The organism is Hymenobacter fastidiosus (assembly GCF_039539565.1).
Classification (GTDB): domain Bacteria; phylum Bacteroidota; class Bacteroidia; order Cytophagales; family Hymenobacteraceae; genus Hymenobacter; species Hymenobacter fastidiosus.
This window is the reverse complement of record NZ_BAABDJ010000009.1, coordinates 57,672-150,951: the sequence shown is the minus strand read 5'-3', so window position 1 is coordinate 150,951 and position 93,280 is coordinate 57,672. Positions and strand designations below refer to the sequence as shown.

80 protein-coding genes and 1 tRNA gene (1 of these 81 running past the window's edge) are annotated in these 93,280 nt (G+C 60.2%); 38 read left to right on the top strand and 43 right to left on the bottom strand.

The window, feature by feature from the left end; all coding sequences use genetic code 11:
* Positions 1-306 precede the first annotated feature (306 nt).
* From ABD833_RS08230 to ABD833_RS08220, 3 genes are all read right to left on the bottom strand, one after another.
* The gene (locus tag ABD833_RS08230; RefSeq protein WP_345072240.1) at positions 307-690 is read right to left on the bottom strand and encodes a hypothetical protein; all 384 of its coding nucleotides are present in this window, start codon (positions 688-690) and stop codon (positions 307-309) included.
* Positions 691-919: 229 nt separating this feature from the next.
* A complete protein-coding gene (locus ABD833_RS08225; protein ID WP_345072239.1) occupies positions 920-3,376 on the bottom strand; it encodes a TonB-dependent receptor in 2,457 nt (818 codons plus the stop codon).
* 142 nt (positions 3,377-3,518) lie between these two features.
* Complete coding sequence (locus ABD833_RS08220; RefSeq protein WP_345072238.1) at positions 3,519-4,898, bottom strand: Nramp family divalent metal transporter; 1,380 nt, start codon at positions 4,896-4,898, stop codon at positions 3,519-3,521.
* Positions 4,899-5,576: 678 nt separating this feature from the next.
* Between ABD833_RS08220 and ABD833_RS08215 the strand changes: the two genes are divergently transcribed.
* Together ABD833_RS08215 and ABD833_RS08210 are read left to right on the top strand one after the other, a co-directional pair.
* Positions 5,577-6,092: a fasciclin domain-containing protein gene (locus ABD833_RS08215; RefSeq protein ID WP_345072243.1), complete on the top strand. Its 516-nt coding sequence runs from the start codon at positions 5,577-5,579 to the stop codon at positions 6,090-6,092.
* Positions 6,093-6,319: 227 nt separating this feature from the next.
* Positions 6,320-8,641 (top strand): endonuclease, encoded by a 2,322-nt coding sequence (locus tag ABD833_RS08210; RefSeq protein WP_345072237.1) that lies wholly within the window; start codon positions 6,320-6,322, stop codon positions 8,639-8,641.
* A gap of 266 nt (positions 8,642-8,907) precedes the next feature.
* Here ABD833_RS08210 and ABD833_RS08205 read toward each other — a convergent pair whose 3' ends face one another.
* Entirely contained in the window at positions 8,908-9,201 is a 294-nt protein-coding gene (locus ABD833_RS08205; protein WP_345072236.1) for a GNAT family N-acetyltransferase, read from the bottom strand.
* 194 nt (positions 9,202-9,395) lie between these two features.
* Here ABD833_RS08205 and ABD833_RS08200 point away from each other — a divergent pair, with 194 nt between their 5' ends.
* The 3 genes from ABD833_RS08200 (at position 9,396) to ABD833_RS08190 (ending at position 11,016) form a co-directional block, all read left to right on the top strand.
* Complete coding sequence (locus ABD833_RS08200; RefSeq protein ID WP_345072235.1) at positions 9,396-9,851, top strand: hypothetical protein; 456 nt, start codon at positions 9,396-9,398, stop codon at positions 9,849-9,851.
* Between the two features lie 35 nt (positions 9,852-9,886).
* Positions 9,887-10,156, top strand: a complete 270-nt coding sequence (locus tag ABD833_RS08195) for a hypothetical protein (protein WP_345072234.1) — start codon at positions 9,887-9,889, stop codon at positions 10,154-10,156.
* A 161-nt stretch (positions 10,157-10,317) separates the two neighbouring features.
* On the top strand, positions 10,318-11,016 hold the full coding sequence (locus ABD833_RS08190; protein WP_345072232.1) for a hypothetical protein: 699 nt from the start codon (positions 10,318-10,320) through the stop codon (positions 11,014-11,016).
* 118 nt (positions 11,017-11,134) lie between these two features.
* Here ABD833_RS08190 and ABD833_RS08185 read toward each other — a convergent pair whose 3' ends face one another.
* Positions 11,135-13,264 (bottom strand): TonB-dependent receptor family protein, encoded by a 2,130-nt coding sequence (locus ABD833_RS08185; protein WP_345072231.1) that lies wholly within the window; start codon positions 13,262-13,264, stop codon positions 11,135-11,137.
* 194 nt (positions 13,265-13,458) lie between these two features.
* Between ABD833_RS08185 and ABD833_RS08180 the strand changes: the two genes are divergently transcribed.
* The 3 genes from ABD833_RS08180 to ABD833_RS08170 all read left to right on the top strand — a co-directional run bounded on the left by ABD833_RS08180 (position 13,459) and on the right by ABD833_RS08170 (position 16,315).
* The gene (locus ABD833_RS08180; protein WP_345072230.1) at positions 13,459-14,238 is read left to right on the top strand and encodes a DUF2490 domain-containing protein; all 780 of its coding nucleotides are present in this window, start codon (positions 13,459-13,461) and stop codon (positions 14,236-14,238) included.
* A gap of 139 nt (positions 14,239-14,377) precedes the next feature.
* Complete coding sequence (locus tag ABD833_RS08175) at positions 14,378-15,631, top strand: PQQ-dependent sugar dehydrogenase (RefSeq protein ID WP_345072229.1); 1,254 nt, start codon at positions 14,378-14,380, stop codon at positions 15,629-15,631.
* Positions 15,632-15,760: 129 nt separating this feature from the next.
* Positions 15,761-16,315, top strand: coding sequence for a hypothetical protein (locus tag ABD833_RS08170; protein WP_345072228.1), 555 nt, complete (start codon positions 15,761-15,763; stop codon positions 16,313-16,315).
* A gap of 215 nt (positions 16,316-16,530) precedes the next feature.
* Here ABD833_RS08170 and ABD833_RS08165 read toward each other — a convergent pair whose 3' ends face one another.
* Entirely contained in the window at positions 16,531-16,989 is a 459-nt protein-coding gene (locus ABD833_RS08165; RefSeq protein WP_345072227.1) for an energy transducer TonB, read from the bottom strand.
* 183 nt (positions 16,990-17,172) lie between these two features.
* Here ABD833_RS08165 and ABD833_RS08160 point away from each other — a divergent pair, with 183 nt between their 5' ends.
* The 6 genes from ABD833_RS08160 (at position 17,173) to ABD833_RS08135 (ending at position 21,623) form a co-directional block, all read left to right on the top strand.
* Positions 17,173-17,487 carry a sll1863 family stress response protein gene (locus ABD833_RS08160; RefSeq protein WP_345072226.1) on the top strand — a complete coding sequence of 105 codons (315 nt, stop codon included), beginning with the start codon at positions 17,173-17,175 and terminating at the stop codon, positions 17,485-17,487.
* Between the two features lie 6 nt (positions 17,488-17,493).
* The gene (locus tag ABD833_RS08155) at positions 17,494-17,814 is read left to right on the top strand and encodes an outer membrane protein assembly factor BamE (protein ID WP_345072225.1); all 321 of its coding nucleotides are present in this window, start codon (positions 17,494-17,496) and stop codon (positions 17,812-17,814) included.
* Positions 17,815-18,133: 319 nt separating this feature from the next.
* A complete protein-coding gene (locus ABD833_RS08150; RefSeq protein WP_345072224.1) occupies positions 18,134-19,093 on the top strand; it encodes an alpha/beta fold hydrolase in 960 nt (319 codons plus the stop codon).
* A gap of 73 nt (positions 19,094-19,166) precedes the next feature.
* Complete coding sequence (locus tag ABD833_RS08145) at positions 19,167-20,249, top strand: sensor histidine kinase (RefSeq protein WP_345072223.1); 1,083 nt, start codon at positions 19,167-19,169, stop codon at positions 20,247-20,249.
* Between the two features lie 242 nt (positions 20,250-20,491).
* Positions 20,492-21,232, top strand: coding sequence for a LytR/AlgR family response regulator transcription factor (locus ABD833_RS08140; protein ID WP_345072222.1), 741 nt, complete (start codon positions 20,492-20,494; stop codon positions 21,230-21,232).
* Between the two features lie 136 nt (positions 21,233-21,368).
* Positions 21,369-21,623, top strand: a complete 255-nt coding sequence (locus ABD833_RS08135) for a hypothetical protein (RefSeq protein ID WP_345072221.1) — start codon at positions 21,369-21,371, stop codon at positions 21,621-21,623.
* 264 nt (positions 21,624-21,887) lie between these two features.
* On the opposite strand, the gene ABD833_RS08130 is transcribed toward ABD833_RS08135, so the two are convergent.
* On the bottom strand, positions 21,888-22,046 hold the full coding sequence (locus tag ABD833_RS08130) for a hypothetical protein (protein ID WP_345072220.1): 159 nt from the start codon (positions 22,044-22,046) through the stop codon (positions 21,888-21,890).
* A 140-nt stretch (positions 22,047-22,186) separates the two neighbouring features.
* On the opposite strand from ABD833_RS08130, the gene ABD833_RS08125 reads away from it, so the two are divergent.
* Both ABD833_RS08125 and ABD833_RS08120 read left to right on the top strand, forming a co-directional pair.
* Positions 22,187-25,006, top strand: a complete 2,820-nt coding sequence (locus ABD833_RS08125) for a S8 family peptidase (RefSeq protein WP_345072219.1) — start codon at positions 22,187-22,189, stop codon at positions 25,004-25,006.
* Positions 25,007-25,122: 116 nt separating this feature from the next.
* On the top strand, positions 25,123-27,663 hold the full coding sequence (locus tag ABD833_RS08120; protein WP_345072218.1) for a T9SS type A sorting domain-containing protein: 2,541 nt from the start codon (positions 25,123-25,125) through the stop codon (positions 27,661-27,663).
* Positions 27,664-27,727: 64 nt separating this feature from the next.
* Here the strand turns inward: ABD833_RS08120 and ABD833_RS08115 are convergent, their stop codons facing one another.
* Positions 27,728-28,213 carry a LexA family protein gene (locus ABD833_RS08115; protein WP_345072217.1) on the bottom strand — a complete coding sequence of 162 codons (486 nt, stop codon included), beginning with the start codon at positions 28,211-28,213 and terminating at the stop codon, positions 27,728-27,730.
* 212 nt (positions 28,214-28,425) lie between these two features.
* Between ABD833_RS08115 and ABD833_RS08110 the strand changes: the two genes are divergently transcribed.
* The gene (locus ABD833_RS08110) at positions 28,426-28,683 is read left to right on the top strand and encodes a hypothetical protein (protein ID WP_345072216.1); all 258 of its coding nucleotides are present in this window, start codon (positions 28,426-28,428) and stop codon (positions 28,681-28,683) included.
* A gap of 188 nt (positions 28,684-28,871) precedes the next feature.
* Here ABD833_RS08110 and ABD833_RS08105 read toward each other — a convergent pair whose 3' ends face one another.
* Entirely contained in the window at positions 28,872-29,552 is a 681-nt protein-coding gene (locus ABD833_RS08105; RefSeq protein ID WP_345072215.1) for a TIGR02117 family protein, read from the bottom strand.
* A gap of 400 nt (positions 29,553-29,952) precedes the next feature.
* Here ABD833_RS08105 and ABD833_RS08100 point away from each other — a divergent pair, with 400 nt between their 5' ends.
* Complete coding sequence (locus ABD833_RS08100; protein ID WP_345072214.1) at positions 29,953-30,993, top strand: PPC domain-containing protein; 1,041 nt, start codon at positions 29,953-29,955, stop codon at positions 30,991-30,993.
* A 179-nt stretch (positions 30,994-31,172) separates the two neighbouring features.
* On the opposite strand, the gene ABD833_RS08095 is transcribed toward ABD833_RS08100, so the two are convergent.
* Positions 31,173-33,455 (bottom strand): aconitate hydratase, encoded by a 2,283-nt coding sequence (locus ABD833_RS08095; protein ID WP_345072213.1) that lies wholly within the window; start codon positions 33,453-33,455, stop codon positions 31,173-31,175.
* Between the two features lie 166 nt (positions 33,456-33,621).
* Between ABD833_RS08095 and ABD833_RS08090 the strand changes: the two genes are divergently transcribed.
* Positions 33,622-34,905, top strand: coding sequence for a peroxiredoxin family protein (locus ABD833_RS08090; protein WP_345072212.1), 1,284 nt, complete (start codon positions 33,622-33,624; stop codon positions 34,903-34,905).
* A 153-nt stretch (positions 34,906-35,058) separates the two neighbouring features.
* On the opposite strand, the gene ABD833_RS08085 is transcribed toward ABD833_RS08090, so the two are convergent.
* Entirely contained in the window at positions 35,059-36,510 is a 1,452-nt protein-coding gene (locus ABD833_RS08085; RefSeq protein ID WP_345072210.1) for a cytochrome P450, read from the bottom strand.
* Positions 36,511-36,666: 156 nt separating this feature from the next.
* Between ABD833_RS08085 and ABD833_RS08080 the strand changes: the two genes are divergently transcribed.
* Together ABD833_RS08080 and ABD833_RS08075 are read left to right on the top strand one after the other, a co-directional pair.
* Positions 36,667-36,978: a hypothetical protein gene (locus ABD833_RS08080; RefSeq protein ID WP_345072209.1), complete on the top strand. Its 312-nt coding sequence runs from the start codon at positions 36,667-36,669 to the stop codon at positions 36,976-36,978.
* Positions 36,979-37,074: 96 nt separating this feature from the next.
* Positions 37,075-37,842, top strand: coding sequence for a DUF475 domain-containing protein (locus ABD833_RS08075; protein ID WP_345072208.1), 768 nt, complete (start codon positions 37,075-37,077; stop codon positions 37,840-37,842).
* A gap of 204 nt (positions 37,843-38,046) precedes the next feature.
* On the opposite strand, the gene ABD833_RS08070 is transcribed toward ABD833_RS08075, so the two are convergent.
* A complete protein-coding gene (locus tag ABD833_RS08070) occupies positions 38,047-39,027 on the bottom strand; it encodes a polyprenyl synthetase family protein (RefSeq protein ID WP_345072207.1) in 981 nt (326 codons plus the stop codon).
* Positions 39,028-39,271: 244 nt separating this feature from the next.
* On the opposite strand from ABD833_RS08070, the gene ABD833_RS08065 reads away from it, so the two are divergent.
* The 3 genes from ABD833_RS08065 to ABD833_RS08055 all read left to right on the top strand — a co-directional run bounded on the left by ABD833_RS08065 (position 39,272) and on the right by ABD833_RS08055 (position 41,697).
* Positions 39,272-40,147, top strand: coding sequence for an alpha/beta hydrolase family protein (locus ABD833_RS08065; protein WP_345072206.1), 876 nt, complete (start codon positions 39,272-39,274; stop codon positions 40,145-40,147).
* 124 nt (positions 40,148-40,271) lie between these two features.
* Positions 40,272-40,757: a 2-amino-4-hydroxy-6-hydroxymethyldihydropteridine diphosphokinase gene (gene folK / locus ABD833_RS08060; RefSeq protein ID WP_345072204.1), complete on the top strand. Its 486-nt coding sequence runs from the start codon at positions 40,272-40,274 to the stop codon at positions 40,755-40,757.
* 352 nt (positions 40,758-41,109) lie between these two features.
* Positions 41,110-41,697, top strand: a complete 588-nt coding sequence (locus ABD833_RS08055; protein ID WP_345072202.1) for a hypothetical protein — start codon at positions 41,110-41,112, stop codon at positions 41,695-41,697.
* A gap of 278 nt (positions 41,698-41,975) precedes the next feature.
* Here ABD833_RS08055 and fabD read toward each other — a convergent pair whose 3' ends face one another.
* Together fabD and ABD833_RS08045 are read right to left on the bottom strand one after the other, a co-directional pair.
* The gene (gene fabD / locus ABD833_RS08050) at positions 41,976-42,863 is read right to left on the bottom strand and encodes an ACP S-malonyltransferase (protein WP_345072200.1); all 888 of its coding nucleotides are present in this window, start codon (positions 42,861-42,863) and stop codon (positions 41,976-41,978) included.
* 109 nt (positions 42,864-42,972) lie between these two features.
* On the bottom strand, positions 42,973-45,861 hold the full coding sequence (locus tag ABD833_RS08045) for a T9SS type B sorting domain-containing protein (protein ID WP_345072199.1): 2,889 nt from the start codon (positions 45,859-45,861) through the stop codon (positions 42,973-42,975).
* Between the two features lie 232 nt (positions 45,862-46,093).
* Here ABD833_RS08045 and ABD833_RS08040 point away from each other — a divergent pair, with 232 nt between their 5' ends.
* The 5 genes from ABD833_RS08040 (at position 46,094) to ABD833_RS08020 (ending at position 50,623) form a co-directional block, all read left to right on the top strand.
* Positions 46,094-46,765, top strand: coding sequence for a succinate dehydrogenase cytochrome b subunit (locus ABD833_RS08040; RefSeq protein WP_345072197.1), 672 nt, complete (start codon positions 46,094-46,096; stop codon positions 46,763-46,765).
* A gap of 21 nt (positions 46,766-46,786) precedes the next feature.
* Positions 46,787-48,721 carry a fumarate reductase/succinate dehydrogenase flavoprotein subunit gene (locus ABD833_RS08035; RefSeq protein WP_345072196.1) on the top strand — a complete coding sequence of 645 codons (1,935 nt, stop codon included), beginning with the start codon at positions 46,787-46,789 and terminating at the stop codon, positions 48,719-48,721.
* Between the two features lie 142 nt (positions 48,722-48,863).
* Positions 48,864-49,619, top strand: a complete 756-nt coding sequence (locus tag ABD833_RS08030; protein ID WP_345072194.1) for a succinate dehydrogenase/fumarate reductase iron-sulfur subunit — start codon at positions 48,864-48,866, stop codon at positions 49,617-49,619.
* 200 nt (positions 49,620-49,819) lie between these two features.
* A complete protein-coding gene (locus tag ABD833_RS08025) occupies positions 49,820-50,347 on the top strand; it encodes an NADPH-dependent FMN reductase (protein WP_345072193.1) in 528 nt (175 codons plus the stop codon).
* Positions 50,348-50,458: 111 nt separating this feature from the next.
* Positions 50,459-50,623, top strand: coding sequence for a hypothetical protein (locus ABD833_RS08020; protein ID WP_345072191.1), 165 nt, complete (start codon positions 50,459-50,461; stop codon positions 50,621-50,623).
* Positions 50,624-50,742: 119 nt separating this feature from the next.
* Here the strand turns inward: ABD833_RS08020 and ftsZ are convergent, their stop codons facing one another.
* The 13 genes from ftsZ to mraZ all read right to left on the bottom strand — a co-directional run bounded on the left by ftsZ (position 50,743) and on the right by mraZ (position 67,749).
* Entirely contained in the window at positions 50,743-52,233 is a 1,491-nt protein-coding gene (ftsZ, locus tag ABD833_RS08015; protein ID WP_345072190.1) for a cell division protein FtsZ, read from the bottom strand.
* A gap of 108 nt (positions 52,234-52,341) precedes the next feature.
* Positions 52,342-53,709, bottom strand: coding sequence for a cell division protein FtsA (gene ftsA / locus ABD833_RS08010; RefSeq protein WP_345072189.1), 1,368 nt, complete (start codon positions 53,707-53,709; stop codon positions 52,342-52,344).
* An 87-nt stretch (positions 53,710-53,796) separates the two neighbouring features.
* Positions 53,797-54,561: a cell division protein FtsQ/DivIB gene (locus tag ABD833_RS08005; RefSeq protein ID WP_345072187.1), complete on the bottom strand. Its 765-nt coding sequence runs from the start codon at positions 54,559-54,561 to the stop codon at positions 53,797-53,799.
* The gene (locus ABD833_RS08000) at positions 54,545-56,071 is read right to left on the bottom strand and encodes a UDP-N-acetylmuramate--L-alanine ligase (RefSeq protein ID WP_345072186.1); all 1,527 of its coding nucleotides are present in this window, start codon (positions 56,069-56,071) and stop codon (positions 54,545-54,547) included. The genes ABD833_RS08005 and ABD833_RS08000 overlap by 17 nt, the downstream gene beginning before the upstream one ends.
* Before the next feature lie 76 nt (positions 56,072-56,147).
* On the bottom strand, positions 56,148-57,281 hold the full coding sequence (gene murG / locus ABD833_RS07995) for an undecaprenyldiphospho-muramoylpentapeptide beta-N-acetylglucosaminyltransferase (protein WP_345072184.1): 1,134 nt from the start codon (positions 57,279-57,281) through the stop codon (positions 56,148-56,150).
* A 150-nt stretch (positions 57,282-57,431) separates the two neighbouring features.
* Positions 57,432-58,613 (bottom strand): FtsW/RodA/SpoVE family cell cycle protein, encoded by a 1,182-nt coding sequence (locus tag ABD833_RS07990; protein WP_345072183.1) that lies wholly within the window; start codon positions 58,611-58,613, stop codon positions 57,432-57,434.
* A 79-nt stretch (positions 58,614-58,692) separates the two neighbouring features.
* Positions 58,693-60,063 (bottom strand): UDP-N-acetylmuramoyl-L-alanine--D-glutamate ligase, encoded by a 1,371-nt coding sequence (gene murD, locus ABD833_RS07985; RefSeq protein ID WP_345072181.1) that lies wholly within the window; start codon positions 60,061-60,063, stop codon positions 58,693-58,695.
* Between the two features lie 116 nt (positions 60,064-60,179).
* On the bottom strand, positions 60,180-61,400 hold the full coding sequence (mraY, locus tag ABD833_RS07980; protein ID WP_345072179.1) for a phospho-N-acetylmuramoyl-pentapeptide-transferase: 1,221 nt from the start codon (positions 61,398-61,400) through the stop codon (positions 60,180-60,182).
* 282 nt (positions 61,401-61,682) lie between these two features.
* On the bottom strand, positions 61,683-63,167 hold the full coding sequence (locus ABD833_RS07975) for a UDP-N-acetylmuramoyl-L-alanyl-D-glutamate--2,6-diaminopimelate ligase (RefSeq protein WP_425553591.1): 1,485 nt from the start codon (positions 63,165-63,167) through the stop codon (positions 61,683-61,685).
* 44 nt (positions 63,168-63,211) lie between these two features.
* Positions 63,212-65,509, bottom strand: coding sequence for a penicillin-binding protein (locus ABD833_RS07970; RefSeq protein WP_345072177.1), 2,298 nt, complete (start codon positions 65,507-65,509; stop codon positions 63,212-63,214).
* The gene (locus ABD833_RS07965) at positions 65,493-66,203 is read right to left on the bottom strand and encodes an FtsL-like putative cell division protein (RefSeq protein WP_345072175.1); all 711 of its coding nucleotides are present in this window, start codon (positions 66,201-66,203) and stop codon (positions 65,493-65,495) included. Before ABD833_RS07965 ends, ABD833_RS07970 begins: the two co-directional genes overlap by 17 nt.
* 146 nt (positions 66,204-66,349) lie before the next feature.
* Positions 66,350-67,276: a 16S rRNA (cytosine(1402)-N(4))-methyltransferase RsmH gene (gene rsmH, locus ABD833_RS07960; RefSeq protein WP_345072173.1), complete on the bottom strand. Its 927-nt coding sequence runs from the start codon at positions 67,274-67,276 to the stop codon at positions 66,350-66,352.
* On the bottom strand, positions 67,273-67,749 hold the full coding sequence (gene mraZ / locus ABD833_RS07955; RefSeq protein WP_345072171.1) for a division/cell wall cluster transcriptional repressor MraZ: 477 nt from the start codon (positions 67,747-67,749) through the stop codon (positions 67,273-67,275). Before mraZ ends, rsmH begins: the two co-directional genes overlap by 4 nt.
* Positions 67,750-68,112: 363 nt before the next feature.
* Between mraZ and ABD833_RS07950 the strand changes: the two genes are divergently transcribed.
* From ABD833_RS07950 to ABD833_RS07940, 3 genes are all read left to right on the top strand, one after another.
* Positions 68,113-68,550, top strand: a complete 438-nt coding sequence (locus ABD833_RS07950; RefSeq protein WP_345072169.1) for a hypothetical protein — start codon at positions 68,113-68,115, stop codon at positions 68,548-68,550.
* A gap of 81 nt (positions 68,551-68,631) precedes the next feature.
* Entirely contained in the window at positions 68,632-70,980 is a 2,349-nt protein-coding gene (locus ABD833_RS07945; RefSeq protein ID WP_345072167.1) for a TonB-dependent receptor, read from the top strand.
* A gap of 97 nt (positions 70,981-71,077) precedes the next feature.
* A complete protein-coding gene (locus ABD833_RS07940; RefSeq protein WP_345072166.1) occupies positions 71,078-71,461 on the top strand; it encodes a heavy-metal-associated domain-containing protein in 384 nt (127 codons plus the stop codon).
* A gap of 72 nt (positions 71,462-71,533) precedes the next feature.
* On the opposite strand, the gene ABD833_RS07935 is transcribed toward ABD833_RS07940, so the two are convergent.
* On the bottom strand, positions 71,534-71,935 hold the full coding sequence (locus ABD833_RS07935; protein WP_345072164.1) for a hypothetical protein: 402 nt from the start codon (positions 71,933-71,935) through the stop codon (positions 71,534-71,536).
* A 441-nt stretch (positions 71,936-72,376) separates the two neighbouring features.
* Here ABD833_RS07935 and ABD833_RS07930 point away from each other — a divergent pair, with 441 nt between their 5' ends.
* Positions 72,377-73,117, top strand: coding sequence for a LytR/AlgR family response regulator transcription factor (locus tag ABD833_RS07930; RefSeq protein WP_345072163.1), 741 nt, complete (start codon positions 72,377-72,379; stop codon positions 73,115-73,117).
* Here the strand turns inward: ABD833_RS07930 and ABD833_RS07925 are convergent.
* The 13 genes from ABD833_RS07925 to ABD833_RS07865 all read right to left on the bottom strand — a co-directional run bounded on the left by ABD833_RS07925 (position 73,083) and on the right by ABD833_RS07865 (position 88,110).
* Positions 73,083-75,020: a tetratricopeptide repeat-containing sensor histidine kinase gene (locus ABD833_RS07925; protein ID WP_345072161.1), complete on the bottom strand. Its 1,938-nt coding sequence runs from the start codon at positions 75,018-75,020 to the stop codon at positions 73,083-73,085. The two genes, ABD833_RS07930 and ABD833_RS07925, sit on opposite strands and share 35 nt — an antisense overlap.
* 283 nt (positions 75,021-75,303) lie before the next feature.
* Complete coding sequence (locus ABD833_RS07920; protein WP_345072160.1) at positions 75,304-75,975, bottom strand: fatty acid desaturase; 672 nt, start codon at positions 75,973-75,975, stop codon at positions 75,304-75,306.
* Positions 75,976-76,142: 167 nt separating this feature from the next.
* On the bottom strand, positions 76,143-76,991 hold the full coding sequence (locus ABD833_RS07915) for a 4-hydroxy-3-methylbut-2-enyl diphosphate reductase (protein WP_345072159.1): 849 nt from the start codon (positions 76,989-76,991) through the stop codon (positions 76,143-76,145).
* Positions 76,992-77,153: 162 nt separating this feature from the next.
* Entirely contained in the window at positions 77,154-77,618 is a 465-nt protein-coding gene (locus ABD833_RS07910; protein ID WP_345072158.1) for a hypothetical protein, read from the bottom strand.
* Between the two features lie 143 nt (positions 77,619-77,761).
* Positions 77,762-78,604: a phytoene/squalene synthase family protein gene (locus ABD833_RS07905; protein WP_345072157.1), complete on the bottom strand. Its 843-nt coding sequence runs from the start codon at positions 78,602-78,604 to the stop codon at positions 77,762-77,764.
* Between the two features lie 92 nt (positions 78,605-78,696).
* Complete coding sequence (locus ABD833_RS07900; protein ID WP_345072156.1) at positions 78,697-80,187, bottom strand: phytoene desaturase family protein; 1,491 nt, start codon at positions 80,185-80,187, stop codon at positions 78,697-78,699.
* Between the two features lie 178 nt (positions 80,188-80,365).
* Positions 80,366-80,881, bottom strand: a complete 516-nt coding sequence (locus ABD833_RS07895; protein ID WP_129921141.1) for a sigma-70 family RNA polymerase sigma factor — start codon at positions 80,879-80,881, stop codon at positions 80,366-80,368.
* Positions 80,882-81,184: 303 nt separating this feature from the next.
* Complete coding sequence (locus ABD833_RS07890) at positions 81,185-82,084, bottom strand: MerR family transcriptional regulator (RefSeq protein ID WP_345072155.1); 900 nt, start codon at positions 82,082-82,084, stop codon at positions 81,185-81,187.
* A gap of 11 nt (positions 82,085-82,095) precedes the next feature.
* Entirely contained in the window at positions 82,096-82,569 is a 474-nt protein-coding gene (locus tag ABD833_RS07885; protein ID WP_345072154.1) for a sterol desaturase family protein, read from the bottom strand.
* A 123-nt stretch (positions 82,570-82,692) separates the two neighbouring features.
* On the bottom strand, positions 82,693-83,502 hold the full coding sequence (locus ABD833_RS07880; protein WP_345072153.1) for an enoyl-CoA hydratase/isomerase family protein: 810 nt from the start codon (positions 83,500-83,502) through the stop codon (positions 82,693-82,695).
* Positions 83,503-83,819: 317 nt separating this feature from the next.
* Positions 83,820-86,111 (bottom strand): ComEC/Rec2 family competence protein, encoded by a 2,292-nt coding sequence (locus ABD833_RS07875; RefSeq protein WP_345072151.1) that lies wholly within the window; start codon positions 86,109-86,111, stop codon positions 83,820-83,822.
* 281 nt (positions 86,112-86,392) lie between these two features.
* On the bottom strand, positions 86,393-86,833 hold the full coding sequence (locus ABD833_RS07870; RefSeq protein ID WP_345072150.1) for a GNAT family N-acetyltransferase: 441 nt from the start codon (positions 86,831-86,833) through the stop codon (positions 86,393-86,395).
* A gap of 170 nt (positions 86,834-87,003) precedes the next feature.
* Positions 87,004-88,110: a PhoH family protein gene (locus ABD833_RS07865; protein WP_345072148.1), complete on the bottom strand. Its 1,107-nt coding sequence runs from the start codon at positions 88,108-88,110 to the stop codon at positions 87,004-87,006.
* Between the two features lie 136 nt (positions 88,111-88,246).
* On the opposite strand from ABD833_RS07865, the gene ABD833_RS07860 reads away from it, so the two are divergent.
* From ABD833_RS07860 to ABD833_RS07845, 4 genes are all read left to right on the top strand, one after another.
* The gene (locus tag ABD833_RS07860; protein WP_345072147.1) at positions 88,247-89,008 is read left to right on the top strand and encodes an SAM hydrolase/SAM-dependent halogenase family protein; all 762 of its coding nucleotides are present in this window, start codon (positions 88,247-88,249) and stop codon (positions 89,006-89,008) included.
* A gap of 136 nt (positions 89,009-89,144) precedes the next feature.
* Entirely contained in the window at positions 89,145-89,456 is a 312-nt protein-coding gene (locus ABD833_RS07855) for a putative quinol monooxygenase (protein ID WP_425553589.1), read from the top strand.
* A gap of 33 nt (positions 89,457-89,489) precedes the next feature.
* Positions 89,490-90,026 carry a Fe-S protein assembly co-chaperone HscB gene (hscB, locus tag ABD833_RS07850; RefSeq protein WP_345072146.1) on the top strand — a complete coding sequence of 179 codons (537 nt, stop codon included), beginning with the start codon at positions 89,490-89,492 and terminating at the stop codon, positions 90,024-90,026.
* A gap of 19 nt (positions 90,027-90,045) precedes the next feature.
* Positions 90,046-90,127, top strand: a tRNA-Leu gene (locus ABD833_RS07845).
* Positions 90,128-90,465: 338 nt separating this feature from the next.
* Here ABD833_RS07845 and ABD833_RS07840 read toward each other — a convergent pair.
* Entirely contained in the window at positions 90,466-91,740 is a 1,275-nt protein-coding gene (locus ABD833_RS07840) for a sensor histidine kinase (protein ID WP_345072144.1), read from the bottom strand.
* A gap of 24 nt (positions 91,741-91,764) precedes the next feature.
* Complete coding sequence (locus ABD833_RS07835; protein WP_345072142.1) at positions 91,765-92,442, bottom strand: response regulator transcription factor; 678 nt, start codon at positions 92,440-92,442, stop codon at positions 91,765-91,767.
* A gap of 307 nt (positions 92,443-92,749) precedes the next feature.
* On the opposite strand from ABD833_RS07835, the gene ABD833_RS07830 reads away from it, so the two are divergent.
* Positions 92,750-93,280, top strand: partial view of a TolC family protein gene (locus ABD833_RS07830; RefSeq protein WP_345072141.1) — the beginning only. Its footprint extends 828 nt past the window's final position; the window shows 531 of its 1,359 coding nt (coding positions 1-531); it begins with the start codon at positions 92,750-92,752; the stop codon falls past the right edge of the window.

The following is a 93,280-nucleotide window of genomic DNA, read 5'->3' as shown; positions in this document are numbered from 1 at the left end:
TATACCGTTTCCGAACGGCTGAAATGGAGGCTGCTTGCATCCAACAAAACTAACTCAAACAGCTTCTGAGCGAGTAGCTGCCCCAGGCTACCAGGGCTAAAGTCAGCAGCCCAATGATGAGCTTATGGTGAATAGAAAAATGAATGAGCCGGTCGAACATAAAGCCGCTGTGATGAAAACCCTAACCAGGAAAAAGGAGCCTGCCGGCTGCTGCCCCGTCCGAAACGAGAGCCGCGCCGAAACGCCTGCAACCAGCCCCCGCGCGTAGCGAAGCCGGTCAGCGAAAGCCGGAAAGCCAGGAAAAGGTTAGGCCCGGGGCGGCTGCCAGCAGGCCCTTGAAACGCCCGTCGGGGCGTCCGCGGCATAGTCTGCCATCTGCACGTCGGCCAGGGCCAACGCGGGCGGCGTCAAAAACACCACGGCAGGAGTTGCCCAGGCCACGAGTACGTGCGAGCAGTCGTGGGCGTGGTGAAACGGCAGCGACTGGTGCTCCTGGTCGTTTCCGTCGTGGCTATGGTTCTGGCCCACGTAGTGGTCGAGCAGAAAAGTCAGCCATGAACTGTCGCGGTGATCCTGCCCGTGATGGTCGCGCAAAGCCAGCGATTCGGTCAGCTCATGGGCATCCGCGTTTGGCGGCAAGCACGAGAGCAGGCCGAAATACACGGAGAACAGGAGGTAGAGAAAACGCATGTCGGGCAAAAGTACGCTTTCAGCAACAAGTAGTTGCCCGGCTGCGCCAGCAGGTAGCCGGGGGAGTTGCGAAGGGTTTCGTTTTCCTTAGCGGACCTCCCCAGCCCCAGCAGCACCTCTCCCGAACCACCAACTCTGAAGCCTGCGCCAAGGCCTCGGCCCAACCGTTGGCGGTGCGGGTTTTTCTGCGCGCCCCGCGCCCCGAATCCGGTTGAGCAGCCGCTGCTGGTTAGAACGGTACCACCACCTTCACGCTCATATTGCGGCCGGGGTTGAAGATGCCCGCGCGGCCACCGGAGGAAGCGGCGTAATATTCAAAGTACTTCAGCCGGTTGAGGTGGGCCTGGTAAGCGGTGTCGAACACGTTGTCGACCTGCACGAACAGCTGGGCCACCGGGCGCCCGGCGCGGGTAGTGAGGGTGGTGCCGGCCCCCAGGCCCAGCAGGGCGTAGCCAGCGGTGGCAGTTTCAGTGTTATCCAGGGCGTAGAAGCGGTTTTGGCGGGCGCTGCCGTCCACGGTGGCGCGGAAGTAGGTGCCCGTGAGCCGGCCCGGGCCGGCGGGCAGCGTGACGCGCACCTCACTGCGGCCCCGCAGCGGCGGAATCAGGGGCAGATAGCGGCCGTCGGCGCCCTGGTTTTCCCGCAGCGTGGCGTCGGCATTTCCACCGTTCACCAGGGCTACGCTGCTGTTCCAGGCCAGCCAGGACAAGGCGGCGGGGCGCAGGTTCAGGCTGGCTTCAAAACCGTAAAGACGGGCGGCCGCCTGCTGAAACTGGTAGGTGGTGTTGCCCGGCACGATGACCACCGGCTGGCCCGCATCGTCGAGCAGGCGGGCCTGGTAGATGAACGCCTGCACGTAGTTGTGAAAAACTTCCACGCTGGCGTCGAAGGTGGGCTGGTGCCAGAGCACGCCCACGTCCTGCTGCCAGCTGAACTCGGGCTCGAAGGTGCGGTTGCCGAGGTACACGATATGGGCGCCGGGGTCGAGGCCGTTGGAGCCGATTTCGGGGATGTTGGGCGCGCGGTAGCCGCGGGCCAGGTTGGCGCGCAGCGTCAGGCGCTCGGTGGCTACGTAGCTCGCGCCCAGGCTGGCCGATACGCCCCGGTAGCGCCGCCGGAATGCCGGGAACTGCAATGTTGCGCCCGCCGTGCCGGCGGCGGCCTGGCCGTCGAAACCGGTGGCGGGGTTAGAGGCCACGTAAAAGTCGGTCCAGTTCACCAGGCGCGTGTCGTAGCGCAGGCCGCCACTTAGCTCCAGCTTGCCCAGGGGCTTTTTGAGCAGCAGAAAGCCGCCGGCGTCCAGCAGGTCGTAGTTGGGAATGGGAAAGTCGGTGGCCTGCTGGTGGCGGTTCAGCTGGCCCATGCCGTTGCTGCCCAGGCTGATTTGCAGGCCCTGCCAGTCGGGCAGGTGGTAGCGCAGGTCGTAGGTGTAAGTGGTCAGGTCCAGGGCCAGGCCGGGCTGGGCGGGCGCGGTGGGGTGGTTGAACTCCTCGCGGCGGTTCTGCTGGGCGCCCAGCAGCAGGTGCAGCTCGCCGCCGCCCAGGTGCACTTGCGTTTTAGTGAACACCCGGTAGTGCCGGATGCGCTGGTGCAACGCTCCAATGACGTAGGAATCCAACTCCTTATCAGTCACCAGCGGCCGGTTCTTAATATCGTCGAAACCGCTCTCCGACACCTGCCGGGTGAAGCGGCGGCTGAGCGAGTCGCGGCTGCCGTCCGGGATTTCCTGCTGATTGTCGTAGAGCGTGAGGTACCAGTGGGAGCTGCCCCAGTTTTTGCTCACGCCGGCCATGCCCGTCAGCGTCAGCTCCCGGAAACCGGTGTTGTACACCGCGCCATCCGCGCTGTTGCGGTAGTCGCGGGCCAGGCGGTGGCTAGCCCGGAAGCTGGTCTGGAGGCCGTTTCTCTGGTAGTTCAGGCCCAGCGAGTTGCCCACGAGACCGTTGTTGGACTGGTACTCGGCCAGGGTTTCCCCGCGCAGCCGGCCCTCGGGGCCGCTGGGCAGGGCGGGCAGCAGGTTCACCACGCCGGCCACGGCGTCGGAGCCGTAGAGCAGGCTGGCGGGGCCTTTCACCACTTCCACCCGCTCAATATCGTAGCCGTCCACTTCCACGCCGTGCTCGTCGCCCCACTGCTGGCCTTCCTGGCGCAGGCCGTTGTACATGGTCAGCACGCGGTTGTAGCCCAGCCCGCGGATGAAGGGCTTCGACACGTTCGGGCCGGTGGTCACGGCGCTCAGGCCCGGAATGCCGCGCACGGCCGCGTCGATGACGTTGGTGTTGGCGTTCAGGCTGATTTCCCGGCGGGTCAGGATGGCGATGGGCACGGGACTGCGCCGGATTTCGGTGGCCCGGCTCACGCCCGTCACCACCACTTCGCGCAGCTCAGCGGCGGCGGCGGCCAGCGCAAACGATACGTTCAGGGTTTGGCCGGCTACCAGCGTCTCGTTCCGGGTAGCGCGGACGTAGCCCACCGCGCTGGCCACCACCTGCACCGGCCCGGCCGGTACGTCGGGCACCCGGAAAGTTCCCCGGGCATCGGCCGTGACGCCCAGCCCGGCGGCGGGCAGCGCCACGCTGGCAAACGGCACGGGCCGCTGCTGCGCATCGCGCACCGTCCCTGCGAGGGTACCCGTCTGGGCCAGCAGCACCTGCGGCAGCAACAGCAATAGTAGAATGAGTTTCATGGCAAAGGTGCTGAAGACTATAGACAAAGCGGGGCCCGTCCGCGCCCGAAGCGCGGAATGAAAGGGTCCCAAAAGGGAACGGGAGGCAACGAAGTTGGGGGGGGCGGGTCGGGCGAACCGCCAGGGTATGGAGCTTATTTTATTACCCGGTGAAAGTTTGCCAGAGCAGATACACGTTCAGGGCGATGATAATGCCCGACACCGTCCAGGCCACCACCCGTACCACGGGCCGGTTCACAAATACGCCCATCTTGGCGCGGCTGCCGGTAAACAGCACCAGCGGCACCACCGCGAAGCTCAGCTGCATCGAGAGAATCACCTGGCTGAGCACCAGCAGCTGGCCGGTACCTTTTTCGCCGTAGATGAGCGTGACAATCAGGGCCGGCACCACGGCGATACCGCGGGTGAGCAGCCGGCGCAGCCAGGGCCTGAGCCGGATATTGAGAAACCCCTCCATCACGATCTGTCCGGCCAGCGTGCCGGTGAGCGTGGAGTTCTGGCCCGCGGCCAGCAGGGCCACGGCGAAGAGCATGCTGGCCGCGCCCGCCCCGAGCACCGGCGTGAGCAGCTTGTGCGCGTCGTTGATGTCGGCCACGTTGTACATGCCCGTTTTGTGGAAGGTAGCCGCCGCCGTGACCAGGATGGCGGCGTTGACGAAGAAGGCCAGAAACAGGGCTACCGTCGAGTCGATGGTGGCGAACTTGATGGCCATGCGCTTGCCGGGCTCGGTCTGCTCAATCTGCCGGGTTTGCACAATGCTGGAATGCAGGTACAGGTTGTGCGGCATCACCGTAGCGCCCAGGATACCGATGGCGATGTAGAGCATCTGCGGGTTAGTTACTATTTCGGGTCGGGGCACCAGGCCGCCGAGCATAGCGTAGTAGTCGGGGTTCGAGACGATGATTTCGTACACGAAGCAGCCGAAGATGATGGCGATGAGCCCGGCTACGATGCTTTCAATCACCCGGAAGCCTTTGTTCTGGAAGTAGAGGACCACCAGCACGTCGAGCACCGTGAGCACCACGCCCCAGGAGAGCGGCAGGCCGAAGAGCAGGTTCAGCGCGATGGCCGAGCCGATAACCTCCGCCAGGTCGCAGGCGGCAATGGCCACTTCACACAGAAACCAGAGGACCATAGCCACGGGCTTGGAGTAGTGGTCACGACAAGCCTGAGCTAAATCGCGGCCCGTGACGATGCCCAGCTTGGCGGCCAGGTGCTGGAGCAGTATGGCAAACAGGTTGGAAATCAGAATGACTGATAGCAGGGTGTAGCCGTAGCGCGAACCGCCAGCCAGGTCGGTGGCCCAGTTGCCGGGGTCCATGTAGCCCACGGCCACCATCAGGCCGGGCCCCCAGAAGGCGAACAGCTTACGCCAGAACGAGGCGCTGGCCGGCGGCACTTTGATGGAGCCGTACACCTCCCGTAGGGAAGGAGCATTGCGCGGCTTGCGCCAGCCCGCTTCCGGAGCCGGCAGGAGGGCAATTTCAGGCTGCGGGGTCGTCGGGACTACTACAGGAGGCATACTGGGTAAAGTGATAACAGGCGCAAGGTAGTTATTTTTAGATGAGTCTAAAAATAATTTTAGGCCGCTCCTATTAACTGCTTTCCGGCCCAAATGGTTTGCCTCAGAAAAGCCAAATCATCGAAGCTGCTTAGAAAGTCTGATTTTTTGTTGCCTGTCATCCTTTATCTGGCGTCCGCTTGCGAAGGATGACAGACTGCTTGACTTTCTAAACAGCTTCAAACAGTATAGAACGTCGTGGTTTGTACTCCTGACCCTTGAGCAGAGCGCCTGACTCCGGCCCCCGGGGCTCTGGGCTGTTGGGCCGTTCCGCAGCGTGCCCGGTTGACATCCTTACCCGGCTGCCCTTGATTTGCCGCCGCCGGGCAGGAAAGCCCCGGGTAAGAATTATGATTTCACAAACCCATAGCTCTGGTTCCCCCGTATAGGCCGCTTATAGTACCAGTTCTCACTTTCCAACTTCCTTTCATTATGAACAAGCATCTGCTTTCCACCTTCGCTCTGGCCGCTGTTTTCAGCCTCGGTACTGCCACGGCTTCGCTGAGCCAGAGTATGTCGTCGAAAAACAAGTCGGATGACGAAAAGACGAAAACCAAGGAAGACGGCATGACGTCGAAAACCAAGAGGGGCGACGACGGCAAAATGAAAATGAAAGGCAAAGCTGACGACGGCAGTAAGATGAAGTCCAAGACCAAGCCCCTGGCCAGCGACATGGCCATGAGCACCTCAGCCGGGGTAATGGTCGGCGGCGCCATGATGGTGCCCGACAAGGACATCGTGGACAACGCGGTAAATTCTACCGACCACACCACGCTGGTGTCGGCCGTGAAAGCGGCCGGCCTGGTGGAAACGCTGAAAAGCGCGGGCCCTTTCACCGTATTTGCGCCTACCAACGCGGCCTTCGATAAGCTGCCCGCCGGCACGGTGAACACGCTGGTGATGCCCGAGAACAAAGCCAAGCTCACCACTATCCTTACCTACCACGTAGTACCCGGCCGCCTGATGGCTGCCGACCTGAAAGATGGTCAGGTCCTGACGACGGTAGAAGGCGAAACCCTGACCGTGATGATGAAGGGTGGCTCCGTAATGCTGCGCGACGCGAAAGGCGGCATGGCTACGGTTACCATTCCGAATATCGTTGACAGCAATGGCGTAACCCACGTTATTGACACGGTGCTGATGCCAACCAAATAAACCAGCCCTGGTACTTCGGTATCGTTTTTTGCCGGAAGGCCGACCCAGCAGGGCCGGCCTTCTTTGCGTTAAAGCAGCGGCGCGCTATTACGCTTTGATTAACAATCAGTTGTTCCAGGGACTACCAGCCGCAACCCGGCGCGGCGTGGCCCGCCCGATAGCGCAGCTACGCGGTAATTTCCCGACCTTTGACGGGCGTTTTTCATTTCCCTTGCTTTCTTCTTTCCATGAAACACTTTTTCGCCTGGGCTTTCGCCGCTATGTTAAGTCTGAGTATGGCCGCTACGGCGCAGGTAATGCCGCCCGCCCCGCCATCTACTCTGCAAAGTCAGGCGCTGAAAGACTGGTTGCGCCAGAACTGGTACGACGACAAGCGCGTGGATCTGGGCTACGACCGGGCCCGCGGCAAGATGTACAACTACGTGGACGTATTCGACGGTAAGCTTACCTGCGTGTATTCGGGCTATGCCGTGCCCAAAACCATCGACTCGGCCGCGACCAGCACCAGCAACGTGGGCAGCATCAACTGTGAGCATACCATTCCCCAGTCGTGGTTCAATGAGGTCAGCCGGATGAAGTCCGACATCCATCACCTCTACCCGACCTTTACGGCCTGGAACTCCAACCGCGGCAGCGACCCGTTCGGGGAAATCGTGGACGCCCAGACCCAGACCTGGATGCGCGGCACGGTAGCGCAGGCGGCTATTCCCTCGGCCAACCTTGCCGAGTGGAGCGAGGATACGAACACCATGTTCGAGCCCCGCGAAGACCACAAAGGCAACGTAGCCCGCACGGCGTTCTATTTCTACACCATGCACCAGGGCCAGGCTTTCGACGCCGGCAAAGGCGTGATTACGGCCCTGGGCGATTTGAACACGCTTTACCAGTGGCACCTCGCCGACCCGGTGGATGCCCGCGAACGGGAACGAAACCGCCGGGCCGCCAAAAGCCAGGGCAACTTCAACCCCTACATTGCCTACCCTGACCTGGTGGGCCGCGCCTGGGGCTTCGCCGTGCAGCCTACTTTCAGCTTTGCTACCGCTACCGGCAGCCTGGCGGAAGGCAACAGCGGCACCACTACCTACACCACCACGGTTTCGGTGACGCCCGCGCCCACGGCGGCTCTCACGGTGCAGGTAGCCGCCGTAGTGGCCAGCTCCACCGCCCAGGATCCGGGCGACTACACTTTCCCGACCCGGACGCTGACTTTCGCCCCCGGCCAGACTTCGCAGCCGATAACCGTAACCATAAACGGCGACGTGACGCCCGAAGCCGATGAAACCGTGCAGCTCAGGCTGCAAAACGCCGGCTCCGGCAGTGCCATCGGCGGACCGGCCACCCACCTGCTGACCATCACCAACGACGACGGGGCCGCGCCGACGCTGGCCTTTGCTTCGGCCGCGGGGGCCGTCACGGAAGGCAATACGGGTACGACCACCTACACCATCACCGCCACCCTGACCGGTAGTGCCCCCACGGCCGGGGTGACCATCCCCGTAATGGTAGTGACTGCCGGAACCACGGCTGATGCCCTCGACTACACTCTTTCGCCCGGCAGCCTCACCTTCGTAGCCGGCCAGGCCACCCAAACGCTGCCCGTGACTATCACCGTAACCGGCGACGTAACGCCGGAGTCGAACGAAACGGTGCGCCTGCAGCTGGGTACGCCCACCACCGGCGGCGCCGTGCTGAGCCTCAACAGCCACCACACCCTCACGATTCTGAACGACGACCAGGCCCCGGCCGGCACCAACTGCTCCAGTCTGTACTTCTCCGAGTACGTGGAGTCCTCGACCGGCAACACCAAGGTGGTGGAGATTTTCAACCCCACTACCGATGACATCAGCCTGGCCGGGCTCCGGGTCGACCTGTTTGCCAACGGCGCGGTCGTCCCTACCGCCACGCATGCCCTGACGGGGACGCTGGCTCCCGGCGCGGTGTACGTTATTGCCAATGCCGGGTCGGTGGCGCCGGTGCTGGCCAAGGCCAACGCCACTTCCAACATCACTTTCTTCAACGGCGACGACGCCCTGGCTTTGTTCGACGGCACCGATACGCTCGACGTCATCGGAGTAATCGGGCAGCAGCCACCAGCCACGGGCTGGGCTATTCCCGGCGGGGGCGCCACAGCCAACAACACCCTGGTGCGCAAGGGCACGGTAGGGCGCGGCAACACCCGTTGGGCCCAGGCCGCGGCCGAGTGGCAGGCGCTGGGCACGGATGTTTTCACTAACGTGGGGCAATACACCAGCGCCGCCTGTATCGTAACGGCTACTAGCAGAACTGCCCCGCTAGGCCGGGGCCTGGAGGTATATCCGAATCCGACGGCAGGCGCCTTCCAGGTGCGCGTTCCGGGTCTGGCGGGTCGCCACCAGGCTGAAATCAGTCTTTACAACGCCTTGGGGCAGCGCGTGCAGCAGATAAGCCACCCCCTAAGTGGAGCCGAACCGGCTACGCTCACTGCTCATGCTCTGCCCGCCGGGCTGTATTCGGTACGGGTGGTGGTAGATGGAGTCCGCTACACCAGCCGCCTGGCCGTGCGTCCCTAGAGCGTATGAACACTTAGCTAAAAGGGCCTTTGAAGCCATCGAAACAGTCATGCTGAGCTTGTCGAAGCATCTCTACCGGACGTTTTGCCGCAAAAAAGCGGTAGAGATGCTTCGACAAGCTCAGCATGACCGCCTTTTTCGTTAAGTGTCCACACGCTCTAGGGTCCGTCCCTATTTCGACAAGCAAAAGCCCCGGTTCCAGGTTTGGAGTCGGGGCTTTTGGGTGACCTTAAATTTGGGTGATCTTAAACCAGTTATGCTCTTTTTCAGGTCTGATTCCTGTTTTCCAGTAAATCCTGATATTCATGGTGCTGCTCCACAAAGCCGCGCATAAACGAGCAGGAAGTGCGCACCCGCAGATTGTGCTCGCGGGCAAAGGCTAACCCGGTTCTGGCCAGCAGCTCGCCTACGCCTTTGCCCCGCAACTGCTCATCCACGAAGGTATGGGTGAAGTCGATAACGTCATCGGCAGGACGGCTGTAGGTTAGCTCGGACTCGTAGCCCTGCTGGGAGGCGTAGAACGTCTGTTCGTCCTGGTTATGGGTGATGGTCGGATTCATACGCGGCGAAAAAGAAGTGGGCCCGGCTGATAACAGCAGCCGACGGCTTGTTAACTCTGGTCCCGGCCGGCGGGTTGCGGAGCGGGGGCAAAAATGGATTTCAGCCCGCCTACGCAGCCAATTTCACCCGGGCTGCGTACACGAAGGCGCTACGGCTTTTTTTACTACTCCTCACTCCTACCCTTCCCACGACTATGGCGCATAATCCTAACGACGGCAGCAACGACAACCCGGACGAGTTCAGCGAGTTCCGCAAGAAATCTACCGACGGCGACGCTAAAGCTGAAAACCTGCGCGAAGGAGAAAAGCGGGCGGCCGACGTAACGGCCCCGGCGCCTTCCGGTACTCCCGCTTACGGTGACTTCGGCCACTCGCCCGATAACCCTGTTACTGACCGTGCTGCCGGTACCAACCCCGGTGGCGTGGCCGCCCCCAGCACCGCGGCTCCCGAGCAGCGCGGGGGGGCGCCGCAAAACGTAGACACCCCTGCAATCCAGGCCACGCTCAATGCCTCGGAGGAAGATAGCCGGGAGGCTTTCAAGGCCGATGACCCGCGCTACGGTGGTGGCACCCGCAACTGGGAAACCGCCGAGCCGGCCAACCGCACCCAACGCTCGGCCGAGGACCCCAACGAGAATACGCTGAGCTAAACCGCAGCGCGGCAGCCTTTAACCTAACTTACCTGATGGACAACCAGAAAAAAGATTCTTCGGCTGCTACTCCCCAATCGGATGGTGCCAAAATGAGCCCTGAGCAGCAAAAGCACCACGACGAGCTGTACAGCTACAAGCGCGATGAGGAAGGGACGCTGGATACTTCCGCTCAGCTGGAGAACGAAACCTCCGGCATCCCCGACGATACCAGCACCAGCGGAGCCAACCCTGGCACCACCGGTGACCCCATCGATGATATTATCATTGAGTCGAACAACTCCATCGACGACAACAACCGCTAACTCACTTTAGCTGCTTCCCTTGGAAAGCTGTTCAAACGTAGGTTTGAACAGCTTTTTTTGTGCCTCACCTGAATCAAAACTATAAAATCTTGGCCATTTATATAATCATTTAAATAAAATATTTACCTTTAACAATATACACTCACCTTCACCATACCCTTATGAAAAATTTCCTCTTGTCTGCCGCTGCGCTACTGCTGGCGGCTACCAGTTGTCAGAAGCAGGAGACGGCGGCCGTACCGCTCCAGGCCATCGGCATTGCCGACAATTCCTGCCCCTGCGTGGCCTGCGACCAGCTTCGTACCCAAACCCAGGGTGGCTGGGGCACGGTAGCCAAAGGCGGCAACCCGGGCACCTACCGCGATGCCCGTTTTGCGAGTGTCTTTCCGGCCGGGCTGGTCGTTGGCATCGTGGGCGAGCCTAACACGAAGTACATCCGGTTTACGACCTCGCAAGGCATTCAGAAATTCCTGCCCCAGGGTAGCACGCCGGCGCCACTCCCATTCAGTGGCGAAGACGCTCAGATCTGGGATAAGAAAATATCGGTGCTGGTAGGCCAGCAGGTCGCCCTCAAGCTGAACATCTACTTCGATCTGGCTGATCCAAACTTTGCGCCTTCCGCTATCAACCTGGCCTTTACCAGGGTCAACGGCGGCCTCTTCGATGGCGAACGGGTAATCGACATGATGACCCGCGCCGACCGGGCCCTGGGCGGCGACCCCAATCTGAGCTTCACCAATATCTACGGCGCCACCAAACCCTTTACGTTCTCCCAGCTCAACGATGCCCTTTCCAGCATCAACGAGAACTTTGTCGACGGCACGACCAGCAAGGGTGCCGTGCTGTGCCCCACCATTTAGGTTTGGCCAAGCAGTTAGCAGTAGTTTACCGAGTGGGCAGCGACCAGGCGTCGTCTGCCCACTTTCTTTAGCCGGCCGGCAGAACCGCCGGTACCTGGCCTCTCCGGTACCGGCACCGCTACCACCGCCACCCCACCAGCACCCCGCCGTAGTAGTTACGGCCCGGGGCCGGCTGGAAGAACCGGCTGCCAAAGGCGTTCAGGTCGTTGCCCAGGCTGTAGCGACGGTCGGTAGCATTGTCGAGGCCGGCAAACAAGTCCGCTTCGAGATGGCGGAACAGGGTCCGCCGCCAGCCGGCGCGGGTGCCGAAAGTCCAGTAGCCCGCGGCATATTCGGAGTTGGCATCATTGAGCGGCAGGCGCGCCTGGTGGTTCACGGTCGGACTAAGGTAGAAACCGCGGCGCTCAGAAATGTCGAAGCCGGCCGTAAGGGTGTGCGGCGCGGTGCCGGTCAGGCGGTTGCCGCTGAAATTGTTACCACCCGACTCGTAGCTCCCGAAACGATAGTGGTTGTAGGTGTAGCTGACAAAAGCCCGCAGGCCCCCGGCTGGAACACCCGGGGACGAGGCCGCCGAGCTCACAGCCTCAGCTGAACGGGCAACCGGCTGCCAGAGCCACCCGCTTACGGCTGCTTCCAAACCACGCTGCCGGGTGTTGCCGGCATTGGAGAAAATACTGGTTCCCGCCGCCGTAGTCCGCGTGACAATGGTCTGGCGCAGGCGGAAGTCGTACGCGGCCACGTCGAACGTCAGCCGGTTCTGCAACAGCTGCCCGCGGGTACCCACCTCGTAGCTGGTACCCCGCTCGGCCCGTAGATCCTGGTTCAGGCTGCCGTCGGAGGGGCGGATTTCTTCTTCCGTGGGCGGCGAGAAGCCGCTACTTACGCTGGCATAGACCGAAATCAACGGGGTCACTTCCTTGAGCAGCGCTACCCGGGGTGACATCACCGGCCGGAAGTCGCGCCGGAACTCGTACCCCGTGGGATTGGTAGCCGCTGCTGATACGCGGGTGATGCGATACGCCAGGCGGTTGTAGCTCGCGCCCACCGTAGCCAGCAGCCCCGCCGGCAGCTCCAGCTCAGCCTGTCCGAAACCAAAGCCGGTAGCGGTTCTGATTTCGTCGTCGTAGCGCAGGGTGCCGGGCGTGCCGGCGCGGTTCCGGTAGTTGCGGGAGCTTTCGAAGCTACTCTGCCACTCACCGCCGGCGCTCAGGCGCAGGCCGCGGCCGGCCACTGCGGTGCGGTAGGCAAACGCCGTCCGGCCACCCCAGCTCACGCCCGTATTACGCTCATAGTCGATCAGGAAAGGCGTGCGAATAGTCGTACCGGACGTGTAGAGGGTGGTTTTGTTGGAAAAGCGCGGCGTAAACCGGTACTCGTGCGCTACGCCCAACAGGGCTGTACGCGAGGCATACGCCGCCTTTTGGGCCACGGTGCCGGGCGCGGTAGCAGTAGCCGGTCGGGCCTGGCGGGGGTTCTGCTCAAACTGCACCCGGGTGAGGCCGCCGGGCAGCTGGTAGTTCAGATCGGCGTAGAGCACGTGGGCGGCCACGGTCCGCTTCTCCGACGGCCGAAACTCCCCATCAAGGGTCAGCACGTCACGCCGCAAGCGGCTGTTTTCCCGGTAGCCGTCCGCCTGCTGGTGCGCGTACTGAGCCCGCACGGTGCTGGTGGCCGTGCCGCTTTCGACGGCCGCGGAGTAGCGGCGCAGCCCGAAGCTGCCCGCCGTAAAACCAACCTGGGCCCGGGCTTCTCCCAGGGCGGGCTGCCGGTTGCTGAGCAGCACCGCGCCGCCCGTACCAGCCCCGTACACACTGGCCGCCGGCCCCTTTATCACTTCAATCCGCCCGATGCCGGCCACATCCAGCAGGTTGAGGGAGGTGCTGCCGCTGGCATCGGTGAAGGGAATACCGTTGTAGTATACCTTCACGTTGCGCACCCCGAAGGGCGAGCGGAGCGTGCTGCCCCGCACGCTGAGGCGGTAGCTGGCCGTGGCCCGCTCTTCCAGGCGCACGCCGGGCAGGGTATTCACGGCAGCGGTCAGCGAGGTCTGGTTAAAGCGGTCCAGCGTCCGGGCATCGACCACGCCCACGCTGGCGGCGGTGCGGCGCAGGGGCAGATTCTGGCCGTAACCCACCACGGTAGCTTCGGGCAGGGCTACGGCGCGGGTGGTGTCGGGAGTGGTGGTTTGGGCCGGCACTACGTGCGGCAGCAAGCTCAGGGCGGGGAGCAGTAAAAGTCGAAGGCGCATACGTCGGGTTCAGGACACTACTGGTCCGAACGGGAAAGCGGGCGGCGGGTTGGGCGCCGCAATGTCCGGAGCGGCGAAACCGGCCCGTAAAAACAGCCTACCACCCGCTTTTCCACTACTCCCCGCTCATCGAATCAGACCCACAACTTTCCGGTTCACCCTAACCCGCCGCCGTCAACCATCGTCTTACGGATATGGCAGCACCCCGCCTCCTGACCTTTGCGCTTCTTTTCTGCGGCTCGCTTGCTGCTTTCGGCCAGGCTCAGCGCGTCCGCGACGAGAACCACATTGGCTGGTACGTGTACGAGGGCGACCATGCCCTGGGCCGGCGCTGGACGATCCACACCGAATACCAGTGGCGGCGCGTCGACTTCATCCGGGACTGGCAACAGTCGCTGGCCCGGCTGGGCGCGGGCTACCAGGTGCTCCCCCGGGTGAAGCTGGGCGGCGGCTATACGCGGCTGGTCACGCACGTCTATGGCGACTACCCCACGGCCGGTACGGGCGTGCCGTTTCCCGAGCACCGGGCCTACGAAGATGTCCAGCTCAGCGACACCATCGGCCGCGTGACGCTGGACCACCGGGTGCGGCTGGAGCAGCGCTGGATCGGGCAGCTATCCGAAACCGGTGGCCGCGCCGTGCAGGACTGGGAGTATCAGAACCGTATCCGCTACCAGCTGGCGGCCGTCCTGCCGCTCCGGGGTCCCCGCGTGGAGGCCGGTGAATGGTACCTGACGGGGTTCGAAGAAGTGTTTCTCAGCTTCGGGCGCCACGTGGGGGCCAACGTATTCAACCAGAACCGCGTGGCGGGCGGCCTGGGCTACCAGGTGCGGGACAACTTTCGCCTGGAAGCGTATTATCTCAACCAGATAACCCAGCACGCCGACCCGGACCCGGTTTCCGGACTGCCGGTATTTGAATTCAACCACGGCTTCCGTCTCGGTCTGAGCTACGATCTGACGCTGGCGAAGTAACCTCAGGCTCCCGCCTGGTGATGCGTGGAATAGAAATCCGACCGTCACTGCCCGAGGCCGTTCTGATTTCGGCGCCAAACGCAACCCGGACAATCTTTCGCTGGTAACTCTTCGAGCGAAAACCTTTTAATCCTTCCCTATGGCAACCTCCGTGGCAACCCGCTTTTCCCCCTTCCTTACCGCGGCCGCTCTGCTGGGTACTTTCAGTGCTACGGCCCAGAACGACTATGAGAAAACCGTAAAGGATGGCTACGCAGTACATGTGTTCAAGCCCGGCCAGGTGGCCGCAACGGAGGCTTACATCGGCCAGCTGAAAGCTCCGGCGGGATTTACCGTGACCAAGTTCGCCGAGCAGGTCGGCAATCCGCGCATGCTGGCCGTGGCCCCCAACGGCGACGTGTACGTGTCGGACCGCACCACGGGAGCCGTGCTGTTGCTGCGCGACACCAACAAGGACGGCAAGGCTGATCTGACGAAGGAAGTAGCCAAACGACCGGACCTGCACGGACTGGCCCTGCGCGACGGCAAGCTGTATATCAGTGCCATCCGGGAGCTGTACGCGGCCGACATCAAGGCCGATGGGACCCTGGGCGAGCTGAAAACGCTGTACCAGGACCTGCCCGACGCCGGCCAGCACCCCAACCGCACCATCAACTTTGGCCCCGATGGCAAGCTCTACCTGTCGGTGGGCAGCACCTGCAACGCCTGCGACGAGCGGAACAAGGAAAACGCCACGCTGCTGCAAATCAACACCGATGGCTCGGGACGCCGGGTGGTGGCCAGGGGTCTGCGCAATACCATCGGCTTCGGCTGGCACCCTGCCACCAAGGCGCTGTGGGGCTTCGACCACGGTATTGACTGGCTGGGCGACGAAGACCAGCGCGAGGAGCTGAACGAAATCAAGGAAGGAGCCGACTACGGCTGGCCCTACGTGTACGCCGACGGCAAAATTCCGCCCCACCCCCAGCCGGCCGACATGACCCCGCAGCAATACGCCGCCAAAACCACCAGGCCCGTACAGCTTTACGCCGCCCACGCCGCGCCCCTGGGAATGGTATTCAACAGCGGTACGCAGTTTCCGGCCGAATACCGCAACGATGCCTTCGTGACCATGCACGGCTCCTGGAACCGGGCCGAGCCTGCGGGCTACCGCATTGTGCGGGTGCGCTTCGATGCTCAGGGCCGCGCCACCGGCATCGAGGATTTCGTGACGGGCTGGCTGGTGAACGGCAATAAGGAGCAATTCGGCCGCGTGTGCGGCATTGCCCAGCACGCCGATGGCTCCCTGCTGGTTTCCGACGACTCCAACGGGGTGATTTACCGCGTGGCTTACCCGGCGGGAACCAAGGCCCGGCAGCCGGAAAAAGGGAAGGTAAAGCCCAGGAAAGGTTAGTCCTCCGCAACGACAGTGGCACCACGACCGAAAAGCAGGGGCTGCGATGGAAGCCCCCCGCGGGGTGGGGTAGCCGCCGGGAGCTGAAGCGGGAAGTTGGTTGTTGATTTCCGCCGCTTACTTTCGCTCATGCCCACCCTTTCGCCCGACCTTCGTAAAGCCCTGCTCAACCTACCCCAGAAAGAAAAAGACCAGCTCCTGGCCCGTCTCGTAAGTCAGGATGCCGTGCTGACCGGGCAGCTGGCCTACCGTTTGCTCGAAGGCCCCGACGCCCTGGAAGACCGGCGTCAGCACCTGCGCACGCAGATCGACGACCCCGTGCGGGGCTTCCACCAGACGCCGAATGATCTGCTCGTCGTTGTGCGCCAGCTGCAGGCCCGGATTGGCTACCACGCCAAAATCACGGCGGATGCCTTTGGGGAAGTGGAGCTGACCCTACGCCTGCTGAACCGGGTGTTTGAGCACCAGCCCGCAGTGGTGAGCCGCCTGCACGGGCCTACCCAACCCCTGCTCCAGCACCTGGCGAAACGGACCCGCGAGGCCCTGCGGCAGCTGGGCAAGCTGCCCGCCGACTACCATGTGGAGCTGACCGACGCGGTAAACCAGCTCCTGACCAGCCTCTACCAATCGGCGGCGGCCCCTCTGGCGCGGGAGCTGGGCATCCCAAAATCAATTAACAATTAACAGTGAACAATTAACAGTGGACCGTTTCGGCTACTGTTATAGCGGTTTCGCAAACGCTGTGGCTGCCGGTCCGGCGGCTATCAGACGTCGGGCCGGTCGTCGTTGGCGCGAGACGTTCAGCACCCGCTCCCGGCGAGCAGTCCAGAGCAGCGGGCATTAGCTGTATTGTTCACGAAACTGCTATAATTGTTCACTGTTAATTGTTAATTGATTTTCTACTCCAGGGTCCGGAAGACGATGGGCATGGTGTAGGCCACCCGCACCGGCTGGCCCTGAATTTTGCCCGGGTTCCACCAGGGCATAATGCGAACCAGGCGCAGGGCTTCTTCATCCAGCCCAAACCCGAGGCCTTTAACCACCTTCGGATCGAGGATATGACCCTGCTCATCGACCACGAAGCTGATGTGGACTTTGCCCGACGTGCCGCGGTTCAGGGCAGCGGTGGGGTAGTTGATCTTGGAGCGCAGAAACTTGGCGAAGGCCGCGTCGCCGCCAGGAAAGCTGGGCATCTCGTCGGCCATATGGTAAACCACGGGGGCCGCGGGAAGCGCGGTAGCCGTTCCGCCTGACGCGCTGGAGCCGCTGTCGGCCAGGGCCACAACGGTTGTGTTTTGTGCCGTTGCCACTCCGGCAATCAACATCAGGGACGAGAGCAGCAAGATGGCACGACACATGGCAAAAGATGATAGTGGTCAGACAATCAAAGATATGGTCTGCCAGGAGCCCAGGTGTGAAGGCTGGATTATGCTTGTGTGACCCCTGGGTTGGTAACATTAGCAGTATCCTTTCCAGCCTAAAATCAGTACCTTAAAGCCACCCCTCCCAGGATTTGCTGGCTTTAATCAGTTTACTGTCCCATGACCCATATACCAACTCCCGAAAACGTGCGCGTACCGCTTCACCTCACTGAGGAAAATTTGCGCCAGGCCCTGGACGAGCTGGATGGCAAGATCAAGACGCTGCACAACCGCACCCACGCCACTACCGCCACGTCCCGGAATACTTACCACGAGCACATTGCCTCGCTGGAGGCCAGGCGGGCCAAACTGGCCAACCTATTAGGCCCCCGCGCGGCCCCCGGCACCACCGTTGCGCAGCGGGAATCCAGTGCCTGGGACGAAATCCGGCGCGGTATCGACAATCTGCGCGAGGACCTGCGCAACATCATTTAAGCGCTTATGCTACGTAAAACCTCTGGTGCCCGGCTTCTGCTGGCGGCGGCGCTACTGCTGCCCGCCTGCACCGCCCAGGAAAGCTTCCAGAACGCGGAGAACTGTGCTAAGGTAGAAGTCGGCATGAGCCAGGAGCAGGTGCGCCGCATCATGGGGGCTCCCACCGGCGCCGATACTGCCGCCGACAGCCGCAAAACCTGGTCGTACCTGTTCGGCAGCGCTACCGACACTCAGCCCATCCGCATTCAGTTCGGGGAAAATGGCACGGTGGCCGCGGTAACCTGCGCCCCCCAGGCCTCGGGCCGGGAGCGGCCGACGGGAAATTAGGCCGGCCGGAGGAAGCGGACTCCGCTGCCGGCCAGCGCCGATGAAAAGCTGGCCACCTGCCATTACCTGATAAGCCGTTGTTCAACGCTTAAAGCCCTTTACTGCGCAACGGTGAAGGGCTTTGCTGCTCAGGGAAGTCCGCGGTTCTGCTGAACGGGAAATTCCTTCGCCGGCTCCGGTCAGCAGTACCGGGCGTACCACTCAGCCGCCTTTTCGGCCCGTCACCGGAGCTATTTACCGTTCGCCCAAAATCCCTTTCATTCGGCCGGGGTCAGCATTAGGTTTGGTCCATCATTCACCCCCAACCTTGTCCTGGCTTATGAAACGCTCTGCTTCCCTCCGCCCCATCTGCGCCGCTTTGCTGCTGGCCCTGACTCCGCTGGCCGCTTCGGCCTCCTGGGCTGGTGCCGCGCCTGTGCTGGCCGATAACGCCACTGCCCACCCCAACTTCACGGTGAAAGTAACCGGCAAGGGCCAGCCCATGCTGCTGATTCCGGGCCTGACCTGCCCCGGCGCGGTATGGGACGAAACGGTGGCGCACTACCAGAAACAGTATCAGTGCCACGTGGTGTCGCTGGCGGGCTTTGGCGGCGAGCCGGCCGCGGCTTCTACCCAGGCGCTGCTGCAAAATATGCGCGACCAGCTGCTGGCCTACCTCAAAACCCAGAAGATGAACAAGCCCATTGTTGTCGGGCACAGCCTGGGCGGCTTCATGGGGTTGTGGATGAGCGTAACCCAGCCCGAGGCCGTCGGCCCGCTGGTTATTGTCGATTCGCTGCCCTTTATGTCGGCCGTCCAGAACCCGGCCATGACGGCCGACATGGCCCGGCCGATGGCCGAAGGGATGCGCCGGCAAATGCAGAGCGGGAAAATGCCCGCCGCCGGCCAGCGTCAGATGGTGTCCGGCCTCATTACCGACACGGCCCGCATCAGCCAGGCCACCCGCTGGGGCCAGGCTTCCGACCCGGGCACCGTGGCCCAGGCCATGTACGATATGCTGACGACCGACCTGCGCCCCGAGCTGGGCCGGATTCAGCAGCCCGCGCTGGTGCTCGGGGCCTGGGCCGCCTACCAGCCCATGGGGGCCACCAAGGAAAGCACGAAAGCCATTTTCACCCAGCAGTACGCCAAGCTGCCTCAGCACCGGATCGAAATGTCGGAGGCCGGCAAGCACTTTCTGATGTGGGACGACACGCAGTGGTTTTTCGCCCAGGCCGATGCCTTCCTAAAGCAGCATAGCCCTGCGGCTGCGTCGAAAAGCGGAAAAAGCCGGTCGTAAAACAGTCCGGCCAGGCTACTCTGTCCCAGTAGCCTGGTTTGACGTCCCGGGTAAAAAGCCGTATTCTGCGCTCATGTCTGCTTCCTCTTCGCGCACTCGCCTCTACTGGACCCTACAGTTCACCGGCTGGACGCTGTTCGGCGTGTTCGGAGCGGTGTTGTTTGCCCTGTTCTCACCCCGCGCGGGCATGCGGGCCATGCGGGAAATCGTCATCCTGGAAACCTGCATTGCCAGCACGCTGCTGGTCGCCAGCCACCTGCTGCGCCAGTACATGAAGCGCCACGCCTGGGTGGCGCTGCCCATTGGCCGGCTCCTGCCGCGGGTGCTGCTGGCCGCTCTGCTGGTGGCGGTGCTGGCGCAGGCCGTTATCTGGGTGTTGCTGGTGCACGTCATCCGGCTGTACCCCGCATCGGGTTCTTCCTACAGCTGGCAGCAGTTCAGCGGCTACGCCATGAACACCAATTTTATGCTCTGGATGTGGGCGGCCCTGTATTTTGGGCTGCACTACCTCGACAACTACAAGCAGGTTGAGATTGATAAGTGGAAGCTCAGCGCCGCCGTGCGCGAGGCCGAGATGCGCACCCTGAAGGCCCAGATCAATCCCCACTTCATGTTCAACGGCCTCAACAACATCCGCGCCCTGGTAGCCGAAGACCCCGCCCGGGCCCGCGCCATGATTACCCACCTGTCGGATCTGCTGCGCTATTCCATTCAGCTCAACAGCGCCGAGCAGGTGCCGCTGGCCCGGGAGCTGGAAATCGTGACCCACTACCTGGAGCTGGAAGCCGTGCAGCTGGAAGAGCGCCTCACCTACACTTTCGACGTGGAGCCGGCCGCGCTGGACGTGCTCATTCCGCCCATGACGCTGCAGCTGCTGGTCGAAAACGGCATCAAGCACGGCATTGCGCCCCGGCCCGCCGGCGGCCACATCACCCTGGTGGCCCGTCTCGATCCGGCAACCGAAGCTCTCTGCGTCATGGTTACCAACACCGGTCACTACCAGCCGACCCCGGGCTACGAGGGCGTGGGCCTGCGCAACGCTCAGGAGCGGCTGCACCTGCTGTTTGGCCCCAAAGCCGGCCTCCAGGTCCGCAATTCCGCCACCACCCCGGACACCGTAGTGGCCGAGCTGCACCTGCCCTTTGGGGAATTTTGAATTATGAATTATGAATTCCTTAAAAGCACCGCTGCGTTTTCGTCTCTTCCAATTCAGAATTCATAATTCCCCAAATGTGCAGCTGTGTTTTCGTCTCTTCCAATTCAGAATTCAGAATTCTCCAAAAGCACCGCTGCGTTTTCGCCTATTCCAATTCAGAATTCATAATTCCCTAAAAGTGCCGCTGCGTTTTCGCCTCTTCCCATTCTGAATTCATAATTCAGAATTCATAATTCCCCCAAATGACTGCATTGGTTATCGACGACTCGCGGCTGGCCCGCACGGAGCTGCGCCGCTTGCTTGAGGCTTTTCCCGACGTAGACGTAGTGGGCGAAGCGCGCCACGCCGACGAGGCCCGCACCCGGATTCAGGCGTTGACCCCCGACGTGCTGTTTCTGGATATTCACATGCCCGGCCAGAACGGCTTTGAGCTGCTGGCCTCGCTGGAGGCCGCGCCGCACGTCATCTTCACCACTGCCTACGACGAATATGCCCTGCGCGCCTTTGAAGCTAACGCCCTCGACTACCTGGTGAAGCCCGTGATGGAAGCCCGCCTGGCCACGGCCCTGGAAAAAGCCCGCGCACGGCTGGCGCCATCCGCCGCCACCCCGGCCGCTACCGCCGAGCCGGAGCCCGCCGCCCAGCCGCTCACGGCTCAGGATCAGGTGTTCGTGAAAGACGGGGAGCAGTGCTGGTTTGTGCGCCTGGCCGACGTGAAGCTATTCGAAATCAATGGCAGCTACACCCAGATCTACTTCGAAAATCACCGCCCGCTGATTCCGCGCACCCTCCAGCATCTGGAAGCCCGCCTTGATGCGAAAGTATTTTTCCGCGCCAACCGCCAGCAGATCATCAATCTGAAGTGGGTGGAAACCATTGAGCCCTGGTTCAGCAACAGCCTCAAAATAAAGCTGCGCGGAGGCCCCGAAGTGGAAGTCTCGCGCAAGCAGTCGGTATTGTTTCGGGAACTGCTGAGCCTATGAACCCCGGCGGCACGATTTGTGTTGCCAAAACATATCCGCCGGCGGTCAGGCGGCATCCTTTTCAGGTTCGTTTCTGTACAACGACTTAGCTGCCGGGTGCCAACCGGACGGCATTTCCTATTTGGCTTTCCATCCCATGAAAATTCGCTTTCCCTTAGCTGCTCTCGGCCTGCTGCTTGTCAGCGTATCGTGCAGTCACGACACCGTGACGCAGAGCCCGAAGAAATACAACGCCGTTTCTACCCAGTCGGCCCGTCGGCCCAACGACAAATCGAAGTTCAAAAAGAACCGCAGCGCTGGTCTGGGTATTGACCTGAACGCCCGCAACCCCTATAAAAGCGGTACCACCAACGCGCCAAAAAGCTATAAGTACAACAACAACCCGCGTTAGGTCCTTCCTGCCTTTTTTCACCGCACTGCCCCGACTTGTCCGCAAGCCGGGGCAGTGCGGTGAAAAGGAAAATCCGGCCTTCCCGCGCCCTTTCCTGCGCTGGTTCCCGAAACCCAACCCAGGTAAAGCGCTTAATTACAAATCCCGGATTGGTGAATCCGGCATTGCCGGCCGGGTTGCCTCCCGTGACGTGAAAGTCGGAGAAGCCCGCGTGCTGGTGCACGTAGATGTTGCCGGTCAGATTGAAGCTCACCCGGATGCCCGCTAGGGCGCATCGAAAGCAGCCCGGCCCAGCTGGTCGGCATCGGCCCCGTAAATTTCGGGTGCAGAGTTTTCGGAAAAGGCGACGTAAAAGGTTCGGTTATGCAGGGCCTTGATGGCGGTAGCGAGGGCGGCCTGGTGGCGCCGGATGATTTCGAGCATAAACGATTGAAAACTAGGACGGGGAACTTCAAATGGCTTTTCCGCGCTTTGATCGAAAAGTGCGGACCCAATGCGAAAAGTAAGCTTATCCGGGGCTAGATTTACGTACCTGCCCCCCAACCCGCCAAACCCCTCCCGCGATGAGTATACTGCTACGTTTCCTGCTCGTTTGCTGCTTGCTGTCGGGGCCAATGCCGGGCATTGCGCAATCAGATCCGTTGGTACCGGCTACGCTGCCGGGCACGCTGGTTTTCAAGCTTAAGCCGGAGTTCCGGGCCCGGGCCACGGCCAACCGCATTGCCGTGCCCGCGTTGACTACGGCGCTGCAACAGCTTGGCGCGACGCAGCTGCGCCAGAAGTTTCCCCGCACCGTGCCGGGTGGCCCCGAAGTGCCGGGTTCGGTCGAGCTGCGGCTGATCTACCAGATTGAGCTGGGCCCGCAAGCATCGTTAGCCAAAGCCTGCCAGCTGCTAGTGCAGACGGGGGCCGTGGAGTACGCCGAGCCGATGAACTACCGCGCCCCACTGTACCAGCCCAACGACCCGCTGGCCGATTCGACCAGGGCCGACGGCCAGTACTACCTCAGGAACATCCGCGCTTACCGTGCCTGGGACCTGACCAAGGGCGACACGAGCATCGTTATCGGCATCACCGACACCGGCACGCGCTACAGCCACGAGGACCTGCGCAACCAGCTCAAGAAGAACTATGCCGACCCCGTCGACGGTATCGACAACGACCAGGACGGCTACGTAGACAACTTCCGCGGCTGGGATATGGCCGACAACGACAACGACGCCTCTATTAATATGGCCGTATTTCAGCCCGTGCACGGTATTCTGGTGACCGGGGCGGCCGTAGCGGAGCCCGACAATGGCAAGGGCCTGGCGGGCGTAGGGTTCAAGTGCAAATACCTGCCCCTGAAAATCTACCCCAATACCGCCACCGGCCGTTTTGCCGGGTTCGAAGCCATCGTGTACGCCGCCGACCACGGCTGTCAGGTGATAAATGTATCGTGGGGTGGCCCCGGCAACCGCTCGCAGTTTGAGCAGGATGTGATTACCTACGCCGTCGTGAACCGCAACGCCGTGGTGGTGGCCGCCGCCGGCAACACCAACGCCGAGCTCGACTTCTACCCCGCCAGCTACGACCACGTGGTTTCGGTGGCCGCGCTGAACCGCAATGATGTAAAATCGGGCCCGGCAACCTACAGCACCCGCGTTTCGGTTTCGGCCCCGGGCGAGAATATCCTGACTATTCTCGGCAACAACGACAGCGACTATTACCCGGTGAACGGCTCCTCCTTTGCCGCGCCGCTGGTGGCCGGGGCCGCCGCGCTGGTCCGGACGCAGTTTCCCAACTTTACCGCCGACCAGGTGGCGGCCCAGCTGCGCCAGACCGCCGACGACATCTACAGCCTGCCCGGCAATGCCAATCTGCGCGGCAAGCTGGGCACGGGCCGCCTGAACGTGAACCGGGCCGTGCGTCTCACCGACCGGCGCGAGGCCCGGGTAGTGCAGACCACCTTCAGCCCGAACCGGCGCATCTATCTGCCCGGCGACATGGTGCGGCTGACTGCGGAAGTGGAAAACCTGCTCCAGCCCATCACCAACCTGACGCTGACGGTCACTTCACTTTCGCCTCACGTTACGGTTTTGGATGGCACCTTCAGCATTGGCTCCCTGGCTACGCTGGCCCGGGTCAGCAACCTGGCTACCCCTTTCCGGGTGGCAGTAGCCCTGGCCGTACCCATCAACACCCGGGCGGTCCTGCGCTACCGTTGCACGGCCGACAACGGCTACCAGACCGACCAGCTCCTGACCCTGACGCTGAACCCCGATTACGTGGTACTCGATGCCAACGACCTGCACCTCACCCTCGCTAGTCGCGGCAACCTGGGCTATGATGGCCTGGGCTCCGATCTGGGGGAAAGCGTGACTTACAAGGGCAGCCCGGGGTTGCTGTATGAGGGCGGGCTGATGGTGGCCACCTCCCCGGCCCGGGTTTCGGACCGGATTCGGAATGAGAAGAACGTAGCGGACCGCAATTTCTATGCGCTGAGCCAGGCGGCGCTGCTCCGCCAGCCCCTGCGGGCTACCCAGGAAGCGGCCGGGCTATTCCAGGATTCTTTGCCCGGGCTGACCAAAAACCGCACCGTGGGCATCCGCGTGCGCCAGCGCGCCTACGCCTGGAAAGAAGCTCCGCACCGCGACTACGTCATCGTGGAATACCAGCTCCGCAATATGACCGCCGATACGCTCAAGCCCCTGTACGCGGGCCTGTTTATGGACTGGGATATTGCCCCCGATGCTAACCGCAACGCCGCTGAGTGGGATTCGACCCGCGCGTTGGGCTACGCGTATACGCCGGCCGCGCCCACCGTGTACGCGGGTGTAAAGCTGCTGGCCGGGGGTACGCCGGCCTGCTATTCCATCAATAACAATGCCCCCGCCAGCACCGCCGTGTCCCTGGGCAATGGCTTCAGCGCCGCCGAAAAATTTCTCACGCTCAGCAATAAAGCCCGCCAGCATACGGCGGGAATTCCCGGGAGCACCGACGTCTCCCAGGTGGTAGGCGCCGCCTGCGCCCGCCTGGCTCCCGGCGACTCGGTGGTAGTAGCTTTTGCGGTGCTGGGTGGCGCTACGCTACCGGCTCTGCAGGCCGCCGCCGATGCCGCCCAAAGTCGCTATGCCACTGTACTGCCCACCCGCAAAGCCTCCGGCACGACTGTCTGGCAGGTCTACCCTAATCCGACGACGGGGCAGGTGCGGGTGGAAGTACCGCGGGAGTTTGGCGGACGGGAAATCCGGGTCGTGAATACGCTGGGGCAGGTTTTGACCACCCAAAAGCTAGTTGGCTCTGCTACTTTAAATCTGAGCGCCTACCCGGCGGGCCTTTATCTGCTCCAGGTACAGGGCGCATCAGGGGTGCTGACCAAGTCGGTGGTGGTACAGCGGTAGCCGCGCAGTCCGGCACTGCTCAACAGTTTCTAGAGCGGTTGATTACGAATTCAGACTTTATTATATATTTACAACAGACCAATTTTTCTTCTTTTTTCACTGTTTTATTTACCAACATGACAAAATTCTTTACTCGCCGCTTGCTGTTAGGTGGCCTCCTTTGGCTCGGTAGTCTGGTGGCCGCGCCGGCCCAAACCCTGGACCCCGGCTTCCGGGCCACCATACTAAAGGCTGCGCCGGCTCCCTCTATTCAAAGTGCTCCGCGGCTGACCGTGGTCCAGCCCGATGGTAAGGTGCTGGTTGCCGGGAGCTTCGACTTCATGAATGGCACGCTCTCCGGCAAGATTCAGCGGCTGAACGCGGATGGCTCCACCGATGCCAGCTTCAATGTCGGCGGCGTGGGGGCCAACGGCTTTGTAGCGGCGCTGCTATTGCAGCCCGACGGCAAAATCCTGATCGGCGGCGGCTTCACTACTTACAACAACACGCCCCGGCTCACCGTGGCTCGCCTCAATGCGGATGGCACGCTGGATGCCAGCTTTATCCCGACGGGTATCACGGCCCGGCGCCAGCTTAGCTCCATGGCCTTGCAGGCAGATGGCAAAATCCTGGTGGCCGGTGGTATTAACCTGGAAACCCGCATCGCAGACGGCGGTATCTTCCGCCTCAACGCCAATGGAACGCTTGACGCTTCCTTCAATCCGGGCACGGGGGCCGACTCTCCCAATGCTTTTGTGCGCACCATTGTCATCCAACCTGATGGCAAAATCCTGGCCGGTGGACAGTTCAGCACTTTCAACGGGCAAGCAGTGGGCAATTTAGTGCGGCTTAATGCCAATGGCAGTACCGATGCCAGCTTCGTCACGGGCGCGGGCACCAATGGCCAGATACGGACTTTTGCCGTGCAGGCCGATGGCAAAGTGCTGGTGGGTGGGACTTTCACCACTTTCAACGGCCAGACAGTGGGCAACATAGTTCGCTTGCTCTCAAATGGCCCCCTGGATGCCTCCTTCACTGCGGGTGCCGGTTTCAACTTTCAGGTCTTTAGCCTACTGATTCAGACCAACGGCGGGACGCAGCTCAACGGCAGCATCCTGGCTAGTGGCAGCTTCACCCAATACAATGGGCAGCCCCGCAACCATGTGGCCCGACTATTTGACAATGGCACTCTGGATGCCTCTTTCAACAACGGCCCTGGCGCGAGCACCGGCTCGGTAAACACCGTGACCCAGGTGGGCAGCGGCCAGTTTCTGCTCGCGGGCGGCTTTGTCCAATACGATGGGCTGGCCAAGAGCGGGCTGGCCCGCACCACCGCGTCGGGGGCCAATGATGCGTCTTTCACGGCGCTGGCACAGCCCCGGGGCACCCTTACGGCCGCTGTGCCCCTGGCAAACGGCAAACTTCTGATCAGCGGAGATTTCACGGAATTCAACGGTACGGTCCTGCCGGCCGGACCAGTACGCCGGCTGAACGCTGATGGCACGCTGGACCAAACGTATACCAATATTTATAATGTCTTTCTCGGTGCGCAGCCCGATGGCAGCTTCTACTCCCTTGGCAACGCTGGCACCCAGATCCAGATCGTGCGCCTGTTGCCTTCCGGAGCCTTCGATAATTCTTTCACGGCCCCGGCATTCGGCTCTACAACCGGTCCGTTCCCTCGAAATGTTGTAGTGCAGCCTGACGGGCGAGTGCTGGCCTTTGGCAGCTTCACTACCTTCGGCGGCGCGGCCCGCAACGGCATTGTCCGCCTCAATGCCAATGGCACGCTCGACAACTCCTTTGTCCCGCCCGCCAGCACCCAAACCCGCAATGTAATTAGCGCCACCGTTCAGGTCAGCGGCAAGATTGTCGTTGCTTACCAGGAAACCGGCACCGGGGCTGCCGTTGGCACCCGGCTGATCCGCCTTAATGCCGATGGCACCCTGGACAACACCTTTGCCGTGGGCACGGGTGCCAGCGCCAACTCCTTCTTCTCAGTCCTGGCCCAGCCCGATGGTAAGCTGCTGCTCAGTGGTGACTTCGTCAGCTTCAATGGTCAGGCTACCCCCTACGGCATCATCCGGCTGAACAGTGATGGAACCACCGATACTTCTTTCAGCGGCCTGACCAGCAGCTATACCCTGCTGCTGGTGCAGCCCGATGGTCGCATTCTGGTTACCAGTGGCTCTCTTGCTACCACCGCCATTGCCCGCCTGAACCAGAACGGTAGCCTCGACAATACGTTTTCGCCCGTAGCGGTTCCCACCTCTTTCTTTATTGGCGAAGACCTGTTCGGAGGCGTAGCGCTGCAGCCTGCTGATGGCAAAATCATCGTATTTGGCAGTTTTCGCGCCGTGGCCGGGCAGCCTCGTATCGGCCTGGCCCGCCTCATCAATCCCGGCGTGACGGCCACGCGCGGGGCCACGGCGCTGCTGCCGCTGCACGCTTACCCCAATCCGGCCCGTACGCAGCTCACCGTCGAGGTGCCGGCCTTCGCGGGCCAGTTGCAGGCCACCCTGCTTAATATGCAGGGACAATCGGTACGCCACTGGGCGCTGCCGGCCAACCTCTCTACCCCCACGCTGGACGTGCGCAACCTGGCTGCGGGCCTGTATATTCTGCAGATTCCAACCGCCCGCGGCACTTATCAGCAGAAGATAGTGCTGGCTGAATAACCCGGCCCGCCCGCTAAAAGAGCCGGCTGGCTGCCTTTCCCGGGGTAGCCGGCCGGCTTTTGGTTTACGGGGTACCCAGTGCCTGATTCTCCCGGTCTGCCAGCGCCCCGGGTCGTTTCTTAAACAGCGGGTGAATCACGTGCGTCACCACGCCCCAGATGCGCAGGTCGCTGTCTTGGTGCAGTTCCAGGGGCGGGTAGCGGTCATTGGCGGCCTCCAGCCAGGTACGGCCGGGCTCCTGCCGCAGGCGTTTCACCGTGTGCTCACCACCCGCCACGGCCACTACTACGTGCCCATCGACGGGGGAGACAGCGCGGTTCACCACGATAAAGTCATCGGGGTGAATGCCGGCACCCAGCATTGAGTCGCCGGTGACCCGGGCCATAAAGGTGGACGCGGGCTGCTTGAACAGGTACTGGTGCAGGTCCAGCATTTCGTCAGCTTGCCCGTCGGCGGGTGAAGGGAAGCCCGCGGGTACCGGGCAGGTGAATACGGGCAGCCGGGTGAGCTGGGCAGCCTTGACGGGCGGATAAAAGACCAAGTCGTTCATGAGCAGGTGGCGGATCTGGTAACCAGCCGCTGCTATTTACTATTTTTTTTAGTAGATAAATTTACCCCCGTCCTGAAAGTTCCTTTTTGGAATCCGCTTAAAAAATAATTATTGTTACTTTTTCGCGCTTAAAAAGACTTTTAAGCCTGTTTTAGGCGGAATTTTTTTTGACTAATTATTTTAGCTGATCGACAATATTATTATCTTTGGATATGCGTAGAACGAAGAAAACCCCGCTTCCTTTTCCCCTCCCCGTGCAGCAATATGCCCGCTGCATCGACGCCAGCCGGCGGCCGGAGGACCACGTTGGGGACTGGCCGGCCCCGGGCGAAGTATACCCGATTGAATACCGGCGAAATGTTCGCACCGGCCAGCCTCAGGTACACATCCTGGGCTTTTACGCCGAGCAGCCTTATGGCGCCTTTGCCCGGCGGCGCTTTGAGCCGGTAGCGGCGGTGTGGCTCAACTGAGCAGCTTTATTCAGCCATTGATTGCCCTGACCCGGCTGCGCCGGTCCGATATCGGCGAGCAGCCGGGTTATTTTTTGGCCTTATCCGCCCTAAGGCTTGGTCGGTGAGGGTGTAGGTCTGTTGAATGCCGCGCAGGATTTTCTGAGGTTTCGCTCCCGGGCTCAACCCCAACTGCTGCGCCAAACAACTCAGGAACGGTAGTGCCAGAAGATGCCGGCATCGAAAGGCGTCCAGAGGGCGGCCCGCTGCCCGGCGGCTTTCAGGGCTTCGTTGGACCAGCTGTTGCAGGTGTAGAACAGGTTGTAGGTGCGCTCAGCCTCGTAAAAAGCGTCGAACTTTCCGTAGCTGTGGCCCTCTATAGGACGGGGCTGGCCCGCCTGGTCTACTTCGAAGCTGGTTTGAATAAACGTGATGAGCCGGGCGTACTGATCGGGGGTCAGAAAGATCTTTACGCAGGCCGGGCCTTCCGTAGGCTGGCGGTGAAAAGTGACGTGCATGGCCGATTCGCCCAGCCAGAACATGGCTTTAAAGGCCGTGCTGGGCTTGAGCTGGGCCCAGGTGGGCGTATCGAGGTAAAAGCCCTTGTCGCCCCAGCCGAAACCGACGTAGCGCATGGAGGGGTCGGCGGCCGGCGTATGGGCGTAGCGCACCAATTGGGTCCAGTCCATTTGGGCGCTCTGCACGGGCAGCACGATGTCGGTATGCACGCCATTCGAGAGGATATAGGCCTCTACTGCGTCGGGCGCCGGCTGCCCGCGGCGGCCGACCGGAATGCCCGACGTGACGACAGCGGCCGCCAGATATACGGCCACGGCGCCCACTACTCCCCCTACCGTGTAGGCGGCGGCTTTGGCTACTTTTCGAATCATAGTATGCAGGAATACCCCGGGGCTGATTGCCCAAAACAAGGCTTCATACGGATTTAGCCGAAGAAGGCCGGAGTTTCCTTAGTGCCAGGTGACGGGAAGCATGAAGCCGCCCGTTGAAGCCGATTGAAAACCGGCTGGCCGGAGGCCCATCAGCGCCCGACAAACCCCGCCTGCCGGGGACACTTTCGTCCGGGCTTCGTCCCGCGAAACGCTGCCTGACCAGTACGATTACCCGTGGCACAATGGCATTATTAACATATAAATATGTATATTATTAATTATCAAGCCGGCATTAGTCCCCCGAGTTCCGGTAGCCCTGAGCGCCGGCGCAGGACTACCGGAACTTCGGCACCTGGCTTTGGAAACGGTTCTGAATGGTTTCACCTTTAATCCCGCTGTTATGACTCCTCTTTCAAAAACAAGCTTGTTGCTGACGGGCCTGCTGCTTTTCTCGCTCCCCGGTTACAGCCAGGGTAAAAAAACTACGGCGCCCGTGATGCTTAAGGCCGGCAAGGTCATCACGCAAAGCATGAAGACCGGCGATAGCCACGAATACCAGGTTCAACTCAAGGCCGGGGAAGCGCTGAAAGCCACGGTAGCGCAAAAAGGAGTCGATGTGCTGGTAACGGCCTACGGCCCTGACGGCACCAAACTGGGCAGCTTCGACTCGCCTACCAATGTTGATTATATGGAGTTTGTGACCGTGGTAGCGCCGCAAACCGGCCGCTACCGCCTGGTGATGACGCCGTTCAACCCCAAAGGGACGCCGGGCAACTATGAGGTTAAGCTGGAGCGTATCATGAACGCGGCGGCCTATGCCCAAAGCCAGGCCGAGGACCGCAAACGAGCCGATGCCGTGGCCGCCTATCTGCAAACGCCCCATCCCGGCCAGAGCTACGACGAACAGCGGGCAGAGATGCTGAAGCTTGACCCCGCGGCCCTGATGCCTACCGCCACCGTACCGGAAGTGGAAGCCGCCCGCTGGCTGGAAGGCACCTGGACCGCCGCCACCAAACGGTACGCCACCCCGGGCAGCTCCGAAGTCACGTTGCCACCCAGCACTCGGGTAGTACGCTTTGATCCCAAGCAGCCAGCCATGCTCACTACGCTTACCGTGACCGAAGCCGAGAAGGGTACCTTTCAACCCCTGATGGCTTTTGAGCCCCACAGCCGCCAATGGGTGCAGGTCTCAATGGAAGCTGACGAAGCGGGGATAAGCTGGGAGATGCTCAAAGGCCGGGACTGGGCCAACAATCAACTGGTGATGGAGGGCGAATCTGCTTTTATGGGCATGGCCACGCATTACCGCCATACCTGGGCCAAAACGGACGAAAACAATGTTCGTCGGCTGGTAGAGGAGCGTAAAGCTGATGGCAGCTGGCTTCCGGTAGCTGAAACCCAGTTTGTGAAGCAAAGCCCGACTACTATTTCTGCCAAGTAAGACGGCCACCGCCATTCAACCGGCCACTTCCCGCACGGAGGTGGCCGGTTTTTATTTAGCCGGTTTCCTGCATAGAACCCGATAGCCGACATCAGCTACCAGCATGGCTGATATAAAACGGCCGCCCCAGAAACTGGAGCGGCCGTTTTACTTAGGCGTCAATCACTTTCAGACCGGCACTACACCGCTTTCCCTGCTTCCTTCATCCGGATCAAATTCAACGCCGAACCGGCTTTGAACCACTCAATCTGGCCCTGGTTGTAGGTGTGGTTGAGCGTAATCAGATCCGTGTCGCCGTCGGCGTGGTGCAGGCGGGCCTGCAGTGGTACGCCGGGGGCGAACGTGGTCAGCCCGATGATGTCGATGATATCGTCCTCTTCGATGCAGTCGTAATCCGCCTTGTTGGCGAAGGTGAGGCCGAGCATGCCCTGCTTCTTGAGGTTGGTTTCGTGGATGCGGGCAAAGCTCTTTACGATGATAGCCCGCACGCCGAGGTGGCGGGGCTCCATGGCCGCGTGCTCCCGCGACGAGCCTTCGCCGTAGTTCTCATCCCCAATTACCACCGAGCCGATACCCTGGCCCTTGTAGTTGCGGGCCACCTGGGGCACCATGTTGTACGGCGTGCCCTGAGTCATGCCGTCCTTCACCGAGTTAGCCTCGCCGTTGAAAGCGTTGGTAGCCCCGATGAGCATGTTGTTGGAGATGTTGTCGAGGTGGCCGCGGTATTTCAGCCACGGACCGGCCATCGAAATGTGGTCGGTGGTGCACTTGCCCTGAGCTTTGATGAGCAGACGCAGACCGGTGAGGTCGGTGCCTTCCCAGGCCTTGAAGGGCTCCAGCAGCTCCAGGCGGTCGGAGATTTCCGACACGATTACCTGCACGGCGCTGCTGTCAGCAGCCGGCGCCTGGTAGCCGGCATCTTCTACGGCGAAGCCGCGGGGCGGCATTTCCAAGCCCTTGGGCTCGTCGAACTTCACCTGCTGGCCGTTCTTGTCAGTCAGCGTGTCGGTGAGCGGATTGAACGACAGGCTGCCGGCAATGGCGAAGGCCGTCACGATTTCGGGCGAGGCCACGAAAGCGTGGGTGTTGGGGTTACCGTCGTTGCGCTTGGCGAAGTTGCGGTTGAACGAGGTGATGATGGAGTTGCGGCGCTTGGGGTCGTCGGTGTGGCGGGCCCACTGGCCGATGCACGGCCCGCAGGCATTGGCCAGCACCACGCCACCCATCTGGGCGAAGGTGTCGAGCAGGCCGTCGCGCTCCACGGTGTAGCGCACCAGCTCCGAGCCGGGCGTCACGGTGAACTCGGCGTTTACCGTCAGACCTTTGCTTACCGCCTGCTCGGCGATGGAAGCGGCGCGGGTGATGTCCTCATACGAGGAGTTGGTGCAGGACCCGATCAGGCCTACTTCCAGCTTCTCGGGCCAGCCATACTCCTTCACGGCGGCGGCAAACTGTGAAATGGGCCAGGCCGCGTCCGGGGTAAACGGGCCGTTCACGTAGGGCTCCAGCTCCGTCAGGTTGATTTCGATCAGCTGATCGTAGTATTTGGCGGGGTCGGCGTACACCTCGTCGTCGGCGCGCAGGTGGTGGGCCACGGCGGCGGCAGATTCGGCAATTTCGGCGCGGCCGGTGCCACGCAGGTAGTCGCCCATCTTCTCATCGTAGCTGAACACCGACGTAGTAGCGCCGATTTCGGCACCCATGTTGCAGATGGTGCCTTTGCCGGTAGCGGAGAGGCTGTTGGCGCCTTCGCCAAAGTATTCCACGATAGCGCCGGTGCCGCCCTTCACGGTCAGAATGCCGGCTACTTTCAGAATCACGTCCTTGGCCGAAGCCCAGCCCGACAGCTTGCCGGTCAGCTTCACCCCAATCACTTTCGGAAACTTCAGCTCCCAGGCCATGCCGGCCATCACGTCGACGGCATCAGCACCACCTACGCCAATGGCAATCATACCCAGACCGCCGGCGTTGGGCGTATGCGAGTCGGTGCCGATCATCATGCCGCCGGGGAAGGCGTAGTTTTCGAGCACCACCTGGTGAATGATACCAGCACCGGGCTTCCAGAAGCCAATACCGTATTTATTGGAAACTGAAGCGAGGAAGTCGTACACTTCGCGGTTTTCGTCGTTGGCTACGGCCAGATCCTCGTTGGCACCATCGCGGGCCTGAATCAGGTGGTCGCAGTGGACGGTGCTGGGCACGGCGGCCTTAGCTTTGCCGGCCTGCATGAACTGCAGCAGGGCCATCTGGGCGGTGGCATCCTGCATGGCCACGCGGTCGGGGGCGAAGTCGACGTAGGAAACGCCCCGCTCGAAGGACTGAGACACGGTGCCGCCATATAAGTGGGCGTACAGGATTTTCTCGGTCAGCGTGAGCGGGCGGCCAACGGCAGTACGGGCAGCTTCAATCCGCTGGCCCATACCGGCATACACGGCCTGAATCATTTCTAAGTCAAACGCCATAGTCAGAAGGGAAAAGGTGAAATAGGTAATGCTCCTGAGAGCAGGTACGCAAATATAGGCGGCGCGCGTTGCGCTACCCAAAATTTATCTTGCCGGGCGGCGTATTAAACTAACTGCCAGCCGTGGTAGTTTAGCCTCGAATTACCTCCTGCTTTTGACTCTGCATATGACCCACGCGCTTTCCTTTCGCCCCTTGCTGGCCGGACTTTCGCTGACGCTGGCCCTCGGGGCCTGCCAATCGGATCAGAAACCTGAAACGGCCGCCACGGGTAACCCGGCGACGGCCGGGGGTATGCTGTCGGCCGGAACCTGGCGCGGGGTGCTAAGCGCGCAGGGCCAGGAAATTCCGTTTCTGTTCGACGTGACGGAAGAGAATGGCAAGCCTACCGTGACGCTGCGCAACGGCGAGGAGCGCCTGAAGCTCGACGAAATCAGCACCGCCGGCGACTCCACCACCATCCGGCTGGGCGTGTTCGACGCGGCGCTGGTGGTGCGGGCCGATGGGGCCGATAAGCTGAAAGGCGCCTGGGTGAAGTACGACGGCAAAGAGCCGTACCGGGTAGCTTTTGCGGCCACCAAGGGTAAACAGCAGCTCTTCCCAGTCACGTCGAGCCCATTACAGTCATTCGATGGAACCTGGAAAGTAACCTTCAAGGGGGCTGATGGCGAAACCTACCCGGCGGTGGGCATTTTCAAGCAGAGTGGCAATGAGGTAACGGGCACGTTTCTCACCAGCACCGGCGACTACCGCTACCTGGCCGGGCAAACGGACGGCGGCAAGCTGATGGTCAGCACCTTTGATGGCAGCCACGGTTTTTTATTCAAAGCCACTCAGACGACACCCAACGCGCTAAGCGGCGACTTCTATTCCGGCAAGAAAGGCCACGAAACCTGGACCGCCGTGCTCGACCCGAAGGCTAAGCTGCCCGACGCCAACACCCTGACGGGCATGAAGCCCGGCCAGAAAAAGCTCGACTTCAAATTCCCCAACATCTACGAAGGCGGCAGCATCTCCCCTTCCGACCCCAAGTACCAGGGCAAAGTCGTGGTCATCCAGATTCTGGGCTCGTGGTGCCCCAACTGCATGGACGAAACCAACTTCCTGGCCCCCTGGTACGCGAAGAACAAGAGCCGCGGCGTGGAAGTCATCGGCCTGGGCTACGAGCGGACCACCGACCAGAAGCTGGCGGCGCAGAAGCTGCTCAGGATGAAGGAGCGCCTGAACGTAGGCTACGACCTGGCCGTGGCCGGCGTGGCCGACAAGGATGCCGCCGCCAAATCATTGCCACAGCTGCAAAGCGTACTGGCCTTCCCCACCACCATCTTCCTCGATAAAAAAGGCGAGGTGCGCAAGATTCACACCGGCTTCTCCGGCCCGGGCACGGGCAAGTACTACGCGGCAGAAATTGCCGATTTCAACAAGACGGTAGATATGCTGCTGAAGGAGTAGGCCTCACCCCCGGCCCCTCTCCCAGGGGAGAGGGGAGCCGAATAGCGTGGATGGACAAAAGCTTCAGCTTTTTAGCTGAAGCTTTTGCGTTCTTACAGAGCTATTACTTAATGCGCGGCGGGGTCGGAGGCGAGAGCCGACGACTTCGCTTCGTCAGGCTCCCCTCTCCTTAAGAGAGGGGTCGGGGGTGAGGCAAAGGAGCCGCAGCTTAAAATCGCTCTTCGGGCGCAGCGTAATCAGCGGCTGCGTGGATACCAGGGGCTGGCCGGCCACCAGCTCTACTTCGAAGTGGCGTAGCAGCTCCAGCGTCACGAGCTGCATTTCGGTGAGGGCGAACTGCATGCCGATGCACAGGCGCGGGCCGCCCCCGAAGGGCGCGTAGGCCGCCGCTGTCAGCTCCTGGCCCGGGGCAAACCGTTGGGGGCGAAATTCGGCGGGCTGGGGCCAGTACTGCAGGGCGTGGTGCAGCCCGTAGACGTAGAGCGAAAACAACGTTCCTTGCGGGATGCGCAGCCCCTGGTACTCGTCGTCGGCGAGGGCCACGCGGTCTATCATCCAGGCGGGCGGATACAGGCGCATGGCTTCCTGCACGGCGTAGAGGGCCCGGCTCAGCCGGGGCAGCTCCTCAAAGCTAAACGGCGCTTCGGCCTGCTCAGCCCGTCGGGTGGCCAGCACGGCGGCCGTTTCGGTGCGAATGGCGGCGGCCTCGGCGGGGTGTTGGGCCAGCAGGTAGAGCAGCCAGGTCAGCGCGTTGGCGCTGGTTTCGTGGCCGGCAATGAGCAGGATGAGGGCTTCGTCAAGGACCTGGGCGGTGGTCATGGGCTGGCCGGTATCCTCGTAGCGCACGTCGAGCAGCATCTGCAGCAGGTCGTCGGGCGGGGCGGGAGCCTGGGGCGCTTCGTTGGCCTGGCGGCGCCGGGCAATGTAGCCGCCGAGCAGGTCGCGCAGCTCGGCCGTGAGCTGGTCGTGGTAGCGGAACCGCCCGCGCAGCCGGAACCACGGAATCAGGTAGGGCTGGCGGATGGTGCGCACGTAGAAGGCCTGAATCTGGGTAATCAGCCCGGCCACGCGGTCCAGCTCGGCATCAGTGAAGCTGGTGCTGAACACCGAGCGGGCAATGATGCGGAAGGTGAGCCGGGTCATCAGCGCGTGCGTCGATACGGTTACTTCGCCCCGGTTAGCCCCGGCCTGAGCTACTAACGGGGCCAGGGTTTCGGCAATGATATCCTGCATCAGCCCCGTGAGGCCGGCCACCCGCTGCCGGTGAAAGCCGGGCTGGATGAGGCGGCGCTGCCGTAGCCAGTCGGCGCCCTCGTTGGTGAGCAGGCCGTGGCCCACGTAGCGGGCAAAGCCCTGGGTGTACTTCGATTTGGCGTAGTTGCGGTGGTTCTTTTGCAGCACGTGCTGAATCAGGCCGGGGTCCTGGGTCAGGATAGTTTTCTGCACCCCGCCAATGTACACCTGCACCGTGTCGCCGAAGCGGTTCAGGGCCGCTTCGAGCACCGGCAGCGGGTTTTTGGCCATGGCCAGCGAGCGGAGCACCGACCGCCAGCGCGGCACCTGCGGCAGGCGCGTGGGCACGGTATTGAAAGGAGAATCAGCCATAAATGGAAGGCGTAACCGACGGACGTAGTCAAAAGTAACCCACTCCGCCGCAACCGGCCGCGCGGCCGGACTTATCTTTTTTCAAAACGACCTCGTACAGCCAGGAAAGCTTCGGCTTCCGTTTCGCCTCCTCCTAACCTCCAAACCTTTCTTTCTATGTGGATTCAGCAGCAACCCAACTCCCCCGCCCCGCTCGATGAGCTGCAGGGGCGTACCGTCGGCCTCAAGTTCGAGTGCAACCACTGCCAGACCGAGGTGTTCACCGACCTGATCGGCGTACCGGCTCCCGACCCGATGGCCGACTCGCTGGACCACACCAAGCAGTACGAAACCGAGGAAATCAAGTGCCCCGGCTGCGACATGACCCATGAAATCACCGTGGACAGCACCTTCGATGGCGTCACTTTTAAGGTATCGGAAGTGAAGCCGGACACCGTAAGCTATCAGGTAGCCGGCCAGGAAGATTAGGTTGCCGGAAACCTGTTCGTAATATTTGGGGTCAGTATTCTACTGGCCCCATTTTTTTAATCTTCGGCGGCCACCGGCCGGCCTTAGACCCTTACCATGTACCCACCGCTTCAGGAAATAATTAACAATCCGGCCGCCTCGCTGGCCATCGTCGGCAATCTGGTCATCATCGAAAGCCTGCTTTCCGTGGATAACGCGGCGGTGCTGGCCACAATGGTGGGTGATTTACCCCGGGAGCAGCGCAAAAAAGCCCTGCGCTACGGCATCATCGGCGCCTACGTGTTTCGGGGCCTCTGTATCCTGTTCGCCTCCTACCTCATCGAGTTCTGGTTCCTGAAACCTCTCGGGGGCCTCTACCTGCTGTACCTGGTCTACGACCATTTCAAATCCCGCCAGGCGCCGGAGCATGACGAGATAGTGAAGGAGAAAAGCTGGTTCTACCGCCATACGCTGGGTTTGTTCGGGCAGTTCTGGGCCACCGTAGCCCTGATTGAGCTGATGGATCTGGCCTTTTCCATCGACAATGTGTTTGCCGTCGTCGCCTTTACCAACAACATCATCCTGATCTGCATCGGCGTGTTTATCGGCATTCTGGCCATGCGGCTGGTGGCTCAGGGCTTCGTGCTGCTCATGGCCCGCTACCCGTTTCTGGAAGTGGCCGCCTTTGTCGTCATCGGCATTCTGGGCCTGAAGCTGGTTTTGTCCCTGGTCGAGCACTACTTCCCCACTCACCCCTTCAGCCACTTCCTGGGCAGCCACGCCGCCGAAGTCGGCCTTACCGCCGTGACCGTGGGCGTGTTTCTGGTCCCGTTGCTCTCGTCGCTACTGTTCAACAAGCCCCGCCACCAGAATTTCCGTTTCTGAACCACGGATTCGTCCGGATTTGTTGACCACGGATTCCTCCGGATTTTTCGGATTGGTCGGATTGGTCGGATTTTGTAGTTGGCGCGGATGTGAAGTCAAACCGCCAGTAACGCAAAAAGGCTCCCCGTTTGGGTAGCCTTTCTTGGGCCGGGGTAATCGTCCACAAAATCCGACCAATCCGAAAAATCCGGATTCGTCCGTGGTCTATTTCTCCCGCTCGATGGTGTAGTTGATCAGCTGCTCCAGCGAGTGGCGCGAGGGTGATTCCGGGAAGGTGCGCAGCAGCGCCAGGGCCTCGTCGCGGTAGTTTTTCATGGTCTGGATGGCGTAGTCGAGGCCCCCGGACTGCTTCACGAAGTCGATAACGGCCTGCACGCGGTCCTTGCGGCCGTCGTTATTTTTGACCTTGTAGATGATGCGGCGCTTGGTGAGCCAGTCGGCCTGCTGCAGGGCGTAGATCAGCGGCAGCGTCATCTTCTTCTCCTTGATGTCGATACCCACGGGCTTGCCGATTTCGTCGGTGCCGAAGTCGAACAGGTCGTCCTTGATCTGGAAGGCCATGCCCACTTTCTCGCCGAAGAGCCGGGCCCGCTCGATGGTTTCCGGGTCGGCGCCGGCCGAGGCGGCCCCCACGGCGCAGCAGGAGGCAATCAGCGAAGCCGTTTTCTGGCGGATAATGTCGAAGTACACGTCCTCGGTGATGTCGAGGCGGCGGGCTTTCTCAATCTGCAGCAGCTCGCCCTCACTCAGCTCCCGCACCGCGTTGCTCACGATTTTGAGCAGGTCGTAGTCGTCGTGCTCCAGGCTCAGCAGCAGACCCTTGCTGAGCAGGTAGTCGCCCACGAGCACGGCAATCTTGTTTTTCCAGAGCGCATTGATGGAAAAGAAGCCCCGGCGGTAGTTACTCTCGTCCACCACGTCGTCGTGTACCAGCGTGGCCGTGTGCAGCAGCTCGATGAGGGCCGCGCCGCGGAAGGTGGCTTCGGGCAAAGGGTCGCCCCCGCTGATTTTGGCCGTGAAGAACACGAACATAGGCCGGATCTGCTTGCCCTTGCGCTTCACGATGTAGCCCATGATCTTATCGAGCAGCAGCACCTTGGTTTGCATGGAGGCGCGGAACTTGCGTTCAAATTCCTCCATTTCGGCCGCTATCGGGGCCTGTATAACATCCAGGGTACTTTTCATGCGGGGGCTTACGCGACTCAAAGCGGCTTCGGGCCATGCGGGGCCGCTCAAAGCGCCACAATAATACGGGGCCGTTCGGCCGTATCCTAACCAAGAGCGGCCCCATCGGTTTTCCCAATGTACATTAGTCTTGCGAACGGTGTAGTAACGCATCTTTGCGGCTCCCCGTTGACCAAGCCAAGCCGTGCCGTTCAACGGGGAGCCGCAGCCCGCAAAGCTCATCCGACAGTCTTCCCCCCCGACCATGTCCGCTCCTACTCCCGTCGCCTTTCTGCTCACCTCACCCCACCACGCCCGGCCTTTCGCCGCCGATGCCTGCTACGTGGCCGACGGCCAACCCAAGCCCGTGGTGGTATTCGTGCACGGGTTCAAGGGCTTCAAGGACTGGGGGCACTTCAACGTGCTGGCCCATTACTTCGCCCGCCAGGGGTTCGTGTTCGTGAAGCTGAACCTGTCCCATAATGGGCTCGTGGTGGGCGGCACCGGCGATTTGGAAGACCTCGAAGCTTTCGGCCGGAACAACTTCAGCCTGGAGCTGGACGACATTGGCGTACTACTCGACGAGCTGTTCCGGGGCCGGCCGGAGCTGCCGGCCGCCGAGCTGGACCTTTCCCGCCTGGCGCTGATTGGCCACAGCCGGGGCGGTGGGCTGGTGCTGCTGAAAGCCGCCGAGGACCCGCGGGTGAAAGCCGTGATAACCTGGGCTGCCATCAGCAACATCAATCCCGGCTGGACCGAAGAGCTGATGCAGCACTGGCAGCAGCAGGGCGTGTTTCACGTCGAAAACAGCCGTACCAGGCAGCTGCTACCGCTCTACTACCAGATTGTGGAGAATTACCACGCCAACCGTCTGCGCCTCGACATTGCCCACAACGTGCGCCGCAAACTCCGCCAGCCGTTGCTCATCACCCACGGCGACCAGGACGAGACCGTACCTCTGGCCCGGGCCCACGAGTTGCATAAGCTGAAGCCCAACGCGGAATTGCTGGTTCTCCCCAACGTAACCCACAACTTCGGCGGCGCCCACCCCTGGCAGTCCGACGAGCTGCCGGCTGAGTCGGAGCAGGTAGCCGGGGCTTCCGTGGCGTTTCTGCGGCGCACGCTGGGAGTTGGGAGCTGAAACTGCCCGCTGTTGTAACCTTGGAGCATATTTTTCAACTTCTGAAAAATATGCTCCAAAATCCGTAGGCTATTTTTCAGAAGTTGAAAAACAACCTACACGTCTGGAGCCTTGTTCGCGCATCATGCCTACCGCTTACCTCCTGCTCGGCTCCAACCTCGGCGACCGGGTCGCCATTCTACGTGAGGCCGTCCAAACCCTGACCGTCACTGCCGGTACCGTACCGGCCGTATCCGCGCTTTACGAGACGGCGGCCTGGGGCCTCACCGACCAGCCCGCCTACCTTAACCAGGCCGTAAAGCTGGAAACTAAACTAGCGCCCGAAGCCCTGCTGGCCGCCTGCCTGGCCACCGAGCAGCAGGCCGGCCGCACCCGCCGCATCCGCTGGGATGCCCGTACCCTCGACGTGGACATCCTGCTCTACGATGATTTGGTTATCAACCTGCCTGATTTGCAGATTCCCCACCCGCGCCTGCCGGAGCGCCGTTTCGCGCTGGTGCCCCTGGCCGAAATTGCGGCCGACTTAGTGCATCCGGCGCTAGGACAAACGGTGACGGAGCTGCTGGCCGCGTGCGGGGATGAGTTGGGGGTCAGGAAGGTTGGAGAGTAGTTTGGGGGCTGGAGTTGCGCAATCCTATACTCCGTTGGTTGTATTGCCGAAGTTCTGTTGCGGGCAAAGGGCGTATTGCCGAAGTTGGCTACCTTCGGCAATACAGATGTTATAGCAGTTTCATGAACAGTATACCCAGTGTCCGCTGCTCTGCACTGGTCGCCGGGAGCGGACGTTGAACGTCCCAGGCCAACGACGACCGGCCCGACGGCTGGCAGCCGCCGGACCAGCAGCCACACCGTTCGCGAAACCGCTATAAATCAAGGTTTGTGCTTCGTATCAGGTTCAGTGCTTCAGAGTCCGCTTCTCCGCCAAACCGTTGCCCGCTATCGTATCAAAGTTCTTGCAAATTATGACAGACAAACAAATAGCAAGCGTAAAAGCTAAAATCGAAAAATATAAAAAGGCACTTACTGCTGACAAAAAATATTGGGGCGGACAATATCACGATGGACAAGGAATACGCTACATCATTCCAGAACAATTCATAAAAATCGGCGACTACAAAGGCGGACTGAGATATTTGAATTGGTTTGACAAAAATTTTCCGAACGACAGTGGTTATTCTATATTTTTATTTGAATGGACTTTTATTTTATTTAAGTGTAACAACTTAATTAAAGCCGAACAAAAGGCTCATAGAACATTCTTTTCAAACACATATTTGTTCGACAAATTTTTAGGCAAACAACCACTGCAACTTGATAAAAACGAAAGTCCAAATTGGGAATATGAATCTTTGGTTGAAAATTTTGCATACTCACGCAAGGACACTCCGTTTATTGAATTTGCAAACTGGACAGAAGCTATTTTGAATACCAAAAACTTTTTAGACAAAGCAAACGAATTTTCAGAAATTGAAAGGCAGCTTATAGACGAACCGGCAGGACATAGGCGAACTGAACTTGTAAACCGTTTATCAAAGATTGAGTACGGGTAAAAGAGCAACAGCAGGCAACGATACATTACCAAATCACTAAAGTCAGGGCCTGACATTTGAAACGTCGGCTGCAAATCACTATCAGCTTTAGTTCTGGCAGGACGGTTTCAATTTAGCTTTGGTTGTTATAGCGGGTGCTTCACATTTTCAATTTAACATCGGCACCAGGCTTGATCAGCAACAAATTCCCTATCCTTCGGCAATGCAGAACGTTGCCACACCACAAAAGCCTGCTAATTACTTAGCAGGCTTTTGTGGTATTCAGCGGGAGCAAAAATCTACCCCATCGCCGAACTTCCCGCGGCTTCCGGCGCAATCTTCTTGACCAGCCCTTGCAGCACTTTGCCCGGGCCGCACTCCACGAACTCTGTGGCGCCATCGGCTACCATGCGCTGCACGCTTTGGGTCCAGCGCACGGGCGCCGTGAGCTGGCGCACCAGGTTCTGGCGGATTTCGTCCGGGTCGCGGTGTGGAGCGGCATCCACGTTCTGGTATACGGCGCAGATACCGGCCGTGAACTGCGTCCGCTCAATGGCCTGGGCCAGCGCGGCCTCCGCCGACTGCATCAGGGGCGAGTGGAACGCGCCGCCCACGGGCAGCGGCAGGGCCCGTTTGGCCCCGGCCGCCTTCAGCTGCTCGCAGGCCAGTTCGATGCCGCGCTGGGAGCCGGAAACCACCAGCTGGCCGGGGCAGTTGAAGTTGGCCGCTACTACCACGTGGCCACCCCGCGTGATTTCCTCGCAGATGCGGACCGTGGCATCGTCGTCGAGAGCAAGGATGGCGGCCATAGTGCCGGGCTGCTCCTGGCAGGCGGCCTGCATGGCCTGGGCCCGGCGCGCTACCAGCTGCAGGGCATCTTCAAAGCGGAGCACTTTCGCGGCTACCAAAGCCGAAAATTCCCCCAACGAATGACCGGCCACCATCCCGGGGCGCAGATCGGGCAGCACGGCGGCCAGGGCCACGGAGTGCAGGAAGATGGCGGGCTGGGTGACGTTGGTCTGGCGCAGGTCGTCGTCGGAGCCCGTGAACATAATGTCGGTCAGGCGGAAGCCCAGGATTTCGTTGGCCTGGTCCATAAGCTGACGGGCGGCGGGCTGCTGCTCGTACAGGTCGCGGCCCATACCGGCAAACTGACTACCCTGGCCGGGGAAAATAACTGCTTTCATGCGGGAGAATTAGGGACGGAGAGAAAGGAAATTAGTTGGGGCAGCAAGATAGAGGAATAAAAAAAGCCGCTTCCCGGGCTGGAAGCGGCTTTTATGAAACGCGGAAAGTCTACCGGGTTATTTCCACCCAGCCTTTATAGGTGCGCTTGGTTCCGGCCAAGTCGGCAAACTCAACCTCGGCCAGGTAGTAGTACACGCCATCCACCACTTTCGGGCCCTTGTTGGCTTCGCCGGTGGCACCGCCGCCGTCCCAGTTAATGAGTGGGTCGGCGTCGCTTTCGTAGATCTTCACGCCCCAGCGGTTGAACGCCTGGAAACGCGTACGCCGGATCGGGCTGGCCACCTTGGGCCGCAGCTTATCGTTCTTGCCATCATTATTGGGCGTGAAGATATTCGGCATCAGGAAGAGCGGGCAATTATCCTTGCACGCCACATTGCTGGGCGCACTCACGGCTCCCGCCGAGTCAACGGCCTCGACGTAGTAGCAGCCGGCCTCTCCGGTAGCCTGGTCGCTGATGGTATGCACATAGCTCCGGCCCGTTACGGTAGCCAGGAGCCTGAAATCCGCGCGGTTGCCCGTCGGGCTGGCATTCGGGCGGTAATACAGGTTGTAGCGCTTAATGTCGCGGTTGCAGTTGGGGGGCAGGTTGCCCAGCGTCCACGACAGGTTGTTGGTGTACGTTGCTTTAAGCGGCGTGGCCTCCAGATCAAACAGCCGCGCCTGCAGACTGTCGCAGTTGATTTGCTTAAGGGTAAGCACTGGCGTGCAGGGAACGGCCTGCAGGGGCAGGCACCGCTCCTGGCTCAGGTTAATCAGGCGTTGGGCCGGGTCGCCATACGTGCCATCCGTACTTACATAGTAGCAGTAGGTACTGCCAACCCGCAGGGGGACCGTGGGGGTGCCACGGTCTTCGTAGATGCCGCCGGTACGCGTTGTGGCAGCGGTACCTACCACTGCAAAGGTCCCTCCGGGAGCGCGCCGGTAAATAGTTACGGGCCGGAGCGAGTTATCCCAGGGCACGTTGAAAGTCCAGGTCAGCGTGACGCTCAGCGTGGCCGGATTGGCCGTGGTCTGCAGCCGGACACTGGAAGCAGGGCCCGTGGTTTCCGTCAGCACCGGCGACCCGGGATTGGGGAACGTGGCGCTAAAGAATTCCAGGCGGTATAAATAGGCGTTTTCCTGGGTGTTAAGCCCGGAATCGACGTAGGTGGTGTCGTCGAAAGCAATGGGATTAGGCGTGATCCGCTCAAATACCGGAGTAGGAGTCACCACCGAGCGCGACAGATAATAGCCTTTCGGATTGTTGAAAGGATTGTTCCGGCTGGCCACGGGCCGGGTCCAGCGCACGGTCATCTGGCCCGCAGTGGGGCTCGTCCGATCCACTGTCACATTGGTGAACAAGGAGGCTTTGCCCGCCACCGTCAGGCAGGCCTCCCGCGAGGCCAGACTGGCCCCGCCTTTGGCAGCCCCCCCGGCACTGGAGAGCAGGAACTGCACGTAGATCCGGTAGGAATAGGTTTTTCCGCGTTCCAGGCCCAGGCCGGCGCGGTCGTCGGTGAACGTGCGGGTGCCCACGGGCAGGTCCGCAATCTTCTCGAATCCGGAGGAAGCCGCGATGCCCGTCTGACAAGTGTCAACCGGCGTGATGGTACAGCCTTCTTTACGATAGATCAGCAGGCGGGCTCCCGGGAGCTGGCAGGCATAGGCGTCCCAGTTGAGCACGGCCGTATTGCCAACCTGGCTTACCACCACATTTCTCGGCGCGGGCCCTACTACCCGAATGCGCCACGACTGCTCATCAGCCAGGGGCGTAGCATTCGGGGCCGTGGGCATATCCTCCGCCCGGAAAAGTACCTGATAGGGCTGATTAGCAATATCGGTACAGGTAGGCGTCCAGCGAAAGATGCCGCGCGTAACCGGGGGGTTGAGCGGCGGGTTGAAGGGAGTGATAACAAAGGTAGCGGGCGGTAGAATCCCTCCTATCGCCGTAAGAGTAATGGGGTTGCGGTCCGGGTCAGTGGCCGTAATGCTCTTCGTTATGGTAGTACCAGCCACCACGCAGATATCCTGCGGCACGGTCAGAATGGGGCGCAGGTTGTTGGCATTGCGCACCGTAATCTGCATGTCACGAACCACTTCCCCAATAAGTCTCACCCGGGCACCAGTGCGCCGCCATTCCTTCACCACAAACGCCACGTTGTAGTCGCCCAGCGCTTCGGGCGAATTCCAGACGATCTGGCCAGTGAAATTATCCTGGACGAAAATGGCGGGATTATCCACGATGCCGGCTGGGGGGCCTTTGTAGACCACCTGTTTGCCCCCGGCTGCCAGGTGCGGATACCGGAAGCCAAAACAGTCAACCGGCTTGGGTAGGTTGCCGTTACTGATAGCTTCCGCTTTATTTGCTTGCCGACTAGGAAGCAGCTCGTACGAAAGCGAGTCACGCTCCTCATCCGAAGCGCCGGGATTGTGCACGAAAACCTGCTGGCGGGAGCCTTTATTCAGAGCCGGATTATTCAGAATCGGCGTGTGATTGAAGGGCAGCGTCGGATCAACGGTAATCATCGTGTGGATGTAGAACGTCTGCTGATCCGCGTTCGGAATATTGACCAGAGTGGTCTTCCGGTTTTCCCCGATATAGCTGACCTTGTACTGCTTCGGCGCGTTATAAGTGTGTTCGAAGTAGTAGGTATTAAGGTAGCTGTCGGAAGCGGCGCCGGTCAGCAGGATCTTATCCCGCCGGGGAATGTTATCCATTCGCTCCCCGTCCCCGAAGAAGATGTCAACGTCCGGCTCATCTGCCGGCGCAGCCACATCAGTGTACAGGATCATTTTGAAGAAGAAGCGACGTGGGTCCAGCGGGTCGCTGTAGGCCTGGATATCACCGGCCCGGATGTGAGTAGCCCATGCGGCGGGCATACTGCCCAGCAGGCCAGTCAGACTTACCAGCAGGACCAGCAGCCACCACCGGGCACGCGACGGTAACGGAGGATTCATAGAATGGCCGAATTAGGACGTAGTGGAAATGAAAAAGAAGGTCGGGATAAACCGTGCAGAATCCTAACAAACGACCGAGCAGCACGGTTACTATTTCACGTGAAACTCTAACGGGGCTGGCCGCAGATTGATTCACCAACCCGGTAAACGCCAAAACCACGTTGTTTAGTACCCGGTCAGCATGTACCTTTGGCCGATACAACCGACCCCCTCAAACCCACCATTCGCTCCTATGAGTTGGATTAGTAAAACGTTTTCCAGTAGCATCGGCCGCAAGATTGTCATGGCCATTACCGGCCTGTTTCTTTGCACTTTCCTGGTTGTTCATTTAGTTGGCAACCTGCAGCTTTTCAAGGATGACGGCGGCGCGGCGTTCAACATCTATTCTCACTTCATGGGCACCAACCCCCTGATCCGGACGATGGAGTGGGTGCTGGTGCTGGGGTTTGGGTTCCACATCTACGAGTCGTGGATGCTGACCCGCCGCAACCAGACGGCCCGGGCTATCGGCTACGTCGAGAACAAGCCCAGCCAGAACAGCCCCTGGCAGTCGCGCAACATGGGTTTGCTGGGCACCATCATCCTGGTTTTCCTGCTGGTTCACCTCTACAACTTCTTCTGGCGCGCCCGTTTCGGCGACCTGGATCCGGACATCAACAACAACGATGACCTGTACACGCTGGTGGTCAGCTCATTCCATCAGTGGTGGTATGTGCTGCTCTACGTACTAGCCCAGGTAGCACTGTGCTACCACCTCATTCACGGTTTCCGCAGCGCCTTCCAGACGGTAGGGCTGAACCACCGCAAATATACGCCCGCCATTAAGCTCGTCGGGTACGCCTTTTCGGTGGCTGTCTGCGCCGGCTTTGCCGCCATGCCCCTGTACTTCTACTTTTTTAAATAACCCCTAACCTCGTTCATTCCGATGATATTGGATTCCAAAATTCCCGAGGGGCCCCTGGCCGAAAAATGGGAAAAGCATAAGTTCAACGTCAAGCTCGTCAACCCGGCCAACAAGCGCAAGTACGACGTTATCGTAGTCGGTACCGGCTTAGCCGGCGGGGCCGCGGCGGCATCACTAGCTGAACTGGGCTACAACGTAAAAGCCTTTACCTATCACGATTCGCCCCGCCGGGCTCACTCCATTGCGGCGCAGGGCGGCATCAACGCGGCCAAGAATTACCAGAACGACGGCGACTCCGTGTTCCGTTTGTTCTACGACACCATCAAAGGCGGTGACTACCGGGCCCGTGAAGCCAACGTGTACCGGCTGGCCCAGGTCTCGGTCAACATCATCGACCAGTGCGTAGCCCAGGGCGTACCCTTCGCCCGCGAATATGGTGGACTGCTGGCTAACCGCTCCTTCGGCGGGGCGCAGGTAAGCCGCACGTTTTATGCCCGGGGTCAGACCGGACAGCAGCTGCTGCTGGGCGCCTATTCGGCCCTCTCGCGCCAGATTGCCTACGGCAAGGTGAAAATGTACACCCGCTCGGAGATGCTGGACGTGGTCATTGTCGACGGGCAGGCCCGCGGCATTATCACCCGCAACCTGATTACGGGTGAGATTGAGAAGCACGCGGCCCACGCCGTGGTGCTGGCCACGGGCGGCTACGGCAACGTGTTCTACCTGAGCACCAACGCCATGTACTGCAACGCTACGGCGGCGTGGCGGGCCCACAAAAAGGGCGCGTACTTTGCCAATCCCTGCTTCACCCAGATTCACCCGACCTGCATTCCCGTATCGGGCGAGTACCAGTCTAAGCTGACGCTGATGTCGGAGTCGCTGCGCAACGATGGCCGGGTATGGGTACCCAAGACGGTAGCCACCGCGGAGCGGGTGCGCAAGGGCGAAGTGAAAGCGTCGGAAATTGCCGAGGATGACCGCGACTACTTCCTGGAGCGGAAGTACCCGGCCTTCGGTAACCTGGTGCCGCGTGACGTAGCCTCGCGCAACGCCAAGCAGATGTGCGACGAAGGTCGTGGCGTCGGCTCGACCGGCCTGGCGGTATACCTCGACTTTGCCGATATCATCAAGCGCACGAGTGCGGAGGCGGTGAGCCAGAAGTACGGCAACCTGTTTGCCATGTACGAGAAAATCACCGACGAGAATCCGTATAAGGAGCCGATGCGCATCTACCCGGCGGTGCATTACACCATGGGCGGCCTGTGGGTCGACTACAACCTGCAAACTACGGTACCCGGGCTGTATGCTACCGGCGAGTGCAACTTCTCCGACCACGGGGCCAACCGCCTTGGGGCTTCGGCACTGATGCAGGGTCTGGCCGATGGCTACTTCGTGATTCCCTACACCATCGGGGATTACCTGGCGCAGATGCCGCCCAAGCCCGTAACCACGGAAGACGCTGCTTTCCAGACGGCTGAAGCGGACGTGCGCGGCCGCATTGCCAAGCTGATGAGCATCAACGGCACCCGTACGCCCGACGACTTCCACAAGCAGCTGGGGCTGATCATGTGGGAATACTGCGGCATGGCCCGCTCGGCCGAAGGCCTCACCCATGCCAAGGCGGAGATTCAGAAGCTGCGCCGGGAATTCTGGAGCGACCTGAAGCTGACCGGCACTGACGGCGAGCTGAACCAGGCCCTGGAGAAAGCTGGCCGCGTGGCTGACTTTATCGAGCTCGGCGAACTGATGGTCGACGACGCGCTGGACCGCAACGAAAGCTGCGGTGGGCACTTCCGCGAGGAATACGCCACGGAGGAAGGCGAAGCCAAGCGTAACGACGACGAGTACGCGTATGTGGCGGCCTGGCAGTACGTGGGCGATAACCAGCCGGAAATCCTGAACAAGGAAGAGCTGCACTTCGAAAACGTCAAGCTCACCCAGCGCAGCTACAAGTAAAAACCAATTAAGAATTGAGAATTAAAAATTAAGAATTGATGGTTTGTCCTCATTCTTGGCTCCTGAGAGAAATTCTTAATTCTTAATTCTTAATTCTTAATCTCAAAAAAAGATGGCCGGAAGTAACCCGAATGCCAAACCAATGAATCTGACGCTGAAAGTGTGGCGGCAGAAAAACCGCACCGCAGTGGGTCAGGTGGTAGATTATAACGTGCGCGACATTTCTCCCGATATGTCGTTTCTGGAAATGATCGACGTCCTCAATGAGGATCTGCTGCGCAAAGGCGATGACCCGGTAGCATTCGACCACGACTGCCGCGAAGGAATCTGTGGCTCGTGCAACCTGTTCATCAACGGCCGCGCCCACGGCCCGGAGTCCGGCACCACCACCTGCCAGCTCCACATGCGCAAGTTCTCCGATGGCGACACCATCGTTATCGAACCCTGGCGCGCCAACTCGTTCCCCATCAATAAAGATCTGAGCGTGGACCGCTCAGCCTTCGACCGCATCATCCAGGCGGGTGGCTACGTGAGCGTGAACACCGGTGGTGCCCCCGATGGCAATGAGATTCCGATTCCCAAGGATATTGCGGACCGGGCCTTTGAAGCCGCTACCTGCATTGGCTGCGGAGCCTGCGTAGCGGCCTGCAAAAATGCTTCGGCCATGCTGTTTGTGTCCGCTAAGGTGTCGCAGCTGGCCTTGCTGCCGCAGGGTAACGTGGAACGCGCTACCCGCGTGGAAAACATGGTAGCCCAGATGGATAAGGAGGGCTTCGGCGCCTGCACCAACATCGGCTCCTGCGCCGCGGAGTGTCCGGTGGGTATTTCGCTGGAAAACATTGCTCTCCTGAACCGCGAGTTCCTCTCGGCCAAAGCAACCTCGAACAACCTGGCTTAATTTACCGGCGTTGAACTGATCTGCCAAAAAGCGAAACGAGCCCCGTTTCGCTTTTTTGTTGCCGGTCGGGTCGCAGCCCTCCTACTATTCGGGGCCAGCGCTTAACAATACCACCCGCATCGGGCTTTAGGGTATAATCCTGATAGAAACCATCGCGTCCGAACTGAACGCGGCGGTTCTTGTACCCTGTTTTTTTACGAATGATAACGATCATTGCCAGTACCAACCGCCCCAATTCCCGGGCCCGTCTGATTGCCGACATTTATGCTGAACTCTTAACCGACCTGGGGGCCCCGCACCAGATCCTGGACCTAGCGGATCTGCCCGCCGATTTTATCAGCACTGCCCTGTACCACAATGCAGGCAAGCACGAGACGTTCAACCGGCTGGCACAACAAGCGGAAGCAGCTGATAAGCTGGTCTTTATCGTGCCGGAATACAACAACTCCATGCCCGGCGTCCTGAAGGCTTTTATCGATGGCCTGCCCTACCCCGGCGGCGTGCGGGGTAAGAAAGCCGCGTTGGTGGGTCTCTCCTCCGGTGACCAAGGTGGCCTGGCGGCCCTTTCCCACCTCACCGACATCCTGATGTATCTGGGCACCACGGTGATGCCGTCCCGGGTTCGTCTGCCTGCCATCAACCAACATCTGGGTAGCAACGGCGAGTTGACCAATTCGCTTTACCAGCAGCTGCTGAAAGAACAGGCTACTCAGCTGCTGGCAGCGTAATTCGCCCTGCCAGCCGCTAAAGCACTCCCCGGACCATGTCTGTGCTGTTTATTGATCTTTCTTTTTTACCGTGCTGCCGTTCTTGCTTTGCTAAATTCCCCGGGAGTCCGTATGACGTATCGTTTACTCTTCGCAAAGACTTTATTGCTGGTTTTGCTGGCCTCCGGTACGGCCTGTACTACTTCCGCTCCCAGCACGCTCAGTCCGGATCAGGAGCGGGCGGAGCCCATCCGGCGCGAGGAAGCGGCGGATTCTATTGCGTCCCCGGCTCATTAGTCGGCCCCGTTTTTCGTCGCTTAACCGGCCCTGAGGCTAATGCTTCGTTCCCCGCTATCAGCCATAAGAAAGCCGTTCAGAAGTTCTGAACGGCTTTCTTATGGCTGATTTAGGTCAGGCTAGTCCACGTTGTCGTGCAGGAAGCGGTTATCGCCCAGCAGCTCGTTGTCATCGGAGAGGTTGAAGCGCGAGATATTGCCCTGGTTCGAGGGTACCACGTTTTCCAGCTTCACCTGCCGCCGCAGATAGGCCGGCGTTTCCAGCTGATCCTTGATGGCATCGTTGGTCAGCCCGTTGCTCAACGATTCCAGCCGACGGCGGCGCTCCTCGGCCCGGGCGTCCAGCGTCGGGCGGGGCGCAATCGGGGCGACGGGCTGAGCCTGCTGCACCATTACGGGCTCGGCGGCCGCCGCCAGCGGGGCCGTTACGGGCAGAGAGGGAGCCGTATACGCCGGATCATCCAGGCCGTAGGTCACGGTAGGCGGCTCGGGAACGGCCGCTACCGGCGTCCCGAACGTGGGAACGAACGAGGCCGGAGCCGCATCCTGCCGTTCTTTGTCGAAGAGGTTGATCTGCGCATCAGGCATTACGACGGCTTCGGGCTCCGATTTCCCGACGCCGTAAGCCGTGCTGATATTATGCGCGTCGCGGGCAAAGCCGGTGGCAATAACCGTCACGCGGATGCTCTGGCCCAGGGTGGAGTCGATGCCGTGGCCGAAGATAACTTCGGCGTCCTGGCCGGCTTTATTCTGGATGTACTCCGTAATTTCGGTCAGCTCATCCATTTCCAGCTCCGCCTGGTCGCCCGACATGATGGAAAGCAGGATTTTCTGCGCCCCGTGAATGTCGGTGTTGTTCAGCAGCGGCGACGACAGGGCTTCTTCCGCCGAACGACGGGCCCGGTTCTCGCCTTCGGTAATGCTGCTGCCCATCACGGCCGCGCCGCTGTCCTTCATCACCGTTTTCACGTCTTCAAAGTCCACGTTGACTTCGCTCGTCACGGTAATGATTTCGGCAATGGATTTGGCCGCCGTGCTCAGCACGTTATCGGCTTTGGCGAAGGCGGCCCGAATCGGCAGGTTACCGAAGATTTCGCGCAGCTTATCGTTGAGAATCACCAGCACCGTGTCGCAGTTCTCGCTCAGCTCCTTGATGCCCTGCTCCGCTTGCTGGCGCTTCTTCTTGCCCTCAAACAGGAACGGGGCCGTCACGATGCCCACCGTCAGAATACCCAGCTCCTTAGCGACCTTGGCAATAACGGGAGCGGCACCGGTTCCGGTACCACCGCCCATGCCCGCCGTGATGAAGACCATCTTGGTGCCGTTGCTGAGCAGCTCGCGGATCTGCTCCCGGCTTTCGATGGCGGCCTGCTTGCCCCGTTCGGGGTTAGCCCCGGCCCCGAGGCCTTCGGTCAGGTCTACGCCGATCTGCAGCTTGTTGGGCACGGTGCTGCTGTGCAGTGCCTGCTTGTCGGTGTTGCAGATGACGAATTCCACGTCCTTAATGCCCTGGCTGAACATGTGGTTCACGGCATTGGAACCGCCGCCGCCAACCCCAATCACCTTGATGATGGAGTTGGACTGCGCCGGGATATCAAACTTATAATTCATGGGGTGGGGTCTTAGGAGCTTGGGGTCTCAGGGTCTTTATCGGGGCAACTCAGGCTGCTGGCTTTACTACTTAAAACCACGACCCTAAGCACCCAAGGCCCCAATCGACTAGTACTGCTTGTCGTCGAAATCATCAATCAGCAGCCCTTTGGTGCGGCTGATAATGTCCTGGAAGAACTTTCCGGCCCCCGAGGGTTTCTTGGGCGCGGCTGGTTGCGGGGCGGCAACGGCCGCAGGCATCGACGGAGCCGCGGTAGCCCGGACTTCCGGAGCCGGCCGGTAGGCCGCTTCCTCCTCTTCGTAGGGCCGGTTGGTGCGCTCGTCGATGGAGCGGTAGCCGGCCAGCACCAGGCCCACGGTAGTAGCGTACATCGGCGACTTCACGGCTTCGATGCGGCTCTTGCCCAGGTGCTCGTTGGGGTAGCCGATGCGGGTGTCGAGGCCGGTTACGTACTCCGTGAGCTGAACCAGGTTCTGCAGCTGGGAGCCGCCACCGGTCAGCACGATGCCGGCCGCCAGCTTGTCGCCGTGGCCGGTGCGCTGAATCTCGGCGTATACCAGCTCAATGATTTCCTCCATCCGGGCCTCGATGATGTGGGCCAGGTTCTTCAGGGAAATTTCCTTTGGGGCCCGGTCGCGCAGGCCGGGGATACTCACGATTTCGTAGTCGGAAGCTTCTTCGGAAATGGCCTTGCCGAATTTCACCTTCAGCTGCTCGGCCTGGTTCTGCATCACCAGGCACCCCTGCTTGATGTCGGAGGTCACAATGTTGCCACCGAAGGGCAGCACGGCCGCGTGACGGATGATGCCATCCTTGAAAATGGCCAGGTCAGTGGTCCCGCCGCCGATGTCAATCAGCGCCACGCCGGCTTCCTTCTCCTCGTCCGATAGCACCGACATGCTCGAAGCCAGCGGCTCCAGAATCAGGTTGTCGATTTCCAGGCCGGCCTTGGTAACGCACTTGTTGATGTTGTTGATAGCCGTGCTCTGGGCCGTGATGATGTGGAAGTTGCCCTCCAGCCGTACGCCCGACATGCCCACGGGGTCCAGAATACCTTCCTCGTAATCCACCTTGTAGTCCTGGGGCATGACGTGGATGATTTCGGAGCCGGGCGGGGTCACCAGACGATACATATCGTTGGTGAGCCGGTTCACGTCGTCGACGGTAATTTCCGTTTCGGCCGAGTTGCGGGTGATGCTGCCGTTGTGCTGCAGGCTTTTGATGTGCTGGCCGGCAATACCCACGTTGACCACGCCGATGTTGATGCCGGACTGCTCTTCGGCCAAGCGGATAGCCTTCTTGATGGCATCCACCGTTTTGTCGATGTTCGACACGATACCGCGCACCACTCCTTCCGACACGGCTTTGCCCATGCCCAGGATTTCGAGTTTACCAAACTCGTTTTTACGCCCAACCAGAACGCAAATTTTGGTGGTACCAATGTCGAGGCCGACTACAATCTTATCGTTTTGCATGGGGAAGGAAGGGCGAGGGTTGCGGTTGGTTGCGAGGGTATCTAAAGACAAAAAACGCTGTTTTCAAGCGTTTAAACAAGGGTTGGCTTATTCACAGATGATCTGGTCCTTAAACTCAATATTGACGCGGTGATACGTGTCCCAACCCAAGGCCGGTGGAATTTGACGGTAAAATACCATCAGTTTCGCGAATTTTTCTGAAATGTTTTCCGGAAGTCCGAATTCTATGCGTTGGTCTCCTACCTGCTGGGTGAAGGAAACCTTACCATTGGGCCCGACAAATACCTCCGCTACCTGCGCCCGCCAGAAGGGGTGCTCATCAATGTAACGTAACATTTCGAGGTAGCGGCCCCCGGTGGAATCCTGAAAAAACCCGGCCCGGAGCGGAGTGCCCCCAAGGCGGGAGATAGGTACCACGCGGGCCGTGAACAAGGGCGAAAGCGGAAGTTTGTGGCCGTCCGCATCCAGGTAGCTGTCGAGGCGGGTATCCGAATGAGTAAGGCGGGCAATAGGGCGATTCTGCCGCACGTCGGCGTGCAGGTTGCCGGCCAGGTCGCGGTACACCTGGGCGTCCTTGACGAAGCTATGGGCCTTTAGCCGGGCCTCCAGGGCTTTCAGATTCAGGTCGTCGGGGTGGGCTCCTTCGAGGCGCTGGTTGCCGCTGCGGGTAAGCAATTGGGTTACTTCCCGCTCGCTGATGAAGAAGTTGTTGAACTCATTGCTGATGTTGACGATGATGCTGCCCACGGGCCGGCTGGCCTGCCGCACGCCGGCAAACACCGCCAATCCCGAAAGCAGCACGAGGCACCCGGTAGCGAAAATCAGGTTGTTTACTTTACGCTTGAGTTCCATTCCAGCGAATATCTAAAATATTCTTTAAACGTGGTACCAACTGGTCGATGTCGCCGGCTCCGACCGTCGCCAGAACGTCGAAATCCGAGTCTGCTTCGGCGGCGGACAAGACTTGTGCCATAGTTTGCAGCGACTTGCGAGGAGCCGTAATTTGGGACAAAATCAATTCCGAAGTCACCCCCGGCATGGGCCGCTCCCGGGCCGGGTAGATGGCCAGCATTACCACCTCGTCGGCCAGACTCAGGCTTTGGGCAAACCCTTCGGCGAAGTCGCGGGTGCGGGAGAACAAGTGGGGCTGGAACACGACCCGCAGCCGCTTGCCCGGGTACAGGGCCCGTAAAGACCGCAGAAAGGCCTCGATTTCGCGGGGGTGGTGGGCATAGTCATCCACGTACACCTTCTCCCCTACCGTCAGCACGAACTCAAACCGCCGCTTTACGCCCCGGTACGCCGCCACGGCTGCTTGCAGCGGTTCCGCCCCCACTCCTTCGAGCTGAGCCACGCAGCAGGCCGCCAGCATGTTTTCCACGTTGTGGAAACCCGGCACGGCCAGCGCCAGGTCCGCTACCGCGCCGTGCGGGCCGTGCAGATCGAAATGAAACTGGTGGCCGTGGACGCTGATATGGTCGGCGTATAGCTCCGGTCCCTGCTCCGGCGAAAGGCCGTAGCGGATGACGCGCACGCCCGCCGGCACCGCCGCGGCTACGCTCTGGTCGGCCGTATGATTCAGAATGAGCGTACCGCCGGGCTTGATCTGACCCACGAACTGCCGGAACGACTCCACCAACGACTCCTTGTCGCCATAGATATCGAGGTGGTCGGCGTCGGTGCTGGTGACGATGGCAATGTCGGGGTACAGCGTCAGGAAGGACCGGTCGTATTCATCGGCTTCCACTACTACCGGCGCAGTGGTGCCACGACTTTTTTCCGTCGTGGTACCACTCTCGTTGCTGATGTCGCCAATGTCGGCGGCATCGTTCAACGCGAGTGGTACCACGAGGCCTTCGGCAACTCGTGGCACCACGTCAGCCAGTAGCAGGTTGGAGCCCAGGTTGACGCTGATGCCGCCCAGGAAGGCCGCGCAGGGCACGCCGGCATGGTGGAGCAGGTGCGCCACCATACTGCTGGTGGTGGTTTTGCCGTGGGTGCCGGCTACGGCAATGGTCCGGTGGCCAGCCGTGAGCAAACCCAGCACCTGGCTGCGCTTACGGATATCGTAGCCCTGCTCCCGTAGCCAGGCCCACTGCCGATGATCCTGGGGAATGGCGGGCGTAAGCACCACCAGCGTCTGGTCGCGGTTGGCGCGCACCTCAGCCGGGATACTCGCCACGGCGTCGTCGTAGTGCACGGCAATGCCTTCGGCGGCCAATGCCGCGGTCAGGGGCGTGAGAGTTTTGTCGTAGCCGCTCACGCGGTGTCCGTTGGCCTGAAACCAGCGGGCCAGCGCCGACATGCCGATGCCGCCGATGCCGAGGAAATAGACGTTGGGAAAGGCCGCTACAGGATTCAAGGGTAATTAAGAATTAGGAATTAAAAATTAAGAATTGAGGTGCCAGCGGCGGGGCAATTCCTGATGAGTTGGGCAGTTACCTGATTAGTTTGAGCAACTCATCGACAATGGTGGTGGTAGCATCGGGATGAGCGAGTTCGAGAATATGCTGACGCAGCTGCTGCTGGCGGGCCGGATCGGCGAGCAGGCGCAGCGCTTCGTCGTAGAGCCGGGCCGGCGCTTCGGCATCCGCCACGAGCAGGGCCGCGTCGCGGTTGACCAACGCCTGGGCATTCTTGGTCTGATGGTCTTCGGCCACGTTGGGCGAAGGCACCAGAATGCTGGGCTTGCCGGTCAGGCAGAGCTCCGACACCGACAGCGCCCCGGCCCGCGACACCACCACGTCGGCGGCGGCGTAGGCCAGATCCATGCGCTGCACAAACTCCAGCGCCTGCAGGTTGTCGGCGGCGAAGGGCGCCGCCTGCTGAGCCGCCTGGGCGTGGTAGATTTTACCGGTTTGCCAGAGCAGCTGCACTCCGGCCGCGCGCAAACGCGGCAGCGCGGCGGCCGTAGCTTCGTTCAGGGTGCGGGCCCCGAGGCTGCCGCCAATAACGAGCAGCACCTTTTTGTCGGGCGTCAAGCCGAAGAACGCCAGGGCTTCGGCCCGGCTGCCGCTGGCAATTTCAGTGCGCACCGGATTGCCCGTTACCACCAGCTTCCGGGCGGGAAAGAACTTGTCCATGCCTTCGTAAGCCACGCAGATCCGATCTACTCGGCGGCTGAGCAGCTTGTTGACCAGGCCGGCGTAGGAATTCTGCTCCTGAATCAGGGACGGGATGTTGCGCGAGGTGGCGGCAATGAGCACCGGGGCCGAGGCGTAGCCGCCCACGCCCACCACGGCATCGGGGCGGAACTGCTCGATGAGCTTACCCGCCGCGCGCACGGAGCGGAACACCTTCACGGGAAACAGCAGGTTCTGGGGCGTAAGGCGGCGCTGCAGGCCGGCAATGTCGAGACCCACAATCTGGTAGCCGGCTTCGGGCACCCGGGTCATTTCCATGCGGCCATTGGCGCCCACGAACAGGATTTCGGCCTCCGGCTGGCGGCGGCGCAGCTCGTTGGCAATGGCCACGGCCGGGAATATATGGCCCCCCGTGCCCCCACCGCTAATAATCACGCGGTATGGCTTCGCCAATTCTGAATTATGAATGTTGAATTCTGAATTGGCCATGAGGGAAACGGGGAATTTTGAATGTTACGTGTTGGATGTTGATTGCTGAAAAGCGGCTGCTACAGGTACCTTACGGAAAGCCGCGTGAGAAAATCAATTCATAATTCAGCATTCATAATTCTGAATTATGAATGCTGAATTATGAATTTCCTACGCGTACGCGGTTTTCTTGGGGATGCGCATCGTGTCGGCCGGTTCGCCGGTCATAGGGCGTACTTCCCGCTCGCCCCGGCTTACGCTCAGAATGATGCCGATGCTGATACCGGTAAAAATCAGGGAAGTGCCGCCCATGCTCAGCAGCGGCAGCGGCAGCCCCGTAATGGGACCCAGCCCCACGGCTACGCCCATATTCACCATCGCCTGCAACACCAGACTAAAGCTGAGGCCGGCCGACAGCAGCCCGCCGAAGGCCCCGTAGCTGTTCATCACCGTTTTGAGCCCCCGATAGAGGAAAGCCAGGTAAAGAAACAATACCACAACGCCGCCGATCATCCCGTATTCCTCAATGATGACGGCGTAGATAAAGTCGGAATACGGGTGGGGCAGGATGTTGCGCTCGGTGCTCTGGCCGGGGCCTTTGCCCGTGATGCCGCCCGTGGCAATGGCAATGTAGCTGTGCTCGAGCTGAAACGGCACCGGCTTGCTCTTGTCGGTGAAGCTTTCCAGGCGCGACTGCACCGTTTTGAGTCGCTGCCCGGTAGACAGGCCGATGCCGCCCACTACGGCCCCGATGGCCACCATCACCGCCATTTGCTTGAGCGGCACGCGGCCGAGGAACATCAGCAGCAGGCAGGTACCGAACAGCAGCAGGGCCGTGGAAGCGTTACTCATGATGATGATGCCGCAGATCAACCCCACCCACAGCATCACGGGCAGCAGCGTGGTGCGGAAGTCCTGCACGTTCTGCTGACGCCGGCTCAGCATGGACGCCACGTGGGCAATCAGGGCCAGCTTGGCCAGGTCGGAGGGCTGGAAGGTCTGGTTGATAACCGGAATCGTGAGCCAGCGCGAGGCCTCGTTCAGCGTGGTGCCGCCCAGAAAGAACGTGAACAGCAGCAGCGGCACCGACAGCAGCAGCGCGTACAGCGACAGGCGCGAGTAGTAGCGGTAATCAATCCGGTGAGCCAGCCACATGAAGGCCAGGCCGACCACAATCAGACTGGTATGCTTGAAGAGGAAGTATTCGGTGTTGCCGCTCATCTTCTTGTAGGCCAGCGTGCCGGTGGCCGAATACACCACGGCAATGCTGATAATCGAAAACAGAATTACGATGGCCCACAGAATCGGGTCCCCCTTCAGGTTTCGTTGCAGCCAGTTTTTGATGATTTCCATGGCGTTTAGTACTGAGTAGCGGGTATTGAGTAGTGAGACTTTGTAAGGAATAGCGGTAGCCAAAACAGCTACTCAATACTCACGTCTTAGTACTCTGTACTAAATTCGCCACCGCCTGGACAAACTGCCGGCCGCGGTCCTCGTAGTTCTGGAACAGGTCGAAGCTGGCGCAGCAGGGCGAGAGCAGCACCACGTCGCCGGGGCGGGCCAGGCCGGCGGCGCGGCGCACGGCGTCGGCCATGCTCCGGGTTTCCTCCAGGTGGTCCACGGCGCTGCCAAAGGCGGCTTTGAGCTTCTCGTTATCTGCCCCGAGGCAGATCAGCGCCTCGACGCGACGGTGGGCCAGCGGCACCAGGGAGGTGTAGTCGTTGCCCTTGTCGGTGCCGCCCGCAATCCAGATGATGCGCTGGTGAATCCCGTCGAGGGCGTACCAGGATGCTTCCACGTTGGTGGCCTTGCTGTCGTTGATGTAGCGCACGCCGTCGATTTCAGCTACCAGCTGCAGGCGGTGGTCGGCGTTGCGGAACGTGCCCAGCCCTTGTTCGATCTGCTCATCCGACAGGCCGGCCACGCGGGCGCAAAGCACGGCGGCCATCGTGTTCTGGCGGTTGTGCTGCCCGATCAGCGAGGAAGCCGCCACGCTGATTTCCTCCCCGCCCTCGTCCAGCCCCGGCTTCAGGTTGGTGCAGACGCGGGTTTCGGCGGTGTAGTAGGCCGCCAGATGATAGTCGGGGCGGTGGTGCAGGCTGAAAGTCAGCTGATTGGCCTCGCAGAACACGGCCGGGAATTCGCGCTGAATCACCTCGTCGTCGGCGTTGTAGATAAACCAGCAGTCGCTGTCCAGGTTACGGGTGATGCGCAGCTTGGCCTGGGCGTACTGCTCCAGCGAGTAGTTGTAGCGGTCGAGGTGGTCGGGAGTGATGTTGAGCAGCACCGCCACCCAGGGCTGAAACAGGTAGGTGTCGTCGAGCTGGAAGCTGCTGAGCTCGATAACGTAGTAGTTGAACTCATCGGCCAGCACCTGCTCAGCGAAGCTGAAGCCCACGTTACCAGCCAGCCCCACCTTGTAGCCCGCTTCCTTCAGCAGATGGTAAGTGAGCAGCGTGGTGGTGGTTTTGCCGTTGGTGCCGGTGATGCAGATGCTTTTGGCCCGGGTGTAGCGGCCCGCGAATTCGATTTCCGAAATCACCGGAATGCCTTTTTCCCGCAGGGCCTGAATCACCGGAGCCTTTTCCGGGATGCCGGGGCTCTTGATGACTTCGGTCGCCGTCAGAATCTCGGCCAGCGTGTGGGTACCTTCCTCGAAGCGGATACCGGCGGCGGCCAGCTTCTCCTTATATACAGGCTGAATCGGGCTCTGGTCGGACACGAATACGTCGTGGCCTTTGGCCTGGGCCAGCAGCGCGGCCCCTACTCCTGATTCGGCGGCGCCTAGAATTACAATGTGCATAGTCGGTCAGATTGAGGTTTCACGCCGTGTTTCGCAGGGGCTTGCGCAGGGTCTCGCAGTGAACGGCCACCCCGATACCCTGCGAAATAGCCTGCGAAACACGGCGTGAAATTTCATTAGCGCAGTTTGAGCGTTACCAAAGTCAATATCGCCAACATAATGCCCACAATCCAGAAGCGCGACACAATTTTGGACTCGTGGTAACCCAGCTTCTGGTAGTGGTGGTGCAGGGGCGACATGCGCAGCAGGCGGCGGCCTTCGCCGTACTTTTTGCGGGTGTACTTAAACCAGCCTACCTGCACCATCACCGAGAGATTCTCAATCAAAAACACGCCGCAGAGCACCGGAATCAGCAGCTCCTTGCGCACGATGAGGGCCAGCACGGCAATGATGCCGCCAATGGCCAGTGAGCCGGTGTCGCCCATAAATACCTGGGCCGGATACGAGTTGTACCACAGAAAGCCCACGCAGGCGCCCACGAAGGCCGTACAGAAAATCACCAGCTCCCCCGAGTTGGGGATGAACATGACGTCGAGGTAATCGGCCAGGAAAGCGTTGCCGCTGACGTAGCAGAAGATAGCCAGGGTGATGCCGATGATGGCCGAAGTACCCGCCGCCAGCCCGTCGAGGCCGTCGGTGATGTTGGCCCCGTTGCTCACGGCCGTGATGATGAGGATGACAATCGGAATGTAGAGGAAGCTGTAGAGGCCGTTGAAGAACGGGCCGGCGTAGCTGAACAGGTTGCCGTAGTTGAGCTCATTGTTTTTGGCGAAGGGAATGGTCGTAATCATCAGCTTCACGTCCTGGTACACGCTGCTGGCATCCACGGCCGAGGTTTCGCCATTCGGCAGCAGGTACTGCCGCACGGTCACGTCATCGGAAAAGAACAGCACCCAGCCCACCGTAATGCCCAGCCCGATCTGGCCCATCACTTTGAAGCGGCCGCTCAGCCCTTCCTTGTTCTTCTGGAAAACCTTGATGTAGTCGTCTACGAAGCCGATGAGCCCGAGCCAGACGGTACTCAGCAGCATGAGCACGATGTAGATGTTCTGCAGCTTGGCAAACAGTAGCACCGGTACCAGAATGGCCAGCAGAATGATCAGGCCGCCCATAGTCGGGGTGCCTTTCTTCTCCATCTGGCCCTGCAGGCCCAGGTCGCGGATACTTTCGCCCACCTGCTTCTTCTGCAGCACCCGGATCAGGCGGGCCCCGAACAGCTGGGCAATAATGAGGGAGGTGATGACGGCCATGGCGGCCCGAAACGAAATAAACTGGAACACGCCCGCGCCGGGCAGGTGGTAGTGTTTATCGAGATAATCAAAAAGGTAATAAAGCATGGGCGCGGGGTTCAGCGGATCTTAAATGGCCACTTGGCCGGCTACAAAGGTTCCGCTTTTTGGATTGGGGTCAACTGTTGTGTTTTTGCCGATTTTCGAGTAGCAGAAATCTTTCGTCTGTCATCCTGAGCCTGCGAAGGACCTTCCTCGCACAAGCGTTGAAGTCATTACACTGAGCAAACCCCTTGAAAGAACAGCTTCATGGAGCTTAACTCATTGAAAAATGCTCTACGGCAACAGAGGAAGGTCCTTCGCTCTGCTCAGGATGACAGGTGAGGTTTTTCACTTTCCCAATAGGTCAAACATTTCCTGCAGCACCTTCCGGTCGTCGAACTCCGCCCGGATGCCCTGAATTTCCTGGTAGGTTTCGTGGCCCTTGCCCGCTACCAGCACAATGTCGCCGGGCTGGGCCAGCGCCACGGCGGTTTTGATGGCTTCGCGCCGGTCCGGGATGGTCAGCACCTTACCCAGATCCGGGGTCTGGACGCCGGCCTGCATCTGCCGCAGAATGTCGTTGGGGTCTTCAAACCGGGGATTGTCGGAGGTGAGCACTACGCGGCTGGAGCCCTGGCAGGCCAGGTTGGCCATGATGGGGCGCTTGGTGGCGTCGCGGTTGCCGCCGCAGCCGACCACCGTAATCACCTGCTGGCTGGGTTGGCGGATATCGGCAATGGTACTCAGCACATTTTCCAGCGCGTCGGGCGTGTGAGCATAGTCCACGATACCGGTGATGCGCGACTTCTCGGCCAGAATCGGCTCAAAGCGCCCGGGCGCGGAAGTCAGCCCCGACAGGATGGTCAGCACTTCAGTGGCATCCTCGCCCAGCAACACCGCCGCGCCATATACGGCCAGCAGGTTGTAGGCATTGAATACCCCGATGAGGCGAAACTGAGCTTCGCGGCCCTCTACTTCGAGGTGCAGGCCGTGCACGGCATTCTCAATCAGGCGGGCGCGGTAGGTAGCGGGGCCGCGCAGGGAATAGGTTTCGCGGGCCGCGGCCGTGTTTTGCAGCATCACCGGCCCGCGCTTGTCGTCGGCATTGGTGAGCGCAAAAGCCTTTTTACCCAGCACGTCGAAAAAGCCCTTTTTGGCCTTCAGGTAGTGGTCGAAGGTACCGTGGTAGTCGAGGTGGTCGTGGCTCAGGTTGGTGAACACGCCGCCCGCGAAGCGCAGCCCCGTCACGCGGTGCTGCACTACGGCGTGGGAGCTGACCTCCATAAAGGTGTGCGTGCAGCCGGCGCCTACCATTTGGGCCAGCAGCTCATTGAGCCGGATGGCGTCGGGCGTGGTGTGGGTGGCCGGAATCACCTGCTCGTCAATCTGATTCTGCACCGTGCTCAGGAGCCCCACGTGGTAGCCCAGCTCCCGGAACAGCTTGTGCAGCAGCGTTACGCAGGTGGTCTTGCCATTGGTGCCCGTGATGCCAACCAGCCGGAGCTGCCGCGACGGGTGCCCGTAGAACGTGGCCGCCATCAGGGCCATGGCCTCGGCGCTGTCGGCCACCTGGATATAGGTAGTATCAGAGCTCCGCTCGGCGGGCAGCTCTTCGCAGATAACGGCCGCCGCGCCCAGCGCCACGGCTTTGGCAATAAACTGGTGGCCGTCGGTCTGGGCGCCGCGCAGGGCGAAGAAGGCCGTACCCGGAGTCGCCTGGCGCGAGTCCAGCGTCAGCATGCTGACCGCCACCGCGGCGGGGCCATGCTGCTGACGCACGGTTACGTCGGCCAGCAGGGCGGAAAGAGGATGCGTTGGCGAGGCGTTAATCAAAACAAAGTCAATCAGGAAAGGAGAATCGGATACTTGGCGGCGGCTCAGGCCCGGGGCTTGGGCTCCGCGCGGCGGACCGCCTGCTGGGGCTGCGGCCTGGTTGTTTTCGGCTTGGGCTTGGCCTGAGTTGGGTCCGCTTCCACGGGCAGCAACAGGCGGTTTTCGGCCAGTCGGGTGGAGGCCGGCATAGCTACCGGCGCCGGCGCGGCGGGCCGGGTGCCGATGGGCTCCAGCTGCAGCACCACCACCGTGCCACGCCGGATGGCGCTGCCCGCGGCTACCGACTGCTCCCGCACCCGCCCGTTCCCCAAAGCCCGCACCCGCAGACCCCGGTTTTCGAGCAGGAACAAGGCGTCGCGCAGCGTCAGGCCGGTGACGTCGGGTACGCGGCCGGGGCGCACGGCCACGGGCTGCCACTCTACGGCTTTGGTATCGGAGTCGGCGGCGGCAGCGCGCACCCAGTCATCGCCGGCGGCCTGGGTATGGTTTATGACGCCCATTTTCTGGCACACCAACGTCAGCTCGTCCTGCAGGCCGGCCCGGGCCGAGGGCACGCGCGACTTGTTCAGCGGGGCGCGGGCCAGCAAGGGGCGCTGGCTGGCGTTGTCGCGGGCCATGGCCTTGTCGGCCACTTCGCGGAAGATGGGAGCCGCCGTCTGAGCGCCCGACCAGTTGGCGCCAATCGGCGAATCGACGACTACAATGCAGCTGTACTTGGGCTTGTCGGCCGGGAAATAGCCGCAGAAGCTGGTCGAGTACATCTTGGTGTAGCGGCCGTTCTTGAATTTCCAGGCCGTGCCGGTTTTGCCCGCCATGGTATAGTCGCTGGTCTTGATGGCCTTGGCGGTACCTTCCAGCACCACGCCTTCCAGCATCTCGCGCAGCTTGGCCAGCGTGGCATCGGAGCAGATCTTGGGAATCAGCACCTGCGGCTCAAACTGCTCAATCACCTTGTCAGCCTGCCGGATTTCCTTCACGATCATGGGCTGCACCTTCACGCCGTTGTTGGCAATGGCGTTGTAGAACGCCAGGGTCTGCAGCGGGGCCAGCTTCAGCTCGTAGCCAATGCACATGGTGGTGAGCGAGGTGCGGCTCCAGGAGCGGTCCGTGGGGTCCTTCACGTAGGGCCGGGCCTCACCCGCCATCTGAAAACCGAGCGGCTTGTCGAGGCCGAACTTCTTGAGGTAATCGGTGTACTTGCTGGGGTCGGCCGAGAAGTGGTCGTTCACCAGCTTGGCCACGCCAATGTTGGAGGAGTTTTCAATCACCTGCTTCAACGACAGCCGCCCGTAGGCGTGGGTATCGGTTTTCACGGCTCCGGCAATGCGCATGGAGCCCGTGCGGCCGGTGTTCACGGTGTCGTCCAGCGACAGGTCGGGGTTTTCCTCCAGCAGGGCCATCATCGAGGCCAGCTTGAAGGTAGAGCCCGGCTCGGTGCGGCCCTGGTCGGCAATGGCGTAGTTGTAATCCTCGCGGTACACGCCTTCCGCCACCTTGCCCAGGTTGGCCACGGCCTTGATTTCGCCGGTCTGCACTTCCATCAGAATCACGCAGCCGTAGGCCGCCCGGTTCGCCACCAGCGACTTGAGCAGGGCGTTTTCGGCCACATCCTGGAGGTTGATGTCGAGGGTGGTTTTCACGTCGAAGCCGGGTTGGGGCTTGATTTCGGTGCCGTCGTAGATGGGCTTGTTGCCCCCGGGCAGGCGCTCGAACAGGGCTTCGCCGTCTTTGCCGGCCAGGTGGCGGTTGTAGGTGAACTCGAGGCCCGCGCCGTTTTTATCCTCGTTCAGGAAGCCGATGGTGCGCTGGGCCAGCCCGCCAAAGGGCCGGAAGCGCTTATCGACCTTCTCGAAAATAACGCCGCCCTTGTTTTTGCCACCCCGGAAAATAGGCCACTGGGCCAGCTCCTTCTTCTGCTGATAGTTGATCTGCCGCGAATTCAGCCGCACGTACCGGACCGGGGCCTTGGGATTATGGGCGTTCTTGAGCTTGCGCAGATATTCCTGGGGGCTCCGGTCGCCGAAAAAGCGCGACAGCAGCAACGCCAGCGAATCGGCGCCCCCGCGGAAGGTCTTGTCGTCCACCACGCTCGGGTCCCAGGCCACGCGGTAGAAGGGCAGGGAGGTGGCCATGATACTGCCGTTGTCCGACAGCAGCATGCCCCGGGTGGCGAATACGGGCTGATACACCACCCGCCGCTCCTGTTCGAGGGCCTTCCACCGGGCGCCTTCGTTGAACTGGATGCGCGACACCTTCCACACAATGGCTATCGAAAACAGGCAGACGCCCAGAAACGCCAGCCGCACGCGGGTAACAATGGATTTCTTAACGCTTCCTTTCATTGCGCGGCTGCTTGGAAGTTCCGGAGTTGGCCGCGGCATGCGGCCCCTGAATATTTCGGGCCGGGCGGACAGCCTTCATGGGCTGGGTGGCCCGCATAGAATCGGCTACGGCCGTTGAGTCGCGGGTAGCCAGGGCGGCCAGCGAGTCGGCGTTGAGCACCGGCATCAGGTCCAGCTCGGCCTCATCGAGGCGGCCGGCGGGCACGGTGATACGGAACGGCGGCGAGGAGCTTTCCACCAACCCGTAGGCCGCCACTTTGCGGGCCACTTCGCTTTGCTTGCTGGCCTCCATGTAGTCCGATTTCAGGGTGGTGTAGTCGGCGCGCAGGTCTTCCGTTTCGACGCGCAGCTTCTGGATACTGCGGTTCATGCGGTTGCCCCAGTGCGTGTTGCCGATGTAAACCAGCGTCAGCACCATAATAAACAACAGGTGCGGCAGGTAACGGACGGGCAACCCCTCACGGAACAGATCGTCCATCCGGGTGAAGCGCTCCAGTACCGTGAATACGCTCCAGGCGCTCCGCGGGGCGGTTTTTTCAACTTTGGGCGCCCGGGGTGCCGGCTCCGGCTTTGCCACTGGTTCCGGCTCCGCTACGCGCGCCGGGGCCGCTACCGGCACAGGCGGCGCAGCTTCCCGGGGCACGTTGGCACGGGGCGGCGGGGCAGCAGTGGGTTTGATGGTATTGGTAGCCACTTTTTTGGAATTAATAATTAGTAATGAAGAATTAGCAATGAAGAATCGCCCACGAAAGCAGCTCCTACAACTGCCGCCGGCCGCCGGCCAGGAGCAGACGGCAAGGGCATCACGCAGGGCCGACGACACTTCTTCATTATTAATTACTAATTCTTAATTGCGATGCGCAGCTTCGCACTCCGGGCGCGGCTGTTCAGCGCTACTTCTTCGGCCGAAGCTTCCCGCGGCTTGCGCGTGACTACGTCAAACGGCAGGCTGGTGTGCCCGAACAGGTCCTTTTCGGCTTCGCCAAAGAATTTACCCTTCGCCATAAAGTTCTTCACCAGCCGGTCTTCCAGCGAGTGGTACGACATGACCACCAGCCGGCCGCCGGGGCGCAATACCTGGGCCGTTTGTTCCAGCATCTGCTGCAACGCGGCCATTTCATCGTTCACCTCGATGCGCAGGGCCTGAAATACCTGGGCCAGGTACTTGTTCTCTTTCCCCCGCGGCATGCAGCTGCCCATGGCTTTTTTCAGCTCGCCGATGGTCTGGATAGGCTGCCCGCGCCGGGCTGTAGCCAGCGTGTTGGCCAGCGTCCGGGCATTGGTCACCTCCCCGTACATGCCGAAAATGCGGTGCAGGTCGGCCGCCGGGTACTCGTTCACGATGTCGGCGGCGGTGCGCGGCCCATCCGGGTCCATGCGCATGTCCAGCGGGCCGTCGAAGCGGGTGCTGAAGCCGCGCTCCGGCGTATCGAACTGGTGCGACGACACGCCCAGATCCGCCAGCAGCCCGTCCACGGGCAGCGCGCCCCGCTGGGCCAGCTCGTCGTGCAGGTCGCGGAAGTTGGCGCGGATGAAGCTGAACTGCGGCCGGGCCAGTCCGGCCGCTTCCTGCTCGGCATCGGCATCCTGATCGAAGCTGTAGAGGTGGCCGGTGCTGAGGCGCTCCAGCATGCGGGCCGAGTGCCCACCGCCGCCGAAAGTGACGTCGACGTAGCGGCCGTCGGGGCGCATCTCCAGCGCGTCGAGGCATTCAGCCAGCATCACGGGCCGGTGGTAGGCAGCATCATTGAGGAACTCGGCACTCATGCGGCAAGGGGGCCGCCGAGGGGCGGAATTTCGGTGGATAAAAATTTCTGGGCCAGCTTCGAGAAGCTCTGCTGGTCTTTAATCAGGTACTCCTCGTACTTCTCGGGCGCCCAGATTTCGCACCGGTTACCGAGGCCTACGATAATAGCTTCCTTCTCGATGCCCGAATACCGCAGCATGGTGCGCGGCAGCATGAAGCGGCCGATGTTGTCGAGCTCCACCTCCGTCATGCCCCGAAAGAAGTTGCGCTGAAACTGGCGGTACTCCTCGTTGAACTCGTCCAGCGCCATCACCTTATCGTGAATCACCCGCCACGACTCCCGGGGGTAAAGCACCAGGCAGGGCTCGAAACCGCGCACCAGCACCAGCTGGCTACCGGAGGCCGTCGGCAGATTTCCCTTCACTTTGGCGGGCAGCACCAGACGCCCTTTCGGGTCCAGCTTGCACTCGTATTCGCCGGAGAGAAGGTTCATAAATGCGGGCAGCCAACAGGGCTCAGGTAACGGATGATAGCAAAAGTACGCAATGCCCCCGAAAGGGCAACCACGATTTACCATTTTCTACCACTACTCAAAAACAGCTATTAAAGACCATAGAAGCGGTTTTCACGCAATATTCAACAACTCCTGAATTACCCTGGAAGAAAACCGGGGGCTCTGCAAACTCGTTTTGCCAAAATGGCAGGCCCGGTTTTCCCAGCCCGGCTTTCCGGCTTCCCACCCTCCGGGCAACCGTTCGGATGGCTCGGCCGGGTACAGGCCAGGCGGCCGGATTTTGTACCCCAGGGGTGGCATTCCATATCCCGTGCTGATTGATTGCGGCGTATCTTTGCCCCTGTGAAACGTCCCCTTATGCATCGGCTGTTCAGTGGCTTGTTGGCGCTGCTGGTCCTGACCACTTCGGTCGGGCTCACGGTGCAGCAGCGCATCTGCCGCAGCAGCGGGCGCGTTACCGCATCGGTCATTTTCTCCCCGCCGACCGGTACTTGCCCGACCTCCGAAGCGGCCGTTCACGATTCCGGTGCTCAGCTCTCCGGGGCCTGCTGCGACCTGAGCGCCCATTTCCACAAGCTCGATACCTTATCCCCGGACCTGGCCTGGGCCAAGCAGATCCTTTCTCCTTTGGTGGCGCTGGTGCCGCCCCGGTTTCGCTACCGGCTCGTAGCGCCCGCCCGGCTGCCGGCCCGGAGCGCCCGGTGGCACGCCACCGACTCGTCGCCGCCGGCCCGGAGCGGACGGGCACTGCTGACATTTGTCTGCATACTGGTAGTTTAAGAATTGTTTCCCCTGCTTTTGGGCAGCAGCAGCCCCCGGGGCTGCCTTTTTTACGGAAACACTGCATAACTCCCTCGCCACATGCACCTTTCAACCGGGCGCCATCTTATCGGCCTGCTTAGCCTTGGCGGTTTAAGCAGTACGGCAGCTTTGGCCCAAGCCGACCTTAGTGCCCCCGTACGCGGGCAAATAACCGATGCCACGGCCGCCACGCCAGTACCGGGGGCCGTAGTGCGCTGGCTCCGGGCCGCCACCGTCGCCGTCACGACCGACAATGCGGGCACCTTTTCTCTTGTACGACCAGCCCAGGCCGCCACCGGACAGCTCGTCATCACTGCCCTGGGCTACCGCGCCGATACCATTACCGTAGCGGCCACCGACAAGGCTTTCCTGCGGCTGAGGCTGCGTCGGACCCAGGAACTGGGGGAAGTAACGGTGGAAGGCCGGGCCCTTTCCTACTCGGCTCTGACCCCGGCCAACGCTCAGGTTATCACCAGCCGCGACCTGACCAAATCGGCCTGCTGCAACCTGGCGGAGAGCTTCGAGACTAACGCCTCAGTGGAAGTTTCGACCACCGATGCCGTATCCGGAGCCAAACAGATTCAGCTGCTTGGTCTCGACGGCGCCTATTCCCTGCTCACCGTGGATAACCAGCCGGCCCTGCGGGGCCTGGCCACGCCCTACCGGCTGAGCTACCTCTCGGGTACTTGGATTGAGAGCATCGACATCATAAAGGGCATGGGCTCGGTGGTGAACGGCTACGAAAGCATTGCGGGCCAGGTCAACGTGCGCCTCAAAGACCCCGACAAAACGGAGCGGCTGCTGTTCAACGCCTACGGCAACGACCTGGGCAAATTCGATCTGAACCTGAACCTGGCCACGCCCCTGAGTGAAAAGGTGAGCACCGTTTTGCTGCTGCACTCTGACCATCTGGGTCAGCGGGTGGACCGCAACAACGACGGGTTTCTGGACTTGCCGCTGGCCACGCAGTATAACCTGTTCAATAAGTGGAAATACAAGTCGGGCAAGGGCATCGTGAGCGAGCTGGGCCTGGGGGCGCTGCACGAAACCCGCGAGGGTGGGCAGGTGGCGTTCCGAGCGGAGGAAACTGATGCCCACCAGCGGAACTACGGCCTCACCAGCCGCACCAACCGCTACACGGGCTACGCCAAAACCTCGTACTCGTGGCCGGGTCGTCCCTACCAGAGCCTGGGCCTGTTGCTGAGCGGCACATCCCATAGTTTCACCTCGACCTACTCCTACGGGAGGTTTCTGGGAGCCAGTACGCTGCTTACCCCCCGGCTGTACCACGGTTCCCAGCGGACCGGTTGGGCCACCCTGTTATTTCAGAGCATCATCGGCACCACCGCCCACACCTACCGCGCCGGGCTAAGCTACCTGCACGACGACTATCGGGAAGTGTATCAGGACGGAGTTGTTTTCGTGCTCGAAAACCCGGACGAACGCTACCGCCGGGAGCACCGCCGCCGGTTCGAACGGGTGCCGGGCGCATTTGGCGAGTACACCTACCAGAATGCCCGCAACCTGACCGTCGTGACGGGGCTGCGCCTCGACTGGCATAATTACTACGGCTGGTTGCTGACGCCGCGGTTCAATCTGAAATACGACGCCACCGCCAACACCATTCTACGACTCGCCACCGGCCGCGGCTTCCGCACGGCCAACCCCATTGCCGAAAATGCCGGAATGCTCGTCAGCTCCCGCGACTTCGTAATCAGCCCCAACCTGCGGCCGGAACAAGCCTGGAACGGGGGCGGCAGCCTGACGCAGTATTTTACGGTCGCCGGCCGGCCCGCCACGTTCGTGACCGACTACTACCACACCGAGTTTCAGAACCAGGTGGTCGCGGATCCTTACACCGCCTCCACGGCCCTGCTGATCGATAACCTGGAACCCGGTGGGCGTTCCTTCTCGCGCAGCTTCCAGGCGGAAGTGCAGGTCGAGCCCATTAAAGGATTACAGGCCAAAGCGGCTTACAAATTTCTTGACGTCCGCACCACCTACGACGGTCAGTTGCTACCGAAGGTCCTCACGCCCCGCCACCGCCTGTTTGCCAACATTGGCTACGCTACGGCCTTTGACAAATGGCGCTTCGATCTGACCGGGCAGTGGTTTGGCCAGCGGCCGGTGGCGCATGTCCCCGGCAGTACGGCTCATCAGCATCAGGCCGGGGCTGAACCGATGGCCTTGCCCTACACGCCTCGCTACGCCGTGTTTAACACCCAGGTAACCCGGGCATTCAAATGGGTTGAAGTGTATGCCGGGGTTGAAAACCTCACCAACTACCGCCAGCGCAACCCTATTGTAGGTGCCAGCACGCCTTTTGGCCCGGCTTTCGATGCGGCAATGGTGTGGGGACCAATATTCGGCCGGCTGACCTATGCCGGGCTGCGCTTTACAATTGAGTAACCAGCGCGGCTTCCGGCAAACTCTTTGTTAGCCCATAGCATTACCGTCCTACTGCGACGGCGACAGTTTTATTTTTCACTTCCTTCCTCCCCCTCCTATGAATTTCTTCAAGCCAATGCTGCTGGCCCTGCTGGTAGCCTGTTCGAGCCAGACCACGCAGGCGCAGGATAAAACCAGGGCTAAAGGCCCGGCCACCGAGCAGTTTCAGCTAAAGACCTCGGCGGTGTGTGACATGTGTAAGGCCCGCCTGGAGAAAGTAATGGCCTATGAGAAAGGGGTACAACAAGCTATTCTTGATGTACCCAGCCAGGTTCTCACCGTTTCGTACCGGCCCGACAAAACTTCGCCCACCGCTTTGCGCACTGCCGTGCAACGTACCGGCTACGACGCCGACGACCAGCCGGCCGAAGTCCGGGCTTATGACCGCCTGCCGGACTGCTGCAAGAAAACCAACGCGGTTCATTCCGACGGTAAGCCGTAGGCAGGATAGCTGCTCCCTCCAAAAAGCCCAACGCTACCGGTATAGGGTTGGGCTTGGGGGGGGCTTTCGTCGTTAGGCGGTTGCCCCCTGAATCATTTGCACGTCGAACTCCAGCCCGGCACTGAAGGCTAAAGGGCGGGTGAGGCGGCGGCGGTTGACCCCGGAAATTTCCAGGGTGAAATGGTCCGCCCGCAGACAATCCAACAGGTTCGGACGGCCCTGCACTTCCATATCGATCCGCGTGGTGTGAACCGTGCGACTGGTGAACGAAGCTACGGCCGTTTTGCGGCTGTTAGCCGTCAGGAAGCAGGTACCGCTGGCCAGCGCCGCCAGCGTTGGGGTACCCCGCCCGATACCATTGCCCGGCTCCGGCCGCCAGGTCAGGTACGCTGCCCGGAGCGTTACGGTGGCTACCCCGACGCCGGCCAGGCTGGCCAGACAGGGAAGCGAACCGGAAAGGGTAGTTTCAGACAAAAAAATCAGGTCCATACTAGGATCGATCCGCAGATTGATGGCGCGCGAACCGGAACCAAGCGCGGGACGCAGCGCCCGACGCAGACTTTCGTGATGGGTAATGGTAAGGTCGACTCCCAGCACAACCGGCGGTGGGACAGCCGTAAGAACTCTGGAGTAGCTTTTCATGGCCCATAGATTGGGATGGCGAGACGGGAAAAGCGCAGACTGGAGCAGCAAGTCACTTTCAGAACCCGGCATCGGTCCAGGATTATCTACTATAGCGGCGCTTTTCAAGTAACGAAATATCTGGTTACCAAGCAGGTGTAGTATAGGAACGAGGGCTGGTAGTAGACCAGAGACTTCCCCGGTCCGGGCAAGGCAGAAATTGACCCGGGTAGGCCACGCTGAATCCAATTGAGTTTCTTTATATTCACCCGGTCACCTGATACCTTACCAGCTATGAAGATTACCTGTTTGCTCCTCGACGACGATCCTCTCGTACTGGACTTGCTCCAGGCTTACGTGGCCATGACCGACGTGCTGCAGGTGCAAGCGACCTTCACCGATCCGCTCGAAGCCCACCATTACCTGCTCACAAACCAGGTGCAGGTCCTCTTCTCCGACGTGACTATGCCTCACCTGAGCGGCCTGGATCTGGTTCGCTCCCTGCAACAGCCGCCGCTGGTGGTGTTGATGACGTCTCACCCTCAGTATGCTATGGAAGGCTTCAATCTAGATGTCATTGACTTCTTATTGAAGCCTATTTCTCTGGACCGGTTTCTGAAAGCCGTCAGTAAAGTGACCAGTCTGCTACGGGCTCAATCGGCTAACGGGGCCGACTCGCGCACTGCCCTGACGGGTGAGGACTCATTTTTTATCCGCACCGATGCCCAGTTTGTCCGGCTACACTATCGGGAGGTGCTCTATATTGAGGCGCTGAAGGATTTCACCAAAATCAACACCACGGACGGACGCACCCACCTGACGCTGGTGAATCTGAAAAATCTGGAGGAGCAGCTCCCCCCAGGCTTGTTTGTGCGCACTCACCGCTCCTATCTGATTAATTCGGCGCATATCGAGACCATCAGCACCCTGGAGGTGCGGGTCGGGGGCCACGCCCTACCCCTGGGGCATACCTACCGGGAGCAGGTAACTGAGCGGATCGTCAACCGCTTTTTGATTCGACGGCAGCAACATTAAGCGGTTTGGCAACGCCAGACTTGCCGGATTCTGCCTTGGTCACGGGCAGCGTGAACCGGAATGTAGTGCCCATCCCAGACTGACTCTCAAAATAGATCTGGCCCCCATTGCGCTCCACAAAGTCTTTGCAAAGCTGCAGTCCCAGACCGGTGCCCTTCTCCCGGGCCGTGCCAGGGGTGGAATGAGGACCATAACGGCCAAATACTTTTTCGCGGTCGGCCACCGCAATGCCTACCCCGGTATCAGCCACTACAACCTCCCACCACTTCCCCTGCCGCCCGGCCGACACTGTCACGACGCCACCCCCGGCCGTGAATTTGATGGCATTGCTGAGCAGGTTACGCACTACCAGCCGCATCATGTTCAGGTCAGCCTGAACCAGACTCTGGGTCGGGACCTGGTTCAGCAGCACAATAGTTTTACGTTCCGCGTCGCCGAGCAGCAAGGCGACTGCTTCTTCCACCAGCGTATCCAGGCGTACTACCTCCGGCCGCACCTGACTGCCCTGCATCTGCGAAGCCGACCAGTTAAGTAAGTTGTCGAGCAGGGTGAGGGTATTGTTGAGCGCCGTGGACAGGCGGCTGGTATGAGCAGCCAGCCGCTCGGGCGGCAGCTTACCGATGTTCAACAGCGTCAGCAGCGAATATAAGGAGCTGAGGGGACTGCGCAAATCGTGCGAAATGATGGAAAACAGCGTATCCTTCGTCTTGTTCAAATGGACCAGCTCTTCCTTCTGCCGGGTAATGGCGACGTTATTGCGTCTCAGCAGCCGGTTGACACGGGTCTGGTTCTGGCGGCTGCGGTAGAGCACCGTCGCCAGAATCAGCAGCAGCACAATGACAGTCCCTAATGCATTACGGAGTACTGTTTGCCGCCGCAGCTTGGCTTGTTGAAGCGGCTGGTCTTTGGTCAGCAGTTGAATTTTCCGCTCTTTCAGCTCCGTTTCGTAGCGCATCCCGGCTAGCTGAGCAGCCTGCTGCTCAGCAAACAGGGTATCCTGCAAACCCGCGTAGCGCGTCAGCGCGACGAAAGCCTGCGGGTAGTTTCCTTCGCGGCGATATAAGTCGGCCAGCAACTGGTAGAGGCGGCTCAGCTGCGCCTTAGCGCCGGGGCGTTGAGCCAGCGGCAAGGCCTGTTGCAGGAACCGGGCGGCCGCACCATGGTTTCCCAAAGCCCTCTGGGCAACGGCCAGGGCCTCCAACAGGCGCGCCTGCGTTTCCGCAGGAGTATTTCGCGGCAGCTGGTCCAGGGCCTTGCCATAAAACTCAGCCGCGGCTGCCTGGTTTTCCAACTTCTGGTATACTCCGGCTATGCCACCCAGGGCCTCACCTACCCGCGTGCTGTCCCGCACCTGCTGGGCTTGACGCAAGGCCCGGCGCAGGGAGTACAGCGCCCGGCTGTACTGGTGCTGGTGCTGGTGCGCCAAACCCATTGCGGTGAGCGTACCCGCTGTTTCATTCCGCCATCCTAGCTTTTGCCAAAGTCCCAGAGCGCGTCCATAGCTGCTTAGGGCGCGGTTCCACTGCTGCTGCGAGCCATAAAGCTCGCCCAGCTGGTCGTAGATCCGGGCACTGGCAGCCGGACTATGCCGGCGCGTGAAGGTTGCCAGTGCCCGCAGGTAGTAAAGCCGAGCTTGGCTGGTGTCGCCCTGAAGAAAGGCCGCGCTACCCATTTGCTGTAACACAGCGGCAATCTCTCCCTGGCTGGAGGAATTCTGGTAAAGGTGCAGGGCCTGCCGGTAGTGACGCTGGGCCTGATTGTAGCGCCGGGCGTTCAGCTGGATCTGCCCTAGTACCCGCTGGGCGTCAGCGGCCGGGTCCGGACCTGCAATAGTCGCCCTTGAGGACGAGGGTTGCGGCTGATTGGGAACTATGACCGACGGCACCGGATCAGAAGCTACCACTGGTAGCATCGACGGGAAGCTCCGCCAGGTGCCCGCTGCTGCTGTCAGCGGTTGCCCGACGGCTAGCAGCCCCCATCCAACCCCCAGCACCCGTACTAGTCGGCCACAATGCCCTGTAACCGCCGACGTATATCGCTTCATGGTCCTTAAATCTGCTTACAGGACTTTTACTGCTTCTGAGAAACGCATTCCGGCGCGTCCGGCATTATCTGGCAGTCAGCGTAATGTAGACAATTCCCCTTCAGCGGAGGGGCAACCAGTAAAGAATATGGGGTGCGGAACCTCAGGAATCCGCCGCCTGCTTGGCCCGCCATAACCGCCACCAGGGCAGATAGGGCTGATCGTGATGCTCGTAGTGGTAGCCGAAAAAATAACAACTCACGAAGGCCCAGACGTGGTGACGCAACTGGCTTCCGGACCGGTGCAGGTTGTCGGCGGCGTGTTCACCACGGTGGGGCAGGTAGGTTCCGAAAAAGAATAGCTGCAGCGTGGCCAACACGGCGGGTATCATCCAGAAGGCAATAACGTTAGCCATAGGAAACACCAGCTTGAGCAGATTATAGGTCAGGGCCATCAGCCCGACCTGCCACCAGGTCACGTAATTCCAGGCGAAGCGGGCAAACCAGAACAAAAAGCCGGGGTGGCGGCCATCATGAAAGTCGGGGTCTTCGGCAGTACCCACGTGCCGATGATGCTGATGGTGCTTGGTCAGCATAGCCGGAAACCAGTTGAAGGCAAAAAGCAGCGCGGTAACCGTGCCCAGCCCATTGTTCAGGCTTTTATTCGGGCTTACTACTCCGTGCATAGCATCGTGAGCAGTAATAAACAGGCCCGTGTAGAGGTGGGTTTGGACCAGCAGGAGCAGATACGGCCCAGGCGTAGTCCAGTCGGGACGGTAAAAAGCCAACAGAAAGGTGAGCAGGGTCGTCCAGGCGCCAATAACCAGCAATGCCATAGCCACGCCCCAGTACCCTAATGGTTCAGGCTTTACTTTGCGAGGCAATGCAGAAGAAGGAAGATGGAGAGTAGCGGATGAAGGCATAATACGAAACTACGGCAACCCGCAAACGGCTGGAGCGGCAGCAATGATTCACAAAGGTACGCGCCCTTCCTTGCAGGGTCTTATAAAGCCAGTAATGTATCGCGCACGTTTTCCATCAGCCACAGGGGTGTGCTGGTAGCGCCGCAAATACCAACTGACTGCCCCATCTGAAACCAATCGGCCTGGAGCTCCTCAACTTTAGAAATGAAGTGCGTATGCTGATTAGTGTCTTTGCAGACCTGGTAAAGCACCTTCCCATTGGAGCTTTTGGTACCCGATACAAACACGATCTGGTCGTACTGCGCGGCAAAGCGCCGTAAGTCCTTATCGCGGTTGCTGACCTGGCGGCAGATGGTGTCGTTGGCATTGATCTGATAACCGCGCTGCTCCAGCTCGCCCTTAATCCGGTAGAAGCTGTCCGTACTCTTAGTCGTCTGGCTGTAGAGCGTGATATTGGAGGGTAGCTCGTGGCTCAGCAGCTCGTTGAGGTTCTCGAACACCACGGCGTCGCCGCCGGTCTGGCCCAGCAGGCCGAGCACTTCGGCGTGGCCGTGCTTACCATAGATGAAAATCTTATCCTTCTTATCGTAGCTGGTTTTAATACGGTTTTGCAGCTTCAGCACTACCGGGCAGGAGGCATCAATCAGGGTCAGCCGATTTTCCAGGGCGGTCTGGTAAGTGCTGGGGGGCTCACCGTGGGCCCGGATCAGGACGGCTTCTTCGCGTAGCTGAGCAAACTGCTCATGACAGATGATGCGCAGCCCACGCTGCTCCAGGCGCTGGACTTCCTCGTCGTTATGCACGATGTCGCCGAGGCAGTAAAGGTAACCTTGCTCGTCAAGAATATCTTCCGCCATCTGAATGGCATAGATGACCCCGAAACAGAAGCCGGAGTTGGGGTCAATACGGACGCTCAGGTGGTGCGGCATAGCTCGGTAACCACAATAGTCGACGGAATGTTATCTGCCTGCCTGCGGCGGCAGAAGTTACGCAATTTCAGATGCCTACGGTTCAACTCACCAAAGCAGTCTTCCAGGCCGCGGCCAAAGCCTTGCATTCAGGCCCTGCCGGCGCCGTTTTGAAACGACCGGCTAGCCCGCCGGGGCATCCAGTTTACGCGCCTCCTCTTCGCTAACGTGACCACGCTCTATCATGAAGGCGCGCACCAGCCCGAACGATTCGGCATCGAGGCCGGACCGGGGATGGGCCAGCAAGGTCTTGACCAGGAACTGCCGGTCTTCTTCCACGTGCTGACTCAGACCCAGAAACGAGGGTAAGTTACTTTCCACGCTCAGCCGCAGAAACCGGATTTCCGCATTGGCCGCATCGCGCTGCACGGCCTGGTCGAACTGCTTGCTGGCATTCTGCACGTACGTCAGCTTGTCGAACATAGAAGCATCGCGGGCCCGGATAGCCTCCGCCGCCGCTTTATAGGCCAGTACCACCGCATCCTGCTGAGTATAGGCCGCCATAAGCTGATAGAATTTCTCGCCCGCCTGCTTGTCGGCGGCGGCGTCCTGGTACTGGCGGCGCAGATTGGCAATAGAGTAGGGCATTTTGCTAGTTAAGAATTGAGAATTAACAATTAAAAATGGGTGCGCCGGGCCAGGCGTGGTCTTCAATACGGTGAGGGGCAGCAGGCAGACGAAGGCAAGAAGTGAAGGGCGAATAGTCAGCTTCACGGGGGCAGAGTTCGTGGTCAGATAGCCCGAAGGCGATAACGAAAATACGAACCCATCAGTAAAAGCAGCTTGGTATTGTCGGGCACGCGCACCCGCTCACCTAAAATCCGTACCGCGGGCAGCTGCCTGATTTTGTGAAAAAGCTTCAGGTAATACACGTAAGCCAGATACACGCCCAGCCGCGCAGCGCGGGGCAGCTGAACGATGCCCGCGTAGCCCGCTTCAAAATCGGCCCGGATATCGGCCTCAATATCGCGCTTCACTGCGTCGTCGAACCGCTCGTACTGCACCCCGGGAAAGTACACACGGCCGCGTTCTTCGTAATCCGACTGGATGTCGCGCAGGAAATTCACCTTCTGAAAAGCGGAGCCCAGCCGCCGGGCCGGCTCGCGCAGCTTCGCGAATAAGGCCGCGTCACCTTCGCAGAAAATACGCAGACACATCAGCCCGACAACCTCAGCCGAGCCATAAATGTATTCCTCATACATAGACTGGTGGTAGCTGCGGTCTTCCAGATCCATTTCCATACTCTTCAGGAAGGCCTCGATGAACTCCCGGTCGATGCCATAGCGCCGTACCATGAGCTGGAACGAATGCAGTACCGGGCTCAGACTGAAGCCGGTTTCCAACGCCTCCGCAGTCTGCCGGCGGAACTCAGCAAACAACGCGGTCTTGTCCCGGTCGTGAAACGTGTCTACAATTTCATCGGCCCAGCGCACGAAGCCATAGACGGCGTACACGGGCAGGTGAAACCGGGGGTCGAGCGTGCGGATACCCAGCGTGAACGACGTGCTGTAGCTTTTGGTAATCAGCTTACTGCACGCCAGGCTAGTCTGGTCGAAAAGAGCAATGTGGTCCATTTCTTCGAATTAATAATTAAGAATTAGCAATTAAGAATTCCCCCAGCCCGGGCTGGTGGCCTTCCGTCTTACCAATTCTTAATTCTTAATTATTAATTACTAATTCTGTTCTCCTTCTCCACTTCCTTCGCCACGACCTGCCCCGAAATTAAGGAAGGCGGGACCCCGGGACCCGGGACGGTAAGCTGGCCGGTGAAGTACAAGTTGCTGACTTTTTTACTCTTAAGCGTGGGCTTCAGAATAGCGGTCTGCCGTAAGGTGTTGGCCAGTCCGTAGGCATTGCCCTTGTAGCTGTGGTAATCGGCCACGAAGTCGCGGTGAGCGTAGCTGCGCTTGAACACCACGGAGTCGCGGATATTCTCGCCCACGTGACGCTCCAGCCGGTCCATCATCTGGTGGTAGTACCGTTCCCGGGTTTCTTCCGGATCCGCGAGGTCCGGGGCCACGGGCATGAGCAGAAACAGGTTTTCGCTGCCGGCGGGAGCTACCGTAGCGTCCGTTTGGGAAGGGGCCGAGACGTAGAACAGCGGCTTACTCGGCCACTGGGGCTGCTCATAAATCTCGTGGGCGTGCAGCTCAAAATCTTCGTCGAAAAACAGATTGTGGTGCTGCAGCTTAGGCAGCCGCTTATTTACGCCCAGATAAAACAGCAGCGACGAGGGAGCCATGGTACGCTTATTCCAATAGGCTTCGTCGTAATGCCGCCATTCCGGCCGCAGCAACTGCTGCTCGGCGTGGTGATAGTCGGCCCCGGCAATGACTACATCGGCCGCATGAAAGCCGGCGGCCGTCTGCACCCCGGTGGCCCGGCCATTTTCCACCCGTATTTCCTGCACTTCCTGGTTGTATTCCAGCGTCACCCCTTGTTCCTGGGCCAGCCGGACCATGCCTTCCACAATCTTATGCATCCCCCCTTTCGGATACCAGGTGCCCAGGGCCAGATCAGCATAATTCATCAACGAGTACAGCGCCGGCGTGTTTTCGGAGGTGGCCCCAAGGAACAGAATCGGAAACTCTACCAGTTGGAGTAGCTTGGGGTGTTTGAAAAAGCGGCGCACGTGCTTGTGCATGCTCTGCAAAACATCGAGCCGCACGGCATCTACCAGCAGGCGCGGGTCGGCAAACTCCAGCAGAGAACGGCCGGGCATGTGTACGAATTTGTTGATTCCAACCTCGTATTTGTATTGGGCCTGGCGCAGAAACTCATCCAGCTGGGTGGCGCTACCGGGCTCAATACTTTCGAACAGCCGACGGATGTCGGCCATCCCGGCGGGAATATTCACCGCGTCGTCGCCCGGAAAAATAACCTGATACGATGGATCCAGCCGCACCAGGTCGTAATAGTCGGCTACTTTTTTGCCGAAGCGGGCAAAGTACTGTTCAAACACGCCGGGCATCCAGTACCAGCTCGGACCCATATCGAAGGTGAATCCGGCGGCCCGGAACACCCGGGCCCGGCCCCCCGGACCCTCATTCTTTTCCAGCACCGTAACGCGGTAGCCACGCTGGGCTAAGGATGTGGCCGCTGACAATCCGGCAAAGCCCGCACCGATAACGAGGACGTGTTTGGTAGTAGTAGTCAAGAGAGGTGTTGAGGTTAGAGACTGCAAGCTACAATCCGCCGCGGTCATAGAATTGTTTCGGGTTCCACCGCTGGGCCCGGCCACTAAAAAAGCGGGCCGCGAGTGGCCCAACCTTGCAGTTGCGTCATTCGCGGCCCGCTCTACGCCCGGGGCGGAAGTTGTACTCTCTCCCTATTCCCTACACGCCGGGGGCATAGACCTTCAGCGCATCCTTAAGCTCCTTGCGGGCAATATGAATGCGGTTTTTGACGGTACCAATCGGAATCTGCAGCTTCTCCGCTATTTCAAGGTACTTATATCCAATGTAGTACATCATGAAAGGCGTCCGGTAGTCGGCCGAAAGGCTGGCAATGGCTTCGTTGATGTCGGTTACTACGAAGTCGGAGGTAGCCCCGTTGTGGGTAATGTAGTTTTCGTCGGTATTGAAGTACTGAAAGTACTCCGTGCTGTCAATATTGCTATTGCGCTTGGTGATCTTGTTGTAGTTGTTGATGAAGGTGTTGCGCATGATGGTGTACAACCAGGCCTTCAGATTGGTCCCCGCCTTGAACTTGTCTTTGTTCAGCATGGCTTTGAGCAAGGTTTCCTGCACCAGATCCTTGGCATCGTCGGCATCGCGCGTCAGGTTCATCGCTACGGGCTTCAGAGAGTAGGAAATCTTTTGTACTTGATCGGTGAATTCCAAAGAGGTCATACTGTTTAGCTTTTCGTGGCAGATGGTTAAACAAATATACGAGGAGAATCACAAATCGAATAGCCCGGAGATGAAATAATCCTGGTCCTGCCCTCTTTACATGTTGGTACATCAATATGCCGGCAAGGTATGCGGCCCCCTCGCGTCAGCCCGGCTTTGGTGGACAAATTCGGCTTGGCTCGTATTCCGGGAGACGAACCCGATATTTTGCCCGATGAACGGAACACGAAACAGTAAGGACGCAAAAGTCCGGCGCCACCGGACAGCGGGATAATCAGTTTCTACTGGCCAAAAAAAAAATTACTATTCCGCCCGTGGATCGAGTTTATCTACCAGCGCCAGGAAATCCGTCATCAGATATGGCAGCATCGCCTGGGGCGGAATGGTCAGGTTGGCCTGGGCCTGAATCAGCGGCCCATACAACACCAGGGCGGTATCGGGACAAAGCTGGGCCAACTCATCAACAAAGGCCTGTACCTGGCCTCGCTCCGGTACTGCCGTCAGGACGGTGCACACGGCGTATGGTTGATAAGAACCGCACACGGCGGGCAATTCCCGGGTAGGCAGGTTCTGGCCCAGGTACAGCACGTGGTGAGCCCGGGCCCGCAGCGCATAGTTCATAAACAGCAAGGCCAGCTCGTGCATTTCCCCTTCGGGCAGAAATAAGACCCAGCGCCGGGCTTTGGCGGGTTGCACTGGCTGCAAAGCATCAGTGGCGGCCATCATTTTCTGCCGCAGAATATTAGTTACCAGGTGTTCCTGCGCCGGATTCACGCTACCCGTTTGCCACAGCAGCCCAATACGTTGCAGAAAGGGGTAAACCACGCGCATGATAGCCTCCTCGAACCCCAGTTGCCGGACGGCATCGCTGAGTAGCTGATGTAGACGGGGCTCGTCCAGTTCCAGCATAGCAGCCAGCAGGGCATTCACCTGCCGGGGGTAGTCGTGCGCATCATCAGAGCAGGAAATAACAGCTGTTGCTAATTCCTGTTCACTAAGCTTGGCAACTTTGGAAATCCGGTGCCCCTGGCCGCAGAGTACCGCCAGATTGAGCAGGCGGCGTAGATCGTCGTCGCGGTATAATCGGATGTTCGTTGACGTGCGCTCCGGATTTAAAATGCCGTAGCGTTGCTCCCACATGCGAATGGTATGCGCCTTTATGCCGGAAAGATTTTCCAGGTCACTGATTGAAAACTGTCCCACAATACCGGGTGCTACGAATTGGATGAAGATAGACGCCGGCGGTCCTTGGGCGCGGGCCTGCGAAGAGCCAGCCAGAAATAACGTGGCGATACCCACAACATGCCAAATTCCTCGGAGCCATCGCGGCTGGTGGTCTTGTGGTGCATTTTATGGGCCATGTTCAGGGCCCGTAAGTAGGTGTTGCCCGACTTACGCCAGAAGCGTAGTCGGCCGTGAATCAATACGTCGTGTACGAAAAAATACACACTGCCGTAGGCGGCAATACCAATGCCGACCCAGAAACGCCAGTCTTTCCCGGGGGCCCCGTAAATGATACAGAGCATCGACAACGCTCCATAAAACAGAAAAAAGAAGTCGTTGCGCTCAAAATGATGCGGATGCCGCACATGATGCGAGCGATGCAGAAACCACAGCGCCCCATGCAGCACAAACCGGTGCATGAACCACGCTACAAACTCCATCCCCAGAAAAGTGGCCGTAGTCACGGTTACAGCTGCCAACGTTGTCATAAGGGGCTAACCGGATTCTGGAAAAAAGGTTAAAAACCTGGGAAAAAGGTCAGCCGACTGCTCCGATTGCGGGCCGGAACTGCCTGGAACCAGGACTGGTCAGTTCCAGGTAATTTTCTCTTTATTGAGGAAGGCGGCGATGCCGCGGCGGCAATCCACCGAGCCGCGGGCTTCGGCATTCATCTGAGCGGCATAGCGCAGACTATCTTCCAGGGGCATTTCAGGAATGCGGGCCAGCATTTCCTTGGTTAGCTCCATACTCTGACCGGAGTTCTCAACGCACAAACGGCGGGCAAATTCATATACTTTCCCGGCCAGCTCCTCTTTAGAAACCAGAAAATTCACCAGTCCGAAATCGGCAGCAGCCTGAGCCGATATGATGTCGCCGGTGAGCAGCAACTGCTTGGTGCGGGCTTCCCCGATTTTGCGCAACAAAAATACGCTTACGATAGCGGGCAGGAAGCCGATTTTAACCTCCGTATAGCCAAATTTAGCCTCCGGCACGGCAAAGGCGAAGTCGCAGACCGTAGCCAGTCCACAGCCCCCAGCCAGCGCGTGGCCCTGTACCTGTCCGATCACCACCTTTTTAAGGGTATAAATCTGGTGGAACAGCTGCATCAGGTGGGTGGAGTCAGCTAGGTTATCGGTGTAGCCGAAGCCCTGTAGTTCCTGGATGTAGCCCAAATCAGCCCCGGCGCAGAATGCCGGACCTTCAGCGCGCAGTACGACGACTTTGCAGGTTTCATCTTCCTCGGCAAACTCAAATGCCTGTTTCAGCTCCGACACCACGTCAAAGCTCAGGGCATTACGCTTTTCGGGGCGGTTGAGGGTGATGTAACCAATGGCGTCGCGGGCCTCGTAGCGAATGTAGCGAAGGGCTTCCAGCTCCTGAGTGGGCATATTATCCATGACAGTCGTAGCAAAAGGCGGAGGGGATCTTTCGGGCGGCAATTGGCGGTAAGACACCAGGCCGGGGCGAAAGTTTAGGTCAGGGCTTCAGCCAAACCTAACAAAAATGATGCGCTAAAGAAAAGACTTGTTCCTAAATACAGAAAAGCGCAAGTTCAGCGGTCATGCTTCATCTGGCGTCCGCGCAGTCGAAGCATCTCTACCGCTTTGTTGCTGTAGCATTGATTACTAATGCGGTAGAGATGCTTCGGCTGCGCGGACGCCAGATGAAGCATGACGTTCTTTTTTCATTATTGCTTATTCGGGAACAGTCTAAACTATATATCGAGGGGCCGGGCAATTCGGTTTCGCTGAGGCCAGGTTTCCGGCCCCTCAAGCCGCGGCCATCGCCCGACGAACGCTCCCCGAGTGGTTACATCATGGGTGCGAAACCCTGCTGCCCTCAGCGCGGAATCCTGCCGCGCTACGTACCACGACTTGCAGGAAGAGTCGAAAACTACGGGTGCCGTCTTCCCGAATATGGCCGCCAGCTCGGCCGGAGTTACGCGGGCATTGCGCCGTAGCACCACGGCCTCCACGGCCTGGGGCCGGCGGGCCCCGTCTACCCGGCCCGAAACGAAAGCCAGGCGCTGGCGGCGCCATACCACCAGCAGCACGGCCGGCAACGCCTGACGCGTGGGCACGGGGGCCTGGGACCACCCTACATGGTAGCGCACGCGCCGGGCTTCGCGCTGAATAATCCCCGGCATGATGCGGTAGGTGCGCTCCTTTTCGGACAATGGCAACGAATCGAGGGTGACGATGTGAGCGGCCGCGCCGCGCCAGAAGCCCACCACGGAACGGCGGGGAACACTATACACGATAAACTGCTCGTCGGCTGACAGAACGCGGGCGGCCCATACGCGGCTGCCGCTATACCCGGCTCCCAGGGTACAGACTATGCCCAGCCATACCAGCTTCCGGACGGCCAGAAACGTGAGCACCGCCAGAATGATGGCGCCCAGCAGCCACACCTGCAGGGTAGTGACGTGAATGCCCGCAATCAGCGCGCCCGGCGCTTGCCGCCCAATCCAGAAGATGTAGTCATTGAACCAGCGGATCAACGTTTCGAACGCCCAGGCCAGGGTTTGGGGCAGGTAGTCCAGCCATTTTTGCACGGCGGGTGGTGCCAGGCCGCCCGCACCAGCGACCAGGCCTTTGGCGACCAGTAAAGTTAAGCCCAGGTATACCGCGCCCGATGAAATTGGGACAGCCACTAAGTTCGACGCCAGAAAGCTGAGGGGAAACTGGTGAAAGTAGAAAAGCCCGAGCGGAAACGTAGCTACCTGTGCGGCCAGAGAAAGTGCCGTGGCCTGCCACACCTTATCGCCCATCCACCCCGCGGCGAGCCATAGCCGCTGCACGGCTTTGGGCTGCCAGGGCTGGCGGCGGGTTGCCGCTTGCGCCTGAATGTCAACTATTGCCGCGATGCGCGGCTGCAGATACACAATGCTCAGCACGGCCAGAAACGAAAGCTGAAAGCCTACATCAGCCAGCAGATACGGATCGTAGCACAGCAGGGCAAAGGCAGCCACCGCCAGGGTATTGTACATGGAGCTTTGGCGGCCGGTGGCGCGCGCCAGAATAATGAAGCTGAACATCACCGCCGCCCGCAATACGGAAGCGGACAAGCCCGTCAGAAAAGCATAGGCCCAGATCACGGCCAGGCCCAGAACAGCAGTGGTGCAGCGGAATAGCCGGCCCCGTCGGCCCGGCAGCAATCCGAGCAGCCACGTCACGGCCCCAAACAGCAACCCCACCTGCAGGCCCGAAACGGCCATGATGTGGGTGGTGCCGGTATTAGCATAGGCCTGCTTGGTATCCTGATCAATCTCGTCTTTGATACCCAGCACCAGCGCCGATGCCAGCGCGTATTCGCGTTTGGCCCGTACGTATTGCCGGAATACCCCGTCCAGTATCCGCGCCGCCCGCATACTCACGGCTTTCAGATAATTGGGGGGCCGGAAGTCAATCCGGCGGTACTGATCGACGTGAATAAACTGCTGATGGTACACCTGATGATACTGCAGGTAGCGGCGGTAATCGAATTCGCCGGGATTGAGCGGCCCTTTGCTCAGCGTCGGGCCGCCCCGTACCAGCCATACGTCGCCATACTGCGGTGCCGACACCCCCAAATCGCGCGGCACTGACACGCGAATACCACCCAGGGCGGGCTGCCACTTGCCGGCTACGCGCACGGCCGAAACCCGCACAGTGGTGGCAAAAGTAGCTGGCCGCGTTACGGTATAGTCGTCCACCACGGCCCGGTAAAACTCGATGGAAGTACGTACCTGCCCCAGGTGCGCGGGCTGACGCAACTCGGTAGCCTGCTGGGTGATGGTGAGGCCCGCCAGCGCCAACACAGCCAGGGCCAGCAGGCCAGTGGCATCCGTTGAGCCAGGCGTGAACTGACGGCCGGACCAACGTTGTACCAGCACAAATAACCCGACACTGCCCGCGAAGAGCCCGCGCAGATCCGGCAGACTACTGCCGCAATAGAAGTAGAGGATAATCCCGGCTATCAGAGCCAGCAGCAGTCGCACAAACGCAATGGGAGCCCAGTGAATCATAGCTTGGGGTTGCTTGCAGACCAGTCATTCCCAGAAATAAAGGATAGTGTAAACTGCTAAAAATCCGGAATAAAACCAGTAATAAACTACAATAACCATAGCCATCGAATTTCAGCCCTCCTGCTGCGAGTAATGGAATACCTTGGCGGTTTCGCCGCAATGGCACTCCTGAGGCGCCAAGCGGGCTGTATTCTGGTAGCAGGCTGGTACCAGACGAGCAACAAAGCCTTCTCCCCGGTCAGAGAAGAAGGCTTTATTTTTTTGCCCGCCGTCAGATTGGCCTACTGCAAGCGGCGTAACTCCATTTTAACGTGCTCGATATCACACTCCGTAAACTGCTCGCCGACTTTCCCGAACCCGTGCCGCTCGTAGAATGGAATGGCCCGTAACTGAGCATTCAGATACACGGTGGCATCCGGATAAGCCGCTCGTACATCGTCGAGTACTTGCTGCAGCAAGGCAGCCCCCACAGCCTGATTGCGGTATTCTTCCAGTACGGCAAACCGCTCCAGCTTCACCCCGTTCTCGGTGATACGCCAGCGCGAAGCCCCACAAGGCGTGCCATCAGGAGTGCGGGCCAGATAATGCCGGGCGTCGGTCCGGTCGTGCACGTCGTATTCGGCGGCGGCAGGTACGCCCTGGCCTTCCACGAACACCGTTCGCCGGATGGCAAGCGCCGCCTTCAGATCGTTTGGCTCAATAATATGCTGGACAGCTATCATAGAAACGGATGCTGGGAGAGGTCGAAAGTGACCCTGATTGGCTTGCAAGGCAGAACAGTTAAACATTCCCGAGAGTCTGTACCGACACTGCTTCAAAGGCCTGTTCCAAAGCGGAAACAGGCCTTCGGACTTGTTGAAGCAAGAGCAGTCAGGGGCGCAGAAGCCGGCGGTTAAATATTCTCGTGGTTCACCGGTAGCTCCTTCATCCCATCATCTTCGGCCCGGGCATCGGGGTGAAGGCCGGCATCGGGCTTTTCGGTAGGATTGGGCCGGTACGGCCGGGCTTCGCGCACCGGGCGGTTAGCCTGGTCCCGCTGGGTTTGCTCATCGAAGCGGTCGTAAGCCACCACGATTTCCTTTACCAAGCGGTGACGCACCACATCTTCGGCCGTCATTTCCACGAAGCCAATGCCCCGCACGTCTTTCAGAATGTCCAGCGCCTGCATCAGCCCGGATTTCTGCTTGGTGGGCAGGTCAATCTGGCTCCGATCACCGTTCACCATCACTTTGGCGGTGGGCCCCATGCGGGTCAGGAACATCTTCAGCTGCGACGGGGTGGTATTCTGGGCCTCGTCGAGCAGTACGAAAGCATTGTTGAGCGTCCGGCCACGCATGTAGGCCAGCGGAGCAATTTCGATGATTTTATTTTCCTGGTAGAATTTCAGTTTTTCAGCTGGAATCATGTCTTCCAGCGCATCATAAATCGGCCGCAGGTAGGGGTCTACCTTCTCTTTCATGTCACCCGGCAGAAAACCCAGATTCTCCCCGGCTTCCACTACCGGGCGCGAAATGATAATCTTTTTAACCTCTTTGTTCTTGAGCGCCCGTACCGCCAGCGCTACCGAAACATAGGTTTTACCCGTGCCCGCGGGACCGAGTGCGAACACCAGGTCATACTTCATCACGGCATCTACCAGCTTTTGCTGGTTGGGAGTCTTGGCCTTGATCACCCCCCCTTTGGCCCCGAAGATGATTACATCGGAGGGTGGCGTGCTGGCAATGACGCGCTCCTGCTGCTCGTCATCAGCGGCGGCAATGTGCTCAGCGACAGTTTTGTCGGTGATTTGTCCGAACTGGTGGTAATGCTCAATCAGGGACGAGAGAATTTCGTTGATCCGGCCAATGATGGGCGTTTGTCCCTGAATTTTAATCTCGTTGCCACGCGAAATGATTTTGCTGCCGGGGAAGGCCGCCGCCAGCTGGCGAATGTTCTGATTGTCGGGTCCGAGGAAGTCGACAAGAGAGACGTTTTCGAGCGTGATGATTTTCTCGACCAAACTGTGGGTGGTTTTTAGCGGAGTGAATTTTAAATGGAACCAGGAAAGCCGGCATTGGTTCCATCCGGCCAAATAGCCTACTTTTGCCGCCCTTACACGGGGTAAACAATAGTACGAAGAACTGAGGATTTCCGGCATGGGGTTGATTACGTTTCTCTCCGATTATGGCTACCGCGACCACTACGTGGCAGCTGTCAAAGCCCGGATTATGCAGCTGGCGCCCGCCCAGCCCGTACTCGACATCAGTCATGGTATTGAGCCCTTCAACATTGCTCACGCCGTGCACGTGCTCGAGGCCGTGTTTCGTGACTTTCCCATGGGTACGGTTCACCTGGTGGGCGTCAACGACCACGGCACCAGGGGAAGTTGGCACGCGCTGCAGTTTGCCGGACACTATTTCGTAGCGGCCAACAACGGCCTGCTGGCCCTGCTTACCGATGGCCAGCCGGAAGAGATGGTAAAGCTGACGGCTGACCCAACGCCCTCGCCTACCCGTGATGTGCTGGCCCCCGTTGCCGTCCACTTAGCTCAGGGTGGCCTCCTGGAAGAAATCGGCCAGCCTACCACGGAGCTTTACCAGCTCATGAACCGTCAGCTACGCCTGCAGGACAACCGCATCACCGGTCATGTCATTCACGTGGATCATTATGGTAACCTCATCACCAATATCAGTCGCACGGCCGTGGAAGTCATTGCCCGCGGTCGGTCCTGCACCATCCACTTTGGCCGTGAAACGGTGCGCGACATCGTTGCGCATTTTCAAATGGCTGACGCCGGCGACGCGGTGTGTATTTTCAACAGCCAGGACCGGCTTTGCATTGGCGTAAATCAGGGCAACGCTTCTGAGCTGCTGGGTTTGTACTTCGATTCGCAGGTCGATATTCGCTTCCCGGCTTAGCCTCGGTTCAGGCAGAAGAGCAGCCGGATGAACCCCCTCCTACGACCTGCAAACGGACACTTTTCAATCATCTATATATTATGTTAAATTGAATTAGTCATATTGGTGGCCTTCATTCACACTGCTTTTTCACCTCATGTCTATAGTAATTCGAATCGTGCGGATGACTTTTCAGCCGGACCGCACGGCAGATTTTCTGAAGATTTTCCGTGACTCTGAGGCTCTGATCCGGCAGATGCCGGGTTGCCAGCACCTGGAACTATGGCAGGATGCCGATCTGCCGCACGTGTATTGCACCCACAGCCACTGGGACTCGGCGGAAGCGCTGAACGCGTACCGGCGCTCAGAATTGTTCGGGCAGGTTTGGCCGGCCACCAAGGCCTTATTTGCGGCCCCGGTGTTGGCTTTCTCCGTAAACCAGGTTGATGCTTCCTTCAATTTGCGGTAAGCCGCCTTTTCCTACCCCAGTGCCGACCTCGCTATGACGCCCAACTACTTCGAATTCTACGGTCTCCCCGAAACCTTCCTGCCTGATGAACTCGCGCTGAAGCAGAAATATTACGCTCTCAGTCGCGAGTATCACCCTGATTTTCACGCCGCGGCCGTACCGGAGCGGCAACAGGAAATCCTACAGTTAGCTACGCTCAATACCAACGCTTACCGCACCCTTTCCAACCCGGACCAGCGGATGGCTTACGTTTTAAGCCAGCATGGCCTGCTGGAAGAAGGCAAGCAAGAGCTCCCAGCTGCCTTTTTAATGGAGGTAATGGACCTCAACGAGCAACTTATGGAGCTGGAGTTCGAGGCTGACCAATCCGCGATGTTGCGCATTGATAATGAAGTCACTACCCTTGCTGACACCCTCGATATTGGTATTGCACCAGTACTGGCTGGCTACGCAGGCCTGCCGACTGATGTGCGCCCACAGGCGTTGCTGCAGGTGAGAACTTACTACCTGAAACGTCGTTACTTGTTGCGCATCCGCGAAAGTCTGGCTAAGTTTGCAGCCCGTTCCTGAAGTTGTAGGAGCGAGACAGGCCCGGATGGCGGAACTGGTAGACGCGTCGGTCTCAAACACCGATATCGAGAGATATGCCGGTTCGATTCCGGCTCCGGGTACATTTACTAGCTACGGGAACCCCCGAAAAGTCGCCTACTACGTAGTAAAGGCACTTTTCGGGGGTTCTTGCGTTTGATGCACTACGGCGCATAAACCGACTTACTATTAAGTTTACGCCCCCAATCACGCCCCCAATATTTCTTACCATGAGGCTGTTTAGGGTTTCGAAAAAGCTGTCATCCTGAGCGGAGCGAAGGACCTTATCACGTCCGTACCACTTGGAATTAGGCCAAAATGAGCAGTCGTGAGAAGGTCCTTCGCAAGCGTACGCCAGATGAAGGATGACAAACGACGAAAAAACCGAAACCCTAAACAGGTTCAAAGGCTAAAGCCAAGCTCAGCAAAACTGCACGCGCAGGGTGTGGCGGTTACCGGCTTGGGTGAAGACGTACTCAATGCCAAAGCCGTAATAGGCGCAGATATGCTGGGCGATGCTCAAGCCCAGCCCCGGCGAGTCGGAGGCGGCGTTGTGCTTGCGAAACCGCTCGAAAAACTGCGCCGGGTCCGCCGTTAAGGCCGGCCCGGTGTTGCTGATTTCCAACACCCGGCGGTTGAGTAGCACGTCCACCCGGCCGCCGGGGTGGTTGTGCTTGATGGCGTTGTGCAGCAGGTTCTGCAGCAGCGAGTCGGCCAGGCCAGGGTGTAGCATGAGCGCCGGCAGCGGCGGGTCCGCGTGCAGGGTGAGCAGCACCTGGCGGGCTTCGAGCAGGGGTTCCAACATGGCCACCCGGTCGCGCAACAGCTGGTCGAGCTGCACGGGCACGGCCTGGGCGGGGGCAAACTGGTGGTTTTCGAGGCGGGTGAGCAAGGTCAGCGACTGGTGCAGGCGCGAGAGGCGCTGGGTGGCGCTCAGGGTCTCGCCCAGCAGGGTGGCCGCGGCTTCGTCGTTCTGCAGCGCCGGGGCCTGCAGCAGCTGTTCCAGCTTGGCCTGGATGATGGCCAGCGGGGTCTGGGTTTCGTGGGCCGCGTTTTCGGTGAACTGGCGCAGGCTCTCGTAGTCGCGCACCAGGCGCTTACTTAAGGTGTTCAGGGCCTGGTTCAGCTCGCCAAACTCGTCGATGATGGGCATGGGCAGGCCCAGGGGCTGGTGGCGCTGCAAATCGTAGGAACGCAGGGCGGCCAGCGTGTGCTGAAAAGGCGCCCACAGGCGCAGGGCCAGCCAATAGTTGATGGCCACTACGCCGCCGAGCAGAAGGGCCAGAGCCCCCACCATCACGCCCAGCACCACGGCCAGCACATCGTCGGTTTCGACGAGCGACTTGCGCAGCGTTACCCACTCCGGCGTACGAACTGTCCTTGCTAGTGGCAGCCGGAAAGTGAGCTGGCGGTAGGGCACCATTTCGCCTTCTACCGGGTCCAGCAGCAGGGTGTCGGAAAAGCCCAGCGGCCGGGGCCGCGGGCTGCGGTCGAGGTTATCGGCAAACGCGGGCGCGGGCAGGGCCAGGCCGCGGGCCACCTGCTTCTCGATGTGCAGCTGGCGGTTGACCAGCAGCTCTTCCACCTCGGTGCGCAGGGCCCGGTCGAAGCCCAGGTACAGCAGCCCGCTGGCCAGCACGAACAGGCCCACCGTAAGCCGGATATAGTAGCGGGTAGTGGCCGTGAGCAGCTTCATACAGCAGAAAAATGGGGGTAAGTGCTACTCGGTGCTGAGCTTATAGCCCACGCCGTACAGGGTGCGGATGTAGTCGTCGGCGCCTTTCTCCTGGAGCTTTTTACGCAGGTTTTTCATGTGGGTGTAAATGAAGTCGAACGAGTCGGCTGCGTCCACCTGGTCGCCGCACAGGTGCTCGGCCACGGCTTCCTTGGTCAGCACCCGGCCGGGGTTAGCCAGAAAATACAGCAGCAGGTCGTACTCCTTGCGGGTGAGCAGGAGGGGCTCGCCGCGCACCAGCACTTCGGCCTGGTCGGGCCACACCAGCAGGTCGCGGAACACGATGTAGTGCTGACCCTGAAACTGGCGCCGCCGCAGCAGCGCCCGCAGCCGGGCGTTGAGCTCCGAGAGGTGAAAGGGCTTGACCAGGTAGTCGTCGGCGCCCAGGTCGAGGCCCTGCACCCGGTCGTCGAGGCCGTCGCGGGCGGTGAGCACCAGCACCCCGGCCGGCGAGCCGTCGGACTTGAGGGCGCGCACCAGGTCCAGCCCGTCGCCGTCGGGCAGCGTCAAATCCACCAGCACACAGTCGTACTGGTAGAGCTTGATTTTCTCATAGGCCTGAGCGAAGGTGGCCGCGACTTCCACCACGTACCCACCCTGGCGCAGAGAATCTACGAGCGTTTGGCGCAGGTCTGCTTCGTCTTCGACAAGGAGTAGTTTCATGGCTGAGGGACGTAGGCGGCAAAGAAGCAGGATGATTCTGGAGTAATTCTGATGGCGCTACCCGCTGCTCTAAGTAAGTAGTCTGAAGGAATTGTTTTACCATTTTAGAACGTCATGCTGAGCTTGTCGAAGCATCTCTACCGCTTCGTTGAATAGCGCATACGAAGCGGTAGAGATGCTTCGACAGGCTCAGCATGACCGCCATTTTGTAAAATCAATTTCATCGAACTACTTAAAGGACCTCAGAATTTCCCCAGAATCAGAAAATACTTTTGCGTTGCGTTAACTGGTCCTTTTCCTGCTGCCCTTGAGTCCTTTTCGTTTCCTGCTCGCCCGGTGGGCCACCTGCTTTCTGTTGATTGGGCGGCGGGGCGGCCTGGTATTGACTGCCGCCACGGCCCTGGCCCAGCAGCCCCCGGTGCTGCTGAGCCAGCCCCCGGCCCCCGCGTCCCTCCCGCCCAGCCCGCGCCGGCTCCCGGACTTCGTGGCGCTGGCCCGGCAGAATAGTCCGCTGCTGCGCGATGTGGCCAATCAGGTAAGTCAGAACCGCCTCGACAGCCTGCGCCGCAAGGCCCAGAACGGCATCCAGGTGAACGGCAACGGGGCGGCCGTATTCTACCCCTCCCTCACCAACCGCCGCGGCGAGGCCGTGGTGGGCTACGACCAGGCCATCACCAACGGCGGCAACTACGTGGCCGTGGCCCAGGCCACCAAGCCGGTTTTCAACCGCGCCCAGCTCACCAACGACTACCGGATTCTGGCCAGCCAGGGCCAGGTGCTGCGCAACACCGGCCGCCTCAACGCCCTGGATTTGCGCCGCGCCGTCACGGACCAGTTC

Coding starts and splice junctions, on each gene's coding strand:
- ABD833_RS08230 (WP_345072240.1), bottom strand. CDS start 690: ATGCGTTTTCTCTACCTCCTGTTCTCCGTGTATTTCGGCCTGCTCTCG.
- ABD833_RS08225 (WP_345072239.1), bottom strand. CDS start 3,376: ATGAAACTCATTCTACTATTGCTGTTGCTGCCGCAGGTGCTGCTGGCC.
- ABD833_RS08220 (WP_345072238.1), bottom strand. CDS start 4,898: ATGCCTCCTGTAGTAGTCCCGACGACCCCGCAGCCTGAAATTGCCCTC.
- ABD833_RS08215 (WP_345072243.1), top strand. CDS start 5,577: ATGAAGTCCAAGACCAAGCCCCTGGCCAGCGACATGGCCATGAGCACC.
- ABD833_RS08210 (WP_345072237.1), top strand. CDS start 6,320: ATGAAACACTTTTTCGCCTGGGCTTTCGCCGCTATGTTAAGTCTGAGT.
- ABD833_RS08205 (WP_345072236.1), bottom strand. CDS start 9,201: ATGAATCCGACCATCACCCATAACCAGGACGAACAGACGTTCTACGCC.
- ABD833_RS08200 (WP_345072235.1), top strand. CDS start 9,396: ATGGCGCATAATCCTAACGACGGCAGCAACGACAACCCGGACGAGTTC.
- ABD833_RS08195 (WP_345072234.1), top strand. CDS start 9,887: ATGGACAACCAGAAAAAAGATTCTTCGGCTGCTACTCCCCAATCGGAT.
- ABD833_RS08190 (WP_345072232.1), top strand. CDS start 10,318: ATGAAAAATTTCCTCTTGTCTGCCGCTGCGCTACTGCTGGCGGCTACC.
- ABD833_RS08185 (WP_345072231.1), bottom strand. CDS start 13,264: ATGCGCCTTCGACTTTTACTGCTCCCCGCCCTGAGCTTGCTGCCGCAC.
- ABD833_RS08180 (WP_345072230.1), top strand. CDS start 13,459: ATGGCAGCACCCCGCCTCCTGACCTTTGCGCTTCTTTTCTGCGGCTCG.
- ABD833_RS08175 (WP_345072229.1), top strand. CDS start 14,378: ATGGCAACCTCCGTGGCAACCCGCTTTTCCCCCTTCCTTACCGCGGCC.
- ABD833_RS08170 (WP_345072228.1), top strand. CDS start 15,761: ATGCCCACCCTTTCGCCCGACCTTCGTAAAGCCCTGCTCAACCTACCC.
- ABD833_RS08165 (WP_345072227.1), bottom strand. CDS start 16,989: ATGTGTCGTGCCATCTTGCTGCTCTCGTCCCTGATGTTGATTGCCGGA.
- ABD833_RS08160 (WP_345072226.1), top strand. CDS start 17,173: ATGACCCATATACCAACTCCCGAAAACGTGCGCGTACCGCTTCACCTC.
- ABD833_RS08155 (WP_345072225.1), top strand. CDS start 17,494: ATGCTACGTAAAACCTCTGGTGCCCGGCTTCTGCTGGCGGCGGCGCTA.
- ABD833_RS08150 (WP_345072224.1), top strand. CDS start 18,134: ATGAAACGCTCTGCTTCCCTCCGCCCCATCTGCGCCGCTTTGCTGCTG.
- ABD833_RS08145 (WP_345072223.1), top strand. CDS start 19,167: ATGTCTGCTTCCTCTTCGCGCACTCGCCTCTACTGGACCCTACAGTTC.
- ABD833_RS08140 (WP_345072222.1), top strand. CDS start 20,492: ATGACTGCATTGGTTATCGACGACTCGCGGCTGGCCCGCACGGAGCTG.
- ABD833_RS08135 (WP_345072221.1), top strand. CDS start 21,369: ATGAAAATTCGCTTTCCCTTAGCTGCTCTCGGCCTGCTGCTTGTCAGC.
- ABD833_RS08130 (WP_345072220.1), bottom strand. CDS start 22,046: ATGCTCGAAATCATCCGGCGCCACCAGGCCGCCCTCGCTACCGCCATC.
- ABD833_RS08125 (WP_345072219.1), top strand. CDS start 22,187: ATGAGTATACTGCTACGTTTCCTGCTCGTTTGCTGCTTGCTGTCGGGG.
- ABD833_RS08120 (WP_345072218.1), top strand. CDS start 25,123: ATGACAAAATTCTTTACTCGCCGCTTGCTGTTAGGTGGCCTCCTTTGG.
- ABD833_RS08115 (WP_345072217.1), bottom strand. CDS start 28,213: ATGAACGACTTGGTCTTTTATCCGCCCGTCAAGGCTGCCCAGCTCACC.
- ABD833_RS08110 (WP_345072216.1), top strand. CDS start 28,426: ATGCGTAGAACGAAGAAAACCCCGCTTCCTTTTCCCCTCCCCGTGCAG.
- ABD833_RS08105 (WP_345072215.1), bottom strand. CDS start 29,552: ATGATTCGAAAAGTAGCCAAAGCCGCCGCCTACACGGTAGGGGGAGTA.
- ABD833_RS08100 (WP_345072214.1), top strand. CDS start 29,953: ATGACTCCTCTTTCAAAAACAAGCTTGTTGCTGACGGGCCTGCTGCTT.
- ABD833_RS08095 (WP_345072213.1), bottom strand. CDS start 33,455: ATGGCGTTTGACTTAGAAATGATTCAGGCCGTGTATGCCGGTATGGGC.
- ABD833_RS08090 (WP_345072212.1), top strand. CDS start 33,622: ATGACCCACGCGCTTTCCTTTCGCCCCTTGCTGGCCGGACTTTCGCTG.
- ABD833_RS08085 (WP_345072210.1), bottom strand. CDS start 36,510: ATGGCTGATTCTCCTTTCAATACCGTGCCCACGCGCCTGCCGCAGGTG.
- ABD833_RS08080 (WP_345072209.1), top strand. CDS start 36,667: ATGTGGATTCAGCAGCAACCCAACTCCCCCGCCCCGCTCGATGAGCTG.
- ABD833_RS08075 (WP_345072208.1), top strand. CDS start 37,075: ATGTACCCACCGCTTCAGGAAATAATTAACAATCCGGCCGCCTCGCTG.
- ABD833_RS08070 (WP_345072207.1), bottom strand. CDS start 39,027: ATGAAAAGTACCCTGGATGTTATACAGGCCCCGATAGCGGCCGAAATG.
- ABD833_RS08065 (WP_345072206.1), top strand. CDS start 39,272: ATGTCCGCTCCTACTCCCGTCGCCTTTCTGCTCACCTCACCCCACCAC.
- folK (WP_345072204.1), top strand. CDS start 40,272: ATGCCTACCGCTTACCTCCTGCTCGGCTCCAACCTCGGCGACCGGGTC.
- ABD833_RS08055 (WP_345072202.1), top strand. CDS start 41,110: ATGACAGACAAACAAATAGCAAGCGTAAAAGCTAAAATCGAAAAATAT.
- fabD (WP_345072200.1), bottom strand. CDS start 42,863: ATGAAAGCAGTTATTTTCCCCGGCCAGGGTAGTCAGTTTGCCGGTATG.
- ABD833_RS08045 (WP_345072199.1), bottom strand. CDS start 45,861: ATGAATCCTCCGTTACCGTCGCGTGCCCGGTGGTGGCTGCTGGTCCTG.
- ABD833_RS08040 (WP_345072197.1), top strand. CDS start 46,094: ATGAGTTGGATTAGTAAAACGTTTTCCAGTAGCATCGGCCGCAAGATT.
- ABD833_RS08035 (WP_345072196.1), top strand. CDS start 46,787: ATGATATTGGATTCCAAAATTCCCGAGGGGCCCCTGGCCGAAAAATGG.
- ABD833_RS08030 (WP_345072194.1), top strand. CDS start 48,864: ATGAATCTGACGCTGAAAGTGTGGCGGCAGAAAAACCGCACCGCAGTG.
- ABD833_RS08025 (WP_345072193.1), top strand. CDS start 49,820: ATGATAACGATCATTGCCAGTACCAACCGCCCCAATTCCCGGGCCCGT.
- ABD833_RS08020 (WP_345072191.1), top strand. CDS start 50,459: ATGACGTATCGTTTACTCTTCGCAAAGACTTTATTGCTGGTTTTGCTG.
- ftsZ (WP_345072190.1), bottom strand. CDS start 52,233: ATGAATTATAAGTTTGATATCCCGGCGCAGTCCAACTCCATCATCAAG.
- ftsA (WP_345072189.1), bottom strand. CDS start 53,709: ATGCAAAACGATAAGATTGTAGTCGGCCTCGACATTGGTACCACCAAA.
- ABD833_RS08005 (WP_345072187.1), bottom strand. CDS start 54,561: ATGGAACTCAAGCGTAAAGTAAACAACCTGATTTTCGCTACCGGGTGC.
- murG (WP_345072184.1), bottom strand. CDS start 57,281: ATGGCCAATTCAGAATTCAACATTCATAATTCAGAATTGGCGAAGCCA.
- ABD833_RS07990 (WP_345072183.1), bottom strand. CDS start 58,613: ATGGAAATCATCAAAAACTGGCTGCAACGAAACCTGAAGGGGGACCCG.
- murD (WP_345072181.1), bottom strand. CDS start 60,063: ATGCACATTGTAATTCTAGGCGCCGCCGAATCAGGAGTAGGGGCCGCG.
- mraY (WP_345072179.1), bottom strand. CDS start 61,400: ATGCTTTATTACCTTTTTGATTATCTCGATAAACACTACCACCTGCCC.
- ABD833_RS07970 (WP_345072177.1), bottom strand. CDS start 65,509: ATGAAAGGAAGCGTTAAGAAATCCATTGTTACCCGCGTGCGGCTGGCG.
- rsmH (WP_345072173.1), bottom strand. CDS start 67,276: ATGAGTGCCGAGTTCCTCAATGATGCTGCCTACCACCGGCCCGTGATG.
- mraZ (WP_345072171.1), bottom strand. CDS start 67,749: ATGAACCTTCTCTCCGGCGAATACGAGTGCAAGCTGGACCCGAAAGGG.
- ABD833_RS07945 (WP_345072167.1), top strand. CDS start 68,632: ATGCACCTTTCAACCGGGCGCCATCTTATCGGCCTGCTTAGCCTTGGC.
- ABD833_RS07940 (WP_345072166.1), top strand. CDS start 71,078: ATGAATTTCTTCAAGCCAATGCTGCTGGCCCTGCTGGTAGCCTGTTCG.
- ABD833_RS07930 (WP_345072163.1), top strand. CDS start 72,377: ATGAAGATTACCTGTTTGCTCCTCGACGACGATCCTCTCGTACTGGAC.
- ABD833_RS07920 (WP_345072160.1), bottom strand. CDS start 75,975: ATGGCATTGCTGGTTATTGGCGCCTGGACGACCCTGCTCACCTTTCTG.
- ABD833_RS07915 (WP_345072159.1), bottom strand. CDS start 76,991: ATGCCGCACCACCTGAGCGTCCGTATTGACCCCAACTCCGGCTTCTGT.
- ABD833_RS07910 (WP_345072158.1), bottom strand. CDS start 77,618: ATGCCCTACTCTATTGCCAATCTGCGCCGCCAGTACCAGGACGCCGCC.
- ABD833_RS07905 (WP_345072157.1), bottom strand. CDS start 78,604: ATGGACCACATTGCTCTTTTCGACCAGACTAGCCTGGCGTGCAGTAAG.
- ABD833_RS07895 (WP_129921141.1), bottom strand. CDS start 80,881: ATGACCTCTTTGGAATTCACCGATCAAGTACAAAAGATTTCCTACTCT.
- ABD833_RS07880 (WP_345072153.1), bottom strand. CDS start 83,502: ATGGATAATATGCCCACTCAGGAGCTGGAAGCCCTTCGCTACATTCGC.
- ABD833_RS07875 (WP_345072151.1), bottom strand. CDS start 86,111: ATGATTCACTGGGCTCCCATTGCGTTTGTGCGACTGCTGCTGGCTCTG.
- ABD833_RS07870 (WP_345072150.1), bottom strand. CDS start 86,833: ATGATAGCTGTCCAGCATATTATTGAGCCAAACGATCTGAAGGCGGCG.
- ABD833_RS07860 (WP_345072147.1), top strand. CDS start 88,247: ATGGGGTTGATTACGTTTCTCTCCGATTATGGCTACCGCGACCACTAC.
- ABD833_RS07855 (WP_425553589.1), top strand. CDS start 89,145: ATGTCTATAGTAATTCGAATCGTGCGGATGACTTTTCAGCCGGACCGC.
- hscB (WP_345072146.1), top strand. CDS start 89,490: ATGACGCCCAACTACTTCGAATTCTACGGTCTCCCCGAAACCTTCCTG.
- ABD833_RS07840 (WP_345072144.1), bottom strand. CDS start 91,740: ATGAAGCTGCTCACGGCCACTACCCGCTACTATATCCGGCTTACGGTG.
- ABD833_RS07835 (WP_345072142.1), bottom strand. CDS start 92,442: ATGAAACTACTCCTTGTCGAAGACGAAGCAGACCTGCGCCAAACGCTC.